Genomic DNA, 115343 nt, shown 5'->3' with positions numbered 1-115343 from the left:
GCGCGGCCCGAAGACCCCGCATCCGCGTCCGCCGTGCCCGCCGTCGACCCTCCCGTCACGGAAGCGGTGGCGTGGGCCGATGCCTCGGCACCGGCGACCGCGCTGACCTGGGTGGACCCGACGATCGTCGCCGTGGAGTCGTCGACACCCGAGTTCGATGCGTCGGTCGGCACGGAGGAGGAGACCGGATTGCTCCGCGACGCGAAGCTGCGCCCCGCGATCGTCGGCCCCGGCCTGCTCGTCCCCCTCGGCGTCCTCGTCGGCCTCGTCGCCTCGTACGCCGGCACCACGCTGCTCTGGCCGCTGCACGAGGTGGCCCCGACTGTCCAGGCGGTCGAGTTCACCCCCGTCGCCGCCCCCACCGCCGCGCTCGCCTGGCCGGCGGTCGGCGACGGGGCGGTCGGCATCGCCGGGATGACCACCGCGGCGTCGACCACCGCTCCGGTGAGCATCGCGAGCATCACGAAGGTCGTCAGCAGTCTCATGGTGCTGGACCGGCTTCCGCTGGCCCCCGGCGAACAGGGCCCGGAGTTCTCCTTCACCTACGCCGACAGCGTCCGGTACTGGGACTACCGGATCTCGAATCAGTCGGCGCTCGATGTGCCGGTGGGCGGAGTGCTGACCGAGTACCAGCTTCTGCAGGGCACCCTGCTCGGTTCGGCCAACAACTACATCGACCGGCTGGCGTCGGAGATCTGGGGGTCCGACCGGGAGTTCGCTGCGGCGGCCGAGGTCTGGCTCGGCGAGCGCGGGCTCTCCGGCATCACCGTGGTGACGCCGTCCGGATTCGACGAGCGCAACGTCGCCACCCCGGAAGCCCTCGTGGCCCTGGGCGAGATGGCGATGCGGAATCCGGTGTTCGCCGAGATCGTGGGCACCCGGTCCGTCGACCTGCCCGGGGCCGGGACGGTCGAGAACACGAACGGCATGCTCGCCGATCCGGGAGTCGTCGGCATCAAGACGGGCACCCTCGTCGGCTGGAACCTGTTGACCGCCAAGGACGTCGTCATCGGCGACGCGACGGTCCGGCTCTACGCCGCGGCATTGAACCAGGAGGACGACGAGGCGCGCCTCGCCCTCACCCGCGCCCTGTTCGCTCAGACGGAAGCGGCGTTGCAGGCCCAGGGCCCGGCCGTGCCGGCAGGCACGGTGGTCGGGCGCGTCCTCACCGTCTGGGGCGAGCGCATCGATGTGGTCGCCGGTGAAGACGCCGATGTCGTGCTGTGGAACGGAGCGAGCGCGACGGCGACGCCGGTGTTCGATCTCGGAGAGGAACGCGAGGCGGACGGGACGGTCGGTACCCTGACCACGACCGGTCCCGTCGACAGCACGGAGACCGCCCTCGTCCTCGACGAGGATCTGGACGGTCCGAGCCCGTGGTGGCGACTCACCCACCCCCTCGAGCTCTTCGGCATCGCCGGAGCCGACTGAGCGCTGACGACCGACGCCCCACTCCGATCCGGAGTGGGGCGTCGTGCGTGAGGCGGGTCAGGACGGAGACGTGGAGCCGTCAGCGCCGTCGTCGAGGAGTGCCCGAGCCGCTGCGGTCTCGGCCGCCGGGAGCTGGGCGCCGACCGACGCTCCGGCCACCGCGTCCGTCGCCTGCTCCTGCGCGCTCGCCTCCTCGTCCGCGTCGCCGGTCACGACGACCGGCGAGGATCCGGTGAGAGCCGCTTCGGCGTCGAGGTCGGTCGCCGCCTGCTCGAACTGCGACTGGTACAGGCGCCAGTACGCGCCCTGCGCGGCGATGAGCTCGTCGTGCGTGCCCTTCTCGACGATGTCGCCGTGCTCCATCACGAGGATGAGGTCCGCGTCGCGGATGGTCGACAGCCGGTGCGCGATGACGAACGAGGTGCGCCCCTGCCGGAGCGCGGCCATGGCGTTCTGCAGCAGCAGCTCGGTGCGGGTATCGACCGCCGAGGTGGCCTCGTCAAGGATGAGGATCGACGGCTGCGCCACGAACGCCCGGGCGATCGTGATGAGCTGCCGCTCACCGGCCGAGACATTCGACGCGTCCTCGTCGAGCACGGTGTCGTACCCATCCGGAAGCGCGTGCACGAAGCGGTCGACGTAGGTCGCCCGCGCGGCGGCCAGCACCTCCTCGTCCGTCGCGGTCGAGCGTCCGTAGCGGATGTTCTCGCGGATGCTCCCGGCGAACAGCCAGGGGTCCTGGAGCACCATGCCTGTGCGGGACCGGAGGTCGTCACGCGTGATGGTCGAGATGTCCTGACCGTCCAGCGTGATCCGTCCGCCGCTGAGTTCGTAGAACCGCATGATGAGGTTCACGAGCGTCGTCTTGCCGGCACCCGTGGGTCCGACGATCGCGACGGTCTGCCCCGGCTCCACCCGGAACGACAGATCGGTGATGAGCGGACGCTCCGGCGAGTAGGAGAAGGAGACGTTCTCGAACTCGATCACGCCCTCCCCCTCGCGAAGCGCGGGGGCATCAGGATCGTCGGCCTCCTGCTCGTCGGCATCGAGCAGGCCGAACACCCGCTCCGCCGACGCGGTGCCGGACTGCACGACAGCAGCCATGCCGCCCAGCTCCGACAGCGGCTGGGTGAACTGCTGCGAGTACTGGATGAAGGCCTGCACATCGCCGAGTCGCAGCTGGCCGCTGGCGACCATGAGGCCGCCGAGCACCGCGATGCCGACATAGGTCAGGCTGCCGACGAAGGTCATCGCGGGCATGATGATGCCGGAGAGGAACTGCGCCTTGAAGCTCGCCTGGAACAGCTCCTCGTTCTCTGCCTTGAACTTGTCCAGAGCGTCCTGCTCACGGCCGAACACCTTGACCAGCGCGTGCCCGGAGAAGGCCTCCTCGACCCGGGCGTTGAGCCGGCCGACCTTGCGCCACTGCGTGCCGAAGGCCTTCTGCGAGCGCGGTCCGATGACACCGAAGATCACGCCCATGAGCGGGAGTGCCACGAGCGCCACCAGCGCGAGCTGCCACGAGATCGAGAACATCATCACGAGCACGCCGATCACCGTCAGCACGGCGGTCAGGGCACCGGACAGCGACTGCTGCATGGTCTGGGTGATGTTGTCGATGTCGTTCGTCACGCGGGAGATCAGCTCGCCGCGCTGCACCTTGTCGAAGTACGCCAGCGGGAGCCGGTTGATCTTCGCCTCGACGGACTCCCGCAGGCGCCACATGGTCCGGACCATGATGACGTTGATGACGTACCCCTGCAGCCAGCTGAGGAATGCGGCCACGACGTAGATCGCGAGGACGGCCGCGATCACCCAGCCCAGCGCGTCGAAGTCGATGCCGTCGCCGACTCGGAAGTCGCCGAGCGCTCCGACCTGATTGGCGAAGTCGGTCTGTCCGGCGTCGCGCAGGGCGTCGACCACCACGTCCTGCGGCGTCCCCGCCGGGAATCCCGGGAAGTCTCCGCTGGGCTGGCCGAGCTGGATGGAGATGAAGCCGCGGTAGACGATGTTCGTCGCCTCGGCGAGCACCTTCGGGGCGGCGACGGTCAGCACGACCCCGATCGCTCCGAGGATCGACACGAAGACGAACCAGACCGCGGAGGGCTTGAGCAGCCCGATCATCCGGGCGAAGCTCGTGCCGAAGTTGTCGGCCTTGCCCGGTGCGACGCTGTCCCAGTCGCCGGAGTTCTGCCGTGCCTGCTCGGCGAGCTCGGCCTCGTACTGCTCCTCGGCGGTGAGCTCCCGCTCGGCCGTGGGCGCGGCGGCCGCACCCCGTCCGCGACGGCGCCGGCCCTGGGTCCCTGAGCTTGTCGAAGGGTCCTGCTCGCTCATGCGTCCACCCCCAGCTGCGACTCGACGATCTCCCGGTAGGTCTCGCTGGTCTCCAACAGCTCCTCATGGGTGCCGACTCCGACCATCGTGCCGCCCTCCAGCACCACGATGCGGTCGGCATCGGTGATGGTGGAGATGCGCTGCGCGACCACGATCTTCGTCACGTGCGGGAGCTCCCGCCAGAGCGCCTGCCGCAGCCGGGCGTCGGTGGTGAGGTCGAGCGCGGAGAACGAGTCGTCGAACACGAGCACCTGCGGGCGGTGGACGAGGGCCCGCGCGATCGCGAGGCGCTGTCGCTGTCCCCCGGACACGTTCGTGCCGCCCTGGGCGATGCGGGAGTCGAGGCCGTCCGGCATCTCCTCCACGAAGTCGCGCCCCTGAGCGATCTCCAGCGCGTGCCAGAGCTCCTCGTCGGTGGCGTCCTCGCGGCCGTAGCGCAGGTTGGACGCGACGGTGCCCGTGAAGAGGAAGGGACGCTGCGGCACGAGGCCGATGCTGTCCCACAGCGCCTCGACGTCGGCGTCGCGGACGTCCGTGCCCCCCACGTGCACCGCACCGCCCGAGACGTCGAACAGGCGAGGGATGAGCGAGACGAGCGTGGTCTTCCCCGAGCCGGTGGAGCCGACCACCGCGACGGTCTCGCCCGGCTCGGCGGCGAAGCTGATGCCGCTGAGGACCGGGGCGTCGGCGCCGGGGTAGGTGAACTCCACGTCGTCGAACGCGACCGCTCCCGGTGTCGGGAAGGCGGTGACGCCGTCCGCCGGTCGCGTCATGGTCGACTCGGTGTTCAGCACTTCACCGATGCGCTCGGCCGAGACGGCGGCGCGCGGGATCATCATCGCCATGAAGCTCGCCATGATGACGCCGCCCATGATCTGACCGATGTACTGCATGAAGGCGAACAGCGTGCCCACCTGCACGGTTCCGTTGTTGACCTCGATGCCGCCGAACCAGATGACGGCGACCACGGTCACGTTGAGGATGAGCATGAACAGCGGGAAGAGCAGCACGAACAGCGAGCCGACCTTCCGGCCGACGACCATGATGTCGGTGTTCGCGCCGCGGAAGCGCTCCTCCTCGATGCGCTCGCGGACGAAGGCCCGGACCACGCGCACGCCGGTGAGCTGCTCGCGCATGATGCGGTTCACGTTGTCGAGCTTGCCCTGGTAGCTGCGGAACAGCGGCACCATCCGGCCGATGACGAGTGCCGCGAGCAGGAGCAGCACCGGGACCGAGACGGCGATCAGCCAGCTCAGCCCGGCGTTGGTCTGCACGGCGAAGATGATGCCGCCGATCGCGAGCAGCGGCGCCGTGACGAGCATGGTCGCGCCCATCATCGCGAGCATCTGCACCTGCTGCACGTCGTTCGTGTTGCGGGTGATGAGGGAACCGGCGCCGAACTGCGAGACCTCGCGCTCGGAGAAGCCGCTGACCTTGCCGAACACGTCGGCGCGGATGTCACGGCCCGCCCCCATCGCGGCGCGGGCGGCGAAGTAGGTCGCGATGACCGAGGCGACGATCTGGCCGAGCGACACCGCCAGCATGAACAGACCGGTGCGCCAGATGTACGCGGTGTCGCCCTGCGCGACGCCCTTGTCGATGATGTCGGCGTTGAGGCGGGGCAGGTAGAGGGTGGCGGCCGCGCTGGCGAACTGGAAGACCAGCACGGCGACGAGGAGCCACTTGTAGCGAGACAGATATCGGAGGAGGAGTTTTCCCAGCACAGGCGTACTTTCTCGGAAGGAGGAGGCGGCGGGTCTCCCGGCAGACGGATGCCGACCGACGACCGGCCATAGGACAGGGTGCCACGAAGCGGCGACATTCGGATCCCCCTCCGGGAGGACCTTCGCTCAGAGCGAACCGGCGTATGTATCACTTGAATGACACAACTTGTGATAGACATATGACACAAAGAACGGAGTCCGTCATGCCGAACGCCACCCCGCCCGACATCGTCGGTGCCGTCCTCTCGTCGCCGGTCGTCTCGTTCGCCGTCGGCCTCGTCATCGCCGCGCTTCTGACCTTCACGCCCTGGTGGCGCGCGCGTGCGGCGACGGCGACCCGGCTGACGCGCGATGAAGCGGTCGCCGTGGGCGCACGCTATTCGCCCGAGCGACGGCTCCTCGCCGGCGGCGCCCTGGTGGTCCTCGGGACGGGGGTGACGGTGGAGGTGCTCGCCCGGCACGTGCTGCCGCTGGACGGCGAGGTGTCCTGGTGGCGCTACGCCGCTCCCGTGTTCGCCACCGCCGCCGTCATCGCCGCGCTGGGGCTCGCGATCGGCGTTCGAGGTGCGCGCCACGCGACCCAGCCGGTGGCCACCGGGACCCGGCGGACCTGGCTCTCCTTCAGCTCCCGCGGCGGCATCGTGGCGGCGGGCATCGCGCTGCTCGGGCTCATCCTCACGACGATCGCGGCCGGCTGCGCCTCCTCGAACATCGACGGCGGGCCCTTCGTGTTCCTGGAGATCCCCGCACCGAACACCGACGTCGACCCGGTGCGGCTGTGGTTCTACGGGTGGGCGTACGGCGTCGCGGTGCTGCTCTGCTGCGCGCTCCTCGCCGGGGCGGTGATGTGGGCGCTGTGGGCGAACGCCACACGTCCGTTCCTCCGTCCGCAGACCGTTCCCGCCGAACACCGCGAACGTCGCCGGATCGCCGCGGGGGTCGCCCAGATCGCGACCGGAGGCATCCTGCTCACGCTGGCCGCCGCCTGGCGGTTCATCGGGAGCGCGGGGCGGATCGGGCCCCTGACGATCGAGGGCGAGGGCACGTTCGAGATCGTCTGGCGGTATGCCGACATCGCCCGCGCGGCCGGTGCGGCGGCTCCTGTGCTGGAGGTCGTCGCCGTAGCACTCCTGGTGCTCGCGGCGCCGGCCCTGCTACCGGACCGCGCCCGCAGGTCGAGGGCTTCCGCGACGGCGGCGACGCGGCAGCCGGAGGACGCGCGATGACGCCGCGCTCTCCGCTGTCCGCCGCCGACGACACGCTTCCGGCTCGGGACATCTATCGGCAGTTCCGCGGGCTCATCGTCTCCGGCCAGCTCGGCGCCGGCGAACGTCTGCCGTCGGTCCGGCAGACGGCCGGCGACCTCGGCGTCGCTCCGGGGACGGCTGCGCGCGCCTACAAGATGCTCGAAGCCGACGGCCTGGTCGTCTCACGCACCGCGGCGGGCACACGCGTCGCAGACTCCGCCGCCGTGCTGCCGGCGGCGGTGATCCGGCGGATTCGGGAGCTGGTCGACGCCGCGCAGGAGGCCGGCCTCGAACCCGACGATGTCACCGACGTGATCCGGGCGACCTGGGACTCCCGCCGCCGCGCCGCCGTCGTCCCCGAAGAGAGCTGAGGCGCGCGTCAGAACAGCGCCGGCTGCGGGACGTAGTCGCGGGCGGGCTCCCCGGCGTCGGGTCCGAGCTCGGCGAGGGATGCGGGCTGCCATTTCGGGTCGCGGTCCTTGTCGACGACCTGCGCCCGGATCCCCTCCACGAGATCGGGGTGCTCGTTCACGAACCAGAGCACCCGGCGGTACTCGCCCTCGAGTGCCGCTCGGAGCCCGCTCATCCCCCGCGCCTCCCGCACGGCATCGAGCGTGACGACGAGCCCGGTCGGGGCCAGCCCGTCGAGCAGGTCGGCGACGGCCGCAGCCTCGTCGGTGCCGAGCGCGCGGAGCCGCTCCAGGATCTCGGGGACGGTCGGGGCGGCGAAGGCGTCGTCGATCCACTCCCGCGCGGCGGGGAGCGCAGACGGCTCCGGCGTCTCGTCGAACAGCAGGACGATCTCGCTGGGGCTCGTCGGATCGGCGCGGTAGGCGAGAGCCTCACGCAGGGCATCGAGGCGGTCGGAGGGGACGAAGTGGTCGGCGAATCCCGCGTACACGGCATCGGCACCGTTCATCGTCGTCCCGGTGAGACCGAGGTACTCGCCGAGGCGCCCCGGCGCCCGCCCCAGCAGCCAGGTGCCGCCGACATCGGGCGTGAAGCCGATCCGGGTCTCCGGCATGGCGAGCTTCGAGCGCTCGGTGACCACGCGGATCGCGGCATGCCCCGCGAGACCGATGCCGCCGCCCATCGTGATGCCATCGGCGAGCGCGACCACGGGCTTGGGGTACTCCGCGATCATGGCGTTCATCGCGTACTCCCGACGGAAGAACTCCGCGGACTGCTCCGGATGACCCGAGGTGATCTGGCTGTGCAGGCGGCGCACGTCGCCACCTGCGCACATCCCACGCTCGCCCTCGCCGTCGAGGAGGACGATCTGCACGTCGGAGTCGTCACGCCAGGCGATGAGCGCCTCCGTGATGGTCGCGATCATGTCCTCGTCGAGCGCATTGATCGCCTCGGGGCGGTTGAGCGTGAGCCGCCCGAGCGCTCCTTCGGTGCGGATGAGGACACGGGGCGCGGCGGGGGTATCGGTCACGGGTGCCAGGCTACCCCGTCGCATGCGGCCGGATTCCGCACGAAATGCGGGTTCCGGGGCGGTTTTCCGGCAGGATAGGAGGAACTGTTCATCGCAACGAGAGGTCCCGGATGCCCGAAGGACAGGTGCTCGAATTCACGAATGTGACGAAGCGCTTCAACGAGGTGACGGCCGTCTCGGACTTCTCCGCACGGGTCGAGCCCGGCGCGGTCACTGCTTTCCTCGGCCCCAACGGCGCCGGCAAGACGACGACCCTGCGCATCCTGCTCGGCCAGGTGCGCGCCACGTCCGGCACCGCCACGATCGGCGGCGTCGCGTACGCCGAGCTGCGTCAGCCGCTGCGCACCATCGGCGCGGTGCTGGAGGAGACGGCCTACCGGCCGCGCCGCACGGCCAGCCGTCAGCTCACGATCGCAGCGAAGGCCAACGGGATCCGCCTGGCGCGCGTCGACGAGGTCATCTCCCTCGTCGGCCTGGAGGGCGAAGCGGATACCCGCATCGGCGGATTCTCGCTCGGCATGCGCCAGCGCCTCAGCGTCGCCCACGCACTCCTCGGCGACCCGGGAGCGCTCGTCTTCGACGAGCCGGCGAACGGTCTCGACCCGGAGGGCATCCGCTGGATGCGCCTGCTGATGCGTCGCCTCGCCGACGAAGGCCGCACGGTCCTGGTCTCCTCCCATGTGCTTAGCGAGATCGAGCAGGTCGCCGACCACGTGCTCGTGCTCTCCAAGGGACGCCTCGTGCTGTCCAGCGGCATCGAGACGCTGGCCGACCCGGCCGGCGGTTCGGTGGTGGTCGACTCCGTCGATCGTCCCGGCCTCACGACCGCCCTGGTCGCCGCGGGCTTCGACATCGAGGTGCTCCGCTCCGGTCTGACCGTGCGGGGCACGGACGCGAGCCGGGTGGGCGCCGTTGCGGCGGACGCCGGCATCGCTCTCAGCACCCTCGTGCAGCGCGGCCCGACGCTGGAGGACGTCTTCATCGACCTCATGCGCGGCGGCCGCTTCGACACGGCGCCTGCACTGGAGCAGCCCGAAGACTCGGCGACCGACGCCCAGACGACCACGACGGGCGATGCGGCCGCCGGTGCCGCCGCCTCGGCCCTCGCGGCCGGCGGAGCCGCGGCTCTCGCCGATGACCTCAGCACGGAGACCCCCGGCGACGCCGCGGCCACGGAGTCCGACGACGATGACGAGACGGTGGGAGCCGAGGGCCCCGTCGACGACGAGACGACCCCGCTCGTGACCGTGGTGGAGACCGCTGCGAACGATGACGCCACCCAGGTCGTCCCCGTCGTCGAGGAGACCGTCGCGCTGACGTTGGCCGATGTCGAGGAGGAGACGGGCGCGACGCCCGACACCGCGTCCGATGCGGAGTCCGACTCCTCGCGCTCGTTCGACGACATCCTCTCCGGCGCTCCCGCGCCGGTGCCCGCGACCGAGTCCCCGCGACGCTCTTTCGCCGCCCTGTTCGCGGCATCCTCCGCCGAGATGGCAGACGAAGACACGAAGGCCGGGGAGGCGCGCACGTCGCCCGAGCAGTCGGCGGGACAGGACGCTCCCGCCCCAGGGGAGTCGGACGAGACGACGCGCGACGCGTCCCTCCCCGCAGAGGGCGCCGAGGCCGAGGGGGTTGAAGCTCCGTCTGAGATCGACGCCGCCGACGGCTCGATCGGCGCCGAGGCCGCGGAGTCCGCAGCCGACGAGGCGGGCCCCGCGGGCGTGGAGTTCTTCGCCGAGCTCGACGCCGCGGCCGCCCCGAACGACGAGGGCGCGACCGCCGACACGACGGAGCCGGCAGACGCGTCCGACCCCGCGAGCGACGACGAGGACCCGCGATCCGCGGCCGTGAGCTCCATGCTCGCCGCCGCCGCCCGCGCTTACTACGAGGACGAGCCCCGGGACTACCCGCTCGCGTCCGGGGAGGGCGACGCCCCCGCCGAGGCCGCATCGCCTGAAGAGCAGGAGTCCTCGGAGGGCGAGCCCTCGGAGGAGTCCGGTGCGCATGCTCCGGACCAGGAACAGGCGCCCGACACCGATGCGGACGAAGACCACGGGGCGCACTCCGACGAGAACCACGGCTGAACCGCGCACACGAACGCCCTCCCGATCGGGAGGGCGTTCTGCGTCTGGGGTCAGGCCGGACGCGGCCGGATGACGGGCCGGCGGCTGCCCTTCGAGACCGGAGTCGGGGCCGTGGCGACGATCTCCTCGACTGTCGCGGGCTCCTCCGAGACCGGAAGGCGGAGCGCCTGCGTCAGCGCGAGGCCGTGCCGGGTGGTCAGGATCAGGCGGTTGTACTGCGGGTCGCCCTCGAGATCGACGACCACGCTGGGGCGACGGCGACGGATCAGCACGAAGTCGAGGCTGCCTGCCGCTTTCCAGCTCCCGGCTGCCAGGACGCCCGGGATGTGGGTACCCGGATTGGGGACCCCGCGGAGCCAGGTCCAGGCGTCATCCGTCAGCTGGACCTTGGTGATCGTGTCGCGCACGATGCGCACGTTCTCACGGTGGAAGGTGGCGGCACGTTCGATGGGCGAAAGCACGACCTCGAGTTGCGTCTGGTCCAGCAACAACGTCACCATGCCCCCAGTCTGCCAGCGCCGCCCTCCCGGTTGGCTGGAAGTTGCTCACAGGAACGCAACGATCCCTTGTCGGAATCCCCCACGCTCTGCCCTCACCGCTCGTTCGCGAGGACAGGCCGCCGCGCAAGAACAGGCGCTGCCGCGGGCCTAAGCCTGACCCCGCGCGAAGACCTGATGTCGACGGCCTCGCGACCACCGCTCCCTACGCAGGCATCCGCTCGACATCAGGCAGCAGGGTCCAGCCGTGCCTGTTCCCGCGCGGGCGCCTGTCCTCGCGGGAAAAGGCAGCGGCGGCAGCAGTCAGGGGCGCGCGGTGGCGGCCGCCTGCGCGGCATGCGGCAGGGCTTCCTCGATGCGCTGCAGTTCGTCCTCGCCGTGGGCGGCGGTGAGGAACCAGGCCTCGAAGACGCTCGGCGGCAGCGCGACGCCGTGCTCGCGCATCGCGTGGAAGAACGCCGCGTACCGGAACGACTCCTGTGCTTGCGCCTCGGCGTAGTCGCGCGGAGCGGAGGCGCGGAACGAGGCGCTGAAGAGGTTGCCGGCGGACGCGAGGGCGTGGGTCACCCCGGCGTCGGCGAGCGCGCGGTCGAGGGCCGTCGAGACCCGAGCGGCTGCGGCGTCGACGGTCGCGTAGACCTCCGGCGTCGCGAGGCGGAGCGTGGCCAGGCCCGCCGCCACCGAGAGCGGGTTCCCGGAGAGCGTCCCCGCCTGGTAGACGGGACCGAGGGGGGCCAGGAGGTCCATGACCTCGGCACGACCTCCGAGGGCCGCCAGCGGCATACCGCCGCCGACGACCTTGCCGAAGGTCAGGATGTCGGGAAGGTAGTCCTCCCCCGCCGCCGCCTGGAGGCCCCAGAAGCCCGCGGGGTGCACCCGGAAGCCGGTGAGGACCTCGTCGAGGATCATCAGAGCACCGTGGGCGTGCGCGGTCTCCGCGATGAGGCGGTTGAAGCCCGGCAGCGGAGGGACGACGCCCATGTTCGCGGCCGAGGCCTCGACGATGACGGCCGCGATGCGGGGACCGTGCTCGGCGAAGACGGCGGCGAGCGCCTCGGGGTCGTTGTAGCGGATCACGAGCGTCTGCGCGGCGATCGGCGCGGGTACGCCGGCCGAACCGGGAAGCGCCAGCGTGGCGACCCCGGATCCGGCTTCCGCGAGCAGGCCGTCGGAGTGGCCGTGATAGTGACCGGCGAACTTCACGAGCAGATCGCGGCCGGTCGCACCGCGGGCGAGGCGGATGGCCGTCATGGTGGCCTCGGTGCCGGTCGAGACGAGACGGACGCGCTCCACGGGACGGATCTCGCCGAAGCGGACGCGGTCGGCGATGAGCGCCGCGAGCTCGACCTCCCCCTCGGTCGGCGCACCGAAGGAGAGCCCGCGGGTCGCGGCTTCCTGCACCGCGGCGACGACCTCGGGCTGCGCGTGTCCGAGCAGCGCGGGGCCCCAGGACGCGACGAGGTCGACGTACTCGCGTCCCGCGGCGTCGGTCACGGTGGCGCCACGCGCCGAGGCGAGGAACCGGGGCGTCCCGCCGACCGACCCGTAGGCGCGCACCGGAGAGTTCACCCCACCGGGGATCACCGCTCGGGCGGCAGAGAAAAGGTCGTCATTGCGGTCGGTCATCGAGGCTCCTCCGTGATGCACGGAACTCTCCCGGCATCCCTTCCAGGCTAGCCCGCCGCGTCTCCCCCGGAGGCCGCCGGCAGTCAGCAGGACGGGTCAGCCGCGCAGCCAGCGGGCCGCCTCGGTGGCCCAGTACGTGAGCACGGCATCGGCGCCCGCGCGGCGGATCGACAGCAGCGACTCGAGGACCGCGGCGCGCCGATCGATCCAGCCGTTCGCGGCGGCGGCCTCGATCATCGCGTACTCGCCCGACACCTGGTACGCCCAGACCGGGACGGTCACGGCGTCGCGCACCTCGCGGAGCACGTCGAGGAAGGCCATCGCCGGCTTCACCATGACGATGTCGGCGCCCTCGTCCTCGTCGACCAGCGCCTCGCGCACGCCCTCGCGACGGTTGCCGGGGTCGAGCTGATACGTGCGGCGGTCGCCCTGGAGCTGCGAGTCCACGGCCTCGCGGAACGGGCCGTAGAACGCGCTCGCGTACTTCGCGGCGTACGCCAGGATGAGGGTGTCGGTGAAGCCCTCGGCGTCGAGCGCCTGACGGATCACGGCGACCTGGCCGTCCATCATCCCGGACAGCCCGAGCAGCTGCGAGCCCGCGCGCGCCTGGGCGAGAGCCATCGAGGCGTACCGCTCCAGGGTCGCGTCGTTGTCCACCGAGCCGTCGGAGGCGAGGACGCCGCAGTGCCCGTGGTCGGTGAACTCGTCGAGGCAGAGGTCGGTCTGCACGACGAGCGCATCACCGACCTCGGCCGCCAGCGCCTCCGTGGCGACGTTCAGGATGCCCTGCGGGTCGTCCGCGCCGGAGCCGCGGGCGTCGCGGACCGCGGGAACGCCGAACAGCATGACGCCGCCCACTCCGGCCTCGGCGGCCTCGACGGCGGCCGCTCGCAGCGAATCGATCGAGTGCTGAGCGACACCGGGCATCGATCCGATGGGGACCTGCCCGCTGAGGCCCTCGCGGACGAAGAGCGGGAGCACGAGCTGGCGCGGCTCGAGAGAGGTCTCGCGCACGAGGTCGCGAACAGCGCGCGACTGGCGCAGTCGGCGCAGACGGATGTCGGGGAAGCTCACGGCGCGAACTCGTCTGCCGCGTGCGGAAGGGTGAACTGCGACACGGCATCGATCAGCGCGTCGATGGTCTGCCGATCGGCCACCACCGAGACGGGGAGACCGGCACGCTCGGCGTCCTTGGCCGTGCGCGGGCCGATGGCCGCGAGCAGCGTCTCGTCCGGGATCTCGGGGAACTGCTCGCGCACCTGCTCGGCCACCGATCCGCTGGTGATGAGGATCGCGTTGATCCGGCCGTTCTCGACGTCGCGGCGGATGCGCTCCGTCACCGGGACACCGACCGTGCGATAGGCGACCACCCCGTGCACGTCGTGCCCCGCGTCGGACAGGAGAAGGCTGAGGACGGGCTTGGCGATCTCGCTGCGCAGGGCCAGGATACGGCGCGGCTCATGCTCCAGGGCGATGAGCTGCTGCGCCATGCCCTGCGCGGAGTTGTCCTGTTCCGGGACGAGGGCGACCTCGTAGCCCACGGCCTGCAGCGCCGCGGCCGTCGTCTCGCCCACGGCCGCGATCTTCGTGGTCTTCGGCACGACGGCACGGTGCGCGAACAGCACGTCCACCGTGGTCGCGCTCGTGACGGTCAGCCAGTCGAACTCCCCGGCCGCGAGCTGCTCCAGCGCGCGGTCGAGCGTCGCCTGATCGGTCGTCGGAGCGAAGTTGATGAGGGGGGCGACGACGGGGACGGCGCCCAGAGCCCGGAGGCTCGCGGCGACGCTGTCACCCCAGGGGCCGCCACGGGGCACGAGGATGCGCCAGCCGTCCAGCGGTCGGTCCTGCTTGCTTTCAGAAGTGGTCATGACAATTCGGATTGCTCTTGAGGGACGAGGTCGGCCGCCCCTTGATCGAGCAGCCGACGGGCAACAGCGAGCCCGAGTTCACGCGCTGCGTGCATCGGGTCTGCACCATCGGCAGCATCCGCACCATTGCCACTGCCGTTCCGATGAATATACTCCCCGTTCAGGGCTTCCGTGACGTCCAGCCCGATCCGACGACCGCCGTCCGGGGCGTAGACCACCGTCCTGACGCGGATCTCGGAGCCCTGGACGATCGCGTGCGCGGCCATGGGGGCTTGACAACCGGCATCCAGTCCCTCCAGGATGGCGCGCTCGACCGTGATCGCCAGCCGCGTCTCCCGATGATCCAGCGCCGACAGCGCCGTGCGCAGGTCCTCCGGCGCATCCGCCCGCGTCTCGACGGCCAGAGACCCCTGGCCCGGAGCCGTCGGCCATTCCGCCAGCCCCAGCTCCTCGCGATGCAGCGGCGAGTCCGTGCCGAGCCGCGAGAGTCCGGCAGCAGCGAGGATCACGGCGTCCAGCTCGCCGGACGCGACCCGCGCGAGGCGGGAGTCGACGTTGCCGCGGATGTCCACGACGTGGGCGCGGGGCGCACGACGGTGGACCTGCGCGATGCGTCGCGGCGAGCCGGTGCCGACGGCGCTCCCTGCGGGCAGCTCGTGCAGGGGGATGCCGTGGCGGGTGAGCACGACGTCGCGGGCGTCTTCCCGTCGGGGCGTCGCCGCGATGACGAGCGACTCCGGAACCGCTGTCGGGAGGTCCTTCAGCGAGTGCACGAGGAAGTCGCACTCACCGGCGAGGAGGGCTTCGCGGAGCCGGGTGGCGAAGATGCCGAGGCCGCCGATCTCGGACAGCGAGGCGCGGTTGGTGTCGCCTTCGCTGGTGATCGGGACGAGTTCGACGCGGCGACCGGTGACCTTCTCCAGCGCGGCGGCGACGTGACCGGACTGCGCCTGCGCGAGCGCGCTGCGACGGGTGCCGAGACGGATGGGGGTGCTCATGGCGCTTACTGCAGCACGTCCGCGATCTCGTCGAGGCGCAGGCGGCGCCCGGTGTAGAAGGGCACCTCCTCCTTCACGAACATGCGGGCGTCGGTGTAGCGGAGGTCGCGCATCATGTCGACGAGGTCGGTCAGCTCGTCGGCCTCGAGCGGCAGCAGCCACTCGTAGTCACCCAGGGCGAAGGAAGCCACGGTGTTGGCGATGACGCCGGTGAACGCCGCACCCTTGCGCCCGTGATCGGCGAGCATCGCACGCCGGTCACTCTCCGGCGCGAGGTACCACTCGGGCGTGCGGACGAACGGGTAGAGGCAGAGCCAGTCCTTGGGCTCGATGCCGCGGAGGAAGCCGGGGACATGCGCGCGGTTGAACTCCGCATCGCGGTGGACACCCATGACGTTCCACACCGGGAGGAGCGAGCGCAGCATCTCGGTGCGGCGCAGGCGGCGGAGGGCCTTCTGCAGCTCCTCGGCGGTGGCGCCGTGCAGCCACACCATGAGGTCCGCGTCGGCCTTGAGCCCGGAGACGTCGTAGAAGCCGCGGACGGTGACGCCGGAATCCTCGATGTAGGAGACGATCGACTCGAGCTCGGTCGCATCGTTCTCGGTGACGGGGGCGTTGGGGTTGCGTCGCCAGACGGCCCAGAGGGTGTAACCGGACGGGTTCTCTTCGCGCAGGTCGGACATGATCCCAGTCTGCCCCCTTTGCGGAGGAGCCGCTAATCAGGGGAATACTGCCCCCACGCGAGGGCGGTGCGCGGGTGGATCAGCGGGCGATGGCGCGGGCGATGGCCCACACAGCCCCACCGACGGCGGCGGCGATCCCCACGGTCGCGGCGATCGCCGCGGCGGGGTTGCGGTCCGCGAACGCGCGCGCCTTCACAGCAGCCCGTGCGGACGCCTTCTCGACGCGTCGCGGGATGTTCCCCTTGACCTCGATGGCGGCCAGGGCCGCCTTCAACTCGGCCCGCGCCGAGGCGACGGGGTCGACGATGCCCGCGGGGACCGCGGTGCGCGGCAGCGACTCAGGGGTGCTCATCGCCGGCCTCCTTCACGATTCGGATGTCCTCGGCCACGGCCTGCGCCGGGTTCTGGCGGCGGAGCACCTTGCGGAACTTCAGGATGCCGAGCAGCGCGAACAGCAGCACGGCGACGATGAGGATGCCGAAGACCGCCAGTGCAGAGAGCCACACCGGCCACCACGACGACAGTCCCGCGATCGCGAAGACGAGGATCACGGGCACGGCCCAGAACAGGAAGAACAGCGCGACGAGGAACCAGACCGAGCCGACCCCAGCGTCCTTCGCCGTGCGCGACACCCACGCCTTGGCCGCGTCGATCTCGGCCTTGACCAGATTCGTGACGAGCTCCGGCAGGTCGCCGAGCAGCGTCAACAGACTGTCGTCGGCGCGATCCCGATATCCGCGGGGCATGTCAGTCGTCGGACTTCCGCGGGGCGGGCTTCTTCGCGGCCGGCTTCGCCCCGGCGGGCTTCTGGGCCTCGGCGGCGCGCTCCTTGACCTCGTCGACCGCGTCCTCCGCGGCGTCAGAGATCTCCTCGGCAGCGTCCTTGCCGGAGGCGATGACGGCGTCCAGCTTCTGCCCGGGCGTGCCGTCGCCCGTGACCGACTTGACGATCTTCACGGCGCCGGTCCAGACGGCGCCCGGGACCGCGGCGGCCTTGTCGCCGACGAAGCCCTTGACCTTGTCCACGCGCTCCTGCACCGGGTCGGTGTTCCAGACCTTCAGCCACTGCGTCTTGATCTGCTCGTAGCGCTCGCGTCCTGCGCGGGTGCCGAGCACATAGCCGACGCCGAGTCCGACGACGAGTCCGATCTTCCCCTTCATGGGGTCTCCTCACGTTGTTCCGGCTGTGGTCCGTCCCGGGGGACGCCGATCGCCCGCGTCTCCACCGCGATCAGGTACCCAGCGTAACGCCGTATGCCGATTTCGGCATCAATCGATCAGAGGGTTGACACGGAGCGCCCGACCGCACTCGCGCGCCGCGCGCGCTCAGTCCCAGAGGAGGGCGTGGCGCAGGCGCTCCGCTTCCTCCGCGGCATCCGGGACGACCTGCGCGAGCCCGGTGCCCGCGAGCCACGCGCCCACGGCGGCCAGCCCTGGCACGGCCTGCACGGCCTGACGCGCCGCCGCGCGCCGTGCCCCCGACCCGATGATCGACGCGGGCTGCGCCTGCACGAAGCGCCCCCGATGACCCGCCACGACCTGATCGGCGGTCAGGGGGACCCCCAGGAGCGCCGACGCCTCCCGGCGGGCGAGCTCGATCGCGGCGTCGTCAACCAACGCCGCGGTGGCCGCCGGTTCGCCCTGGGCGCCGAACGAGACGCGGACGACCTCGCGGTCGCCGGCCGCCTCCCGCACCCACGACCACTTCGCCGTGGAGTGCGTGAGCGCCTTCGCCGTGTGGCTGTGCGGCACGGTGAGCACGCCGGTGCCTCGGGGTGCGGTGCGCAGCGAGGGCGCGTCCAGCAGCAGGCTGATGATCTCGATCTCGGGGGCGGGCGCGGCGTCGGCCGCTGCGAGAGCGGGCACGACGCCCGCGAGCAGTTCCCGCGCCGTGTGCTCGGAGGTCGCGACGATCACCGCGTCGGCCACGAGTTCCGCCTCCTGGGTCGTCTCCTCCCCCTCGACCTGCTCCTCCGCGGCCGGCTCCTCGACCAGCACGCGCCAGGTGGTGCCGTCGGTGGTGAGGCGACGAGCACGGACGTGGGTGCGCACGGTCGCGCCGAGTTCGTCGAGGTCGGCCGCCAGGGCGTCGACGAGCACGTTCATGCCGCCGACGAGGCCCTCCACGGCCGCGCCCGGGGTCTTCGCGCCGCGCGACGCGCCCTCACCGCGGAGGGCCAGCACGGCCCCGGACAGGGAACCGACGCGGGTGAGGGCGGCGTTGAGTCCGGGGGCGGCGACATCGATGTCCACGTCGTCCGGGGACGCGGAGTAGACGCCGGTCGTGACGGGGGCGACGAGGCGGTCGCGCACCTTCTCCCCCATGCGCGAGGCGACGAGGCGACCGAGGCTGAGCTGGTGCCCGATCGTGAGCGGCGGGCGCACCCGATCGAGATAGGCCCGCCAGGCGCCGGACCAGCCGATGATGCGGCGGACGTCGTCCTGGAACGGGTTGCCGGGGATGCCGAGGATGCCGCCGGCCGGAAGCGGAGCCGCGCCGCCGCCGGGGAGCCCGGCGAGCCACGCCCCTCCCGCCTGCGGCGTCACGACGCGGTCGGAGAGGCCGAGGTCGTCCACGAGGGCTCGGACGTGTCCGCCCTTCGTCGCGTAGCTCTCGGCCCCGGCGTCGACGACGACCCCGTCCAGGGCCACCCTGCGGATCACGCCGCCCAGGGCCTCTGACCCCTCGAGCAGCGTCACCCGCATGCCGACCTTCGCGCATTCGCGGGCGGCCACCAGTCCGCCGACGCCGCCACCCACCACGACGACGTGCTTCCGTGCGGCACGGGCGGCCAGGTCGGCGGGTGCGGGGTGCTCGGGACTCATGCCTCCATCCTTTCACCGCCCCTGTGCTTCGAATCGCCCGATTGGCCGGATAATCGCCGCGGATGCAGCCAGGTGCGCGATTCGAACGGAGGTCAGGCCCGACGCTTCGGTCTGTCGGACCTGCGGCTGGCGCGCGCGCTTCGAATCGCGTGAATGGCTGCATCTGGGCCGCAGATCCAGCAAAGCAGGCGATTCGAACGGAGGTCAGCCGGCGTGCACGAGCTCGACGATGCGCGTGAGCTGGTCGGGGTCGGTCTCCGGCGGCACGCCGTGGCCGAGGTTGAGGATGTGTCCGCGGGCCGCGCGACCGCGCTCGAGCACGTCGCGCACATGCGCCTCGAGCACCGGCCACGGCGCGCCGAGGAACGCGGGGTCGATGTTCCCCTGTACCGAGACGTCGGGGCCGAGGATCGCGGCGGCCTCATCGAGGGGCAGCCGCCAGTCGACCCCCACACCGTCCGCGATGCCGTCGAGCCGCATGTCGCCGAGGAAGGGACCGGTGCCGACGCCGAAGTGGATGGTCGGGACCCCGATGCCGTCCAGCGCCGTGCGGGAGTGCGGCGCCACGAAGGTGCGGTAGTCGGCGGGGCTGAGGGAGCCCGCCCAGCTGTCGAAGAGCTGCACGACCGCGGCGCCGGCATCGCGCTGCGTCTCCAGGAACCGCCGTGAGATCTGCGCCAGCCAGCCCGCGAGACGGTGCCAGGCCTCGGGCTCCGCGTGCATCATGCCGCGCGCACGCAGGTGCTCCTTGGACGGACCGCCCTCGACGAGGTACGCGGCGAGGGTGAAGGGCGCCCCCGCGAAGCCGATGACCGGGGTGTCGCCGAGCTCCGCGACGACGATGCCGACGGCCTCCGCGATGGCGCTGCCGTCCAGGCTCTCCGGATCGATGGCCGTGATGCGGTCGACGTCCGCGACCGTCCGCACCGGGTTCGCGAAGACGGGGCCGCGACCGGGCTCGATCTCGACCTCCACGCCGGCGAGACGCAGCGGGATGACGATGTCGCTGAAGAAGACCGCTGCGTCGACGCCGTGCCGCCGCACCGGCTGCAGGGTGATCTCGGCGGCGAGGTCGGGGGTGAGGCAGGCGTCGAGCATCCTCGTGCCGACCCGCAGCTCCCGGTACTCGGGCAGGGAGCGGCCGGCTTGGCGCATGAACCAGACCGGAGCGGTGGCGGGGCGGTCGCCGGTGAGGGCGCACAGCAGCGGGGCGTCGGAGAGTGCCATGCCCCCATCCTCCCATCCGGCGTATAGGGAGCAGCCGAGTCCCGGCTTCGGATGCTCGGGTACAATCGAAGGGTGCTGCTGTGTGTGACGGCGAGTCACAAGACCGCCTCCTTCGAACTGCTCGAACGCCTGAGCCGCACCCCCGACGACGTCGCTCCCACCATCGTGGGCATGGCGCCGTGCGTGCAGGGTGCCGTGGTCCTGGCGACGTGCAACCGCTTCGAGGCGTACGTGGAGATGGACGAGCCGGTGACCGCGGCCGGCGCCATCGGCGTGGAAGCCGTGATCGAGGCGGTCGAGTCCGCGACCGGCATCCCCGCCGCCGATCTCGACGGCGCCTATGCCGTGCACTCCGGCCGCCGCGTCGCCGAGCACCTCTTCTCCGTCGCCTCCGGCCTCGAGTCCGTCGTCTCCGGTGAGGGTGAGATCGCCGGCCAGGTCCGTCGGGCGCTGAAGTCGGCCCGGAAGGACGGCACCACGTCTCCCGAGCTCGAGCGGCTGTTCCAGCGCGCGAGCCAGGCGCAGCGCAAGGTCAAGAACGTCACCGCCCTCGGCCGCGCCGGGCGCTCGCTCGTGCGCCTCGCGCTGGAGCTCGCGGACAGCCGCATCGCCGACTGGGCCGCCGAGCGCGTGCTGCTGGTCGGTACGGGCGCCTACGCGGCCGTCACTCTCGCGACCCTGCGCGAGCGCGGTGCCGTCGATATCTCCGTCTACTCCCCGTCCGGCCGCGCGGAGATCTTCGCGGCGAAGCACGACATCCGCCCGGTGCCAGCCGAGGAGTATGCCCGCACGGCGGCGCACTCCACGCTGCTGATCACCTGCACCACCGCGACCGAGCCCGTGCTGGGCCCGGAGCACCTGCAGCTCCCGGTCGGCCTCGCCGCCGCGGGCTGCCCCGTCGTCGCCACCAGCGGCACGACCGGTGTCCCGAGCCGGCTCGTGGTCGACCTCGGCATGCCGCGGAACGTCGACCCGGCCGTGGCTGCACTGGAGGGCGTCGCGCTGCTCGACCTGGAGACCATCCGCCTGCACGCCCCGCTGGAGGAGCTGCAGGCGACGGACGCCGCCCGGAGCGTCGTCCGCGAAGCCGCGGAGACCTTCCACGTGGTCGGCGCCCGCCAGAGCGTGACCCCGTCGGTCGTCGCCTTCCGCTCGCACATCTTCGAACTGCTGGAGCGCGAGATCGACCGTGCGCGTGCGCGTGGCGACGAGGACGGCAAGGTCGAGCAGGCCCTGCGTCACCTCTCGGGCGTGCTGCTGCACACGCCGACCGTTCGGGCTCATGAGCTCGCCGCCGCCGGTCGCGCGGACGAGTTCGCCGCCGCGCTTGCGACGCTGTACGGGATCACCCCTGCCGCGGACACCGTCGAGGACGCCGCCACAGCCTGATCCCGCGGGGTGGGAGACTGGAGGCATGGCCCTTCATATCACCGGAGACACCGCCGCCGACGCCCTGCTGACCGAGAACCCGACGGCTCTGCTGATCGGCATGCTGCTGGACCAGCAGATCCCCATGGAGACCGCGTTCACCGGACCGCTCAAGATCGAGCAGCGGACCGGAACCGCGGATGCTGCGGCCATCGCGGGCATGGCACCGGAGGAGTTCCTGGAGGCCTTCCGGCAGACCCCCGCGGTGCACCGGTTCCCCGGTTCCATGGCGACGCGGGTGCAGACGCTGTGCCAGGCACTCGTCGACGACTGGGACGGGGACGCCGCCGCCCTCTGGACGCGACCCTCGACAAACTCAGGCACCCAGCCGAGCGGAGCCGAAGTGCTCGAACGGCTCAAGGCCCTTCCCGGCTTCGGTGAGCAGAAGGCGAAGATCTTCCTCGCCCTCCTCGGCAAGCAGTACGGGTTCACCGGCGAGGGCTGGCGGGAGGCTTCGGCGCCCTACGGCGAGGACGGTTCGTACCGCAGCGTCGCCGACATCGTGTCGCCGGAGTCGCTGACGAAGGTGCGCGAGTACAAGAAGGCGATGAAGGCCGCGGCGAAGGCGGCGAAGTAGTGCAGCCGACCGGGGACGACGTCGCGGGCCTGATCGCCCGCTCCTCCCCGGCCGTGCGTCGCCGTGATGCCGAGACGCTGACCGCTCTCCTGCGGGACATCACCGGGCGCGAGCCGCAGACCTGGGGTTCGATCATCGGGTTCGGCTCCTGTCACTACCGCTACCCCACCGGGACGGAGGGCGACAGCGGCATTCTGAGCTTCGCCCCTCGAAAGTCCGCGACCACGATCTACCTCCTCGACGGCGTGGACGCCCACGCGGAGGCTCTCGGCGCGCTCGGCCCGCACACGACGGGGGTGGGCTGCCTCTACCTCAAGGACCTCGACCGGGTCGACCTCGATGTGCTGCGCGGGATCCTCGAGCGTTCGCGCACCTGGGTCGAGTCCGGCGGCGATGCGCGCATGCACCTGACGGTCACGTCGTAGCTCTCCTTCCTGTCGCCGAGACCCCGGGTTCCCGCCGAAACCCCGGCGTGCGGACGTGCGGAGCCCGGGGTTTCGGCGGGAAGGCGGGGTCTCAGGCGGTGGCCACCCCTTCCTCGACCGTCACGCGCCGCGCATCCGCCGCGTGACGCCGCCACCGCCGGTCGTGCGTCACCGTGACGACGGCGGCGGGGTGGTCGACGAGAGCGTGCTCGAGCTGCTCCACGAGCTCGGGATCGAGATGGTTCGTCGGCTCATCGAGCAGCAGCAGATCGAACGGCGACGACAGGGCGACCGCGAGATCCAGCCGCCGACGCTGCCCGACGGAGAGGGTCCGCACGTCGCGGTCCACCTCCGGCCCGCGGAAGAGCCCATGAGCCAGGAGAGCGTCGTGCGCTTCCCCCGGTGGCGTCCCGGTCCGGGCCGCGAAGACTTCGACGGCGGTACCCCGCAGGCGCGTGTCGACCTCCTGCCGGAGGAAGGCGACCCGCAGCCCGTCGGCGCGGACGAGCGTGCCGGATGCGAGGAGGAGATCGCCGACGAGGAGACGGAGGAGTGTCGTCTTCCCGGCTCCGTTCGGCCCGGTCACGAGCCACCGCGAACCGGCCTCGATCGTCCAGTGCGACACGTCGAGCCGTCGTCCCGGCTCGCGGAGGGAGAGGGCATCGAGGGTCAGGAGCGGGTCGTCGAGCGGTGCGCGATCCTCTGCCGCGACCACGAACCGCAGGGGCTCGGGCGGCGGCGGGCACGGGTTCTCACGCAGCCGCGACAACCTCTCCTTCGCCATGCGGATGCGTCCGACGGCGCCGTGATCACGGCTCCGCGCCCGAAACGCGCCATGACCGAAACCGTCGAGCTCGAGCTTCCGCGGGATCGCCTCCAACCGGAACGCGTTGGCCGCGAGCAGGGACTCGGTGCGGGCGAGCTCGGCCTTCCACTCCTCGTGGCGCGCGGTCGCCGCCCGTCGCTCGGCCTCGCGCGCTCGCAGGAACCCGGCGTAGCCATCGCCGTAGCGGCGGATCCGACCGTCCTCCACCTGCACGACAGCCGTCGCGAAACGGTCCAGGAAGTCCCTGTCGTGCGTCACGATCACCAGCGCTCCCCGATGCGCGGCCAGTCGCGCCTCGAGCCAGGTCAGCGCCCGGTCGTCGAGGTCGTTCGTGGGCTCGTCGAGGAGCAGCAGCTCGGCTCCGGAAGAGAGGGCGACCGCGAGAGCGAGCCGCGCCCGCTCTCCGCCCGACAACGCGGCCACCGATCGCCCGCGGTCCAGCCCGCCCACCCCGAGCTGTTCGAGGGCGGCGTCGATGCGACGGTCGACCTCGTATCCGCCGCGGGACTCGAAACGGTCCTGCAACCGGGCCACGGCGGCCATCTGCTCCGCACGCTCGGAAGGGGTCGCGGCGGCGAGGAGGTCGTACGCACGGGCGAGGTCGTGCTCCAGCGCGCGGAGGTCGCCGAGGAGCTCGTCGATGGCATCGGCCACCGTCGCTCCGTCCGCGAACACGGGGTTCTGCCGGGCATGCGCGACCCCGCCGGGGAGGTCGAGCCGCACCTCCCCGGACGTCGGCGCGAAAACACCGGCGAGCAGATCGAGCAGCGTCGACTTGCCGGCGCCGTTGTCGCCGATGACGGCGAGGCGATCGGCGGGGCCGACGGCGAGATCGATCCGGTCCAGGACGAGTCGGTCGGCGAACCGGACGGAGGCGGCCTGCAGCGCGCACTCGCGATGAGCGCGCGCCGAGGAGTCGGAAGGGGTCGAGAGTACAGGGAACATGAGGGGTCCTCTCCAGCGGCGCACGCGCACCGCCGGGATCTGCGTCGATGACGCGGGGAACAGGAACCTCGACCGCGCCCGGAGTCGGGCGCGTTCGCTCAGGACCCACCGCGGAGAAGAGCTCTCGACGCGGCGTCCCGATCTAGCGAATCAGAGTACCCACGAGGAGCGACCATAGCAGGGTCGCTCAGCGTCCGCCAGACCCCGCTTTCCCGGCGAGACCCCGACGTGTGCCCGCATGCACCCCGGGGTCTCGGCGAGGACCCGGGGTCTCGGCGGATCAGCGAGGGCGGGCGAGGCGGGAGGAGAAGCGGGGGAGGGCGAAGAGGAGGATGATCGCGAGGACGATGCCGCGGACGATCCAGAGGCCGGGCTCCCAGATCACCTCGTAGTTCCCGGGAAGACCGAGGAACGCGGCGATGATCGATCCCCACGACGCGCGGCCGCTGCTGTCGGTGTCGATCGAGAGTCCGCCCACGATGCTCAGCACGCCGAGGCTCAGCAGCACGATCGGCATGATGAGGGCGCCGGGCTTCGCATCCCCGCGCGCGATCAAGCGGATCACGGTCACGAGCGAGACGAGGGGGAAGACGAAGAAGAACCAGACGAGGGCGCCGAGCAGCAGCCCCACGACGATGAAGACCGGCACCCAGAGGAGCATCCAGGGGCCTTCGTCCGCGATGAAGTAGTCCGGGTCACGGAGGATCGCGACGACGAAGCCCGCCAGGGTCCCGAGCGGCAGCACCGCGAGCACCCACCAGAACACGGCCTTCGGCACTCGCTTGCGCTCCCCCAGCCGCGTCATCACGATCTGGATGATGACCGCGGCGGCGAGCGCGGGGATGCCGAACATCGCGATGATGGGCCCCGCGCCGTCGTTCTCCCGCAGGTCGAGCACCGTGAGGATCATCCACGACACCGCGAGCGCCCCGAGCACGATGGCCGCGACCGGACGCACGGGCGAGGCTTCCCCCCGTGCGGCGGCTCCCCCCGGTGCCGTCACGTCAGGCGCCGCGGAGGCGCTCCGCCAGGTAGGCGTGCAGCTCGTCGATCGGGACGCGCTCCTGCGCCATCGTGTCGCGGTCGCGCACGGTCACGGCACGGTCGTCGAGCGAGTCGAAGTCGACCGTGACGCAGAACGGCGTGCCGATCTCGTCCTGGCGGCGGTAGCGGCGGCCGATCGCACCGGCGTCGTCGAAGTCGACGGCCCACGAGCCGCGGAGCGTGTCGGCGACCTCGCGGGCGAGCGGCGACAGGTTCTCGTTGCGCGACAGCGGGAGCACCGCGGCCTTGACCGGAGCCAGGCGCGGATCGAGCTTGAGGACGGTGCGGGTGTCGGTGCCGCCCTTGGCGTTGGGCACCTGCTCCTCGACGTACGCGTCGACGAGGAAGGCCATCATCGCTCGGGTGAGACCGAACGACGGCTCGATCACGTACGGCGTGTAGCGCTCACCCGTGGCCTGGTCGAAGTACGTCAGGCTCTGGCCGGAGGCCTCGCTGTGGCTGGAGAGGTCGTAGTCGGTGCGGTTGGCGACGCCCATGAGCTCGCCCCACTCCTTGCCCGCGAAGCCGAAGCGGTACTCGACGTCGATGGTGCCGGCCGAGTAGTGCGCGCGGTCGTCTTCCGGCACGTCGAACTGGCGCATGTTCGCGGGGTCGATCCCGAGGTCGATGAACCAGTTCCAGCACGCCTCTACCCAGTGGTCGAACCACTGCGGCGCCTCGGCGGGCGGCGTGAAGAACTCGATCTCCATCTGCTCGAACTCGCGGGTGCGGAAGATGAAGTTGCCGGGGGTGATCTCGTTGCGGAACGCCTTGCCGACCTGGCCGATGCCGAACGGCGGCTTCTTGCGGCTCGCGGTGAGCACGTTCGAGAAGTTCACGAAGATGCCCTGCGCGGTCTCGGGACGCAGGTAGTAGAGGCCGGACTCGTCGTCGACGACGCCGAGGTAGGTCTTCACCAGACCGGAGAAGGCCTTCGGCTCGGTGTACTGCCCCTTGGTGCCGCAGTTCGGGCAGGGGATGTCGGCGAGACCGTTCTCGGCCTTGCGACCCTTGCGCGCCTCGAAGTCCTCGATGAGGTTGTCGGCACGGAAGCGCTTGTGGCACTGCAGGCACTCGACGAGCGGGTCGGTGAAGGTCGCGACGTGACCCGAGGCCTCCCACACGCGCTTCGGCAGGATGATGCTGGAGTCGAGGCCGACCATGTCGCCGCGGCCGCGCACGAACGTCTGCCACCACTGCCGCCGGATGTTCTCCTTCAGCTCGGTGCCGAGGGGTCCGTAGTCCCAGGCCGACCGGGAACCGCCGTAGATCTCACCCGCCTGGAACACGAAACCGCGGTGGCGGGCGAGGGCGATGACCTTGTCGAGGCGGGACTGTTCGGCCACGGTGGCTCCAATGGTCGGATGCGGAGAATGCCCGTGAGCACGGGCACCCCCATTCTATCCGGGGCCGGAGCGCAACCCCTGGCCGCGGGCCCCGCGGGAGGAGTACCGTCCCACGCATGAGCACCACCGCGCAGCCGCCCGCCTCCCGCGACGAGGACACCCGCTTCTTCGGACAGCCGTGGTCGCTCGTGCACATCTTCGGCGTGGAGATGTGGGAGCGCTTCAGCTTCTACGGCATGCAAGGCATCCTGCTCATCTACCTGTACTTCTCGGTGGCCGATGGCGGCCTCGGCCTCCCGGAGGCGGTGGCGGGCGGGATCGTCGGCGCGTACGGCGGCTCGGTGTATCTGTCCACCATCCTCGGAGCCTGGCTCGCCGATCGGCTGTTCGGCTCCGAGCGGGTGCTGTTCGTCAGCGCCATCGTCATCGTCTCCGGCCACCTCGCCCTCGCGCTCCTGCCGGGGTTCGTCGGCGTCGGGGTCGGACTCGTGCTCGTGGCCCTGGGCTCGGGAGGCCTGAAGGCGAACGCCACGTCGGTCGTGGGGACGCTGTACCGTCCGGACGACGAACGACGCGACGCCGGGTTCTCGCTGTTCTACCTCGGCATCAACCTCGGCGCCTTCCTCGGTCCGATCCTCACCGGACTGCTCCAGTCGACCCTCGGCTTCCACTGGGGGTTCGGCCTCGCCGCCCTCGGCATGACGCTGGGGCTCGTGCAGTACTCGTTCGGCCGCCGCGGCCTGCCCGCCTCCGCGCGCGAGGTGCCGAACCCGCTCCCCCGCACGCGCTACCCGCTGGTCGCCGGCATCGCGGTCGGTGCGGTCGTCGTGATCGCGGTCCTCGTGCTGACCGGAGTCATCCAGGCCGACAACCTCGCCACCATCGTGATCGCGGTCACCGTGGTCGCCGCGGTCGCCTACTTCGCGGTCATCCTCGGCAGCCGTCGCATCGACGCCACCGAGCGCTCGCGGGTCTGGGGGTTCCTGCCGCTGTTCCTCACGAGCGTCGCGTTCTGGTCGCTGTACCAGCAGCAGTTCACGGTGCTGACGATCTACTCCGACAAGCGGCTCGACCGCGACCTGTTCGGGTGGGAGATGCCGGTGTCGTGGGTGCAGTCCATCAACCCGGTGTTCATCATCATCCTGTCCGGGGTCTTCGCGGCGATCTGGACGAAGCTCGGGAAGCGCCAGCCGTCGACCCCCGTCAAGTTCGGACTGGCCGCCATCATCATGGGCTCCGCGTTCCTGCTGTTCCTGCCGTTCTCCGGCGGCGGTGCGAACTCGACGCCGCTGCTCGCGATCGTCGGCATCCTCTTCGTGTTCACCGTCGCCGAGCTGCTGCTCTCGCCGGTCGGTCTGTCGGTGACGACGAAGCTCGCTCCCGCCGTCTTCCACACGCAGATGGTCGCGCTGTTCTTCCTGTCGATCGCCCTCGGCACCGCCATCTCGGGCGAGCTCGTGAAGTTCTACGATCCGGAGAACGAGGTGCCGTACTTCTCGATCCTCGGCGGCATCGCGATCCTCGTCGGCATCGGACTCCTGCTGAGCGTGAAGCCGGTGCTGCGGCTCATGCGGGGCGTGCGGTGACGGCCCCGGCGATCACTCGGTGAAGAGGTAGCCCCGGCCGGTCTCGAAGCCCGCGATGTGGAGGCCGCTGCCGAGCAGGCCCTCCATCTGCGCGCGCAGCCGCAGCCGCCACTCGTGCGCGGCCGCGGGGTCGGACTCCCGCATGCCCTCGATGTCGTCCGGGATCTCCAGCGTCTCCACGACGGCGTCCTCCGCCGGGGGCTTGGCGATGTCCGCGAGCGCCCACTCGACGTCGAGGCGGTCGCTCTCGTCGCCCGCGTCGCCACCGCCGAAGATGCCGTACCGGTTCACCGAGTAGCCCGTGGCGCGCGCGCCGAGGACGGTGAGGAAGAAGTGCGCGTTCCGGGCGACCAGCGGGTCGAAGGTCCAGGTGATGCGGCCGACGTCGCGGGAGAACGCCCACTGCCGCTGGTGCTCCTTGAGCTCCCGCCCCCATCCGCGCCCCCGGTACTCGGGCAGCAGAGCCGTGATGTGCGAGTGCATGGCACGGCGGGCCGGTTCGCCGAAGAAGGCGATCGAGGCGCCGACCATGCGCTCCTCGTCGCCCTCGCCGTCGAAGAAGCCGACGACGTAGTTGCCCGACTGCTGCAGGGCACGGAGGGTCCCGGCGTCCACCACGCGCTGCGGGCCCCGGATGGAGTCGAGCAGGCTCTGGGCGTCGAGGATGAGTTCAACGGTGTCGAGATCGCGGATGGTTCGCACGATCCCAGTCTGCCCCTCCTCCGCCCGTTCCCGGAAACCGACTCCGGCTCATCGGTACGGGAAGGCCTCGCCCCCGCCCGCGGCGAGCGCCTCCGCGACGATGCGGAGGTGGTCCTCGGCCATCTCCGCCGGCAGCGGCGGCAGGATCCCGTCCCAGAACGCGAGCACCGCACCGCGTCCCTGCATCATCCCGGCCGGTCGGGCCAGCGCCCACATGTGCATGTGCGCGGAGCCGTCGTTCCAGCGCCCGAAGTGGCAGCGGGCGACGCCGGGGATGCTCTTGACCGCCTCCGACACGCGCTGCATCAGCGGTCCGAGGCCGGCGAGCACGTCCTGCGGCGCGTTCTCCAGGAGCCAGTGCTCGCGCGGCGCGACGCCGCCGATGAAGGGCAGACCGCCGACGTCCCACCCGGAACGCACCTGCCAGAGGTCGTCGTGCCAGATGGTGTGCACGCTCGGACCGCAGTGGCCGCACGCGGCCGGGTCGTGCTCGCCCGCTCGGGGCTCCTCCGGCACGAGCATCGGCTCGAGCGGTCGCATCGTGATGCTCTCGAACGCCCAGGGCAGGCCCTCCGCGAGCGCCGAGGCGTCGAGCACCTCGCCGATCGGGAGCCGGCGGTGGTACGGGGAGTCGGCAGGGCGCTGCACGGGCGCGGTGTCATCCGTCATCCGGCCATGCAACCACATCGGCCCCGCGATACCGGGAACGCCGATAGCCTGAGCCGGTGGGTGCGAACGACGACAGAGCCAGGAAACGCCTCTCCCGCACCCCTCCGCGGTGGGCGATCATCGCGGTGCTGGCGTTCGCGGGCCTGTGCTCGTCGTTCATGTTCACCCTCGTCGTGCCGCTGCAGGCCGAGCTGCCGCAGCTGCTGAACTCCTCTCGCGAGGACACCACCTGGGTGGTCACGATCACCCTGCTCGTGGCCGCCGTCGCGACCCCGATCTCCGGCCGTCTCGGCGACATGTACGGCAAGCGCCGCGTCGTCATCGTGCTCCTCGCGATCCTCATCGTGGGGTCGGTCATCGCCGCGCTCTCCGGATCCATCGTCGGCGTCATCATCGGCCGGGCCCTCCAGGGGGCCGTGACCGGCGTCGTCCCCCTCGGCATCGCGATCATGCGCGACGTGCTGCCCCCCGAACGCCTCGGCACCGCGGTGGCCCTGATGAGCGCGACCATGGGCGTCGGCGGGGCGATCGGCATGCCCGTCGCCGCGCTGCTCGCCGAGAACGCCGACTGGCACATGCTGTTCTGGCTCGCCGCGGCCCTCGGAGTCCTCGGGCTGCTCCTGGTGCTCGCCGTGGTGCCGGAGGACGTGCTCCGCTCCCCCGGTCGCCTCGACGTGCTCGGGGCCATCGGACTCGCGATCGGCCTCACGGGCCTGCTGCTGTTCGTCTCCCGCGGCGCCGAGTGGGGCTGGACGGCACCGCTCACCCTCGTCTGCGTAATCGGCGGCGTCGCCGTGCTGCTGCTGTGGGGCTGGTACCAGCTGCGCACGGACGATCCGCTGCTCGACCTGCGCGTCGCCGCCCGGCCCGCGGTCCTCTTCACCAACATCGCCGCGATCGGCATGGGCTTCGCCCTGTTCGCCTCGAACGTCACGTTCCCGCAGATGCTGGAGATGCCGGCGGTGGGCGGCGCCGGATTCGGGCTCGACATGGTGGCCGCCTCCCTCGTGATCATGCCGGCGGGTCTGGTCATGATGGTGATCTCGCCGCTGTCCGGGTGGCTGGAGCGCACCGTAGGGCCGCGTCCGCTCTTCACCGTCGGGGCCGTCGCGATCGTCCTCGCCTATGTCTTCGTGCTGCTGTGGTCGACCGAGGTGTGGCACATCTTCGTCGCCAACATCTTCATCGGCGTCGGCATCGGCTTCACCTTCGCCGCGATGCCCATGATCATCATGCGCTCCGTGCCCGCGAACGAGACCGGGGCGTCGAACGGCCTCAACGCACTGTTCCGCTCCGTCGGCACCTCGACGGCCTCGGCCGTGATGGGCGGCGTGCTCGCGGCGATGAGCGTCGACGTCGGCGGGGTGGCCGTGCCGACGAGGGCCGCGTTCGAGGTGTGCTTCTGGCTCGCGATCGCCGCCGGCATCGTGGCCGTGGTCCTGTCCCTGTTCATCCCGCGGCGGCGCGCCACGGAGCAGCACCCGTCACTCCCGGGCTGACTCGCGCGAGGTCGGGGATTCGCGACGAGGTCGCAAGGATTCCCGCGGAACGTGCGACGTGCGGCGGATCTGCGACGTGCGGCGCCGGGTCTCAGCGGGAGATCGTGCGCGGGTCCGGATCATCGGCACGCGGCGGCCGCAGCCGGGCGGGGAGCGGCCACGGCAGAGTGAACCGTGCGGTCGCGGGTCGGGTCATGTCCCCGAAGTCGTCGACCTTCACGACGATGCGCCCCGGCACGCCCTCTTCGTCCGGCGTCACCTCGAGGATGCGCACCCGCAGCGGGCGGTCGTCCTCTCCCTCGAGCATCCACGGATCAGCGAGCCAGGCGATGCCGTGCTCGTCCAGCGCGGCCTCCGCGGCGAGCCACTCGCCCGGGCCGTAGAGCCTGCGCCCGAGGACATCGACGGCGACCCAGTCCTCGCCCTCCGGATGGATCCAGCCGAGCAGCTCTCCGTCGTCGCGGCGGTGCGGGGTCCAGGCTTGAGGCATGCCCCGATGCTAGCCCGCGCCTCGCGCGATCAGGCGAGCGCGCCACATCAGGCTGGCATACCCCTGGGCGCCTGATGCCACGCGGATGCCTCCGTTCACGCGCGGGATCAGGCGGGATCAGTGCGTGTACTCCATGAGCTCGACGCCGAGCACGCGGAAGGCGTCGTGCGCACGGAGACGGTGGCTGATCGACAGGTCGTCGAAGCACACGATCATCGAGTAGGCGACACCAGCCCGCGGCCCCGCGAGCACCCCCGCCTCGGCGCGCACACCCCGGTCTCGCCCGGTCTTGTTCACGAACAGCAGGCCGTGCGCATCGTGCTCGTGTGCGAAGGGGTCGAGTCCGGTCGAGGCGGCCACGAGGCTGAGATCCTGGTTGAGGCTGAGCCACTCCGAGACCTGGGCGCTGACGGCGGCATCCACGACCTGGGAGTTCACGAGGGCGGAGAACAGTCCGGCCAGCTCGCGTGCCGATCCCACGGCGACCTGCGGGGCGTCGTCCGGGCCACGGCGGTCGCGGAACCGGTCGAGCAGGGCGGTGCGACGCAGCCCCAGCCCCTCGATGCGCTCCCGCACCCGGTCGTGCCCCACCTTCTCCAGCAGGATGTTCACGGCGATCGGATCGCCGGCCGTCGCGGCCAGCACGGCGAGATCTTCCAGCGGCAGGGCCGGGGCCCGCAGGTGCCGCCACAGTCCGGAGCTCTCCACGGCCTCGACGCTCGTGCGCTCCACGATCTCGAGCGGATCGAGGGCGCCGGACTCGAACGCGGCCGCGACCTCGATGAGCAGCGGGACCACACCGAGCCCGGCGACGGGCATGGTGACGTGGTCGTCTCCCGCCAGCACGTGCACATGGGAGTCGAGGTCGACAACGTGCACCGACACCTGCGCCCCGGAGTTCGCGAGCCCTTCGAGAGCCTTCAGCGTCGACGTGAACGACCGCCGGCCGATGGCCACGCGGCGGGGCAGCCGACGGGCTCCCGGCCGCTGCGAACGGCGACCGCTGGACGACTCGGGCGCGCTCCCGGACGCTCCGGGAGCCGAGGGGTTCCGGAACGCGTCACCAGGGTCGGTCGCACCCACGCGTGGTCCTTCAGGAGGGGAGGGATACTGCACATCCGGGAAGGGCGCCCCGGCGGCAGGGCTATCGTAACCCCACCGCCGGAGCGTGCCTCACAGAGTGCGGAGGTTCGTCACCAGATGGTCACCCGGGACGACTCCGGCAGCCACAGGGCGTCGTTCTCGGTGACCCCGAATGCCTCGTAGAACGCGTCGATGTTCCGGACGATCTGGTTGCACCGGAACTCGTTCGGCGAATGCGGATCGATCGTCAGCAGACGCAGGGTCTCGGCCTCCCGGCTCTTCTGCTGCCAGACCTGCGCCCACGACAGGAGCAGCCGCTGCACCCCGGTGTAGCCGTCGATGACCGGCCCTTCGACAGGCTCCGGCACCGACGGATCGGCGCGCAGCGACAGCTCGTACGCCTTCAGCGCGATGCCGAGGCCGCCCAGATCGCCGATGTTCTCACCGATCGTGAGGGCGCCGTTCACATGGTGCTCGGCGTCCAGGCCCTCCGGCACGAGGACGTCGTACTGTGCGATGAGCGCCTTCGTGCGCTCCTCGAAGGCCGCGCGGTCGGCGTCTGTCCACCAGTCCTGCAGGCGCCCCTCGCCGTCGTACCGGCTTCCCTGATCGTCGAAGCCGTGGCCGATCTCATGCCCGATGACCGCGCCGATCCCACCGTAGTTCGCCGCCGCATCGCGCCCGGCGTCGAAGAACGGGTACTGGAGGATGGCCGCAGGGAAGACGATCTCGTTCATCGAGGGGTTGTAGTAGGCGTTCACCATCTGCGGCGGCATGTGCCACTCGGTGCGGTCGATCGGCTTCCCGACCTTGTCGATGTTGCGGTCGTGCTCGAAGATCGCCGCTCGGCGCACGTTGCCGAGGAGATCGGTCCGGTCGATCACGAGGGCCGAGTAGTCGCGCCACACCTCGGGGTGGCCGATCTTCGGCGTGAACGCATCGAGCTTCGCCAGCGCGCGCTGGCGGGTCTCCGCGGTCATCCACTCGAGCGTCTCGATGCTCTGCCGGTAGGCCTCGACGAGGTTGGCGACGAGCTCGTCCATGGCCGCCTTCGCCGTCGGCGGGTAGTGCCGCTCGACGTAGACCTTGCCGATCGCCTCGCCCAGCGCCCCCTCGGTGACGGAGACGCCGCGCTTCCAGCGCTCGCGGAGCGTCGGAACGCCGGTGAGCTGGGTGCCGTAGAACGAGAAGTTCTCCCGCACGAGCTCGTCGGTGAGGTAGGGCGCCGCCGCGTGCACGACCTTCGCGCGCAGCCAGGCCTTCCAGTCGTCCAGCCGCTCCGGCGTGAGCAGAGCGCCCAACCCCTCGAAGAAGCTCGGCTGCGCGACGACGACCTCGTCGAACGCCTGCGCATTCGTCGGCGTCACGGCGTCACGCCACGGGGTGAGGTCGACGCCGGCCAGCTCCTGCAGCTCATCCCACGTCTTGAGGTTGTAGGTCGCCACCGCGTCACGGCTGCGCACGTTGTCCCAGTGGTGTCCGGCGAGCTCGGTCTCCAGCGCGATGGAGCGCTCGGCCTGCGCCGCGGCATCGGCGACGTCGGCGAGAGTGAGCAGGCGCTCGAGATGCTCCCGGTACGCCGCGCGGGTGTCCGCGAAGGTGTCGAGACGGAAGTAGCTCTCGTCCGGCAGCGAGAGCCCGGCCTGCACGAGCACCGGCAGGTAGCGCTCCGGGTTCCCGGGGTCGCCGTCGACGTAGAGGCCGATGACCGCCGCGCGACCCTCCCGGTCGTAGGCGCCCACGGTACGGAGGAAGGCCGGGATGCCGTCGATCGCGTCGATCTCGGCGAACGTCTCGGCCAGCGGGGTCACGCCGGCCGCGGCGATGCGGTCGGTGTCCATGAAGCTCGCGAAGAGGTCGCCGATCTTGCGGGCGAGGGTGCCCTCCTCCGCCTCCTGCGACTCCTCGACGATCGCGCGGACGTCCTTCTCGGCCTGCTCGGCCAGCAGATGGAACGAGCCCCAGCGCGCCTTGTCTCCGGGGATCTCGGTGCGAGCGATCCAGGCGCCGTTCACGTGACGATACAGATCGTCCTGCGGGCGGATGTCGGGGCTGAGGTCGTCGAGCGCGAGGCCCGCGGGAAGCACGTCGGTCATGCGCTCCAGCCTATGGCCGGGGTCCCCCCACGGTGTCCAGAAGAGGTCAGTCCCGGCGTCGACGCCCGAAGCGTCGGCGCGGGGCTGCCGCTTCGGCAGGGGCGGGCCGCGTCGCGCGGCGCTGCACCCACGCGGCGACCTCGGCATCGACGTCGCGCAGCGGGGTCACGACGGGAGGTCCGCCCTGGAGCTGGCGTCGGGCCTCGCGCACACGCCGGTTGAAGTCCTCGAGCACCTCGCGCACGTCGGACTCGCGACCGAGGAGGTCGAGCTGCCCGTCGAGCTCTCGGTCCTCCGTGCGCAGGAGGATGGCGGGAGGGCCGAGCCCGGTCAGGCCCTCGGTCTCGATCTTCCGGCGGATCCACCAGTCCGGGTCGTGGTGGTCGCCGAGACCTTCGAGCGGCTTCCCGGCTCCCGGCAGATCGTCGAAGTCGCCGCGACGGATGGCGACCTGGATGGCGGATTCGACGAAGGCGGCGCGGTCCACCGCGGCCGCGGCACCGGGCGGCGCGGCGGTGTCCGCCTCGTCGGGGGCAGCATCGCCCTGCTGCTGCCGCGCTCGATAGCGCGCGGCCGCCTCCCGGGGATCCGTCATGGTGCGCCTCCGTCCGCTGGGATCTCCTCCTTCACCCTACGTCCGGTCGAGGCCGGCGGTCTCGGGTGTCGACGACAGGTCATAGGCTCGGAGGATGGCCGCCCGCACCTCCCTGAACCGCGAGATCCTGCGCCTGGCGGTCCCCGCCCTCGGTGCGCTCATCGCGGAGCCGGCCTTCCTCATCGTCGACGCCGCCCTCGTCGGCCATCTCGGCACCGTCCCCCTCGCCGGGCTCGGCATCGCCGGAGCCGTGCTGCAGACGATCGTCGGCCTCATGGTGTTCCTCGCGTACTCCACGACCCCCGCGGTCGCGCGACGATTCGGGGCCGGGCGTCCGGGAGAGGCAGTCTCGGTCGGGATCAACGGCATGTGGCTCGCGCTTGGCCTTGGTGCCGTGCTCGCCGTCGTCGGCGCCGTCTCGTCGCCCTGGCTCGTCTCCCTGTTCGGCGCGAGCGCGGAGGTCGCGGCACAGGCGAACGAGTACCTCGTGATCTCGATGTGGGGGCTCCCGGCGATGCTCATCGTGTTCGCCGCCACCGGGCTGCTGCGCGGGATGCAGGACACCATGACCCCACTGTGGATCGCGGGGCTCGGCTTCGCGGCGAACGCCCTGCTGAACTGGCTCTTCATCTACGGCCTCGGCTGGGGCATCGCCGGCTCCGCGGCAGGTACGGTGACGGCGCAATGGGGCATGGTCGCGGCGTACGCGCTCGTGGTCCGGCGCCTGGCGACCCGGCACAGCGCCTCGTTGCGCGCCCAGCGGGAGGGCCTGCGCCACACCGCGACGTCGGGCGGCTGGCTGTTCCTCCGCACCGTGAGCCTGCGCGTCGCCCTGCTCGCCACCGTGGCCGTGGCGACCGGGATCGGCACCGAGGAGCTCGCCGGGTGGCAGATCGTGTTCACCATCTTCTCGGCGGCGGCCTTCGCCCTCGACGCGCTCGCGATCGCCGCGCAGGCGCTGATCGGCAAGGAGCTGGGCGCCGGTGACGAGGAGCAGGTGCGCCGAGTGCTGGCGCGGACGGTCGCGTGGGGAGCGTGGTTCGGCGTCGTAGTCGGCGCCGTCATCGCCGCCCTGTCCGGGGTGCTCGGCATCGTCTTCACCGGCGACCGGGCCGTGGCGGAGGTGGTGCAGCCGGCCCTGCTCGTGCTCGCGGTGGCGCAGCCGATCGCGGGCGTGGTGTTCGTGCTCGACGGCGTGCTCATGGGGGCCGACGACGCCCGGTACCTGGCGATCGCGGGCGGTCTGAACCTCGTGCCGTTCCTTCCCGCCCTGGGCATCATCGCCGCGACGGGGGTCGACGGCACCGCCGGCCTCGTGTGGCTCGCCATCGCGTTCTTCGGGGTGTACCTGCTCGCACGGCTGGCGACGCTGGGGTGGCGAGTGCGCTCCGGGCGATGGCTCGCCGCGTCGGCATAAGTCCTCCACAGTCGACGGAGAGAACGACTTATCCCCCATCGCCGGGCAGAGCGGAATACAGCACCCCGCCCCTCTCGCCCTCCGGTCCAGCATGGAGCGACACTGAAGGGATGCTGGGGATGAACGACGCACAGGTATGGACCACGATCGGGGTTCTCGCCTCGGGCATGTACGCCACGATCACGCTCATGGCGACGATGTTCGTGAGGATCATCAAGACGGAGATCGGCACGGTCCGCACGGAGATCGGCGGGATCCACACGGAGATCGGCGGGATCAAAGGCGAGATCGGCGGGATCAAAGGCGAGATCGGCGGGATCAAGAGCGAGATCGTCGGCGTGAAAGCCGAGATCGGGGATCTCCGGAAGGAGGTGCATGGCCTGAGCCGGCGCATGGACGGTCTCGACCGCGACGTCAGCGCGATCTCGCGACACCTGTTCGGGATCGATCCGGCCTGACGGAGCAGGCGCGACCGCTCCTCGTGGTCACTCCGCGTGGCGGCGGCACCACTCGTACATGATGACGGCGGCGGCGGCACTCGCGTTGATCGAGCGGGTCGAGCCGTACTGCGTGATCTCGATGTGACCCGAAGCGGCGGTCAGCGCCTCCGACGACAGCCCGGGCCCTTCCTGCCCGAACAGGAGCACGCACGAGCGCGGCAGATCGGCGCGGTCCACCGGCACGGCCCCGTCGACGTTGTCGATCGCGATGACGGGCAGCCCCTCCGCGGCCGCCCAGGCGGCGAAGGCCGCGATGTCCTCGTGGTGCACGACGTGCTGGTAGCGGTCGGTCACCATGGCGCCGCGCTTGTTCCAGCGACGGCGGCCGATGATGTGCACCGTGTCGGCGAGGAACGCGTTGGCGCTGCGCACGATGGAACCGATGTTCATGTCGTGCTGCCAGTTCTCGATCGCGACGTGGAACGGATGACGCCGCGTATCGAGGTCGGCGACGATCGCCTCCATGCGCCAGTAGCGATAGCGGTCGATGACGTTCCGCGTGTCGCCGTGCGCGAGGAGCTCGGGATCGTACTGCTCTCCCTCAGGCCAGGCCGACGGCCCTCCAGGCCACGGGCCGACGCCGTATCCGGGCTGCGCCGAGGACCCCCCGGGGGCGGTCGGTTCCATGCTCTCGGGGCGCTGCGCATCCATCCCGCCAGGCTATCGCCGTCTCCGCCTGGTCGCCGTCGGGCGGAGGAGCCGGCGCCCCGTCGCCGTAGGGGCCCAGCTATCTCGACAGAGATTTAGGTACGCCGAAAAATACGCTACGGTTTCGGTGTGCCTAAAGATTCCGCCGCCTCTCTGATCCCCGCTCGCATCGCTTCGCCGCGCCTGCTGTGGCTGCTGGGACCGGCGCTGGTGGCGGGTGTCGCCTACCTCGACCCGGGCAACGTCGCCAGCAACATGACGGCGGGGGCGCAGTACGGCTATCTGCTCGTGTGGGTGGTCGTCGCCGGCAACGTGATGGCCTGGCTGATCCAGTACCTGTCCGCGAAGCTCGGCGTCGTCACCGGCCAGAGCCTCCCGGAGGTGCTGGGCCGGCGGCTGCGCCGACCCTGGGCCCGCCGCGCGTACTGGCTGCAGGCGGAGCTGGTCGCGATGGCGACCGACCTCGCCGAGGTCATCGGCGGCGCCGTCGCCCTGAACCTGCTCTTCGGCGTCCCGCTGCTGTGGGGCGGACTCATCACCGGGGCCGTGTCGATGGTCCTGCTCGCGGTGCAGAACCGTCGCGGCGCCCGTCCCTTCGAGTTCGTGATCATCGGACTCATGCTCGTGATCACGATCGGCTTCATGGCCGGCCTGTTCCTCGCGCCACCCGACCCGGCCGGCGTGGTGAGCGGCCTCGTGCCGCGCTTCGAGGACACGGGGTCCGTGCTTCTCGCCGCCTCGATCCTCGGCGCGACGATCATGCCGCACGCGATCTACGCGCACTCCTCCCTGGCCCGCGACCGGTTCGGTGCGACGAGTGCCGAGACGACCGAGGAGGCGGCCCGGATCGAGACCTCGCGGATCCGCCGCCTGCTCACGGCGACACGGTGGGATGTGACGATCGCCATGGTCATCGCAGGCTCCGTGAACCTCGGCATCCTGCTCCTCGCGGCGGCGAACCTCGCGGGCGTCGCGGGGACCGACTCCCTGGAGGGGGCGCACGCCGCCCTCGCCGCAGGCCTCGGCCCGGTCGTGGCGACCTTCTTCGCCGTGGGACTGCTCGCCTCGGGTCTCGCCTCGACCTCCGTCGGCGCGTACGCGGGCGCCGAGATCATGCACGGCCTGCTGCACGTGCGCATCCCCCTGCTGGCCCGGCGCCTGGTGACGCTCATCCCCGCGCTGGTGATCCTCGGCATCGGCGTGGACCCGACGCTCGCCCTCGTCCTCAGCCAGGTCGTGCTGTCGTTCGGCATCCCGTTCGCGCTGATCCCGCTCGTGGCCCTCACCGCGCAGCGCCGCACGCTCGGCGTCTGGGTCAACCGGGCGTGGACGACGGTCGCCGGCATCGTGGCATCCGTGCTCCTCATCGCCCTGAACGGCGCCCTGCTCTGGCTGGTGCTGACCGGGGCATGACGCCGGATAGGCTCGACATCATGTCTGCCGCCTCCGCCCGTCGCACCGTCCGCCTCCTTACCTGGAGCGGCTTCGCGACCGGGGTCATCGGCGGTCTGCTCATCGCGTTCCCGAAGGTCATCGGCCCCGCCAGCCCGTGGGTGCAGCTCGCACTCGGCGTCGCCACCCTGGTCTTCGCCTTCCGTGCCCGCAAGGTGGGCATCGCCGAGGTGGAGGGCTTCGACGGGCGCCTGTCGCTCGCCGCCGCCCTCCTGGGGTTCCTCGTGCTCTTCTTCGCGGGGCAGGCGGCCGTGATCCTGCTCGGCTCCGCGAGCGCCTGACTCAGGCCGCGAGGAAGCCCGTCACGAGGTACAGCACGAGCGAGATCCCGGCGGCGATCCCCGCGTAGGGGAGGATGGCCAGCATGAGGTTGATCGGCTTGATGCCGATGGACCGCGAGGCGAGGATGATGCCGTCCCCGTAGAGGCAGGTCGTGCTGCCCAGCGCCGCCCCGGAGAACACCGCCGCGCCCGCCAGGATCGGGTCCGCGCCGAGGGCCAGCGCGAGCGGCAGCACCACCGGGGTGATGACCGCCGCCAGGTCCCAGAACGAGCCGGTCGCGTAGGCGTAGACGCCGCAGACGGCGAACACGATGGCGGGCAGCAGCGCCGGGGTGAGCACCGGCTCCGTGACCTGGATGACGAACTCGGCGAGCTGCAGGGTGATGTTCATCTCCTGCACCATGAACGCCAGCACGGTGAGCACCATGACGAAGAGCATGCTCTCGATGCCCTCCAGCGCCGCGTCCAGCACGCCCCGTACGGAGAGACGGCGCTGCGCGAGGACGAGCACGATCGTGACGGCGAGCGCGGCCGCGGTGCCGGCGACGACGTTGGCGTCGGTCGCGATGGTGACGCCCACGAGCACTGCCATCGCGAGGAGGAACGACCACGGCTGCGGCCGGCGCCATGCCTCCGTCGAGGTCTCCAGCGCCACGGCGACCCGCTGCGCCGTCGAACCGTCGGGGTCGTCCGCGCGCAGCTCGGAGAGCAGAGCCGCTCCCTCCGCGCGGCGTTCCGCATCCGTCGTGCCGAGGGGGAAGACGTCGCCGTCCCGCTCCGCCCGCAGGGCGTCCTTCTTCAGCGGACCGAATCGCGGCAGCCAGCCGATGCTCATCAGCAGGGCGACCGCGATCGCCGTCCACCCGAAGAAGATGAACGGGATCGACTGCAGGTAGGCGCCGAATCCGCTGCCCCCGACGGTCACGCCCTGGGCCTCGAAGAGCCCGGAGAAGAACAGCGCCCAGGTCGAGACCGGGACGAGCACGGCGATCGGCGCGGCGGTCATCTTCATGATCGCGCCGAGCTGCGTACGCGGGACGCGGTACCGGTCGGTCACCTGCTTCATCGAGGTGCCGGTGGTGAGCACATTGAGGTAGTCGTCCACGAACAGGACCACCGAGAGCAGGAACGTCAGCAGCGTCGACTTCCGGCGCGAGGTCACGAACCGCTCCACCCAGCGGGCGAAGTCGGTCACGATGCCCGACTTCTCGAACAGCATCATGAGGATGCCGAACAGCGCCACGATGAGCAGCAGCCACTGGGCGGTCTCGTTGGACAGCGCCGTGCCCGTGTACGCGACCCAGACGTCGAAGCCGCCCCAGCCGCCCAGGATCAGGGCGCCGGCGACGGTGCCGCAGAGCAGGGCGAAGAGGGTGCGCCGGGTGGCGACGGCGACCACGAGGATCACCGCGATGGGCAGGAGCGCGAGGGCGCCGAATTCGGGCATGGGGTTCACCTCGGTGTGAAGAAGGAAGGGGGTATGAGGAGTCGAGCGGGGGTCAGGGCTCGACGCCGCCGACGACCGTCCGCTGTACGGGCAGGTCGGGGAGGTCGTCCGGGGCGACGTGCAGCGGGTTCTCCGCCCACACGGCGTAGTCGGCGCGAAAACCGGGGGCGATCCGACCGAGGTCGGTGTCGCCCTGGGCACGCGCGGCGCTCACGGTGTAGCCGTGCAGCGCCTGGTAGGGGGTGAGCACCTGGTGGGGCTCGAAGACGGGGGCGTCGCGGTCGCCGGGACGACGGCGCAGCTGGGCCCAGGCGAGGCCGATGCGGGCGTCGTTCTGGGCGATGGGCCAGTCCGATCCCAGGGCGACCGGGGCTCCGGCCTCCCAGTAGTCGCGCACGCGCCAGGCACGGGCGGCACGGGCCGGGCCGAGACGCCGCGACCAGTCGTCCGAGCCGTCGGCCTTGCGCCACTGCAGGTGGAGCGGCTGCATCGAGGCGGTGATGCCCGCGGCCGCGAGTCGCGCGACGTCGCGATCCGTCGTGGTCTCCAGGTGCTCGATCCGGTGGGGTGCCCCGCCGGCGCTGCGGACCCCGGCGGCGAGGTACGCGTCGACGACCTCCCCCACCGCGCGGTCGCCGATGGCGTGCGTGGCGACCTGGAAGCCGGCCTCGGCATAGCGGCGCACGGTGCGGGCGTAGGCGGCGGCGTCCTTCCAGAACGGCGCGGTCCCCTCCCCCGCCGTGTCGGGCTCGTACAGCCAGGCGGTTCCCGTCTCCACCACGCCGTCGGCGTAGAGCTTGACGACCCCGCCCCGCCAGCGCTCTCCCCGGCGGTCGCGCATCCGCAGGTTCTCGGCCGTGCGGGCGGTGTCGAACCCGGGCTCGTGGTCGATGGCGGACACGATGCGGATCGGCAGACCCGGCCCCTGCTCCATGGCGTCCAGCAGGTCCAGGGTCGCGAAGCCGCCGTCCATGATCGTGCCGCCGGTGAGACCGGAGGACCGGAGCCCCTGCAGCAGTTCGTGGCCGGCGGCGAGCGTCTGCGCGCGGTCCAGGGCGGGGGCCGCGAGGCGCACGGGCTCGTACGCGGCGAGTTCGCGCAGCTCGCCGGTCGGGATCCCCTCGGCGTCGACCACGACGAGGGAGGAGTCGTCCGTCTCGCGCGGCCCGGTGATGCCGCCGCGCCGCAGCCCCTCGCGGCTGGCCAGCGCGGTATGCCCGTCGAACACGATGAGGAGCGCGGGGAGGCCGCGCACCGCGTCCTCGATGGCGTCGGCGGTCATGGGGATCTCGTGGAACACGTCGTAGTCGAGGTTCCACCCGCGCACCCACGGCTCGGCGTCCTCGGCGAGGGCCCGGTCGGCCTCCGCTCGGAGGGCGGCGCGCAACGCGGCGGCGGTGGTGATGCCCCCGAGGTCGATCCCCGCAGTGAGCTCGAGGCCCTGCAGCGGGTGCAGGTGCGCGTCGATGAGCCCGGGGGTGACGGCGGCGCCGCCGAGGTCGTGCACGACGGTTCCCGTCCCACGCATCTCGCGGACGAGGTCGTCGCCGCCGACAGCGAGGAAGCGACCGTCGCGGATGGCGAAGGCCGTGGCCTCCGGGCGGCGGGGGTCCATGGTCACGACGCGCGCGCCGGTGACGATAGTGTCGGCGTCGAAACCCGTCATGACGTTCTTCCTCGAGCGAATTGAAAGAGTTTCAATAAAGTAGCAGACACGGAACCCGAATCGAGCCCCGATGACGAAGACTCCCCGCAGCGTGGGCCGCCCCTCCGGCCCGGTGCTCACCGAGGAGCGGATCCTCGATGCCGCATTCCGACTCAGCGCCGAACGCACCCCGCAGCGCTTCACCATGACCGCGCTCGCGGAATCCCTCGGGGTGCGCACCTCGGCGCTCTATCACCACTTCGAGAACCGCGACGCCGTGATCCGGGCCATGCGCGGCCGCGTGAGCCGCTCCCTCGCCACCCCGGTGCCCCGCGAGCGGCCGCTGGAGGACGCCCTGCTGGCCTGGGCGCACAGCTATCGCGATGCGGCCGTCGCCGCCCCGCAGGCCATGGTCATGCTCGCGAGCTCCCCCATCGATGCCGACGAGGGCTCGTTCGCGGACTACGAGCAGATCGCGGTGCTGCTCTCCGACGACGGCTGGCCCCGCGAGACGATCGTCGACGCCATCGTCGCGCTGGAGTCGTTCATCATCGGCTCCGCGCTGGATGCGCTCGCTCCGGCGGACAACATGGCGCCGAGGGAGCTCGCCCCCGCCTACCCCACCTTCGCCGCGGCCGAGAGCGCGCGGGCCGAGCTGAGCGACGACCCCGCCCGACGGACGTTCGAGATCGGCGCGCGCGCCCTCATCCGCGGCCTCACGGCCTGGGCGCGCGAGGGCGGGGAGCGGTCCGCGCCGTAGAGTGGTGGGGTGGCATCCCCGGCAGCTGACGACTATCTGAAGACCGTCTACGCGCACACCGAGTGGCAGGATGCGCCGATCACCCCCTCGGTCCTGGCGGCCAAGCTCGGCATCGCGCCGTCGTCGGTCACGGAGATGGTGAAGAAGCTCGCCGCGGCGGGACTCGTGTCGCACGTGCCGTACGGAGCGGTCCGGCTGACGGATGCAGGGACCACCCGGGCCCTCGCGATGGTCCGCCGCCACCGCCTCATCGAGACCTGGCTCGTGCAGGAGTTCGGGTACGGGTGGGACGAGGTGCACGACGAGGCCGAGGTGCTGGAGCACACCATAAGCGACCGGCTGCTCGAGGGCATCGACGAGCGCCTGGGCCGCCCGCGCTTCGACCCGCACGGAGACGCCATCCCGGACGCGGAGGGCCGCATCGAACGGGAGCCCTTCGTCCTGCTCGCCGATGCCCCGGAAGGACACACCGGCCGCGTGCTGCGCGTCGACGACCGCGACCCGGAGCTCCTGCGGACCCTCGACTCCCACGGGGTCGTCGTGGGGACGTCCGTGACGGTGACCCCGTCCGGCATCGCCCTCGACGGCACCGAGCCGCCGTTGCCCCCCGCCGCCCGCGACGTGGTGTGGCTGTCGGCCTGACCCCGGCTTCGAATCGCGCACTTTGCGGCAAATCGCCCGGGGAGGGAGCCAATCAGGCGATTCGAAAGGAAAGGTGGGGCCTCTAGGCTGAGCACATGGCACACCGTGACGACATCGAATGCTGGCTCACCGACATGGACGGCGTGCTCGTCCATGAGAACGACGCCATCCCCGGGGCCTCCGAACTCCTCGCCGGATGGGAGCGCAATGAGATCCCCTACCTCGTGCTCACGAACAACTCGATCTTCACCGCCCGCGACCTCTCGGCCCGCCTCCGTGCGAGCGGCCTGATCGTGCCGGAAGAGCGCATCTGGACGTCAGCGCTCGCGACCGCCGACTTCCTCGCGCAGCAGCTCCCCGGCGGCTCCGCGTTCGTCATCGGCGAGGCCGGCATCCTCACCGCGCTGCACGAGGCCGGCTTCATCATGACCGAGACGAACCCCGATTTCGTCGTCGTCGGCGAGACCCGCAACTACTCGTTCGAGGCCATCACGAAGGCCATCCGCCACATCATCAACGGCTCGCGCTTCATCGTGACCAACCCGGACGCCACCGGCCCGAGCGCCGACGGGGTGCTGCCGGCCACGGGAGCGATCGCCGCCCTCATCACCAAGGCCACCGGCAAGGAGCCTTACGTCGTCGGCAAGCCCAATCCGATGATGTTCCGTTCGGCCCTGAACAAGATCGGCGCGCACTCGAAGAAGACCGGCATGATCGGCGACCGGATGGACACGGACATCGTCGCCGGCATCGAGGCGGGTCTGCACACGGTGCTCGTGCTCACCGGCATCAGCGACCAGCGGATCATCGAGCAGTACCCCTTCCGCCCGGACGAGATCGTCGACTCGGTCGCCGATCTGCTGCCGACCATCACCGACTCGATCCCCACCCTCGACGAGGACTGACGTGGGCGCCCTCGACGACGGCGAGCGGGTCACGGCGGCGGATGCCGCGGCCTGGCGCGCCTGGCTCGAGGCGAACCACGAACGCACGGCCGGGGTGTGGCTGCTGAGCGTGCGCGGGCGATCTGCCACCGGCGTCGGCTACGAGGACGCCGTCCGTCAGGCGTTGTGCTTCGGGTGGATCGACGGCCCGGTGCGCACGTTCGACGACGAGACCGGTGGCCAGTGGTTCTCCCCTCGACGCCCGGGGAGCGGCTGGGCGGCGACGAACAAGGCCCGCATCGCGGAGCTGGAGGCCGCGGGGCTCCTCGCTCCGGCCGGCATCCGCGCGCTGGAGACGGCGAAGGCGAACGGTTCGTGGACCGTGCTCGACGGCCCCGAGGCCGGCATCGAGCCGCCGGAGCTCACCGCCGCCCTCGACGCGGTGCCCGCGGCGAGGGGGAACTGGGATGCGTTCCCGAAGTCGGTGAAGAAGTTCGGCCTCACGCACATCGCGATGGCCAGGCGGCCGGAGACCAGGGCCGCGCGGATCGCGAAGATCGTGGCGGATGCCGCGGAGGGGAAGCGCCCATGAACCAGAGCGACCTGCTGTTCCTCGTCCTGATCCTCATCACGCTCACGTCGCTGACGGTCTTCGTCGTGCAGTTCGTGCGCTCCCGCCGCCGCGGCGGCGAGGATGACGGCCGGGCCGGCTGGTGGGAAGGCCCGTGGGACGACGACGACCGCCGGCGCTGAGCCGACGGCCGCCGCGTCGAGACCTCAGGAGGCGAGCGACGCTCCGGGGATCGCGGCGAGCAGCTCCCGGGTGTACGGATGCTGCGGCGTGTCGAAGATGCTCTCCGGGGTGCCGCTCTCGACCACGACACCGCGCTGCATCACGTGCACCTCATCGGAGATCATGCGTACGACCGCGAGGTCGTGGCTGATGAAGAGGTAGCTGAGCCCGAGGCGCTTCTGCAGGTCGGCGAGGAGCTCGAGGATCTGCGCCTGCACCAGCACGTCGAGCGCGGAGACCGCCTCGTCCAGCACGACGAGCTCGGGCTCCAGGGCCAGGGCGCGGGCGATCGCGACGCGCTGCCGCTGTCCGCCGGAGAGCTCGTGCGGCAGCCGCTCGGCCATGGCCGCGGGCAGGGCGACCTGCTCCAGGAGTTCCAGGACGCGGGCGTGCCGGGTGGCGGCGGTGCCGATCCGGTGCACGCGCAGCGGCTCGGCGATCGACTGCTCCACGGTGTACCGGGGGTCGAGCGAGGCGTAGGGGTTCTGGAAGACGGGCTGCACGCGGCGGCGCAGCGCGAACAGCTCCTTGCGGCGGAGGGTCGTGAGGTCGGTGCCGTCGAAGAGGATGGCCCCGGAGGTCGCGTCCTCCAATCCCAGCACCATGTTCGCCGTGGTGGACTTGCCCGAGCCCGACTCGCCCACGATGGACACGGTCGTGCCGCGGCGGATCGAGAAGCTCACGCCGTCGACCGCCGTGAAGGTCTGCGGCTCCCCGGCCTTCGCGTTCCGGAGCGGGAACTCCTTGCGCAGGTCCCGGATCTCGACGAAGGGCACGGCGTCGGCCGCGACCTCGCGCGCCGGGAGGGCGTCGCGGCGGGACGCGAGGCTCGGCGCGGCGGCGAGCAGCTGCCGGGTGTACTCGTGCTGCGGGTTGCCGAGGACGTCAGCCGACGTGCCCTCCTCCACGACCTGGCCACGGAACATCACGACGATCCTGTCGGCGCGCTCGGCGGCGAGGGCGAGGTCGTGGGTGATGAGGAACACCGCAGTGCCCAGCTCGTCGGTCAGCTGGTCGAGCTGGTCGAGGATCCGCCGCTGCACGGTGACGTCGAGCGCCGAGGTGGGCTCGTCGGCGATGAGCAGCCGCGGCTTGCAGGCGAGCCCCATCGCGATGAGCACCCGCTGCCGCATGCCCCCGGAGAACTCGTGCGGGTACTGGGTCGCCCGGCGGGCGGCGTCGGGGATGCCGACCATCTCCAGCAGCTCGACGACACGGGCCTTCGTCGCGTCGCCGCTCGTGTACCCGTGGACCTCGAGCGCCTCCCCGATCTGCTCGCCCACGCGTATGAGGGGGTTGAGGTTCGACATCGGATCCTGCGGCACGAGGCCGATGCCGGCCCCGCGGAGCGACACCATCGCGTTCTCCGGGAGGTCGGTGAGCTCGCGGCCGTCGAAGCGGATGCTCCCCGCCGTGATGACGCCGTTTTCCGGCAGCAGGCGGTTGACCGCGGCCGCCGTGGTGGACTTCCCGGAGCCGGACTCGCCGACCACGGCGACCGTCTCCCCGGCGGCGATGTCGATCGTGATGTCGCTGATGGCGGTGACCAGTTCGGAGCCGGTCCGGAAGGCGACCGCGAGGCCGTCGATGCTCAGCACGGGCGGGGTGGTGCTCATGGGGTACTCGTTCCTTCAGGGTCGAGGAGTGCGGGCAGCGCTGCGCGCCACAGGGTCTCGGTGGGGGCGATCTCGTCGGCGAACAGCCGGTTCGCGAGCAGGACGACGGCGGTCCCGGTGGCGGGGACCACGCCGAGCGCGCACCCCGTGTAGCCGGGATGCCAGAGCATCCGGGTCGGGCGTCCGTCCGCCGTCACGGTGTCGCTGCGCCAGCCGAGGGCCTGACCGGGATCGGGGCCGTCGCGGAACAGCTCGGCCACGAGCGCCGGGTCCCAGAGGTCGGGGTGCGCCTCGGGGTCGGCGAGCGCGACGCCGAGGGTCAGCAGCTCGTCGACCGTGCCGAACAGCCCGGCGTGCCCGGAGACGCCGTGCAGGGCGTGGAAGCAGTTGCCGTCGTTGACGACGCCGGTGATCTCGCCCTCGCGCCAGGGGAAGTGCCGGCGAGAGGTGAGGATCGGGTAGGGCGTGCCGGTGGCGACCATCCGTCGCTCGGCGGCATCGCCGTCGCCCGTGGACGACGCGACCGGACCGGGGACGGGCCCGTAGCCCGTGCGCGTGAGCCCGAGGGGCCCGGTCACGAGCTCGCACACGGCGGCGTCCAGGGAGAGGCCGGTCACGGCGGCGATGACCCGTCCGAGGATCAGGAAGCCCAGGTCGGAGTAGTGCCGTCCTTCGTCCACGCCGTAGCGGAGCGGGAGCGCGTCGGCGGCGGCCGCGCCGTCGTTCGTACCGTCGAGGTAGAGCGGCTGCCACTCCCAGAGCCCCGCCCGGTGCAGGAGCAGGTGCCGCACGGTCGCCCCGGGGGCGCAGGCTGTTCCGGGGACGAAGCGGTCCACCGGATCGTCGAACCGGAGGTCCCCCCGGGAGGCCAGCCCGAGGAGCGCGGTGGTGGTGGCGGCGACCTTGGTGACCGAGGCGAGGTCGAACGCCGTGTCCGTCGTGACCGGCGTCCCCGCGAGGTCGGCGGAGCCGCCGGCGGCCGTGTCGCGGCTCGTGCGGGTGGCGACCCCGGCGACGGCTCCGCGCGGCGCGGTCGGCCCGGCGAGGACTGCGGCGATCGCCTCGGCGGCACTCATACGAGAGCTCCTGTGCGGGAGCGGTCGAGCAGCACCTCGGCATCGGGGGCGATCCCGGTGATCCCCAGTCCTGCAGCCGGGGCGAGGGTGAGCCACTCCGCGTCGGCGGTGAGCCCGCCGGTCACCGGCGACCGGCGCAGCCACGACGCCGCGTCGAGGTCGTGCACGACGTCCGGAGCGACCGCGGCGGCGAGGTGCGCCGCGGCGGCCACCCCGACGTGCGACTCCATCATGCAGCCGACGATGACGCCGAGTCCGGCGGAGCGGGCGGCCTGCACGCAGGCGAGCGCCTCGTGGAGCCCGCCGGTCTTGGCGAGCTTGACGTTCACGAGCCCGGCGGCTCCGCGCACGGCGATGTCCCGGACATCCTGCGCGGTGCGGACCGACTCGTCCGCCATGATCGGGGTGTCGACGGCGGCCGTCACTGCGGCCAGCGCATCGAGGTCGCGCGCGGCGACGGGCTGCTCGACGAGTTCGAGGCCCAGGCCGGCATCCTCCGCCGCCCGGATGACGCGGATCGCGGTCTCGGCGTCCCATGCCTGGTTCGCGTCCACGCGCAGCGTGATGTCGGCGCCCACGGCGGCGCGGACGGCCAGGAGACCGGCGACCGCATCGTGTTCGCGGGACGCCTTGATCTTGAGGCACCGGAATCCCGTCGCCGCATACTCGGCGGCCGTGACGGCCAGCGCCGTCGGCTCCGCCACGGACAGCGTCATGTCGGTCCGGATGCGCGTGGGCGCGTCTGCGTGCGGGGCGAGCGTCTGCGCGAGCGGCTCGTCACGGTGTCGCGCGGTGAGGTCGGCGACCGCGCAGGCCACCGCGCTGCGGGCGGCCGCGTTTCCCCAGGCCGCCGCGGCGAGGGCGTCCGGCAGCCCGGGATCGTCGACGGAGCGCCCGAACACGGCGTCGGCGAAGGGACCCGCGACCGCGGCCGTCACGCTCTCCGGGCTCTCCCCGGTGACGCGCCAGCTCGTCGCGGCCTCCCCGTACCCGCGGCGGCCGTCGGCGTCGGTCACCTCCACGAGCACGACGTCGAGGTGGTCCGTGCGTCGGACGGCCGTGACGAAGGGACGCACCAGGGGCGACGGCACCCGCAGCACGCGCATCCGCTCGACGACGGTCACGATCCCGCCGCCTCCGTGAGGGTGAGGGAATCGATGGCCGCGACCGGCTCGGGCATCTGCAGCGGACCGGCGCCGGGCGTGATCGTGCCGAGGATGCGCGGCTCGCGCGCCCCCGTCCCTCCGGGGACGATGGCGGGGACGCCGTGCAGGGTCGACCAGCCGATGAGCGCGAAGAGGATGGCCTCCTTGCTGTCTGCGGGGGCGCCGAGCTCGTCGGCCAGGACGACCTCGGTCTGCGGCAGCGCGGTCCGCAGCCCGTCGAGGATCAGCGGGTTGCGGCAGCCGCCGCCGGACACCGCGAGGAAGCCGATCCCAGCGGCCTCGACGTCGCGGGCGACCGTGCGGACCGTGAGCTCGGTGAGCGTGCGCACGACGTCGGCGACCGCGATCTCGCGTCCCTGCGCCGAGAGGTGCTCGTGCACGTAGGCGAGGTGGAAGTGCTCCTTGCCCGTGCTCTTCGGCGGGGTGAGCGCGTAGTAGGGGTCTGCGAGCATCGCGTCCAGCAGCGCCTCGTCGACTCGACCGGTCCGGGCGATCGCCGCGTCGTCGTCATAGCCGAGCGGGTTGAGGCCGTGCGCGACGATGACCGCGTCGACGAGCGCGTTCGCGGGGCCGATGTCGTAGGCGACGAGGCCGTCCGGGCGGACGACGGTCATGTTCGAGATGCCGCCGAGGTTCAACGCCGCCGAGACGCCGGCGCGGCCACGGAGCAGCAGCTCGTCGAGGAACGACACGAGCGGCGCGCCGTGGCCGCCCGCGGTGATGTCGCGGATGCGGATGTCGGAGACGACGGGCACACCGACCTTCTCGGCGATCCAGGCGGGCTGCCCGATCTGGAGGGTGCCGAGCGCGTGGGCGCCGTCGACCCAGTGGTACACGGTCTGGCCGTGCGAGCACACCGCGTCGACACCGCCGACCTCTGCCGCCACGTCGGCCGCGACGTCGGCGAACGCCTGCCCGATGAGGGTGTCCAGCTCGGCCACCTCGGCCAGGGTGGTCTGCGCCGGAGGGAGCGCGGCGATGAGGCGAGCCCGCAGCTCCGGATCGTAGGGGACGCTCGTGGAGGCGAGCACCGTGCCCCGGAGGTCGACGCCGTGCGCCGTGAAGCCCCCGTTGGTGGCGAAGTCGACGACGGCGGCGTCGATCCCGTCGTGCGAGGTGCCGGAGATCAGTCCCAGGACGCGCATCAGTTCTCCTCCAGTGCGGTGCGCAGACGGCCGTCGGCCGCCGCGAGTCGGTCGGTGGCCGCGGCGAGGTCGTCCCCGCGGCGGATCATGATCGTGGCGAGCTTCACGTCCCACCCGGCGCCCTCCAACGCGGCGGCCGCTGTGTCGCGATCGACATCGGCGATCGTCCGCACCATGCGGATCGCGCGCTCGCGGAGCTTGTGGTTCGTGGCCTTCACGTCGACCATCAGGTTGCCGTAGGCCTTGCCGTTCCGGACCATCGCGATGGTCGAGAACATGTTCAGGACGAGCTTCTGCGCCGTGCCGGACTTGAGGCGCGTGGAGCCGGCGAGCACCTCGGGGCCGACCTCGACCTCGATGCCGTGATCGGCGGCTGCGCTCAGCGCGGTGCCGGTGTTGCACGACAGGCCGACGCTGAGCGCCCCGCGCTCCCGCGCCCGCCGGACGGCGGCGACCACGTACGGCGTGCGGCCACTGGACGCGATGCCGATCACGGTGTCGAGCGGGCCGATGCTCGCGGCGTCGATGGCCGCGGCACCGGCCTCCGCGTCGTCCTCCGCACCTTCGACGGGGTTCACGATCGCTCCGGGACCGCCGGCCATGATCGCGAACACCAGCTCCGGCGGGGTGCTGAACGTGGGCGGGCACTCGGAGGCGTCGAGCACGCCGATGCGTCCGGGGGTGCCTGCGCCGACGTACACCAGGCGTCCGCCCTGCGCCATGCGCGCGGCCGTCTGCTCGATCGCCGGGACGATCTGCGGGAGGGCGCGCTGCACGGCCGCGGGCACGGTGGCGTCGGCCTCGTTCATGGTCTGCGCGAGCTCGGCCACGCTCATCTGATCGAGGCGGGCGTACCGGGGGTCGCTTGCCTCGGTGGCGAGGGCACCGAGGTCCTCCGCGATCATCGCTTGCCCCGGTTCCGCGGGTCGAGGCTGTCGCGCAGCCCGTCGCCCAGCAGGTTCAGGCCGACGACGAGGAGCACGACGACCACGCCGGGCGCGATCATGGTCCACGGGGCGATCGTGACGAGGGTCCGCGCCTCGAAGATCATCGAGCCGAGCGAGGGCGCCGGCGGCGGCGTGCCGAGTCCGAGGAAGCTCAGCGAGGCCTCCGTGAGCACCGCCCAGGAGAGGGAGAGCGTGACCTGCACGATGATGATCGAGGTGATGTTCGGCAGCACGTGGCGGAACATGGTGGCCATGCGGCTCTGCCCCGTGCTCTTGGCGGCCTTGACGTACTCCACCTCGCGCAGCGACAGCACGGGTCCGCGCGTGACGCGGATGAAGATCGGCACGTAGACGATCGCGATGGCCACGGCGATGGTGAACCAGTTGCGGTCGAACACCGACGCGAGCGACAGGGCGAGCAGCAGGGGCGGGAAGGCGAACAGCACGTTGGTGATCGCGGTGATCGCGCCGTCGGAGAACCCGCGGTAGAACCCGGCGATGAGTCCGCAGACCGTGCCGACCACGGTCGCGAACGCCACGGCGACCACGGAGATGAGCGCCGAGTTGGCGACGCCCGCTGCGACGCGCGAGAACACGTCGCGGCCGAACTGGTCGGTGCCGAACCAGTGCACCGCGGACGGCGGCTGCAGCCGGGACGGCGGATCCTGCGCGAGCGGGTCGAACGGCAGCAGGCCGAACGCCGAGATGAGGCTCAGCACCGCGAGCAGCACGACGATGATGAGGCCGGAGAGACCGCTGCGGCTGCGCAGCAGGAGACGCACGCGCTCCATGGTGCGCCCGCCGCCGGGGGCGAGGGCCGGGGTCTGAGAGATGTCGGTCATGCGGCACGCACCCGAGGATCGATGACCCGGTAGAGCAGGTCGGTGAGCAGATTGACGATGACGAAGGCGAGCGCGATCACCAGCACGGTGCTCTGCACGAGCGCGTACTCCTTCTGCTGGATGCCGAGCAGCACCTGGCGCCCGATCCCGGGGAGCGAGAAGATCTGCTCCACCACGACGGCGCCGCCGAGCAGGTATCCGAACTGCAGACCGGTCATCGTGACGATGGGCACCAGGGCGTTGCCGAGCACGTGGCGCACCTGCAGCCGACGCGGGGACACGCCCTTCGCCCTGGCGGTGCGGATGAAGTCGTTGGAGCGGATCTCGAGCACCGCGGTGCGGGTCGTGCGCATGATCGGCGCGGCGATGCCGAAGCCGAGCACGATCGAGGGCAGCAGCATCTGCTGGAGGTTCAGCAGCGGGTTCTCGAAGAGCGTGGCGTACGCCTGCCCATTGGGGTTGAACCCGAACGACTGGGCGAGGATCGCGAGCAGCGCGGTACCGAGCAGGAAGGCGGGGATCGAGAGCCCGGCGAGCCCGACGACCTGACCGACGCCGTCACGGAACGAGTCGGGCTTCGAGGCGGAGAGCATGCCGAGCGGGATGCCGATGGCCAGCGCGATCACGATCGAGATGATCGCGAGCTCGAAGGTGACGGGGAGCGCGGCGGCGGTGAGGTCGAGGACGCTCGTCTGCGCCCGGGAGGAGAAGCCGAGGTTGCCGGTGAAGATGTTGCCGAGCCACGAGAAGAACTGCACGACGAGCGGCTGGTCGAGGCCGTAGTACGCCTCGAGGGCGGCGCGCTGCGCCGGAGTGAGGGCCGCCGCCTCGGTACCGAGACCGGAGCTGATCTGGTCGCCGGGGATGGCGCGCAGCATCAGGAAGACGAAGACGGCGACGCCGAAGAGGGTGCCGAGGGCTGCGAGGATGCGTCGCAGCACGCTGTTGCGGAGGAGCTGTCTGAACATGCGCGTGGAAGAGGTGCCTGTCGTCGGGGAGCCGAGGGGGCGCGGGTGTCCGCGCCCCCTCGTTCCACTACTGGATGGAGGTGGTCCGCAGGTACTGCAGCGAGCCGTTCGCCATCGGGGTGAAGCCGTCGACGGTCGAGGCCGTCGCGGTGTAGGTGTAGCTGGTGAACAGCCAGATCCAGGCGGCGTTGTCCTCGAGGTTCTCGGAGACCTGCGCGTAGATGTCCTTGCGCTTCTCGGGGTCGGCCGTCTCGCGTCCCTCGGCGAACAGCGCGTCGAGCTCGGGCGAGGAGTAGCCGGCGACCTGGTTCAGGTTGCCGGTGCTGGTGAAGTAACGGCCGTACATGCCGTCCGGGTCCGGGCGTCCGCCGTTGAGGGCGACCGCGGCGTCGAAGTCGGCCGCGATCCAGCGGTCCACGAACGCGCCGGACTCCAGCACCTCCAGGTCGAGCGTGATGTTCGCGTCGGCGAGCTGCGCCTTGAGGTTCTGCGCCTCGTTGACGGAGGTGGCGTACTCGCCCTGGGACACGATCGTCTTGACCGTGACGCCGTCCTCCTTGCCGGCCTTCTTCAGGTACTCGGCCGCCTTGTCGAGGTCGCGCTCGGGGCACGGGCGCGCGTCGGGGTCGGACTTGAACGCGGGGGAGGTGATCGGACCCGTGACCTCGCCCTCGCCGAGCGCGGCGGTGTCGAGGACCTCCTGGCGGTCGATCGCGCACTGCATCGCGAGGCGCACGTTCACGTCGGCGAGGTCGCCGCGCTGCGCGTTCAGCTGCAGGGCGTGGTAGCTGAGCTGCGGGGTCGTGGCGACCTCGACGTTCGCCCCTTCGGCGGTCTGCGCGACGAGCGGGTCGTCGAACACGGCCAGCTGCACGTTGCCGGACTGCATCGCCGACACGATGGACGACTCGTCGGGGATCACACGGAACTCGACGGTGTCGAGCAGCGCGGTGTCGCCCCAGTAGTCGTCGTTCTTGGCGAGGGTGAGGGACTGGCTGGCCTTGCGGCTGTCCAGCACGAACGGGCCGGTGCCGTTCGGGGTGGTGTTGAGCGCTTCCTCGGTGTCGTCCGACGAGAGCATCGCCATGTTGATGACGGCGAGGTTCGCGGGGAGGGCGGCGTCCGGGGCGCTGAGGGTGAGGGTGACGGTGCTCTCGTCGGTGGCCTCGACGGCGGCGACCGAGGCGAGCGAGCTTGCGGCCACGGCGGCGGTCGCCTCATCGGCGATCGCGTCCAGCGAGTACTTCACGTCGGCGGAGTCGAAGGCGCTGCCGTCCGCGAACGTGACGCCCTCGCGGAGGTGGAAGGTGACCGTGAGACCGTCTTCGGAGACGTCCCAGGACTCGGCGAGACCGGGGACGACGTTGAGCTCCTCGTCGAACTCGGTCAGGGTGCCGTACAGGTTCTGCAGGACGTTGACCGCCTGGAACTGGGTGGCCTTCCACGGGAAGAGGGTGTCGGGATCGCTCGTGACGCCGATGACCAGGTCGCCGCCGGCGGCTCCGGATCCGGTGTCGGACGGGTTCGACGCCGGTGCGGAACACCCGGTGATGACGAGCGCCGCGGCGAGGCCCGTGGCGGTGAGGGCGCCGAGAGACGCCCACCGTGCTGTGCTCATTGCTGTTTCCTCCTGGCTGGGACCGCGTCGCCCTGGCTCGGATCAGGCGGTGCTGCCTGATGCCCCGCGAACATCGTCGGTCTGGGTAAGTACCAAAAGTACACGAAAGTACCTACGCGTGTAACAGAAGTTCCTCTAGTGTTATGAACACCGATCGGAGACCCCATGCCCCACGATGCCGCCCGCGACGATGCCGGCACCCACCTCGTGCTCGTGCGGATGCGCGCCCTGCGCCCCGAACTCCGTCCGAGCGAGCAGCGCATCGCCGACCTGTTCCTCGCCGACCCCGCCGGGACCGCCGGGCTGTCCGTCGCCGAGCTCGCACATCGCTGCGACACCTCGACCACGTCCGTCGTGCGGTTCTGCAAACGACTCGGGTACGAGCATGTGCGCGAGCTGCGCAACCATGTGCTGCGGGAGGTCGAGCGCGAGACGTTCGACACCGCCGCGCTCCCCGCGGTGTCCGGCGACATCGACCGCAACGACACCCTCGCCGACATCGTCGCGAAGGTGTCGCTCGCCGAGACGCTCTCCCTCGCCGACACCGCCAAGGTGCTCGACACCGACGCGCTCCGCGCCACGGTCGAGGCGATCACCTCCTCCACCCGGGTGGACATCTTCGGCGTGGGGGCGAGCTCCATCGTCGGGCTCGACCTCCAGCGCAAGCTCACCCGGATCGGGCGGACGGCGTTGGAGTGGTCCGACCCGCACGCCGCCTGGACCTCGGCCGCCACCCTCGGACCGGGGAACGTCGCGATCGCCGTGTCGCACACGGGCGCCACGACCGACACCATCGAGTTCCTCCTGCTCGCCCGGCAGGCGGGCGCGACGACCATCGCCATCACTAACCACGCCGGCTCCCCGCTCGCCGGTCAGGCCGACATCGTGCTGACCACCGCCGCGCGCGAGACGGGCTTCCGCTCCGGGGCCCTGGGCAGCCGGATCGCCCAGCTCATGGTCGTCGACTGCATCTTCATCGGGGTCGCGCAGTCCAACTACGACCGCTCGATGGAGGCCCTCCGCGACACCTTCGCCGCCGTGCATCACGTGCGCGCGGGCGGTGCCTGAGATGAGCGCGAGCCGACTCCGCGTCGGGCTGTTCACGGCGTTCGGCGGCCTCGGCGTGACCGCGGCGTTCGTCCCGGCCGTCCTTCCGTCCGCAGAGCACGCGACGGACGCCGACCTGAGTGTCGCCGTGCCCGTCCTCTTCGCGGGACTCCTCGTGGGCGTGCTGCTGTCGGGTCCGCTCCTGGTGCGCCGACCGCCTCGGACGACGATCGTGCTGGGCAGCCTCCTGCAGGCGGCCGCCATCGTCGGCGTCGCCCTCGCGACGGATCCGGGCGTCTTCATCGCGGCCGCCGCGCTCGCAGGTCTCGGGTTCGGTCTCGTCGAGGCAGCGGGCTCCGTGGCAGCCAAGGCCGCCAGCACGGGGAGCGCGACCGGGGTGCTGAGCGCCCTGATGGGCACGGTCGCCGTGTGCGCCGCCGTCACACCGCTCGTGGTGGCGCTCGGGGCCGGCGCCCGTCCGGCCCTGGCGCTGCTCGCGACCGTACCCCTGGCGACCGTCGCGGTGCTCGCCGGCGCCACCACTCTCGCCCGTGCGACCGAGGCCCCGGCGCGACGGGACGCACGCTCCCTGCTCGTCCTCCTCCCCTTCGCGCTGGCCCTGCCGCTCTACGTCGGCGTGGAGACCGTCCAGTCGGGCTGGTCGGCCGTGATCCCGGAGCGGGCGCTCGAGATCGAGCCCGCCACCGCCGCCCTCGGCACCTCCGCCTTCTGGGCGCTGATGGCCGTCGGTCGCTTCGGCGCCGCCGCGCTCCGGCGCGCGGCGGTTCCGCCGCTCGGCCTCCTGGCGACCGCGACGGGGGCTGCCGCCGTCCTCCTGGTGCTCGCCGGCGTGCTCCTCGGCGATCAGCCGGTCGCGGCGCTGATCATCCTCGCCGTCGTCGTGGTCCTGCTGGCCCCGAGCTACGGCCTCATCCTCGGACTCGCGCTCGACCGACTCGATCCGGCCCGCAGCGCCGCCGTCACCGGGGCGCTCGTGGCCTGCGGCGCGGTCGGCGGCACGTTCGTCCCGACGCTCGTCCTGCTGATCGGGCGCGATCCGGCGTCGAGCGTCACGTTCCTCGTGTCCGCCGTCTTGTGCGCGGTCATCCCCGTGCTGATGCTCGTGGCGTCGCGCTCCGCGCGCCCCGTCCCGGCGCTGCGGTGACCGACTCTTCCTCCCCCATCGAGCCTGCACGCGACCTCTTCACAGATGCCGGAATTCCGACCGGCGCCCGCACGGCGACCACGTATCGTCGAAGCCACACCCGCACCGAGGAAGAGAGCACCGTGTCCGCGGACACCCTCACGATCATCGTCAGCGCGATCGGCGTCGTGCTCACCCTCGGCGCGAGCCTGTCCGCGGCAGGGGCGTGGATGATCCGTCGCATCGACGAGCGTCTCGGCGCCGTCGACCACCGGCTCTCCACGCGCATCGACTCCGTCGAAGAGAAGCTCGGCGCCCGCATCGACACCGTGGAAGAGAATCTCGGCGCCCGCATCGATGCGGTGGCGGCGGACGTCACGGATCTGAAGATCGCCGTCGCCCGGCTCGAAGGGCCCCCGCGACACCTGCTCGTGTCAGGGAGCTGACACTCCTGTCAGCGCAGGACGAGGGCGGCGGCGCCGATCAACGGCCCCTCGTCGCCCAGGCCCGAGCGGACCACGCGGGTGCGACGCGAGTACTCATGCACGGCGCTGGCGGTGAGAGCCTGCTGGACGAGATCGATGTAGTCCGCCGACACCCGCGAGAAGCCCCCGCCGATGGCGACGACATCGAGGTCGACGAGGGTGGCGGCATCCGCCAGCGCCTCCCCGACGGCGCGGGCCGAGCGCTCGATCGCCGCACGGGCGACGGCGACACCGGCTGCGGCGTCCCGGGCCAGGTCCTCCCCGGTCGCGCCGGACCAGCCCTGCTCCCGCGCCCAGGCGGCACTGGCAGGTCCGGAGGCGATCTCCTCGAGAGTGAGCCCGCCCTCGCGGCGCACCTGGCCGAGGTGTCCGGCGTTGCCGCTGGCCCCGGGCACATACGCACCGCCCACGACGAAACCGCCGCCGACGCCGGTGGATACGACGATCGACAGGGAGGCTCCCGCCTGCTGCGTCGCCCCCAGCCACGACTCCGCGAGCGCGAGCGCGCCGCCGTCGTGACCCAGGACCGCCAGGACGTCCCGGCCGAGTGCGGTCGAGGCCGCACGGGCGACCGCGTCGACGAGGCCGAACCCCCGCGCGAGGGGCATGTTCACCGGCAGGATCTCACCGCGGGTCCGATCCACGGGACCCGCGCTGCCGATCCCGGCGCCGACGAGCTCCGCGTCGGCGGGCAGGGCCGCGAGCGCATGCCGCACGATCGCGTCGACCGCCGCCGTCAACGACGCGGACGTCGCCTCGCGGCCGGTGGGCTGCCGGCTGCGGCTGCCGGGGATGAGCGCGCCGTCGTCGGCGACGAGGGCGGCCTCCATCTTCGTGCCGCCCACGTCGACGGCCAGCGCATAGCGGGTCACTGCGGGTCGAGTCCGAGGTCGTCGAGGTCGAAGGCCGCGCGCCACTCCAGGCCCTCGGCCTCGATGGCGGCCTGCGCGCCGGTCTTGCGGTCGACGATCACCGCGACCGCGACGACCTCCGCCCCTTCCTTGCGCAGCGCCTCGACCGCCTTGAGCGCGGACTGCCCGGTGGTCGAGGTGTCCTCCAGCACGACCACGCGCTTGCCCTTCACGTCGGCGCCCTCGATCTGGCGACCGCGGCCGTGGTCCTTCGGCTCCTTCCGCACGACGAACGCGTCGAGCGGAAGGTCGGTGCCGACCGAGGCATGCAGGACGGCGTTCGCGATCGGGTCGGCGCCGAGCGTCAGACCGCCGACGGCGACGACGTCGAGATCGGCGATCAGGTCGCGCATGATGCGGCCGATCGCCGGGGCGGCGCGGTGGTCGAGGGTGAGCTTGCGCATGTCGACGTAGTACGTCGCCTTCTTGCCGCTGGAGAGGGTGAAATCGCCGTGGAACACCGCCTCGTCCGTGATAAGGGCGAGGAGGGTCTGGCGGTCTGCGTCGAGTGCGGTCACGGCATCCAGTGTAGGAGGCACACCCTAGGCTGGACGCATGCGCTTGGCCACCTGGAACGTCAACTCCATCCGCACCCGCGTCACCCGCACCGTCGAGTTCGCCGTCCGTGAAGACATCGACGTGCTCGCGATGCAGGAGGTGAAGTGCAAGCCGGAGCAGTTCCCGTATGCACCGTTCGAGGAGGCCGGCTATCACGTCGAGGTGCACGGCCTGAATCAGTGGAACGGCGTCGCGATCGCGAGCCGGCTGCCTATCACCGACGTGCGCACCGCGTTCGACGGCATGCCAGGGTTCGCGAAGGGCCACGAGGGCCCCGATGCGCCGCAGGAGGCGCGCGCCCTGGGCGTCATGGTCGACGGCGTGCGCGTCTGGAGCCTGTACGTGCCCAACGGCCGCTCGCTCGACGACCCGCACTACGCCTACAAGCTGCACTGGCTCGAGCAGCTCAAGCGGTCCACCGCGGCCGAGCTGTCCGCGAACCCCGACCTTCCGCTCGCCCTCGTCGGCGACTTCAACATCATCCCGTTCGACCATGACAACGGCGATCCCGACATCGTGGTCGGCCGCTCCACCCACGTCTCCCCCGCCGAGCGCGACGCGTTCTTCGCGCTGACCGACGCGGGCGTGACCGACGTCGTGCGCCCGCTGCTCCCTGAGGGATACACCTACTGGGACTACCAGCGGTTGAAGTTCCCGCGCAACGAGGGCATCCGCATCGACTTCATCCTCGGCTCGAAGACGTTCGCCGATGCCGTCACCGGCGCCTCGATCCACCGCAACGAGCGCAAGGGCGAGCAGCCCAGCGACCACGTGCCCGTGGTGGTCGATGTGGACTTCGGCGGCGACGACGCCGACGACGACCTGCCGATGATCTTCTCCTGACCCTTCGACAGGCTCAGGGACCCACCCCGTGCGGCTGATCGCGACCGACCTCGACGGCACACTGCTCGACAGCTCGTCCGCGGTGTCTCCGCGCACCCGTGCCGCGCTCGATGCCGCGCGGGATGCGGGCGTCGCGGTCGTGCCCGTCACCGCCCGTCAGCCCATCGGCCTTCGCGTGATCGCCGCCGACGCCGGATTCGACGGGTGGGCGCTGTGCGGCAACGGCGCGTACGCGACGCATCTCACCGAGGGCCGCATGCTGTTCGCCGAGGAGCTGCCGCCCGCGACGCTGCGCACTCTCGCCGACGCGTTGCGCTCCAGCGTCCCCGGTCTGCTCTTCGCGAGCGTACGGGAGGGCGGCGAGACGTTCGTGGCGCAGCACGGCTATGCGGCGATCGCGCAGCTGTCCGATCACAAGCGCGACCCCGCGACCATGGGCGGCGTGCCGCTGGACGAGGTGCTCGCCGCGCCGACGCTCAAGCTCGTGATCCGGCATCCCGAGCTCGCCCCCGCCGCACTCTTCGAGACCCTGCGGTCCCTCGGGCTCACCGGGTTCGAGGCCACGCTGTCCGGCGCCCCGTTCGTCGAGGTCATGGCGCAGGGCGTCACGAAGGCAACGGGTCTCGCGCGCCTCTGCACGCACCTCGGCATCGATCGCTCCGACGTCGTGGCGTTCGGAGACGCCCTCAACGACGTCGAGATGCTCCGCTGGGCCGGTCACGGCGTGGCCATGGCGCACGCGGAACCCGTCGTGCAGGAGGCCGCCGACGAGACCACCGCGACCAACGACGAAGACGGCGTGGCCCGCGTGATCGAGCGCCTGCTCAGCCCCTGAACCGGGCCACCGCGGTCAGTCGGCCCCGTTCGGACGCGCCTCGGCACGCGGCGGTCGCAGCCCGAGGAGAGCCAGGGCGCCTGCCCCCGCCGTGAGCACCGCGATGACGCCGATCCCGACCGCCGGCACCGTCGCCGTCGCCACGGCCCCCGCGACGAGCGGGCCACCCGCGTCGCCCAGCTCCCGGCCCAGCTCCGCGCTGCCCATCGTGCGCCCCATGCGCTCCGCGGGCGTCGATGCCGCGAGGTGCGAGAACGCCACCGGCGTGGCCAGCCCCACCCCGGCGCCGACCAGCACGCCCGTGACGCCCAGGACGACAGGCGTCACCCAGAGGGCTGAGAGCGCGATGCCGACGCCGATGAGAAACAGCCCGCCGACCGCGCCGAGACGGACGGAGAGCCGGCCGCGGTCGTGCGCCGACCCGACCAGCGGCTGGACGATGCTCGACACGACCGCCAGCACCGTGACGATCGCCATGCTGCCCACCGTGCCGAGTCCGGCCTCCCGGCCGAGCAGCGGAAGGAAGCCGACGGCCACGGCGAGCGCGCCGGTCGTGGCCGCCAGCACCAGCGTCGGGAGGAGGAACCCCGGGGCGAGGAGTTCCCGTCCGAGGTCGACGAGGGTCACCCGTTTCCGGGGCAGCACGGGCACGGCCGGGACGGCGATCAGCACCCATCCGGCCGCCATGAGCCCCAGCACGGCCAGGGCCCAGAACAGCGCCGGGATCCCGCCCGCCACCACGAGCACCGCACCGAGCAGGGGGCCGAGCGCGTATCCGAGACTCTTCCAGGAGCCGTAGCGGCCGAAGTAGCGGCCACGCGACGCCTCGTCGGTCAACCGCGCCACCGCAGCGGACGACGCCGGGGAGAACGCCGAAGCGGCCGCGCCCTGGCCGAAGCGCGCGATCACCAGGCCGATCATGCCGGGGGCCAGAGCTCCGACCACCGAGAACGCGGCGAAGGCCAGCAGGCCGCCGACGACAACCGGGCGCACTCCGACCCGGTCGCTGAGCGCCCCAAAGAGCGGCTTCAGCAGCACCTCGGCGAGGTCGTACAGCGCGAGCGTGAAGCCGAAGGCCAGGAGCGTCCAGCCGATGTCCTCGGTCTCGGCGCCCAGGGCGGCTGCGATACCGTGCGCGCCGAACGCGGTGGTGAACCCGGCGAGATAGAGCGGTGCCAGGCGCGGGCGCGGCGAGGAGGTCACACTCGATCCTGGCAGACGCACCCTCCGCCTCCGTCGCACGGGGGATGCCGCGCGACGGCCCCCGCCCTACGGTGGAGGGATGGCCTTCACCCGGACGCCGACCCTGCGCGACCAGCGCGGCGATCTCTTCCTCGCGCTCGTCCTCTTCGTCGGCGCGATCCTCAGCGCGGCGCTCTCCTCCATCGCCCAGGTCTACGGCGACGAGCAGGCTCCGCTGTGGACGGCCCTCGTCTACGCCGTCGTGGTGGCGGCGCCGCTCGGTTTCCGCCGGCGCTGGCCCGGCACCGTGGCCGTCGTGGTGTCGTTGGCCTACTTCACCGCGGTGACGATCCGGGTACCGGAGATCTACGTCGGCAACATCGCGATGTTCATCGCGCTCTACACGGTCGGCGCCTGGATGAACGACCGCCGGAAGGCCCTCGTCGTCCGTGTCGCGATCATCGTCGGCATGTTCGTGTGGCTCCTCATCACCATGTACCGCGACGCGATCAGCGAGGCGGACAAGGCGGACGTCGTCGCCGGTGCCATGTCACCGTATGTGGCCTTCATGCTCATCCAGATCCTCCTCAACGTCCTGTACTTCGGCGGCGCCTACTACTTCGGCGAGCGCTCCTGGGCGGCGGCCGAGCAGCGCACCGTGCTGGAGGAGCGCACCCGCGAACTGGAGCGCGAGCGCGAGGTCACCGCGGCGCAGGCGGTGGCCCTCGACCGGGTGCGGATCGCCCGGGAGTTGCACGACGTCGTCGCCCATCACGTGTCGGTCATGGGGGTGCAGGCGGGCGCCGCGCGCCTCGTGCTCGAGAGCGATCCGGCCCAGTCGGCACGCATCCTCTCCGGGATCGAGTCCTCCGCGCGGGACGCGATCCAGGAGCTGCGCCAGCTGCTGGAGACGCTGCGCACCCCCGGCGGCGACACGACCGAGCCGGCATCGACCGTCTCCCTCGACGACATCGCCGCCCTGGCGGAGGCATCGACCGAGGCGGGTCTCCCCACCGCGTACACCGTGATCGGCGATCCGGTGCCGGTGCCCTCGCTCGTCGCCGTGAACCTCTACCGGATCGCGCAGGAATCGCTGACCAACGCCCGTCGGCACGCCGGGCCAGGGGCGACTGCGGACGTGCGCGTGCGCTACGACGAGGACGGCGTGGAGGTCGAGGTGGTGAACACCGGCCGTGCCATCGCCCAGCTGCGTCCCGGCCTCGGCCAGCTCGGGATGCGGGAGCGCGCCGCGGCATCCGGCGGCACGTTCGAGATCGCTCCGCGCCCGCCCGGCGGGGTGCGGGTGCGAGCGCGGGTGCCGCTCGGCGCGCCCGTGCCGGAGGACGCCCGGTGACCGCGCCGATCCGGGTGCTCCTCGTCGACGACCACGCCCTCCTCCGCGCCGGTTTCCGCACGATCCTCGACACCCAGCCCGACATCACCGTCGTCGGCGAGGCCTCGACCGGGGCGGACGCCGTCGCACAGGCCGCCGACCTGCGCCCTGACGTGATCACGATGGACGTGCAGATGCCCGACATGGACGGGATCGAGGCGACGCGCCGCCTCGTTGCCGACCCCTCGGTGAGCGCCGCGATCGCGATCGTGACCACGTTCGATCGCGACGACTACCTCTATCAGGCGCTCGAAGCCGGCGCCAGCGGATTCCTCCTCAAGAACGCGGGCGCCGAGGACCTCATCTCCGCGGTGCGCGCGCTCGCGGCCGGGGACGGCATGCTGGCACCCGAGGTGACGCGCCGCGTCCTCACCCGCTTCGCCGGCGCGACTCCGGAGACCGCTACCGCCCCCGCCCGCGCTGTGGCGAAGGCGCCCACGGCCCCCGTGCTCGCGGAGCCCCTGACCGAACGGGAGGCCGAGGTGCTGACCCTGCTCGCCGACGCCCGCAGCAACGCCGAGATCGCCCGCGCCCTGTTCATCGGGGAGGCCACCGTGAAGACCCACGTCTCCCGCATCCTCCAGAAGCTCGGCGCCAGGGACCGCGTGCAGGCCGTCGTGCTCGCGCATCGGATGGGGCTGGCCTGACCGGAGGCGGACCGCTCCCCCGCGATACTCTCGGAGCCATGCCCGCCGCCGTCCCCGTGTCCCGTCCGATCGTCGCCGGGATCGTCACGGCGCTCGTGGGGTTCACGAGCTCGTTCGCGGTGGTGCTCACGGGCCTCGATGCCGTCGGCGCATCGGCGGCGCAGGCGGCCAGCGGACTCCTCGCCGTGAGCCTCGCGATGGGGCTCGCCTGCATCGTGCTGGCCTGGCGCTACCGGATGCCGATCACGGCCGCGTGGTCCACCCCCGGCGCCGCCCTGCTCGTGGCGACCGGCAGCGTCGAGGGCGGCTGGCCCGCCGCCGTCGGGGCCTTCCTCGTGACCGCGGCCCTCATCCTCCTCACGGCGCTCTGGCCCGCGCTCGGCGCGCTGATCGCGCGGATCCCGCCGTCGATCGCCCAGGCCATGCTGGCGGGAGTGCTGCTGCCGCTCTGCCTCGCGCCGATCACGGGGGTCGTCGCGAACCCGTGGGGCGTGCTCCCGGTGGTGCTGACCTGGCTGGTCTTCGCCCGGCTGGCTCCCCGGTGGGCCGTGCCGCTGGCCTTCGTCGCCGCGGCCGCGGTCGTCGCCATCTCGCTGGTCTCCGCGGGGACCCCGGTCGACCCGGCCGCCCTCCTGCCGCGCTTCGAGCTGACGATGCCCGCCTTCACCGTCGGGGCCCTGGTCGGCATCGCGCTGCCGCTGTTCATCGTGACCATGGCGTCGCAGAACGTGCCGGGTATCGCGATCATGCGCAGCTTCGGCTACGAGGTCCCGTGGCGTCCGGCGATGCTCGTGACCGGTCTCGGCACGGCCCTCGGCGCTCCGGCGGGCGGGCACGCCATCAACCTCGCCGCGATCAGCGCGGCCCTCGCCGCATCCCCCGACGCCGACCCCGACCCCGGCCGGCGCTGGCTCGCCGGGGTCTCGACGGGGGCGTCCTACCTCGTGCTGGGCGCGTTCTCCGCCTCCTTCGCCACCCTCGTCGTGCTCGCCCCGACGGCGGTGATCCCGGCGGTCGCGGGACTGGCGCTGTTCGGCGCCTTCGGCGCGGCCGTCCAGCAGGCGATCGACGATCCCGGCGAGCGCCTCCCCGCGGTCGTCACGTTCCTCGTCGCCGCCTCCGGCATCGCCGTGCTCGGGGTGAGCGCGGCATTCTGGGCACTGGTCGCCGGCCTGCTCGTGCGCACGGTGCTGCACGCCGGCCGTCCGCCCCGCGGCTGATCCGTGGCAGTCCCCCCTGTGGGGGATGCCCGACCCCGCCCGTGCTCAATAGCGTGAAGGTCATGCGGATCACCTTCGGACGGAGCACCACGACATGACCACCGGACTGCTGGAACTCTCCGGCATCACCAAGAGCTACGGCAGCCGCCGGGTGCTGGACGACGTGTCGTTCACGGTCGCGCCGGGCCGGCTCACCGGCTTCGTCGGCGGCAACGGCGCCGGCAAGACCACGACCATGCGCATCATCCTCGGTCTGCTGTCATCGGACGGCGGACGAGTCGACCTCGACGGGACGCCTCTCACCACCGCCGACCGCCGCCGCTTCGGCTACATGCCCGAGGAGCGCGGCCTGTACCCGAAGATGAAGGTCCTGGAGCAGATCGTCTACCTCGCCCGACTGCACGGGTTCAGCAAGCCGGAGGCGACGGAGCGGGCGACCGCGCTGCTCACGGAGCTCGGACTCGGCGAGCGCCTCGACGACACGATCGAGTCGCTGTCGCTGGGCAACCAGCAGCGGGCGCAGATCGCCGCCTCGCTCGTGCACGACCCCGAGGTGCTGATCCTCGACGAGCCCTTCTCCGGCCTGGACCCCCTCGCGGTGGACGTCGTCGCCGGAGTCCTGCAGGCCAGCGCGGCCCGCGGCGCGTCCATCCTCTTCTCCTCCCACCAGCTCGACGTGGTCGAGCGTCTCTGCGACGACCTCGTCATCCTCGCCGGGGGCACCATCCGTGCCGCCGGATCCCGCGACGGGCTCCGCGCCGAGCACGCCCGCGACCGGTACGAGCTCATCTCGGCGGGCGACGCCGGGTGGCTGCGCACCGAGCCCGGGGTCACGGTCGTCGACTTCGAAGGGGGATACGCGCTCTTCGACGCGGACGGCCCCGAGACCGCCCAGCGCGTGCTGCAGTCGGCGGTCGCGCGCGGCGACGTCGCGAGCTTCGCACCCAAGCACCCCTCCCTCGCCCAGATCTTCAAGGAGGTCATCCAGTGAACGCCTCGACGCCCGCACGGAACGGGATCTGGCTGGTCGCCGAGCGGGAGATCGGCTCGAAGCTCCGCAGCAAGGCCTTCCTGATCTCGACCGGCATCCTGCTCGTCCTCGCCCTCGCCGGCGTGCTGTTCGGCGGCTTCGCGAGTCAGAACACCGACGCCATGCCCGTCGCGGTGACCTCGGAGACCACGGGTGCCGTCTCCGCGCTGCCCGACGTCGAGGTGACCGAGGTCGCCTCACGCGCCGAGGCCGAGGAGCTGGTCCGCGACGGCGACGTCGACGCGGCGGTACTACCGGGGGACAGCGCCGCGGGCTACACGATCGTCGCCCTGGAGGATGCGCCCTCATCGCTCGTGTCCGCGCTGTCGCTGTCCCCCGAGGTCGTGATCCTCGAACCGGTCACCACCAACCCGCTGCTGCGCTACTTCATCGCGATCGCGTTCGGGCTCGTCTTCATGATGGCCGCGGCGACCTTCGGCGGCACCATCGCGCAGAGCGTGGTCGAGGAGAAGCAGACCAGGGTCGTGGAGGTGCTGCTGTCGGCGATCCCCGCGCGCACGCTGCTCGCCGGAAAGGTGATCGGCAACACGGTGCTCGCGATGGGGCAGATCCTCGCCCTCGCGGCCGTCGCCACGATCGGCCTCATCGTGACGGGTCAGCGGGAGGTGCTGACCACCCTCGGCGCCCCCATCATCTGGTTCGCGGTGTTCTTCCTGTTCGGATTCATCCTGCTCGCGGCGATGTTCGCGGCGGCGGCCTCCATGGTCTCCCGGCAGGAGGACATCGGCTCGACGACGACCCCCATCACGATGCTCATCATGGCGCCGTACGTGCTGGTGATCGTATTCAACGACAACCCGCTGGTGCTGACGATCATGTCGTACGTGCCGTTCTCGGCTCCGGTCGGCATGCCGATGCGTCTCTTCGTCGGGGAGGCGCAGTGGTGGGAGCCTCTCCTGAGCCTCGCGATCCTCCTGGCGAGCTGCGTCGCGGCGATCGTCGTCGGCGCGAAGATCTACGAGAACTCCCTGCTCCGGATGGGCTCGCGCGTGAAGCTCGTGGAGGCGCTGCGCGGCTGATCCCGAGACCCCGCTTTCGCGTCGAGACCCCCTGCTGCACGCGCGTGCAGCAGGGGGTCTCGACGTGTACCCGGGGTCTCGGCGTCAGAGGAGGCCCTCGGAGAGCGTGGTGGGGTTGCCGAAGCGGTGGTTGGTGATCGACACGGCCTGCTCGTGCAGGAACGGGAGCATCTCCACCCGGCCCGCTCCGGTCACGGCGTGCGACCACACCGCGACGTCGGGGCTGCCGTCGAGGGCCGTGTGCAGCGCGGCGGCATCGCCACCGACGAGCCGCACCCGCTGCCACGACGGGGCGCCCTTCGCGTAGCGCTTGGTCCACGCGGCGTCGGACTCGGTCTTCACGGACACGCCCTGGGCCTTGAGCGCCTTCTCCACGCGGGACGGCAGCGACGCGGCCGACACGGTGAACGGACTGCCGCTGCGCAGGGCAGCGGCGAGCACGCGGACCCCCTCGGCCAACGGCGCGTCCTCGGCGATACGCACATCGACGGCCACCGGACGGTACCGGAACACGTTGCGCTCGACCCCGAGTCCGGACTTGTCACTCACGGCGCCGAACTCGTCGATCCACGCGCGCTCATCGGCGGCCGCGGCACGGTGCAGCCACTCGATGCCCACGGGGTCGAGCTCGGGCGCGGCCGCCTCCAGCAGCCCGGTCACGGCGGGGGTCACCGCCGCCCCCGGAGCCGCGGCGGGCAGCTCGCCCGCACGCCACTCACCGAGACCGAAGAGGTAGTTGGGGCCGCCGGCCTTGGCTCCGGCGCCCACGGCCGAGCGCTTCCAGCCGCCGAACGGCTGACGCTGCACGATGGCGCCGGTGATGCCCCGGTTCACGTACAGGTTGCCGGCCTCGACGCGGTCCAGCCAGGTCGCGACCTCGGCGGAGTCCAGCGAGTGCAGCCCCGCGGTGAGGCCGTAGTCGACGGCGTTCTGCAGCCGGATGGCCTCGTCGAGGTCCTTCGCGTGCATGATGCCGAGCACGGGTCCGAAGAACTCGGTCAGGTGGAAGTACGAGCCCTCGCGCACGCCGGTCTTCACCCCCGGGGTCCACTGCTTCCCCTCGTCGTCGAGCTTCCGGGGCTCCACGAGCCAGCGCTCGCCCTTGTCGAGCGTGGTGAGCGCGGTGAGGAGCTTGCCGTTCGCGGGCTCGATGATCGGCCCCATCTGCGTGGCGGGGTCATCGGGCAGCCCGACGCGCATCGAGGTGACCGCGTCCACGAGCTGCCGCTCGAAGCGCTTCGAGTCGGCCACCGACCCGACGAGGATCGCCAGCGACGCGGCCGAGCACTTCTGCCCGGCGTGGCCGAACGCGCTGCGGGCGACGTCGGCGGCCGCGAGGTCGAGGTCGGCCGACGGCGTCACGATGATGGCGTTCTTGCCGCTCGTCTCGGCCAGCAGCGGCAGGTCGGCCCGGAAGGAGCGGAAGAGCTGCGCGGTCTCGTAGGCCCCGGTGAGGATGACCCGGTCGACCTGGGGGCTCGCGACCAGTCGGGTGCCGAGGTCGCGGGAGGCGAGGTCGACGAGGGCGAGCAGATCGCGCGGGACGCCCGCGGCCCACAGCGCCTCGACCATCACGGCACCGCACCGCTGGGTGAGCTTCGCGGGCTTGATGATCACTCCGGATCCGGAGGCGAGGCCGGCGAGCACACCGCCGGCGGGGATCGCCACGGGGAAGTTCCACGGCGGCGTGACCACGGTCACCTTCGACGGCACGAACTCCGCGCCGGGGATGGTCTCGAGGTCCTTCGCGCGCTCGGCGTAGTAGTGCGCGAAGTCGATCGCCTCGCTGACCTCGGGGTCGGCCTCGGCGATGGTCTTGCCGGCCTCGTGCGCCATGATCTCCAGCAGCTCGCCGCGGCGGGCGGCCAGCTCGTCGCCCGCACGGTGCAGGACGGCGGCGCGCTCGGCGGCGGGGAGCGCCGCCCATTTCCCGGCGGCGGAGGTGGCGGCGGCGAACACGGCGTCCAGCTCGGCGTCGGTCTCGATGCGCGCGGCGGTGATCGCGTCCCGGCCGAGCGTCGAGGAGACCGAGCGGTGCAGGATCTCCCGACCCCACGCGCGGTTCGCGGCGAGCGCGGGATCGGTGTCGGGCTCGTTCGCGAAGCCGTCCGTGGTGTTCTCGGGGCGCGGAGCCGTGCGGTCCTGCGTGCGGTTCGGGCCCGGCACCGACGGGTCGGCGACGAGCGCGGCGAGCGAGCGCTCGAAGCGCTCCCGCTCGCGGGTGAGCAGGGTCGGGTTCGAGGCCAGCTCGAACACGGCCGACATGAAGTTCTCGGGGCTCGCGTTCTCCTCGAGGCGCCGCACGAGATACGCGATCGCGACGTCGAACTCCGCCGGGTTCACGACCGGCGTGTAGAGGAGGAGGCGGCCGACGTCCTTGCGGACGGCCTCGGCCTGCCCGGTCGCCATGCCGAGCAGCATCTCGTACTCCACGGCCTCGGTCACGCCACGGGCCTTCGCGAGCAGCCAGGTGTAGGCGATGTCGAAGAGGTTGTGACCGGCGACGCCGATGCGGACGGCGTCGAGCCGCTCGGGGGTCATCGCCCAGTCGAGCACGCGCTTGTAGTTCGTGTCGGAGTCCTGCTTGGTGCCGTAGGTCGCGAGCGGCCAGCCGTGCACCTTCGCGTCGACCTCCTCCATCGCGAGGTTCGCGCCCTTGACCACGCGCACCTTGATCGGGGCTCCGCCCTTGGCGCGGCGTGCGGCGGCCCACTCCTGGAGCCGCTGCATGGCGCCGAGCGCGTCCGGGAGGTACGCCTGCAGCACGATGCCCGCCTCGAGGTCCTCCAGGCCCGGCTGGTCGAGGATGCTCGTGAAGGCCGCGATCGTGAGGTCGAGATCGCGGTACTCCTCCATGTCGAGGTTGATGAACTTCTGGGTCCCGGTGCGGGCGCCCTTGGCCTCGGCCTTCGCCGCGAGCCGGTACAGCGGGGTGAGCTTCTCGACGACGTCGGCGACGGCCTCGTCGAACGACCACATGGAGAGCTGGCTGACGACGCTCGAGACCTTGATCGAGACGTAGTCGACGTCCGGACGGGCGAGGAAGTCGTACGTGCCCTGCAGTCGGCGGCCCGCCTCGCGCTCGCCGAGCACGGCCTCGCCGAGGAGGTTCAGGTTCAGACGATTGCCGGTCTTGCGGAGCTTGGCGATCGCGGGGCCGAGCTTGGACGGCGTGGCGTCGAGCACGAGGTGGCCCACCATGGCCCGCAGCACGCGCCGCGAGATCGGGACGACGACGTTCGGGAGCTTCGGCGCCCAGAACCCGCCGGCCTTGATGGCGGCACGGAGGTAGCCGGGCAGCAGCGTGGGCGTGATGTCGGACAGCTCGGCGAGCTTGCGGCCGGCGACCCGCAGATCCTCCGGACGCATGACGCCGTCGACGAAGCCGACCGTGAAGGCGAGGCCGTTCGGATCCTTGAGCACTTCGGACAGGCGCTGCGCGGCCGGCTCGACCGGGTGGGTCTCGCTTTCGGCGAGCCAGCGCTGCACGAGCGCGGCGACCTCTTCGGTGCGGGGGGTGGTGTCGTCGATGACGGTCATGAAGCGGGGTACCTTCCTCGGCCTCGCACACCCGGGTGTCGTGTGCGGCTGGATCATTGTCCAGCCGGTCGGTAGGCTCCGTCTATCAACCGATTCGAGTGGATTCTGTTCACTCTTCCCGAACGATCGGAACCGCCGTGCTCGACGTCCATCGCCTGCGTCTGCTCGTGGAGCTGTCGCGTCGTGGGACCCTCTCCGCCGTGGCGGATGCGCTGTCCTACAGCAAGGCCACCGTGTCCCAGCAGCTCGCCGCGCTGGAGCGTGATGTCGGGGTGCCGCTGCTGCGTCGGGTCGGTCGCGGCGTGCAGTTCACGCCGCAGGGGAACGTCCTGGTGGCCGAGGCCATCGGGATCCTCGATCAGCTCGAGCACGCCCAGGTCGCCGTCGCCGAGTCGCTCACCGAGGTGACCGGCACCGTGCGCCTCGCGGTGTTCCAGTCCACCGCGCACTCCCTGCTGCCCCGCGCGCTTGCAGCCCTCGGCGCGCGCCACCCCGCCCTGCGCGTCGAGGTGACCGAGCGCGACCCCGAGTCCGGGCTGGTGGGCGTCTCCAGCCGCGACTACGACCTCATCCTCGCGGAGCAGTATCCGGGCCACACGCGCCCCATCCACGCCGACCTCGACCGCGTGGTGCTCGCCCACGACGCCATCGCCCTCGCCCGGCGTCCGGGAGCGTCGGAATCCGCCGATCCCGTCGCGGCCCTGTGGGCGACCCGCGCCGAGCCGTGGGTGCTCGAACCCGCGGGGACCGCCTCCCGCGCGTGGGCCGAGCAGCTCTGCCGCACCGCCGGGTTCGAGCCCGACGTGCGCTTCGAGCTCGCCGACCTCACCGCGCACGTCCGGCTCATCCACGCGGGACTCGCGGTCGGGCTGCTCCCCGAGCTCGTGTGGGCCGGCGATACCCCGACGGTCGACCTCGCCCCGCTCCCGCACGAACCGCGCCGGGAGATCTTCTCCTCCGCGCGTCGGGTCTCCGCGGACGCCCCGTCGATCCGCGCCGTCCGCGCCGCGCTCGCCGACGCCGCCTCCCGCAACCTCCTGGACTGACGCGAACCGACCTCCGGGAATATGCATGCACATGCATCGGTTCATCCCCCGTGTACCCGGACGACGGCGTCCGATCCCCTCCGTCCGAAAGGCACTTCCGTGAGCACTCCCGTCATCGACCGCACCGCCCCGACCGAGCACCCCGTCCTCGACGTCCTCGCCGGCCGCTGGAGCCCCCGCGCCTACGACGCGCAGCACCCGATCGACGAGGCCAAGCTCGCCACCGCTCTCGAGGCCGCCCGCTGGAGCCCCTCCGCCAACAACATCCAGCCCTGGCGCTTCATCGTCGCCCGCCGCGGCACCGCGCTGCACGCCCAGATCGTCGACGCGCTCATGGGCTTCAACCAGGCCTGGGCCGGCAACGCGGCCGTGCTCGTCGTCGCGATCGCCGAGACCGCGACCGCCGACGGCACGCCGATCAGCCACGCGTTCTACGACCTCGGCCAGGCCGTGGCGCACTTCTCCGTGCAGGCCCACCACGACGGCCTCGTCGTGCACCAGATGAGCGGCTTCGACCCCGAGGTCGTCCGCGAGTTCGCCGACCTGGAGCCCCGCTTCACCCCCGCCACCGTCATCGCCGTCGGCGAGTTCGGCAACATCGAGGCTCTGCCGGAGGTGCTGCAGGAGCGCGAGGTCGCCCCGCGCGTGCGCCGTCCGATCGCGGAGACGGTCGTCCTCAGCGCCTGAGCAGCGACACACGAAAGGCCCGGTAGGCGTCACGCCTACCGGGCCTTTCGTGTGTGCCGATCCCGATCAGTCGTCGAGCAGCTCGGCCTCGATCACGTCGTCGTCCTCGACCTCCGGCTCGGGGGTCGTCGCGGTGAGCACGAGGCCCGTGCCGTCGGCCGCCACGTCCACCCGGACGGTGTCGCCGTCGTGCACGCCACCCGAGAGGAGGGCGGTCGCCAGCTTGTTCTGCACCTCGGTCTGGATGAGGCGACGCAGCGGGCGGGCGCCGAACACCGGGTCGTACCCGCGCTCGGCCAGCCACGACCGCGCCCCGGGAGTGACCGCGAGCGTGAGCCGACGGTCGCGCAGCCGGTCGTGCAGCTGATCGACCGACAGCTCCACGATCTGCGCGAGGTCGTCTTCGGTGAGGGCCTGGAACATCACGATGTCGTCGAGACGGTTCAGGAACTCCGGCCGGAACGCCTGGCGCACGAGCGCCATCACCTGCTCCCGCTTCTCCTCCACGGAGAGCACGGGGTCGATGAGGATCGGCGAGCCCAGGTTGGAGGTCAGGATGAGGATCACGTTCGAGAAGTCGACCGTGCGCCCCTGTCCGTCGGTCAGCCGCCCGTCGTCGAGCACCTGCAGCAGCACGTCGAACACCTCGGGGTGCGCCTTCTCGACCTCGTCGAGCAGGATCACGCTGTACGGACGGCGCCGCACGGCCTCGGTGAGCTGACCGCCCTGCTCGTAGCCGACGTACCCGGGAGGGGCCCCGACGAGCCGGGAGACCGAGTGCTTCTCGCCGTACTCCGACATGTCGATGCGCACCATGGCGTGCTCGTCGTCGAAGAGGAACTGCGCGAGCGCCTTGGCCAGCTCCGTCTTGCCGACACCGGTCGGTCCGAGGAACAGGAACGATCCGGTCGGCCGACCGGGATCGCTGATCCCCGCGCGCGAGCGGCGCACCGCGTCGGACACCGCCTTGACGGCGTCCTTCTGGCCGATGAGTCGCTTGCCGAGCTCGTTCTCCAGGTGGAGCAGCTTCTCGCTCTCCCCCTGCAGCAGCCGCCCGACCGGAATGCCGGTCCAGGCCGCGATCACGGCCGCGATGTCCTCCTCGGTGACCTGCTCGTTCACCATGCGCGGTTCGCTCGAGGCGGTGGCCTCGGCCTGCTCGGCTTCGGCGATGTCGCGCTCCAGGCGCTTGATCGTCTCGTACTCGAGCTTCGACGCCTTCGTGTAGTCGGCGTTGCGCATGGCGAGGTCGCGCTGGGTGATCGCGTCGTCGAGCTGCTTCTTCAGCTCCCCGACCCGGTTCAGGCCCTGCCGCTCCCGCGCCCATCGGGCCTCGAGTCCGGCGAGCTCCTTCTCGAGCTCGACGAGGTGCTCGCGGAGGGTTCCGAGGCGCTCCTTGGACGCGGCGTCCTTCTCCCGCTTGAGCGCGAGCTCCTCCAGCTTCAGCCGGTCGACCTGACGCTTGAGCTGGTCGATCTCGACGGGAGACGAGTCGATCTCCATCTTCAGACGCGACATCGACTCGTCGATCAGGTCGATGGCCTTGTCCGGCAGCTGCCGCGCGGGCAGGTAGCGGTTGGAGAGCGAGGCCGCGGCCACGAGCGCGCTGTCGGAGATGGTCACCCCGTGGTGCGCCTCGTAACGCCCCTTGAGTCCGCGGAGGATCGCGATCGTGTCCTCGACCGTCGGCTCGCCCACGTACACCTGCTGGAAGCGCCGCTCGAGGGCGGCGTCCTTCTCGATGAACTCGCGGTACTCGTTGAGGGTGGTGGCGCCGATGAGCCGCAGCTCGCCGCGGGCCAGCATCGGCTTGAGCATGTTCGAAGCCGCGACCGACCCCTCGCCCCCGCCCGCGCCCATGAGCACGTGCAGCTCGTCGATGAACGTGATGATCCGGCCGTCCGACTCGGTGATCTCCTTGAGCACCTGCTTCAGGCGCTCCTCGAACTGGCCGCGGTACATGGCGCCCGCGACGAGCGCGGAGATGTCGAGCGAGACGAGCTCCTTGTCCTTGAGGGACTCGGCGACGTCGCCTGCGACGATGCGCTGCGCGAGGCCTTCGACCACCGCGGTCTTGCCGACGCCGGGCTCACCGATCAGCACCGGGTTGTTCTTGGTGCGGCGGGTGAGCACCTGGCTGACGCGCCGGATCTCACTGTCCCGTCCGATGACGGGGTCGAGCTTGCCCTCGCGGGCACGGTCGGTCAGGTTGATGCCGAACTGCTCGAGGGCGGACTGCTGTTCCTGGTTCGGGGATCCGGTCTGCGGGGTGGTCATGCGCTCCTCCTGGAGATGCTCCTTCTGAAAGTTGAGTTTGGTTGACTCAAGTTTAGCATTCGGCGGTGCGCGGCTCCACCACCTCTCACCTCTCGCGGGCGACCTCGTCCCAGACGGCCGCCGCCACCTCGCGCTTGGTCCCGGCCGCGGTCCGTGCCAGGGCTCCTCCGCGACCGAGGATGTGCACGGCGTTCTCGCCACGCTCGAAACCCTGCTCCCAGCCGACCTCGTTCACCACCAGGAGGTCGACCCCCTTGCGCTCCTGCTTGCCGCGGGCGCGCGCGAGCAGCTCGGCCTCGTCCTCCGGGGTCTCCGCCGCGAACGCCACGATGAGCTGCCCTTCCCGCCGGGTGCCGACGAGCGCGGCGACGATGTCCTCGTTCTCGACGAGTTCGATCGTGCCGACGCCGCCGCGGTCCTTGGTGAGCTTCCGGGCGGAGACCTCGACCGGGCGGTAGTCGGCCACCGCCGCCGCCATCAGCACGACTTCGGCCGTCGCCGCCTCCTCCTTCATCGCCGCGGACAGCTCGGCAGCCGTGCCGACCCGGACGATCCGGATCTTCGGGTGGCGGGCCTCCGCGAGCACGTCCCCGGCGACGTTCGCCGCGAGGAGCGTCACCTCCGCGCCGCGCGCCGCCGCCTCCGCCGCGAGCGCGACTCCCTGGCGCCCGCTGCTCCGGTTGCCGAGGAAGCGCACCGGATCGATGGGCTCCCGCGTGCCGCCCGCCGAGACGACGACCCGCACGCCCGCGAGGTCGCCCGGCGTCATCAGCGCCTGGGCTGCGGCAAGGATCTCCTCCGGCTCGACCATGCGACCGGGGCCGCTGTCGCCGCCGGCCAGTTCGCCGTCGGCGGGGCCGACCACGTGCACGCCGCGGTCCCGGAGCGTCGCCATGTTCGCCTGCGTGGCGGGGTTCCGCCACATCTCCGCGTGCATCGCGGGGGCGACGAGCACCGGCGCCTCGGTCGCGAGCAGCGTCGTGCCGAGGAGGTCGTCGGCGAGACCCGCGGCCATCTTCGCGAGGGAGTTCGCCGTGGCCGGGGCGATCACGACGAGGTCCGCCCCCTGCCCCAGGGCGACGTGCCGGACGCGGGCGACGTCCTCATGCACGCTCGTCGTCACCGGGTGCCGGCTCAGCGCCTCCCACGTCGGCAGACCCACGAAGCGCAGCGCATCCTCCGTGGGCACGACGGTCACATCATGACCGGCCTTGGTGAGCAGGCGCACGAGGTGCACCGTCTTGTACGCGGCGATGCCGCCCGTGACTCCGACGACGATGTTCACGCCTCGATTCTGCCCCAGGGTGCGGACGCCCGGGTCGTCGTGCACGGATTCGTCCACGACCCCGGCCACCTCGGCCGACCTCGACCTAGACTCGGAGGCGTGTGCACGGTGGTGATCGATGTCGAGGCTGCGGGATCCGCGCGGCTGCTGGCCGTCCGCGACGAGGACCCGGCCCGGGAGTGGGACGCCCTGGGCGAGTGGTGGCCCGAGGAGTATCCGGGGGTGATCGGCATCCGCGACCGCCGTGCCGGTGGGGCCTGGCTCGCCGTGAACCCCACCGAACGACGCCTCGCCGTGCTCCTCAACCGCGCCGATTCGCAGGGCCTCTCCGCGACTGCGGCCGTCTCCCGCGGTACCCTTCCGCTCGCCGCGGTCACCGGTCGCTCCCCGCAGGGAGCCCCGCCGATGCACGGCTTCAATCTGCTCGAGGTCGGTCCGGACGGCGCCAGGGTGCTCTCCTGGGACGGCGCCGAGCTGCGGGAGACCCCGATCGAGCCCGGGACCCACATGATCGCCCACGACGACCTCGACGACGAGGAGACCCCGCGCATCGCCGCCTGGCTCCCGGAGTTCCGCGCACTGGGGCCCGCCGCAGCGAGCGCCGACTGGGCGGCCGAGTGGACCGCGCTCCTCGGGTCCTCGGCGACCCTGCCCCCGGAAGACGACCGCGCCATCATCCGCGACAACCGCCCGCACGGGTACCCGACGCAGTCCCTCCTCTACGCGGTCGCCACGGTCACGCCCGCCGGGGTCGACGTCCGCGACGTCACCCTCCCCTCCCCCGCCCACTGGCTCTGACCCGCTCCGCCTCCCCCTCCACCCGCCCCTCTCGCGCCGCGGGATGAAAACAGCACCCCCGCCCTCCGCCTGCGGCCCCTTTCTGATCCCGCCCGCCCCGCCGCTTCCCGCCCAGGATCGAAAACGCACCACACCGCCCATCCCGCGGGACCTTTCTGATCCCGCACCGATGCGGGCGACCGACCCCTCGGTTGGACGAGATCCGCTGCGGAGCTTGGGGGGCGATGCCCGCCGGGCGGGGCTGGACCAGAATGCCGGGGCCTGTCGCGGGACCGTTCGGCCTGATGCGGGACGGCAAACGCTCCGGGTGGGGCACGGTGCCGCGCGTTCTTGATCCCGCACGACAGCGGGGGACGGTCGCGAGGCCGACGGGCAGAAGCGGGACGGAAAACGCCCCGGACGCGGGGCGCTCGCGCACGTTTTCGATCCCGCACGACTGCGGGGGCGGGGGCGGGTAGGGGGGACCGAGGCGGGACGGAAAGTGGGCCGGATGCGTGGAAACGGGGCACGAAATTGATCCCGCAGGCTGGAATGAGGGGGCGGGACGGGGCGGAAGGGGGGGGTCAGGCGGCGGGGAGGGCGTCGGCGCAGGAGAAGCGGGCGCGGTAGGCGGTGGGGGTCACACCCAGCACGCGGGCGAAGTTCTGCCGGAGGACGGCCGCGGAACCGAACCCGCAGTCCGTCGCGATGTGTTCGAGCGGGAGGTCGGTGCGCTCGAGGAGACGCTGAGCCTGGATGATCCGCTGCCGACCGAGCCACGCGGCGGGGGTCGCGCCGTACTCGGCCTTGAAGCGGCGCGCGAAGGTCCGCGGCGACATGAGCGCCCGCGTGGCGAGCTGGTCGACCGTCAGCTCCTCACGGAGGTTCTCCACCGCCCAGTCGGCCACCGCGGCCAGCGAGTCCGTGGGCGCGACCGGGATGGGGCGATCGATGAACTGCGCCTGACCCCCGTCCCGCTGCGGCGGCACCACCATCCGACGCGCGATCCGGTTGGTGATCTCCGCCCCGAGCTCCTGTCGCAGCAGGTGCAGGCAGGCGTCGATGCCCGCGGCGGTGCCCGCGCTGGTGATGATGCGGCCGTCCTGGACGAAGAGCACGTCCGGATCGATGTCGACGGCGGGGTACATGTCGGCCATCGTGTGCGCGTACATCCAGTGCGTCGTCGCCCGCCGCCCGTCCAGCACTCCGGCCGCGGCGAGGATGAACGACCCGCTGCACACGCTCATGACCCAGGCGCCGCGCGCCACCGCCGCACGAGCGACCTCGACGAGGAGCGGGTCGATGTCACCCCAGACCTCGCGCGGCACCGGGCAGAACACCACGAGATCGGCCTCGGCGGCGAACGAGAGATCGTGCTCCACGTTGATGGAGAAGCCGATCTTGGAGCGCACGACGCCGGGGTGCGGGGCGACGATGCGGAAGTCGAAGTTCGGCACCCCGTCGGCCGATCGGTCCAAGCCGAACGCCTCGCAGGCGACTCCGAACTCGAACGGCGCGAAGCCGTCCTGCACCACGCACGCGACGGTCTTCATCTCAGCTCCCGGAATGGCAGTTTTCCTACGAACAGTGCCCGATCTGCCTCTCGTGGCAGCATCACACCGCGCGTAGCTTTTCTGCCATGCTACTCCTCATCCTCCTCCTCGCCCTCGTCATCTGGGCGGTCGTCGCCACCTTCGTCGAACTGCGGCGCGACGGCTACCGCCCGACCCCCACCGACTGGAGCCGCGTCACCGGACAGGACGCCCTCTCGCAGGCCGACCCCGGCCACGTCTACCGCTGACCTCCCGACTGTCCGGGACGAGGGCTACGCTCGGGTCATGAGCGACCCCCAGCAGCCCGGACCCCCCTCGCGCGACGGTGCCGTCGACCCGGCCGCGGCCCCGACCCCTCCGTCGCTCCCGGCGGAGCCGCAGTACCCCGGCGCGCAGGCTCCCGCACCGGGAGCGCCGTACGCCCCCGCCCCCGGCGGTGGTCATGTCTTCCCCACCGCCGCCCCGCAAGCCTTCCCCACGGCGGCCCCGCAGTCGTACCCGGCCGCCCCCGGATCCGCCGGCTTCCCGCCCTCCGCGGCGCCGAGCCCCCGCGCAGCAGGCGACGGCCTCGGCCGCGCGGCGTTCATCGTCGCACTGGTGACGCTGGCGATCGACGTGTTCCTGATTCTCGCGCGGCCGTTCGTCTACATGTCGGACCGGACCTACAGCATGATCGGCCTGATCGAGGGAGGGTCGGGCATCCTCACGTTCCTCGGCTACGGAGCGGCGCTCGTGCTCGGCCTCATCGCGGCCCGGCGTCCGGGGTCGCGACTGCTCGCCGGGATCGCGGTCGGCATCTCCGGCGCGGGTCTGCTGACGATCGTGCTGAGTTGGCTCTCGTCGAACTTCTACGGGTTCCTGTGATCGCTCAGGACCGGGTGAGCACCCGCTCGTAGACCTCGATCATGGCGGCCGTCCGCGACGACTGCCGGAAGGCCTCCGCCACGGCGGGCACCGGCTGCGGCGCGGTCCCGTCCGCGATGTCCGCGGCCGCCTGCCGCAGCGTCGCGGCGAGGGCCTCGATCCGGTGCGCCTCGACGGTTCGCCCGCGGGCGACCGGGTCCGTCGTCGGCACCGCCCAGAGCCCGCCCTGGAGTTCCGCAGCGATGTCGGGGTCGCACACGACGGAGGGCGTGCCGAGGGTGGCCGCTTCGAACGGCGTCATCCCCTGGGTCTCGAATCCGATGGACGTCTGCACGAGCGCGTCGGCGGCGGCGATCCGCTCCAGGGTCTGCGCATAGGAGAGCCGGCCTGCGAAGCGCACGTCCGTGCGCCCCGCGACGATGCGTGCGGCCGCGGCGCGCTGTCCACCGCCGCCGATCACCTCGAGCTCTGCGTCGATGCCCGCGTCCACCCAGGCCTGGAGGAACGGGAGCAGGCGCTTCTCCGGACTCATCCGCCCGAGCCAGACGAAGCGCGGGCGCCCCGGTGCCCGTTCGATGGGGGCCGCCGCGAGGGTCTGCGCCCGGACGTCGTCGTCGATGCCGTTCCACACGACATCGACCGTCCGCGCCACGCCGTTCTGCTCCAGGCGCCGCGCGAAATGCCCGGAAGGCGCCGTCACGGCGGCGGCACCCGCCGCGAGCCCGCGGAGGTACGACCACCCGTCGCTGCCGCCGACCAGCACGCCGACGCCTCGGAGGGCGGCGCGGCGCCACAGGTTGAGCACGGCGAGCGCGGGCCGGTGCAGCGGGGTGACCGCGGCCAGTCCCACGTCGACGCGGTTGTGCATCGTGTGCACGACCGGGAGCCCGTGCCGGGCGGCGAAGCGGTGGCCGATGAAGGCGCCCCAGAAGTCGGCCTGCACGTGCACGAGATCGACGGGCGGGCGGTGCGCCATGGCGCGGTCGAGGGTCCGATCGGTCGCCCGGCCCGGCCAGGTCATCGCGTACTCCCGATCGAGGGTGATCGGCAGCGACGGGAGGTCGACGTTACCCTCGGACGGGGCGGCGTCGTCACGCCGTGCATGCATACGGGGCGCGACGACCGTCACGGTGTGTCCGGCACGCTCCAGGAAGGTCCGCTGCAGTCGCATCGACACCTGCGCCCCGCCGAGGGAGTCGAGGTGCTGATCGGCGAAGAAGACGACGTGCATCCGCGTCACTCGGGCAGCGGCTCGTCGCGGTACAGCGCCTCGAAGGTGTCGAGCGTGCGGTTGATGTCGTGGATGGCCACGCCGTCGAGCGACGCCTTCTGCATCCGCTCGTACTCGCCGGGGGAGGCGGTCAGGACGGCGGTGAGCTTCGCGGCGAGGTCGTCGACGTCTCCCGGCGTGAACAGGTGACCGTTCTCGCCGTCGTGCACGAGGTGCGGCAGGGCGACGGCGTCTGCGGCGACGATCGGCAGCGCCGATGCCATGGCCTCCATCGTCGCGATGGACTGCAGCTCGGCGATCGACGCGATGACGAAGAGGCTCGCACGGGACAGCAGCGCCCGCAGCTCCTCGTCGGTGGTCCGGCCGTGGAAGGTGACTCGGTCCGACAACCCGAGCTGTGCCGTCAGGTGCTCGAGCTGCTTGCGCTGGTCTCCGCCTCCGACGATGTCGAACGTCGTGTTCAGTGCCGGGTCGAGCTTCGTCATGGCCTTGAGGATGACCTCGACCTGCTTCTCCGCCGTCAGCCGGCCCACGAACACGAGCCGGTTCTCCTCGCGCGGGGCGATGACCGGGGTGTACTGGGAGCGGTCGATGCCGCAGCTCACCGGGATGACGCCGCGCACCTCGACCGTCTTCTCCAGGAAGTCGGCGGCCCGACGCGTGGGCGTGGTGATCGCCCGCGTCAGGTCGAAGGTGCGCTTCGCGTCGGCCCAGGCGAGCTTGAGCACCATGTCGTCGACGAACTTCGGCATGGTCGTGTGGTCGAGGATGTTCTCGGCCATGACGTGGTTCGTCGCGATGACCGGGATGCCGCGCTGCTTCGCGATGCGCGCGAGTCCGCGCCCGATCACGATATGGGACTGGATGTGGACGACGTCGGGTTGCACGGCGTCGAGGGCCTTCCGGGCGTAGTGCTTGGAGCGCCACGGCCACACGAAGCGCAGCCAGTCGTGCGGGGCCCAGCGCACGGAGGGCAGGCGGTGGAGCGTCATCGGCTCCCCCTCGATGACCTCGGTGCGGGGCGCGGTGCGACGGTAGGCCTGGTTGGGGGCGACGACGTGCACCTCGTGCCCGCGCTGCACGAGTCCGGCGGCGAGACGCTCGGCGAACCGGGCGGCGCCGTTGATGTCGGGGGCGAACGTGTCGCAGCCGAGAAGGATCTTCAGCGGACGGGGCTGTACGGCGGTGGCGTCGCGCGACGCATCGATCGGATCGTCGGAGGAGGTCACAGAGATGCCTAACGGGGTGGCGGCCAAGGAGAAGCCCTGGTCGGGCGGTGGCAACTCTACCCGAGGGCCCTGTCCCCGACGCCGAGCCATACCGGCATCCTTCAGCCTCGGCCGATACCGTGAAGCCATGCGACTGCACGCCGACGCCGACCCCCAGCTGTGGATCCCCGTGACGGACTCGCTCGGGTGGAGGGGACGCCGGCATCGCAAGGCCGCGATCCGGATGCTGCTCGGCCAGGTGAACGCCGCGGTCGGCGCGACGGAGCGCCCCGGCTCGCGGTTCGGAGCCTGGGCGATGAGCCAGGCCGCGCCGATGCTCATGAAGAAGGCCGACGGCCGGGTCCTCGCGTGGACGTGGAAGGCGGAGCCCGACCTCGTCGTGGCGATGGCGACCGTGCAGGCGCTGACCCCCGACATCCGGATCGCCCGCGCGTCGATGCCGATGGAGTACGACGACACGACCTCTTTCCCGACCCGGCTCGGCGTCGGCGAGAAGCTCGTGGTCCCGACTCCGCCTTCCCCTTCGGCGCCACCTTTCGCGACCTACACGTGGGACACCGGTACGCACCTGGTGACCCTGACGGCCGTCTGCAGCGACCGCGAACGCTTCGGCACGCTCATCGGCGCGCTCGACGAGCTGGCCCGCAGCCTCCGCATCGCCGACGACCTCACCGGCGGCGAGTCGCCCGACGTCCTCCGCCTCCCGCCCGCGTGAGCGACGACGGGAGCGCCGACTGAGATCATCATGAGGTTCTACAAAAGGCGGCTCTCCCTTTCTTGGGGGATGGTCGTGGTCCCGCGTCCCATCGAGCCTTCTACGAACGAACCGCGCCTGTATAGCGCCGAAAGCGCTATGCAATCCTCCGGTTGAGAATGTGATGCCCCCAGCCAAGCCGGATGTTCGAGTTAAGTGCCGCCCGCGGCGGACGTTGCGATAAAACCAACGACTCCTCCAGCGACGCCTCCGAGCACGGTGGCGGCCGAAATCATGAGAACTTCAAACTCGGACCGACGCCCTGCTTCGACGAACTGCACGACTTCTCTCGCGTTCGAAATCGAAGCCTCATTGTCGACCTCCGCGAGTTCATGCAAGTAAGGCTCGAAGGCCGGAACAGTGTCTGATTGCGCCAGGACTGTCTTTATGGCGGCCGCCGCGCCACGAGCCTGCTCGGCCTCCGTCGTGCGCGCTCCGAGCGCGAGCAGCCCCAGTTTGCGTGCTTCGCCTGACGTCCGAAACAGACGGGTCAGCCATCCCCCGACGCCTCCCTGCGAGTGGAACTTCACTAGGTTCTGCGTCTTCTGCGCGAGGTCCCCGATCGATTTCGCGTGTTGGTTCTTCATCCTTACAAGCCAGTAATACAGACATAGTTGGCTGCTAAGGGCCCCCTCGAGAGCGGCAGCCGCCTCCTCAATGCTGTCGAACAAGTCTGGGTCGTAGCGGAACTCGACGGACTCGTACCCATACATCGCCAGACGGACAACCGCGATCTCCTCTTCTTGTGGCTCTCCAGCGGCGCAAAGCACGGCGTTCATGTGAAACGGGCTTGGCCCAACGCGAGCCATGCGAACGCCTGTCGCCCCCCGCTCCAGTTCCTTACTCATGAATCGATGAACGAGAATCACCGCACCGGAAACATCTACGTCGCTTGGGTCGACTTCGTCGAGCACCCAGATAAATGTGCAAGGCCCTTCGAAACCGTAGACTGTGCTCACACGGAATTGCTCCGCCCCGACCCGACGGCGTATAACGACACCGTCCGCGAGGATGTCTTTCTGCAACCGCACCGGAATGTGGACATCGAACGCAATGGCGCCAAACACGGGCTCAACCCAAAAGCTGTCCCTGTAGTTGTCATGAACGGGCTCGCCGTCATCTTCACCGTCATCGGGCGGTTCGGGTAGGTGTTCCGGAGCGACATCGATTCGAATGTTGCTCACCGTAGCCATCTGCTCGAGGCCGCGCCTGACGTCGTTTACCCATTCCTGGGGCGATCGTGTGAGAGGCACTTCGAATGGCATACAGGCGAATCCGAGTGGCCGCCCGCGCGACGCCGGATGCTGCGCCTCCAGCTGGCGTTCGCTCACAACGATGTCACTGGTCATGAAAATAGTTCTCCAAAACTGGTCTCCGACCAGCGAAGGCTCGGAAGGGGCCAAACTGGCGCAACGTTTGGCACTGGCGCTACAGGAGGGATCTCTGCAATCGGTGGAATTGGCGGAATCGCGCGTATCGGAACCAGCGGTCCTGATCTGGGCGATCCATAAAATGCTGTCGCGTCACCGCGACGATCCCGCAGAAACCCATCGCGCGCGAAACCGACGGTCCGGCCGCGCCGATTGATCACCTGCGTTCCCCGAATCCAACCAATTGTCCGCCCCCGGTCGTCGAATACGACGTCGCCACGCAACCAGCCAACATGGCGGCCGTTGCGGCCAAATATTGGTTCCACATCGGAAAGAATAGCGCTTGCTCGCAAAAAACCGGCTAAGTAGCCGCCTCGAGATGTCCCCCACAGCCTGGCGGCCGCCGGCACCAGCCAGGCGTCGGTGATGATCTCCGCTAGGCAGTCGCGCAGGACGACGTCGAGGCGCACCCAGCAGTCCCGGGAACCCGTCGAAGTGCAGGATCATGAACAGGGCATCGGGCTTAGCGGCGAGCAGTGCCCCTTTCTCTCCGAGATCGGTGACGCGCACTCCGAGTACCTTCCCGGCGGGCCATGCGCGCCCCACCTCGACGAGCTGGCGCAGATCCGGCGCGCTCGATCCACGAACCCATGCGAGCTGTCCGCTCTTCAGCCGCCAGGCCGTCGCTCCGCGTGACCATTCACAGCTTCCTCGGCGCCGGCAGGGCGACGGCAATGCTGTGCACATCCTCGAATCCTCACCATCCCGCGGGCCGGCGTCCGATCGCCGGGCCGACACACCGGGCCCGCGCACATTCCACACACGCGAGATCAGGCACTTTCGTGGGCGTTCCTCCTGATCCCGCGCGTTCGCCTGATCCGGGGGCTCAGCGTGCGATGCGGAGGGTGCGGACCTCGAAGGGGCGGAGGTGAAGGGCGCCACCGAGACGGGGCGCCTCGATCTCGTCCTCGATGAGGCTCACCTCGCGCACCTCACGGTGGTCGAAGCTTACGGAGAGCTCGCCGACCGCCCGGCGCCCGAGCGCCTCGTACACCCGGACGATGACGTCGCCGGAACCGTCGTCGGCGAGCTTCACGGCCGACACGACGATCCCCTCGCCCGACACCTCCACCAGCGGCTCGACCTCGCGCGCCCCGCGGATCACCGTGGGCAGGCTGTTGAGGCGGATACCCTCGGCCGTGGCGATCGCGGCGTCGGCGCCGATCACGAAGCCGACCTCGATCTCATGGAGCCCGTGGTCCGTATCCGGGTCGGGGAACCGCGGCGCCCGCAGCAGGGAGAGCCGCACGGTCGTGGTGACCCCGTCCTCGCCGACCTCGCGCGTCGTGTCGTATCCGTAGATCGAGTCGTTCACGAGCGCGGCACCGAAGTCCTGCTCCCGCACGAGCACGAAGCGGTGCATCGAGGTCTCGAACTTCGCCGCCTCCCAGCTGGTGTTCGTGTGGGTGACGCGCGCCTGGTAGCCGAACTGCGTCTCGGCTTCGGTGTGCGACGCCTGGATGTCGAGCGGGAACGCCAGCTTGAGCAGCTTCTCCGTCTCGTGCCAGTCGACCTCGTTGCGCAGCAGCACCGTGCGCGAGTCGGGCGCGAGGAGGATCGTCTGCGTGATGGTCGACTCCGAGAACGGGCGCACGACGACGATCTGCGCGACACCGTTCACGAGTGATGCCTCGATGGAAGAGACCGCCGTGAGGTCGTCCACGCTGTTGCGGTAGTACCGGTCGATGTCCCAGGCGTCCCACATGTTCGGGAAGTCCTGGTGCAGCTGGAACAGGTTCGCGGCCGTGCCGGGCGCGACCGTCTCCCGCCCCGTGGCCTTGTCGACGGCGGAGACGATCAGGCCCTCGCGCGAGACGAGCACGGACACGAGCTCGTTCTCGATCCGCCATCCGCCGTCGTCCTCGGCGAGCGAGACCGGCACCGCGACGGGCGCAGGAACCCACGAGGCGCCGAGCGCTCGTCCACGACCCACCGAGGTCGGCTCGAACCGCAGCTCACGGTCACCCTCGCCGGCGAGCGACCGGCGTGCGGCGTCGGCGATGTCGCGCGCATCCGACAGCACGTCGGACAGCACGGCGACGGCCTCGCGGTGCACCCACGCGATCGAGGTGCCGGGCAGGATGTCGTGGAACTCGTGCAGCAGCACGGCCTGCCAGAGCCGGTCGAGCTCGGCCTGCGGGTACGCGGCGCCGGTGCGCACGGCGTCGGTCGCGGCCCACAGCTCGGCCTCCACCAGCGCGTGCTCGGCCCAGCGGTGCAGCGCCTTGGTGGCGTGCTGGCTCGTGAGCGTGCCGCGGTGCAGCTCGAGGTAGAGCTCGCCGACCCACACGGCCGGGTTCGGCAGCTCGGCCCTGGCGGCGTCGAAGAACGCGTCGGGATGCTCCCACACCACCTGCGCGCTGCCCTCGAGGTCGCGCAGCCGCTCGGCCTTGCCGGTCATCTCGCGCGTCGTGCCGCCGCCCCCGTCACCCCAGCCGACCGGGGCGATCGACCGCGAGCTGAGGCGGTTCTCCTTGAACTGCCGAGAGGCCTTCGCCACCTCCATGCCGCTGAGCTGCGAGTTGTAGGTGTCCATCGACGGGAAGTGCGTGAACACCTGCGAGCCGTCGATGCCCTCCCACAGGAAGGAGTGGTGCGGGAAGACGTTCTGCTGGTTCCACGAGATCTTCTGCGTGAAGAACCACTCGAACCCGGCACGGCGCATCAGCTGCGGCAGGGCCGGCGAGTAGCCGAAGCTGTCCGGCAGCCACACGCCCTTCGAGCGGATGCCGAACTCGCGCTCGAAGAAGCGCTGCCCGTGCGAGAACTGCCGCACCAGCGACTCTCCCGTCGGCATGACGGTGTCGGACTCGACCCACATGCCACCGAGCGGCAGGAAGCGTCCGGCGGCGACGGCGGCCTTGACCCGTTCCCACACCTCGGGGCGGTGCTCCTTGATCCAGGCGTACTGCTGCGCGCTCGACATGCCGTACTGGAAGTCGGGCTGCTCCTCGATGAGCGTGGTCATGGACGAGGTCGTGCGCGCGACCTTGCGGATCGTCTCGCGCACCGGCCACAGCCAGGCCGAGTCGATGTGCGCGTGACCGACCGCCGAGATCCGGTGCGCACTCGCTTCGGCCGGAGCGGCGAGCACGTCCGCGAGCCGGGCCCGCGCGTCGCCGGCGGTCTCCACGATGTGCTGCAGGTCGAGCACGTCGAGCGCGTCGTCCAGGGCCTGCAGGATGCGCATGCGGCGCGGCGACGTGGCGGGGAGCTCCGCCTGCAGCTCGAACAGCACCTCGAGGTCGAGGGACAGATCGAACACCTCGGGCTCGAACACCGCGAGGTCGAGGCGCCGCAGCCGGTACAGCGGCTCCTTCGAGGAGGTGAGGATGTCGCCCTCCTGCGTCGGCAGGAAGGGGTGGTAGTCGAGGAGGACAGGGTTGGACGCACCCTCCAGGTAGAGCTCGACGGGCTCATCTCCCGCCGCGGTCTCCACGATCGGCAGCCACTGGTTGCGCGGGTTGATGCTCTTGATCGGCGTGCCGTCGGGGCGGTACGCGAGGGCCTCGCACTGGAAGCCCGTCATGTTCACGTCGAAGCCCAGGTCGATGAGCGCCTCGACCCGGCGTCCCGCCCACTCCGCGGGCACCCGACCGGTGAGCTTGAACCACGTCGTCCCCCAGGCCGGACCCCAGAGCTCGCCGACCGCTGCCGGGGCGAACGAGAGCGCCAGACCCTCCGCCGGGGCGAGGGGCTCTCCGGGGAGCTGGTGCGCCTCGACCGTGAGGGGAACCGCGGCCGAGTGGATCGCCGGGCGGATGCGCTCTTCGAGGACCCGCTTGACGCGGCCGACGGTGAGCGAGGTGTCGTCATGCATGGTGGAATTCTCCGGGCTCGACGGTGAGGGATGGGGTTCGATGCGCGTGCTACTAAAACGATCTAGCACGGGAGTCTACGGCACGTTCTCCGCTGCTTTCGAGAGGCTAAACCGATCAAGTAGGGTGATGCCTATGGCCCCGGGGAAACGCGTGACGATCGCGGACATCGCGCGCATGGCCGGCGTCTCCCCCGGCGCCGTCTCGTTCGCCCTCAACGGCCGCCCCGGCGTGAGCGAGGAGACGCGGCAGCGCATACTCTCGATCATCGAGGAGCACCACTGGCAGCCGAGTTCCGCCGCCCGCGCCCTCGTCGGCGCCCGGGCCAACGCGGTCGGGTTCGCCCTCGCCCGCCCGGCGCGCTCCCTCGGCTCCGAGGCCTTCTTCACCGACCTCATCGCCGGCATCGAGTCCCGGCTCTCCGAGAGCAAGGTCGGGCTGCAGCTCCGCCTCGTCGCCGACATCGACGAGGAGATGGAGGTGCATCGGCAGTGGCGCTCGTCGAACCAGGTCGACGGCATCATCCTCATCGACCCGCGCGACGACGACCCCCGCGGCGAGCGCATCACAGCCCTGGACGCGCGCGCCGTGATGATCGGCTCGAAGCCGTCCCCGGACGGCGCGGTGCCCAGCGTGTGGATCGGCGACGACGCCGTCGCGGAGACGCTCTTCTCCTACCTCGCGGCTCTCGGCCACACCCGCATCGCCTACGTCGCGGGTCCGGCGGAGCTGGAGCACACCCGCCTGCGCGCCGAGGTGCTGGAGCGGATGGCTGCGGACGGCATCGCCGGCGAGGTCATCACGACCGACTTCTCCCCCGCCCGCGCCTCCGCCGTGACGCGCGCGCTGCTCTCCGGCCGCCAGCGCCCCACCGCGATCGTCTACGACAACGACGTGATGGCCGTCGCCGGCCTCCGTGTGGCGCAGGAGATGGGCAGGGCCGTTCCCCGCGACGTCTCCCTCGCGTCGTTCGACGACTCGGTGATCGCAGGCCTCATCAACCCGTCGATCACCGCGATGACCCGCGACACGTTCGAGCTCGGGGAGCAGGCGGCCACGCTCCTGCTGCAGCAGATCGAGGCCGGCACCGCGCTGCCGAGCGTCGAGGGCCCTACCCCGGTGCTCACCGCCCGGGAGAGCACGGCGCCTCCGCCCCGCTGAGCCCCCGCCTTCCCGTCCACACCCCGGGCTTTCGACGCACTCACCCCGGGGTCTCGACGAGAACCCGGGGTCTCGGCGACTCAGACGGGGAGAATCAGACGACGGTGTTGACGGAGGCGTAGCGCGTCACGTCGGACGTGGACGGGGCGGGGTGGATGAGACGGCGGATGCCGCGTGCCTCCAGCGCCGCGGGGTCCTGTGCGGTGCGGGAGGTCACCAGCGCAGGATCGTCGCCCGCGGCGCACGCGTCGACCCAGGCCTGGAAGACCGCACCGCCGGGACTCAGGGCGGCGCGACTCACCGGCACCTCCTGCTCGTCGACGTCCACGACGATCGCCGCGGGGCGGTCCGGAGCCGCGGTGCGGGTGCGCAGCTCGGGGATGAGCTCCGCGAACCGGCGGCCGAGAGGCTTCGCCGCACCGTCCTGATCGATCAGCCCGAGCGAGTACTCCAGCTCCGGGAAGTCGGCGAGCTCCCGGCTCACGTCGTGCGAACACCACCAGGTCACCCCCCAGAGGTTCTCGGTGCGGAGGGCGGAGCGCACGGTGGCCTCGAGGAAGCCGGGCATCTCGGCCTCGTCGAGACAGTTCGACGGAGCACCGACCTCCTGCAGCCAGATCGGACGGGCGGGATCGGTCGCGAACGCGCGGGAGAGCTCGATGAGGTACTCCGCATGACGGTCGGCCGCGATCGAGCGGCCGCCGTAGCGCTGGGCGGTGCCGTTGAAGATCCAGGAGTGGATGGTCGTCATCGCGCCGAGCCGGGAGGCGTGCGCCGGCGTGAACCCGTGATCGTCCATGTACCAGACCGCGTCGTACTCGCTGTGCACATGCGGCAACCCCGGAGCACCCCGGTCCGCTGCGGCGAGCAGCGCCTCGATCCAGCCGCCCGCCTCATCCGTCGTGACCGGCCACGGCGAGGGGTGGGTGTGCGCGGAGAACTGGTTCGTCTCGTTGCCGAGCGTGAGCCCGAGGAAGTTCGGGGCGTCCCGCAGCGCGCCGGCCAGCCGCTCCACGAGCTGCGCCTGGCCGTCCAGGGCGCTCGGATCGGTGAACATGTTCCGGTCGTGCCAGGTGTACAGCCAGGAGGGCACGAAGTCGAAGCTCGACAGATGCCCCTGGATCACATCGATGCTCGCGTCCATCCCGAACTCGGCGGCGATGTCGACCATGGTGCGCACGTCGTCGACCGCCTGGGAGCGGATGAGGGTGCGGTTCGGCTGCAGGACGGTCCAGAGCGGGAACACGCGCACGTGGTCGAGGCCGAGCGCGGCGAGGCCCGCGAAGTCGCGACGCACGTCGTCCGGCGTGAAGTCGAGCCAGGAGTGCATCCAGTCCTTCGACGGCGTGTAGTTCGCCCCGAAGCGGAGAGGGGCGTCGAGAGCGCCGCGCTGCGTCATGTGTGCACCTTTCGGACCGTGCCCTCCCGCGAGGACATGTCGCACCACTATAACGCTTGAGCATCGTCGTCGATAGCGCACGCCTTGACACCGGCGGGATCGGATGGTTTCATCTGCTAAAGCGCTGTAGTCCCTTCGTCGGACCACGCCGAATCGCCCGCCTCGAGGAAGAAGCACGATGAAAGTTCCCGCACGCATTGTCGCTCTGGCAACCTTCACGATCGGCGCCCTGGCGCTCGTGAGCTGCACCGGAGGGGGCGCCGCCTCCGACGATGCCGGCCCCATCGACACCTCCGGCGAGCTCAGCGGAACCATCCAGTTCCAGACCTGGTCGCTGAAGAACGAGAAGTTCACCCCCTACTTCGAAGACCTCATCGCCGCGTTCGAGGAGGAGCACCCGGATGTGACCGTCGATTGGCTCGACCAGCCGGGAGACGGGTACCAGGAGAAGATCCTGAGCCAGGCCAACGCCGACACCCTCCCGGACGTGCTCAACCTACCGCCCGACATCGCCTACCCCCTCGTCGCGGCGGGGAAGCTCGTCGACCTCGACACCGCGGATCCGGACCTGAAGACGGCCTACAACGCGGGCGCCTGGGACGCCTACAGTCAGTACCCCGGCGTCGAGGGCACCTACGGCCTGCCCTGGTACCTCTCCAGCGACGCGTCCTGGTGGAACCTCGCCCAGCTCGCCCCGTACGGCGTGACCGAGGAAAACCTCCCGACGACGGTCGACGAGCTGCTCACCCTCGCGAAGGATGTCGCCACGGAGTCCGGCGGCAAGGTCCAGCTCCTCTCCTCGATCCCGGCGCTGGACACCTTCACCGCCGCCGGCATGGAGGTCATCAACGACGAGGGCGAGTTCGACTTCAACACCGACGAGGCCGCCGCGATCATCGAGCAGTACGCCGACGCGTACGCCGCGGGCGCGATGCCCGCCGAGGCCCTCACCGGCGACTACGGCGGGAACGCGGAGGCCTACATCCAGGAGAAGGTCGCCTTCACGACCGGCGGCACCGGCTTCACGACCGATCTGCAGAAGGACGCCCCGGCACTGCTGGAGAACACCGTCGCCACCCCGCGCCTCGGTGTCGCCCCGCTCTACGTCCAGGGCCTCAACGTCTCCGCCGACTCCGACAACAAGGAAGCGGCCCTCGCGTTCGCCGAGTTCGCGACGAACGAGGAGAACCAGGTCGCGTTCTCCTCCCTCGCGGTCGGCACCGCCCCCGGCACGGCCGACGGCGGCGACCAGGTCGTCGAGAACATCGCCTCCTCGGTCACGGACGAGAAGCAGCTCGCCGCGATCGACACCGTGTTCGGCGCGATGAAGGACGCCAAGGCGCTGCCGTTCCAGTGGACCTCGGACATGGCCACCTACATGACCCAGCAGATCGCTCTCGCCGTGAACGGCGAGGCCGACGCCAAGACGCAGCTCGACAAGATCGTCGAGTACGCCAACGCGAACCGCGTGGACCAGTGAGCATGCGCGCGGACACCGGCACCCGGCAGCGGAGGTCGACGATGAGATCCCACAAGTGGTTCACCCCGTGGCTGCTCCTCGCCCCCGCCGTGATCTGGGTGCTGGTGTTCGCGCTCTGGCCGTTCCTGAACACCGTCGTCCTCAGCTTCACGGACGCCCGCCCCCTGCGGACCCCGGAGTTCGTCGGCGGCGCGAACTACGAGCGCATGTTCGGCGACGAGATGTTCTGGAACGCGCTGACCACCTGCCTCATCTACGTGGTCGTGTGTGTGCCGCTGCTCACGGTCCTCCCCCTGCTCCTCGCCCTCCTCGTGCAGAAGAAGCTCCCCGGCATCTCGTTCTTCCGCACCACCTTCTACTTCCCCGTGATCGCCTCGGTCGTCGTGGTCGCCCTCATCTGGACGTGGCTGTTCGACAGCCGCGGCATCATCAACCAGACCCTGGAGTTCCTCGGCCTCATCGATCAGCCGATGGCCTTCCTCGTCGACCGCTGGCTGCTGCTCGGCTGCGCGATCCTGCTGACCGTGTGGAAGGGGCTCGGCTATTACATGGTGGTGTACCTCGCCGCCCTGGGGAACGTGGGCAAGGAGCTGCACGAGGCCGCCATGCTCGACGGTGCGAGCTCGTTCCGCCGCTTCCTCTCCGTCACGATCCCGTCGGTGCGCGGGGCGATGCTCCTCATCGCCGTCCTCATCGCGGTGTCCGCCATGCGGGTGTTCGCCGAGCTCGACGTGCTCTCCAAGAGCACGGGCGGCCCCGGTGGCTACGACATGTCGCTCGTGATGCTCATCCGCCAGGTGGGCTCGGGCCTGAACGGCAACATCGGCTACGCGTCCGCGATCAGCGTGGCGCTGTTCCTCCTCACGCTCGTGCCGCTCGCGGCGATCGCGTTCATGAACCGCGAGAAGAAGGCGAAGGTCTCCGCATGACGACTCTGACGACGCCCCCGGTGGAGAGCGCTCCGCCGGCCCAGGACTCCGCGCGACCGTCCCGCGAACGCATCTTCCGGCGCCGCGGCTCCGGCGACTTCAGCACGCCCACGCTCGGCGGACTCATCGGCCGGTACGCGCTGCTGCTGTTCGTCCTCTTCCTCGTGATCGGCCCCTTCGTCTGGCAGCTCTCCACGTCGTTCAAGGGTCCGCAGGAGAACATCTACTCCTTCCCGCCCGAGCTCATCCCCCGCGATCCGACGCTGCAGAACTACACGAGGGTCGCCGACATCGTCCCCGTCTACCTCTACGCCTGGCACTCGCTGCTCGTCTCGCTCGGCACCGTGCTCAGCAACGTGATCCTGGCCACGTTCGCCGGCTACGCCCTGGGCTGCATGCGCTTCCGCGGGAAGTGGATCGTCATGGGCATCCTGCTGTCCACGCTGCTGTTCCCCGGCGAGGTGACCGTGACGAGCAACTTCCTCACCATCCGCGCTCTCGGGCTCGCCGACACCCTGTGGGGCGTGTTCCTGCCCGGAGCGATCAGCGCCATGAACGTGCTGCTCGTCGCCACCGCGTGCCGCATGATCCCGAAGGACGTGCTCGACGCGGCCACCGTCGACGGCGCGACCACGTGGCAGCGCATCCGGCACATCGTGTGGCCGAACATCCGCGGCATGGTCTCGGTCGTGGCGATCTTCGCCTTCATCGGCGCGTGGGACGACTACCTCTGGCCGCTCATCGTGCTCTCCGACCCGGCCAAGTACACGCTGACCGTCGGCATGGCCTACCTCAACAGCAGCTTCTCGGTCGATCCGCGACTCATCGCCGCCGGCACCATGATCGCGCTCGTGCCCATCGTCATCATGTTCTCGTTCACGCAGCGCTTCTTCTTCAAGGGCGTGCAGGAGGGTGCGCTGAAGGGGTGAACGCGCCGCTGCTCCGCCCGGCCTCCGGTCCCGCGGATCCTCCGTCGTCGCGCCCGCACGCCGGGGTGCTCCCCGGAGTCGTCTTCGCGTACACATTCGACCCCTCCCGCGGGGCGCAGCGGATCGATGTCCCCGGCCTCGACGGCATCGCCCTCACCCCAGACACCGTGCTGCACTGGGCGTTCTACGCGGACGGGCCCGCGGCGACCCTCGCCCCCTGGGCCGCGCTCGCGGTCGCCGTCGACGTGCGGAGCGCCGACGGCAGCCGGCTGAGCGACATCGCCGCCGTCCGCGACCGCTACGACTTCCCGCTCACAGCCGAGGGGCAGTTCGCCGCCCGGTGGAGCATGCCCGAGCAGTGGAACGCCGACAGCGTCGCCCTCGCGCCCCTCGCCGTCGGGCACACCGGCACGGGCACGGGCACGGTCGAGCTCGTCTTCGGCACGGCCGATCTCGCGACCACGCCGGATGCGCCCACCGAGGTCAGCGGCTTCGTCCAGGTCCGCGTCGAGGAGCGCCCTGGCCCCGGCGACCTCCCACCCGTCGAGCGGGTCGACACCCGGCGCGGCTCCCACTCCGGTCCCCGCTTCTCCCGCGGGAACACGATCCCCGCGGTCGCCCTGCCGCACGGTTTCACCTTCGTCACGCCCGCCACCGACGCGGCGGACCCGCGCTGGCCCTATCGTCCGTTCGTGCACGACGATCCGCAGGGGCGGCGCCTCGAAGCCCTGCAGTTCTCGCACCAGCCCAGCCCGTGGATCGGCGATCGCTCGGTGCTCCAGCTCATGCCGTTCCGGGGGACGCCGAGGTCGGACAGGAAGGCCCGGCGCCGCTGGATCGTCGAGGGAAGCGAGCGCGCCCGCCCGCACGAGTACGCCGCCGATCTCGGCGACGAGCTGCAGGTCGAGATGACCGCGACCTCGCATGCCGGCGCGTTCCGCGTGCGGTGCGCGGACCCGCGTGCCGCCGTGGGGTTCGTGATCGACCAGCTCACGGACGACGGCCGACTCACCTTCACCGACGCCGGTTTCGAGGGATGGATCCCCGAGGGGCCCGAGGACTGGGGGAACGCGCCGCGCTGCTACTTCGCCGGGACCGTGCACAGCGCGTCGGACGTCGCGCGCGGTGCCCTGGACGACGACGGGCGTGCCCGGGTCGCGGGCTTCGTCCGCGCCGTGGGCGCTGTCGAGGTGCGGATCGGGGTCTCGTTCCTCTCCGTCGCGCAGGCTCGGCGCAGCCTCATCCTCGAGGCCCCTCCCGCCGTCCCCTTCGACGAGCTCCGCGCTCGCGCGGCTGCCGCGTGGAACCGCCTGCTCGGGCGCGTGACGATCCCCCCGCTCCCCGAGGCCGAGCGCCCGTTCCGCGGCCTGGCCGACGAGGAGCAGCGCGCCCGGATCGCCGCCGCACTCCACCGCATGCATCTGTATCCGAACACGGCGGCGGAGAACGCGGGCACCGCGGACGCGCCCGAAGGGCGGTTCGCCGACGTGTTCGCCCCCCGGACCGCCTTCGGAGAGACCACCACGGGAGCGCCGGTCGTGGAGGGCGAGCTCGTCGCCAACAACGGCTACTGGGACACGTACCGCACCGAGTGGCCCGCGCTCGCGCTCCTCGACCCCGCGCTGGCCGGACGCCTGCTGGACGGGCAGCTGACCCAGTTTCGCCGCGGCGGCTGGATGGCGCGGTGGAGCGCCCCCGGGTACGTCGACAGCATGGTCGGCACCTCGAGCGACCAGATCTTCGCCGACGCCGCGCGTTGGGACGTGCCCTTCGACCGGGAGACGGCGTTCGAGAGCGGGTGGCGTCACGCGTGCGAGCCGGGACCCGATCCGCGACGGGGCCGCAAGGGCATCGGCCGCGGGCGCTTCCTCGGCTTCATCCCGTCCGACGTGCCGGAGGGGATGGGCTGGAGCATCGAGAACGCCGTGAGCGACGCCGCCCTCGGCCGGTTCGCCGCCCGGCTCGCGGCATCGGCGACGGCGGCGGACCACGTCGCGCGCTACCGGGCCTTCGCGCGATACTTCGCGAATCGCTCCCGCGCGGCGCGCGTGCTCTTCGACCCGGTGTCCGGGTTCTTCCGCGGTCGCGCGACGGACGGCTCGTTCGCTCCGGATTTCGATCCTCGGGTCTGGGGCGGGGACAACGTCGAGACGAACGCCTGGGGCATGTCGGTCGGCACGGTGCACGACGGGCCGGGCCTCGCGGCGCTCCACGGCGGCCGGGCGGGCCTCGGCCGGCACCTCGACGCCCTCTTCGCCGAGCCGGAGACCGCCGACGAGCGCTTCGGCGGCACCTACGGCACGGTCATTCACGAGCAGCGCGAAGCCCGCGCCCAGCGGTCGGGCATGTGCGCCCTGTCGAATCAGCCGGCCCACCACATCCCCTTCATGTACGCCTTCAGCGACCGGCCGTGGCACAGCGCGGGCCTCGTGCACGGCCTCGCGCGCCGCCTCTTCGCGGGCGCCCACATCGGCCAGGGCTTCCCCGGCGACGAAGACAACGGGGAGATGAGCGCCTGGTGGCTCTGGGCCGCGCTCGGCCTGTATCCCCTGGAGCTCGCGGCGGGGTCTCTGCGGATCGGGTCGCCGCTCTCCGACGACATCCGGGTCGCGCGCGGAGACGGCTCGTCGCTGCGCATCCGCTCGCGACGGAGCTCCCCCGGAGCCCACGTGGTGGAGGAGGCACGACTGGACGGACGCCGGCTGCCCACCGCCGACCTCCCGATCGACGCCCTCCAGGGAGATGCGGTGCTCGAGCTCGTGTTCGGCACGGACCCGGCGCGCGCGCTGGAGTCCGGAGAGGACGCGCTCGACGGGGAGCCGTGGCGCCCCGACCTCACCGGCGACGAGGGAGAGGTCCGCACCTCCCCGGGTGTCCTCGACCCGCGGCGCCTGTTCGACGACGGCGACCCGCAGGGCGACGAGGGCGTCCGCCTTCCCGCACAGTCCTGGGTGGCCTGGCGGTTCCCCGCGCCTCGTGGCCTCACCGACGTCACCGTCACGAGCAGCGAGCATGTCGAGGCCCACGCCCTGCGTTGGGAGGTGGAGGGGGCCGACGGGTGCTGGCAGCCCGTGGCCACGACCCACGGCGAAGTCCTGGTGCCCGACCGCACGACGCCGTTCGCTCTGGAGGCGCGGGTCGTGACGTCGGCCGTCCGGGTGCGCGCAGAGGCCGCGGTCACGCTCCGTCAGATCGAGCTCTTCGATCTGGGCTGACCGGCACCCGTGCCCCCGACCGGCGGCGGATGCTGGCGGTGCGCACCGATTCCGACGATGCTGGACGCATGCGCGCCCTCCGACTCCTCTGGCGATACCCGGTCATCACGCTGACGGTCATCGTCTTCGTCGTGGTCGGAGTCCTGCACGCCGCCGGCGAAGCGACCATCGGCCGGTGGGTCGCCACGGTCTTCGTGGCCGCGGTGGTGGTGTGGACCCTCGTCGGCATGGTGCGCGACGTGCTCCGCGGCCACGTCGGGCTCGACATCCTCGCCGTCGTCGCCATGGTGGCGACGCTCGCGGTGGGCGAGTACATCGCGGCGCTCATCATCGTCCTGATGCTCTCCGGCGGCGAGGCTCTGGAGGACTTCGCGGGCCGCCGGGCGAAGCGCGACCTCTCGGCGCTGCTCGACCGCTCACCGCGCAGCGCTCATGTCCTCGTCCACCCCGAGGACGCCGGCTCGGACGAGGCGAGGGAGGTGCCCGTCGACGACGTGGCCGTGGGCGACGTCCTCCTCGTGCGCCCGGCGGAGATCATCCCCGTGGACGGCGAACTGCTCACCGACAGCGCATCGTTCGACGAGTCCTCCCTCACCGGCGAGAGCCTGCCCGTGACGCGCGGCGCGGGCGACGAGGTGCTGTCCGGTGCGATCAACGGCAGCCGGGCCATCCGTCTCCGCGCCCTGCGCACCGGTGCCGACAGCCAGTACCAGCAGATCGTGGCGCTGGTCGCCCAGGCCGAGTCCTCCCACGCCCCCATCGTGCGTCTCGCCGACCGGTTCGCGATCCCGTTCACCGCCGTCGCGCTCGTGCTCGCGGGGACGGCGTGGGCGCTCTCCGGCGACGCCACGCGGTTCGCCGAGGTGCTCGTGCTGGCGACGCCCTGTCCGCTGCTGATCGCCGCACCCGTCGCCTTCCTCGGCGGACTCTCCCGGGCCGCGAAGTCGGGCGTCATCATGAAGAGCGGTGCGGTGATCGAGCAGATCGCGCGGGTGCGCTCGGCCGCGTTCGACAAGACCGGGACGCTCACCCAGGGGCGGCCGGAGCTCGTCGAGGTGCGACCGGCACCGGGCTTCGATGCGGATGAGATCCTGCGATACGCCGCCTCGGCCGAGCAGTACTCCTCGCACGTGCTCGCCGACGGCATCCGTCGCGCCGCCTCCGCCCGAGGCCTGGAGCTGCACGGGGCGACGGAGGCGAGCGAGACCGCGACGAACGGCGTCTCCGCCACGATCGGCGGCCGCGCGGTCGTGGTGGGCAAGCCCGCCTACGTCGCCTCCCTCGCCCCGGACACCGTCAGGGCGGAGTTGGCGCCGGGACAGGCCGCCGCCTACGTCGCCGTGGACGGACGGTTCGCGGGGGTCCTGGTCCTCGCCGATGCCGCCCGTCCGGAGGCACCAGCAGTGATCTCCTGGCTGCGGACGCACGAGGTCGACCGGCTCGCGATGCTGACCGGAGATGTGGAGACCACCGCGGCGTCGATCGGACGGCAGGTCGGGATCGACGAGATCCACGCCGAGCTCCTACCGCCCGAGAAGGTGCGCCTGGCCGCCGAGATGCAGCCACGGCCCGTGCTGATGGTCGGCGACGGTGTGAACGACGCCCCGGTACTGGCAGCGGCCGACATCGGCATCGCGATGGGTGCGAAGGGGGCGACGGCCGCCGGTGACGCCGCCGACGTCGTCATCCTCGTGGATTCGCTCGCCAAGGTGGTCGATGCCGTCGCGATCGGGCGGCATACCCTCCGCGTCGCCCTCACCGCGATCTGGATCGGCATCGGTCTGAGCGTGGGGCTGATGGTCGTCGCGATGACCGGCGTCATCCCCGCGGTCGTCGGCGCGCTGGTACAGGAGCTCGTCGACCTCGCGACGATCCTCTACGCCCTGCGCGCGCTGAGCGGCCCGCCGAGCGACCTCCGCCCCTCCGCCTGAGCCCTATTCCTGCACCGCACGCGGTTCCGCCTCTCCCGTCCACAGGTCCCGTGTTCGGGGTCCTGCCGCTGCGGAATACCGTGACAGCCTGAGCCCCCGGACTCAGACTGGAGGCATGACCGTGGACGAGGTGGACCGCCTCAGATCGCCACGTCGCCGACGAGGTTGACCTTGATGCCCATGCCGTCGAACATCGCGGCCTTCGCGATCAGCGCCTTGTCCGCGGTCTCGGCGTCGGGCGCGTAGACGAGCTGCGCGTGGTTCGCCTTGTGGCGCGCCATGAACTGGTCGCGCGAGATGCCGTGCAGCACCACATGGGCGATCGGCCACTCCGGGTTCGTGGCGTCCTTCCGGCGCTGCGTCTCCTCCGCCGGGAGCTCGACGACCGACGCCCGGAAGATGTCCGCCTGCAGGACGCCCTCGGCGATGAACACCCGGGAGAGCACGACCTCGCCGGGCTTCGAGACGCCGTTGATCGTGGCGCCGCCGGCGGGGAAGAACACGTGCCCCTGGCGCCAGCCCTCCGCGTTCTGCCAGCCGCCGAGGTGGGAGGCCGGCACCGAGCCGGAGATCTCGTACACCCACACGAACTGCCCGTCGTGGTCCTCGCCCCAACGGACGTCGTGGAGGGTGTTGTCGGGGACGAGCCCCATCGCGCGCCAGACGCGGTCGGTCACGAGCGCATCGACGGCGACGCCCTCGTCGGCCTCGTTGAAGTGCGGGAACGCGCGTCCCTCGTGCAGCACGCGGGAGCCGTCGCGCGAGGTCACCGGCGGGCGCTCGGTGGAGTTCAGGATGCCCTCCGCCAGGTCCGACGCCGGGACGAGATCCTTCAAGCCCTGCTGGTACTGGATGCCGACCGCGTCGAGGCCGAAGTCGTCGGCGATGCGGAGGGCGGCGATGTACATCTTCAGCTGCCACTGCACCTGCTCGCGGGTGAGCTCGGTCGCGGCGTCCTCGCCGTACCGGAAGGTCATGCCGCGCTCGACCAGCCAGTCGTAGGCGGCGTCGGCCTCCTCCTCGGTCACGTTCAGCATCTCCGCGTAGAGAGCCGACTGCGACAGGCGTTCCTTGTAGATGCCGGTCTGGTTGAGGAGCTCGTCGTCGAAGATGGCGTTGTACATGCCCATGCAGCCTTCGTCGAAGACGCCGATGATGGCCTTCTCGGCGCGCAGCTCCGCGGCGAGGGCCTCACCGAGCTGCTTCTCCGGGCTGTCCGGCAGTGCGGGGAGGGGACGCACATGGGAGGCATCGTGGGTGATGGCGCCGGTCTCCGTCCACTCCCGGATGCCGTCGCGGAACCAGTCGTCGGTGAAGTCGACCGACCAGATCGTCGCGTACGGCTTGTCCATCTTCGTCAGGCCCGCGTTGAGGCCGAGGAGGCCGACGAGGCCGGGCCAGTCGCCCGCGAAGTTCGCCACCGTGAGGATCGGGCCCTCGTGCGTGCGGAGGCCCGCGAGCACGTGGTGCGAGTACTGCCAGACGGCCTCGGCGACGATGAGCGGCGCGTCGACGGGGATGTTCTTGAAGACCTCGAGGCCCATGCGCTGGCTGGAGATGAACCCGTGACCGGTCTCCGGGTCGACCTCATTGGCGCGGACGACCGTCCACCCGAGGTCGTTCAGCACGCCGGTGACCCCGGCCTCGAGCTCGACCTGGGTGGGCCAGCCCGCCGTGTTGGCCGACTCGCGCAGGTCGCCGGAGGCGATCAGGTACGCGGTCTTCGGCGCAGCGGTCGGACGGGATGCCGGGGTGGGCAGGGTGTAGGCGGTCATGAGTTCTCCGGGGTCGAGGGGGTGGGGGATCCGTCGCGCTGAGCGGCGGCGAGTTCATGGACGACGTCCTTCGAGCCGTCGTACAGGCGCACGTAACGGTCGAAGAGGGCGTCGGCGAAGGGGCGCAGACCCTCGTCCGGGCGGACGGTGTCGGCGATGGGGTTCCAGTCGGCGATCGCGGGCGCGGCACCGTCGGCGGCCGTGGCGGTCGCCGCGAGGAAGGCGGCCCCGTAGCTCGCGCCGATCGTCGTCTGCGGCACCTCCTGCACGAGCCCGGTGATGTCCGAGACGATCTGCAGCCACAGCCGTCCCTGGGTGCCGCCGCCGACCGCCACGATGCGGCGGATGTCGGCGCCGGCGGCTCGCATGGTCTCGACGTTGTGGCGCACGCCCAGCGCGGTGGCCTCGAGGGCCGCGCGATAGAGGTCTCCTCGGGTGTGCCGGACAGTGAGCCCGGCGATGACGCCGCGGGCGTCCGGATCCTGGATCGGGGTGCGCTCACCGGCGAAGTACGGCAGCATCAGCAGGCCGTTCGCGCCGGGACCCGACTCCTCCGCCTCGGCGAGCAGCGCCGGGTAGTCGGCGCCGGAGAGGTCCTTCAGCCACGCGGTGAGCGCTCCGGATGTGGACAACCCACCGGCGAGGTTGCGCGTGCCCGCGAAGGCGCCGGCCGTCGTCCACATCGAGGGCGTGCGGAGTGTCTGCTCCCCAGTCGCGACGAGGAACATCGTCGTGCCGTACATCAGCATGAGGTCGCCGACCTCATGGGCGCCGACGCTCACCGCCTCGGTCCAGGCGTCGATGGTGCCAGTGATGACCGGGGTCCCCTCGGGCAGGCCGGTCAGGTCCGCTGCAGCGGCGGTCACCGTGCCCGCGATCTCCCCGGCCCAGCGCAGCGGCGGCTGCTCGATCGTCCCGGCGAACCGCTGCCACCAGGGGTCGTGCCACTGCTCGCCCTCGATGTCGTACAGCGGCGAGACCTGGCTGGCGGACTGGTGGTCGAGGACGTAGGCGCCGGTGAGCTTTCGGGCCAGCCAGGAGGCGGGCATGTACAGCCGCCGCGCGCGCTGCCAGGCCTGCGGCTCCTCCTCGGCGACCCAGGCGATCTTGGGCCCGCCGGCCTGCGAGGTGAGGGTCGAGCCGCCCACGCGGGTGATCTCCTCGACGCCGAGCTCCGCCGTCATGCGCTCGATCTGCGCGGTGGAACGGGTGTCCACGCCGTAGAGGATTGCGGGGCGCACGGGCTCGTCGTCATCGTCGGCGAGCAGGATGCACGGGCCCATGCCGCTCACTCCGACCCCCACGACCTCCGCGTCGGGGACCGCGGCGAGAAGGTCGGTGGCCAGCTCGACGAACTCGTCCCACCAGATCCGGCCGTCCATCTCGACCCATCCGGACTGCGGACGGGAGACGTCGTGCGCGCGGGTCGCAGTCGCGAGGATCGTGCCGGCGGGGTCCACGATGACGCCCTTGCTGCTGGACGTGCCGATGTCCACCCCGAGGGTGCAGCGCATGGTCTCTCCTTCGATCCCGACGGGCCGTGCAGGCCTGGACCCAGGCTACGCGAAATCGATTTCAAGACGCAAGGAGCTGACTGCTCCTGCACCACGAGGACCGATATCGAGTGTCTCCACAATCTTCGCCTACGGCCGGAAAAACGCCGGTTCAGCACCGGAATACCGTGACATCCTGACCCCTCCGATCGAGACTGGAGGCATGCCCTTGAACGACCCGCAGGTATGGACGCTGATCGGCATCTTCGTGACGACGATGCTCGGCGGCATGACCCTCATGACGACGCAGTTCGGCCGCGTGCTCCGTGCGGAGATCGGCGGACTGCGTGGGGAGATGACCGGCGAGATCGGCACCCTCCGCACCGAGATGACCACGGAGATCGGCACTCTCCGCACCGAGATGACCACCGAGATCGGCACCCTCCGCACCGAGATGACCACCGAGACCACACGACTGCGCAGTGAGATCGGCGCCCTCCGCACCGACATGACCACCGAGATCGGCACCCTCCGCACCGACATGACCACCGAGATCTCCGGCCTCCGCACCGATATGACCACCGAGATCTCCGGCCTCCGCACCGAGATGACGACCGAGATCGGCACCCTCCGCATCGACACGACCACCGAGACCGCGGGCCTCCGCACCGATATGACGAACGAGGTCAGCGGACTCCACGGAGCGTTGGCGGCGCTGCACGCAGCGATGATGCGCGAGGTCGGAGGCCTGCGCGCGGCCATGGGCGCGCTGCACGGAGCGATGATCGGGCTGCGGGGCGAGATGATCGGCCTTCGTGGCGAGATGACCGCGCGTCTGGACGGCCTCGATCACCGCCTCGACCGACTGGAGGTGAAGGTCGACGATCTCGACAAGGAGATGACGAACCTCGCGGCGCGATTCTGGCGCTCGCAGTAGCGACGCTGCGTTCAGGCGCGCGCGGCCGCGCGCTGCACCTCGCCGGAGAGGACGATCGTCCGGGCCGGTTGCTCGTCGCCCTTGATCCGATCCAGCAGCATCCGCGCCGCCGTCACACCCATGAGGCGCGCGGGGAGTCTGACGACGGTGACGGCGGACGGCGACAGCGTCGTGAAGGGCAGCGACCCGATCACCGCGACGCCGAGCTCCGGCGGGGTGAGTCCGCGCTCCGTGAGGACCTGGATCGCGCCGACGCCGATGAGGTTGTTCCCGGCGACGACCGCGTCCGGCGGCTCCGGCAGCGCGAGGAGCTCCTCCATGGCCGCGCGCCCGCCGTCGACGCGGAACGTGGCGAAGCGCTGGAGCGAGGAGAGCTGGTGATCGGAATCCACCGCCGAGAGCGCTTCCCGCCAGCCTTCCGCCCGCTCGGCCGCGGTGTCGATGTGCGCGGGGCCGCCGATATACGCGATGCGCCGATACCCGGCGTCGAGCAGGCTCTGCGTCGCTGCGGCTCCCGCCTCCCGGTTGGCCATCACCACGCCGTCGATGTCAGTGACCGTGCGACGGTCCACGGCGACCACCGGCCGCCCCGTCGCCCGCACCGGAGCGAGATCCGAGTGCTCATCCGCCGTCGCGATGATCACCCCCGACATGTTCTCGGCGATCGCGATCCGGAGGTACGTCGCCTCCTTCTCGACCTGGGCGTCGGAGTTGCACAGCACGACGGAGTACCCCGCCTCGGACGCGGCGTCCTCCACACCGCGCGCCATCTCGGTGAAGTACGGGTTCTCGATGTCCGGGATCACCAGGGCGATGACCTCGGAGCTCTGGGTCCGCAGGGTGCGCGCGGTCCGGTTCGGGGTGAAACGCAGTTCCTCGGCCGCAGCCCGCACGGCCGCCGCCTTCTCCGCCGACACGCTCGTGCCGTTGAAGACGCGCGAGACCGTGGCCGGCGAGACGCCGGCCCGCTGCGCGACGTCGTAGATGGTGGCCATGGGCACCCACTGTAACCGGTTTCAGCCCTCTCAGACCTCCGCGAGGAACCCGTCGAGCGTCGCGCCGAGCGCATCCAGTCGGCCCCGTGCCTCGGCCGAGAGCGGCCGGAACGGACGGCGGCAGTCGCCCAGCGTTCCCGCACCTCCCGCGTTGCGACCGGAGAGGTACTTCGCCGCAGGGAAGACGTCGATCGCCACGAGTTCGGCGATGACATGGTTGATCCGGCTCTGCACCCGCTGGGCTCCGACCAGGTCTCCGGCGTCGAGGAGACGACGCGCCGCCTGGAAGAGCTCGACCTGCAGCCCGACGGTCGTGCCGATGGTCCCGCGGGCGCCGGCGGCGAGCGCTGGCACGAACACCTCGTCGAAGCCGTTGATGTAGGCCTTGTCGGGGAAGGCCGCCTTCATGCGTTCGAGGGCGTACATGTTGTGCGCAGTCTGCTTGAGACCGATCACCCGGTCGTCACCCAGCAGCTCTCCGGCCGTCTCGAGCGTGAACTCGGTACCCGTGAACTGCGGGATGTTGTAGACGATGAGCGGGAGATCCACGGCGTCCAGCACCGCGCGGTAGTGGTCGAGGACGGCCTCGATGCCGAAGGAGTAGTAGATCGGCGGGATCATCGAGAGGGCGGAGGCGCCGGCGCGCTGCGCCCGCCGTCCGAGCTCGATCGCCTCCCTCGTCGACAGCGCGCCGACGTGGGCGACGACGGGGATGCGCCCCGCGGCGGCGCGCACGGCGGTCTCCACCACCGCGGTCCGTTCATCCGCCGACAGCAGGAGACCCTCCCCCGACGACCCGCAGCAGTAGATCCCCTCGACCCCGCGGGAGACATAGTCCTCCACGAGCGTCGAGAGCAGCCGCGTGTCGACCGCCCCCTCCGCGTCGTAGGGGGTGGCGATCGCGGCCATCAGCACCCCGAGGTCCGCCGCCGTGGTCACCATGCGGTCCACCCCCCGTCCACGACGAGGTTCGCTCCGGTCATGTAACGCGAGGCGTCCGAGAGCAGGAAGACCGCGGCCCCGTTGAAGTCGGTCGCCTCCGCCATGCGTCCGATCGGGATGCGCGCGGTGTAGTTCTGCTGGAACGTCGCGTCCTGCGTGTCCCGACCGACGCCGGACGGGGTGAGGGTGTTCACCCGGATCCCCTGCCGCCCCCAGTACGTCGCGCAGTAGCGCGTGAGGTTGTATAGACCCGACTTCGCCGCCGAGTACGCCACCGGCTTCACGAACGGCACCCCGGTCTGCTCCTCCTTGTAGGCGTAGATGTCCTGCACCGGCGACACCATCCCGTAGATCGAGCCGACGTTGATGATCGAGCCCGGCGTGCCGGCGGCGCGCATCCGGGCGCCGGCTGCCTGCGTGACGAGGAAGGTGCCGACGAGGTTCACGTCGACCACCTCCCGGAACACGTCGAGCGGGAAGTCCTCGAAGGGGCCCGAAACCTCGGGCGGCGCGCTCGGCTGGGTGTCCAGACCGGCATTGTTGATCACGCCGTCCGGCGCCGCACCCCACGCATCGACGATCGCATCGAGGCCCGCCTCGACGCTGTCCTTCGAGACGATGTTCACGGAGACGCCGAGGAGGCGCGGGCTGTCGGCGATCTCGGGGAACGTCTCCTGCAGGCGCGCGGCGTCGACCGTGCGCGATGCCACGGCCACCCGGGCGCCGCGTCCGTGGAGCTCGCGGACGAAGGCCGATCCGATCTGGCCGAGGCCGCCGGTGACCAGGATGATGCGGTCGGTGAGGTCGAAGATGTCCGTCATGTCGTTCCTCTCCCTCAGCTCACCGCGTGCCGCGCGAGGTTCTCGCGGTCGTACTCCAGGCCGTTCCCCGGCGCTCCGGTCGGGACGAAGAACCCGTTCTGCGGCCGCTGCGGCACGATGACGCCGAGGTCGCTGAGCGTGCCCCCGTCCGTCATCTCGCCGAACAGGGCGTTGGGTACCGCGCAGAGCACGTTGGCCGTGAGCTCCATCACGAAGTGCGGCGTCATCGGGGCGTTGTACGCCCGGCCCAGGGCGGCGATGTCCATGTAGGGCGTGATGCCGCCCACGCGTCCGACGTCGGCCTGGATGAAGTCGCACGCGTCGGCGAGGAGGTACTGGTTGAACTGCTGGAGCGTGTAGACGTTCTCCCCCAGCCCGATCGGGATCGGCGACCGGGCCCGGAGGCGGGCGTGGGAGGCGACGTCGTCCACGCGCAGCGGCTCCTCGACCCAGTACAGGTTGAGGTCGCGGAACCGGGTGACCGCCCGGACCGCCTCCCCGTAGGTCCATCCCTGGTTGGCGTCGACCATGAGCGGATACTCGCCGACCGCCTCGCGGATCTTGGTGAGCCGGTAGACGTCCTCCTCGAGGTCCGGCTTGCCGACCTTGACCTTCCCGGCGGCGTACCCGTCGGCCTTCCACTCCTTGACCTGCTCGACGACCTCCTCGGCGGACAGGTTGAGGTTGATGCCGCTGCCGTACAGTGCGACCCGGTCGCGCACCTGGCCGAGGAGCTTTGCGAGCGGCTGCTCGAAGTGCAACCCCAGCAGATCCCACAGCGCCACATCGATCGCGGCGAGGGCGAGCGTGGTGGTCCCGCCGGGGCCGTTGTCGCGCAGGTGCTGCCAGGAGTGCTGCCAGACGGCCCGCGGATTGACCTCGCGGCCGATGAGCGTGGGGATGAGCTCGCGCAGCGCCGCCATCATCATCTGGCCGCCGACACCGGAGGTGTGGCTGAACCCGGTGCCGACCAGTCCGGTATCGGTGGTGATGTCGGCGAGGATGATCTCGATGTGGGTCACCCGATGGATCTGGTCCCCCCACGGCCCCTTGGGGAGGGGGATGCGGGAGAGCTGGAGGTCGATGGATTCGATTTTCATGCGTGGTCCTTCCGGGACGACGAGGAGGGGACGGGAGCTTCAGCCCTTGACGGCGCCGGCGGCGAGACCGGCGACGAGGCGCTTCTGCACGAGGAGGAAGCCGACGACGACGGGGAGCACCGAGAGCACGCCGCCCGCGGTGAGGAGGTCCCACCGGATCTGGTACTCGCCGATGAACAGGTGCAGCCCGACCGGCAGGGTGCGCGTCGCCGTCTGCGAGGTGAAGGTAAGGGCGTAGAGGAACTCGTTCCAGGTGAGGATGAACGCGTAGGTTCCCGCCGCCACCATCCCCGGCCGCAGCAGGGGCAGCAGGAGGATGCGGACGATCTGCGCAGACGAGGCCCCGTCGATCTGGCCCGCCTCCTCGATCTCCCGGGGGATGGAGTCCGCGAAGCCCTTGAGCAGCCAGGTGGCGAACGGCGTGGCGAACGCGGCGTGCACGAGTGCGAGACCGAGCGTCGTGTCCATCAGCCCCATCCCGCGGAGTTGCCCCTGCAGCGAGATCACGAGCAGCACGGCGGGGAACATCTGCGCGAGCAGCAGCCCGATCATGACGGCTCCGCGGCCGCGGAAGTCGAACCGCGACATCGCGATCGCGGCGCCCGTGGAGACGACGAGGGTCACCGGGACGGCGATCGCGGCGACGGTGAGGCTGTTCCGCAGATAGGTCAGGAACGGCGTGGTCGACAGCAGCTCGGCGTAGGAGGCGGTCGTGAACTCCGAGGGGATGAGGTTCGCTCCGGCGCCGGCGAGCTGATCCCGGGGCGTGAGCGACGTCAGCAGCATGACGATGTACGGCCCGAGCACCATCGCGAGCACGCCGAGGAGGGCGATCGCGAAGCCGGTCCGTCCCGCGAGGCGGCCGAAGCGGACGGGAGCGCTCGTCGTACTCATCGCGTGGTGTCCTTCCGGGTGAGGCGCACATAGAGCGCGATGAAGACGGCGAGGAACAGGGCCTGGATGACGGCGTACGCCGCGCCGGCGCCGAAGTCGCTGGCCTTGTAGGTCGTCAGGTACGACTCGAGCGCCAGGGTCGTCGAGGATGTGCCCGGCCCGCCGCCGGTGAGGATGAAGATGAGGTCGACGTAGTTCGACGTCCAGATCAGGCGCAGCAGCGTGGTGATGAGGATGGTCGGGAGGATCGCGGGCAGCACGACGTGCCGGAACACCCCGACCGGCCCGCATCCGTCGATCTGCGCGGACTCCTTGAGCTCGCCGGACACGCTCTGCAGCGCCGCGAGGATCATGATGGCGAAGAGCGGGATCCCCTGCCAGACGTCGATCATCACGAGCGTCGGCAGCGCGGTGCTGTTCTGCGAGAGGAACTCGATCGGTGCGTCGATGATCCCCGCGTTCAGCAGCCACTGGTTGAGGACGCCGTTGTTGGGATCGAGGATCCACTTCCACATCAGCGCGACCAGGACGCTGGGCGTCGCCCACGGGATCATGATGAGTCCGCGATACACGCCCCGCAGGGGGAAGCGGTTGTTCAGCATGAGCGCGAGCGACAGCCCGCCGATCAGCTGGAGCGCGACGGCACCGAAGGTCCAGAACGCCGTGCGGCCCAGCGTGGGGACGAACTCCGCGGTGCCGATGACGCTGGCGAAGTTCTGGAACCCGACGAACTCGAGCACGCCGGTGAAGACGCTCACGTCGTTGAACGAGAACCAGATCGAGCGGACGAGCGGATACCCGGCGAAGACCGCGACGAGCACGATCGCCGGCGCGAGCAGGACGAGCGGGGCCACCGACCCGCGGCGAGCGCGTCGCCGGGGCCGGGTCACCGGCCGGCGCGGGGCCGGCCGGCCGGTGACGACCGCTTCCGTGAGGGTGGAGCTTGCCATGTCGGTCCTCAGCGCAGCACGTCGGACATCTTCGTCAGCACGTCCTGGCTGCTGATCTCACCCTGGAACGCCTGCTGGATGAGCGGGTTCCACTCCTTGGCGGCGAGCTCGGCCACCCCCTCCAACGCCGGCCACGTCTTGGCGGTGGGGATCGCGTCGACCGCGACCGCGAGCTGCGGGTCGGACGAGTACGCCTCGGTGTCGATGACCGACTCGAGCACGGGCAGCTGGCCCTGCGGCGAGGCGGAGATCTTCTCCATCTGCGCCTCCTCGCTCAGCCAGGAGATCCACTCCCAGGCGGCGTCCTTCTTGTCGGATCCCTCGAGGATGACGTTGCCGCTCATGCTGCCGAGCGTCGCGCCCGGCTTCCCGTCCTCCGTGGGGATCGGGACGACGCCGAGCTTGTCGCCGAACACGCCCTGCAGCTCCTTCAGGGATCCCGGGTGGTGGATCATCATGCCGGTGAGGCCCTCGACGAAGTTCGTCTTGACGTCGGCGAAGGCGGCCGTGATCGATCCGGGGGGCGCCGCCTGCAGGTCGGTGACGATGCGGAGGTAGTCCTCGTTCACCGCGACGCCCTTCGCGTCGTCCAGGACGACCTCGCCGGAGTCGTCGACGACCGACGCGCCGCCGGCGTACATCCACGCGAGCCACTGGTCCTGTCCGCCCGCACCGCCGCGGACGTCGATGCCGTAGCGGCCGTCGCCGGTGAGGGCCGCCGCCGCGTCGAGGAGGTCCTGCTGCGTGCGCGGCGCCTCGAGCCCGAGCTCCTCGAAGTAGTCCACGCGGTAGTAGAGATAGAGCGTCGTGTACTGGTGGGGCAGCATGTAGACGGCGTCCTCGCCGGGCAGCTGTCCGGTCGCCCAGAGCGAGTCGACGACGTCGTCCGAGGCGTCCCAGTCGTCGACGTACGGAGTGAGGTCCGCGATGGCGCCCTGCGGCGCGAACTGCCCGAGCCACCAGTCCTTGCTGCGGGCGGCGTCCGGACCGGTGCCGTTCATCGCGGAGGACACGAGCTGGTTCTGGTACTGGTCGAGTGGGATCGTCTCCAGCACGACCTCCACCTCGTCCTGCGCGTCGTTGAACTCGTCCGCGAGCTCCGTCCAGGTGGGGTCGGTCGCGTCGTCCTGCCAGAGCCAGTAGGTGATCTCGACGGGGCCGTCGCCCTCCCCGGACGGGGCGCTGCCGGCACAGCCGGTGGCGAGGGCGACGACGCCGAGGGCGGCCAGGGCGGGGAGGATTCGGGTGGATCTCATGATGCGTACTCCTTCGTCGATCAGATGAGGGTCGTGCGAAATCGATTTCAAGACGTGTGCGACAGAACGCGCCGGCGGGAGGAGGGTCAGGCCGGCAGCGGGGCCGTCGCGCCGAAGTCGATGTCCGGGTAGCGGTTGCGGACGCCGTAGAAATGGGCGTCCAGCTCATGGACCGCTCGGCGGGTGTCCCCCGCCTCGATCGCATCGATGATGCGGCCGTGCATGGCGGCGATGGCCGGGTCCTCCTCGACGGGCTCTTCCCGACGCGCGGCCGCGAAGACCACCCAGAAGGACTGGAGGAACTGGTCCACGAACGCATTGCCCATCGGCGCGAGCAGCCCGCGGTGGAACTGCTGGTCGAGTTCGGCGAAGCTCTCGTTGCGCAGGGCGCGCTCCACCATCTCCTCCGAGAGCAGGCGCAGACGGGCCAGGTCGCTCGGCTGCAGGCGCGGGATCACCATCGGCAGCAGCGAGGTCTCCAGCGCGTGTCGCACTTCCAGGAGCTCGCGGGTGGCGGCCTCCGGGTCGTCGACGAAGCCGATCCAACGGGTGGCGAGATCGGCGGCACGGAACCCGCGCCACACGCGGCGGGCGCCCTGCCGAGAGGCCACGATGCCGAACGCTTCGAGCACGCTGAGGGCTTCCCGGATGCGCTGGCGGCCGACCGCGAGCACGGCGCCGAGCTCGGCCTCGGTGGGCAGCGGGTCGCCGATCTCCAGGCCGGAGCGCTGCAGATGCTGAGCCAGACGTCGGGCGAGCGCGTCCGACAAGTCGGACCCGGTGACCTCGATCTTGTCTGACATGTTCCGTTCGCTCCTTCGCAATATCGGCGGGATTCCTGGCTTTGAGCCTAGACAGTCGTCGGTCTTGTCGTCAAGTGTTCCCTCACCCATGTTCACTTGTCGGACAAGCAAGTGTCCGCACACGCGAAATGCCGCGACCCGAAGGTCGCGGCATCCCGTCCCGGTCGTGCCCAGGCCCGTCAGCGGTGCGCGGTCACCACCTGTGCGACCGCGGCGCGCTCATCGGCGGAGGGCTCGGTGATCGCCATGCGGCAGTGGGTGTCCACGACGTCGAGCACGCGGTACGCCTCCTTCATCCGCGCCATGTCGCCGCCGATGAGCGCGACGACGTCGTCCACGGCGGCCTGTGCCGCGGCGATGGCATCGGCATCTCCGGAGCGTCCGGCGTCGGCGAGTGCACGGAACGGCTTCGGCGTCACGGAGGAGACGCCCGAGACGACGCCCTGCGCGCCCGCTTCGACGGCCGCGATGAGGTCACGGTCGGCGCCGGTGTACAGCTCGAAGTCGGCGGGCACGGCCGCACGATACGCCGCGATGTCGTCGAGCGAGAGCTCGCTCACCTTTGCCCCGATCACGTTCGGGAGGGCGGCGATGCGCACGAGCAGCTCCGGCGAGACGGGGTTCCCGCTGCGCGCGGGGTAGATGTAGACGTAGAGGCGCCCCTCCCCCACGGCCGCCGAGACGGCGCGGTAGTAGTCGAGGATCGCGTCGTCCGTGGCACGCAGGTAGTAGGGGGTGAGGGCCGCGAACTCCGTGGCCCCCAGCTCCTTCGCGATGCCCACCAGGCGCACGGCCTCGAACGTGCTCGGCTGCCCGACGTGCACGATGACGCGCATCCGGTCGGCCAGCTCCTCCAGCGCCGCTCCCACGAGTCCCCGGAACTCGTCCGCGTCCACGGCGGGGAACTCGCCCGTGGTGCCGAGGACGAAGGCGCCCTCGTTCCCCGAGTCGGCCACGAACCGGAAGATCGCGCGCGACCCCTCGAGGTCGAGGGTCCCGTCGCGGTGGAACGCGGTCGGGACGGCGGTCAGGATGTCGTAGCGGGTCACTTCTCGGTCTCCTCGGGGGTCGTGCTCTTGCGGTTCTTGCGGCCGGCGCGTCCCCGGCGCACACCGGCGTCGACGTTGCGGACGGTGGAGGTGAGCAGGTCGGGCTGCGCCGCGAGCTCGTCGTGCGCCTTCTCGATCTGCACGATGCTGTCGGTGTGGAGGATCGAGTCCTCCAACGAGGCCCGCTCGGCGCGGGGCGTGCGGGCGGCGCGGATCGCGGGCATGACGATCGACAGCACCGCGAGCGCGAGCAGGACGAGGGCGATCGGGCTGACGACCTCGAAGAACGGCCGCGTCGGCAGGATCGCCAGCGTGCGGGCGAGGTTCTCCTCGGCGAGCGGACCGAGCAGGAGACCGAGCACCACGGGCCCCGCCGGAACCTGCATGCGCTTGAGCAGCACGCCGACCACACCGAAGACGAGCATCGTGATGACCGTCGACAGGCTGTTCGAGGTGGCGTACGTGCCGATGATGCAGAAGATGAGGATGCCGCTCCACAGGTACGGCTGCGGCACGTCGAGCAGCTTGACCATGCCCTTCATCCGCACGAGGCTCAGCGCGAGCGACAGGAGGGTCGCGACGAGCATGATCCCGATGATCGAGACGACGAGGTCGGGGCGGTTGGTGAACAGCGTGGGCCCGGGGGTGATGCCCCAGATGATCATCGAGCCGATCATGACCGCCATCACGGAGTCGCCGGGGATGCCGAGCGCCATCGTCGTGGTCAGCGAGCCGCCGAGCGTGGCGCTGGAGGCGGTGTCGGACGCGGCGACGCCCTCGATCGACCCCTTGCCGAACATTTCCGGGTGCTTCGACGCCTTGCGCGCCCGCTCCCAGCCGATGAGCCCGGCGATGTCCCCGCCGGCCGCCGGGATGAGGCCGACACCGAGGCCCACCGCCCCGCCGACCGCGGTGGCCCGTCCGCTCTGCTTCAGCTCGGCGCGGTTCGGCCACCACCGGCCGAGGCTCGAGATCGGTCGGACGTGCGACTTCCGGTGCGTGAGGAGCTGATCGAACAGCTCGGCGATGCCGAAGAGCCCGATGATGACGGCGATGAAGTTCACGCCCTCGACGAGTTCCAGCACACCGAACGTGAAGCGCTGGTCGGCGGTGGCCGCATAGGTGCCGACGCTGCCGAGCATGAGTCCGAAGAGACCGGCCAGGATGCCCTTGAGCATCGACTTGGACGAGATGCCGATCATGATCGCGATGCCGAAGACGACGAGCGCGAACAGCTCGGGCGACTTGAAGTAGTCCCGGGCGAAGCTGGCGATCGGCACCGCGGCGACCGCGAAGAGCACGAGCGAGGCGAGGATGCCGACGGCCGACACGATCGCGGAGATCGTCAGCGCGAGCCCGGCCCTGCCCTGTTTCGCCATCGGATAGCCGTCGAGGGTGGTGGCGATGGAGGCGGGAGTCCCCGGGGTGTTGATGAGGATGGACGGCACCCGGTCGCCGAAGTTCGCCGCGACGTAGATCGTCAGCAGCACCGCGAGGCCCTGCACCGGTTCGAGGGTCATGGTGAAGCCCGCGGCGAGCGCGACCGCCATGGTCGCCGTGATACCGGGGAAGGCGCCGACCATGAAGCCGAGGACGAGGCCGACCGCCATGTACAGCAGGATCGAGATGTCGAGGAGCGAGTTCAGCCCCTCCAGGAGCGCGTTCACAGGGGGATCCTCAGGAGCATGCCGAAGACGACGTAGACGAACGCCGTGACGGCGGCGGAGTAGATGACGAGGCTCAGCCAGCGACGGTGTCCGTAGAGGAGCATCAGTGCGGCCATGAGCAGGGCGCAGGCGATCGGGAAGACCTCGATCCGGTAGCCGAAGAGGATGACCGAGCCGAGGGACCAGAGCGCGATGAAGGCGCCGGCGATCGCGATCGTCGCGATCACCCGGAGGACGCCGCCGGGCTGGATGCGCTCGAGATCCTCCCGCGTCGGTGCCGGTCGGGTGATCGCCACGGCGAGCAGGGCGATCGCGATCACGACGCCGGTCACGCCGATGACGAGCGGCCAGAAGCGGGCGTCGATCTGTCCGGGGGCGGCCTCACGGCGCAGCGGGATCTGCGTGGCGAGGAAGAGGTAGCCGGCGGTGATCGCGAGGGCGACGGCGGCGAACGCGATCTCGAGGGGTCGCGAGGCAGTCGCCCCCTCGTAGCCGCCCGGTGCGGCCGGCTCGGCCGCGGTGTCGGGGCTGGTCATGGTGCTCCTTCGTCGGAGGACGCGGCGGGGTCGGCGCGTGCCGACCCCACCGGAGGTGTTCAGCCCAGGAGGTCCTGGAACAGGGCGAACTGGTCGTCGACGAACCCGGTCCACTCCGCGGAGTCGCGGTAGACCACGAGGTTGCCGGCGTCCGCCTGGAACTTCTGGTAGCTCTCGGACTCCACGGCCTCCTTGACGGCGGCCTCGAGGGCGTCGTGCACGTCGTCGGGCAGGCCGGCCGGTGCGTAGATGCCGCCCCAACCGCCGAAGACGACCTCTTCGCCGATGGCCTCCTCGACCGTCTCGACGTCCTCCGCGTCCGGGTGACGCTCGTCGTTCATGACCGCGAGGATGCGGACGGCCTCGCCCTGCGCGAGGGCCTCACCGAGTCCGGAGACGGCGGCGACGGTCTCACCGGATGCGGCAGCCGCGACCGCCGTGGCGCCACCGTCGTAGGGGACGGGGGTGAAGTCGGCGTCCGTTGCCTTGCCGAGGCCGAGGGTGGCGGCCTCCCAGATCGAGCCGGCGCCGGAGTTCGCGACCGTGACCGCGCCGGACTTCGCCTGGGTCACGAGGTCGTCGAGGGTCTCGATGCCGCTGTTGGCACCCACCGTGATGACGCCGGGGGCGAGCATGATCTGGCCGAGCAGGTCGAAGTCGTCGGGCAGCACGTCGGCGCTCTGCGTCGTGTTGAGCATCGCGATCTCGACGGGCGCGAAGCCGATGACGTAGCCGTCCGGGTCCTGCGAGCCGACGTACTCCATCGCGAGGGCTCCCGCGGCACCGGGCATGTTCTCTGGGATCACGCTGACGCCGAGGATCTTCTCCAGCTCGGTGGCGAGCGCGCGGGACGACAGGTCGGATCCGCCGCCGGGGTTGGCCTGGATGATCAGCCGGATGTCGTCCTCGGGATAGGTCGAGGCGGCCCCCTCGCTCTCGTCGACCTTCGTGCAGGCCGACAGCACCAGAGCGGTGGCGGCGAGGGCGGCGAAGGCAGCGGCCGCCCGAGTGATGCGCATGCGGGGCATCTTTGCTCCTCTACGTGGGTCGACCGTGTTGTCGACACCGCGAGGCTACCAGTGTTGACTGTTAACAGTCAACACTGGTAGCC

Annotated in this window: 102 protein-coding genes (1 of these 102 running past the window's edge); 41 read left to right on the top strand and 61 right to left on the bottom strand. The window is 71.1% G+C overall.

Features of this window, described 5'->3' with window-relative positions:
• Window positions 1-1431 carry the 3' portion of a D-alanyl-D-alanine carboxypeptidase family protein gene (locus DW296_RS15695; protein WP_136052968.1) on the top strand. The gene continues 51 nt to the left of window position 1, outside the view, so 1431 of the gene's 1482 nt are visible here — the last part of the coding sequence; the start codon falls outside the window, past its left edge; its stop codon occupies window positions 1429-1431.
• A 57-nt stretch (window positions 1432-1488) separates the two neighbouring features.
• Here the strand turns inward: DW296_RS15695 and DW296_RS15690 are convergent, their stop codons facing one another.
• Window positions 1489-3765 (bottom strand): ABC transporter ATP-binding protein, encoded by a 2277-nt coding sequence (locus DW296_RS15690; RefSeq protein ID WP_136052967.1) that lies wholly within the window; start codon window positions 3763-3765, stop codon window positions 1489-1491.
• Window positions 3762-5489, bottom strand: coding sequence for an ABC transporter ATP-binding protein (locus DW296_RS15685; protein ID WP_136052966.1), 1728 nt, complete (start codon window positions 5487-5489; stop codon window positions 3762-3764). Before DW296_RS15685 ends, DW296_RS15690 begins: the two co-directional genes overlap by 4 nt.
• A gap of 203 nt (window positions 5490-5692) precedes the next feature.
• On the opposite strand from DW296_RS15685, the gene DW296_RS15680 reads away from it, so the two are divergent.
• Together DW296_RS15680 and DW296_RS15675 are read left to right on the top strand one after the other, a co-directional pair.
• Window positions 5693-6715 carry a hypothetical protein gene (locus DW296_RS15680; RefSeq protein ID WP_136052965.1) on the top strand — a complete coding sequence of 341 codons (1023 nt, stop codon included), beginning with the start codon at window positions 5693-5695 and terminating at the stop codon, window positions 6713-6715.
• The gene (locus tag DW296_RS15675; protein WP_136052964.1) at window positions 6712-7107 is read left to right on the top strand and encodes a GntR family transcriptional regulator; all 396 of its coding nucleotides are present in this window, start codon (window positions 6712-6714) and stop codon (window positions 7105-7107) included. The genes DW296_RS15680 and DW296_RS15675 overlap by 4 nt, the downstream gene beginning before the upstream one ends.
• Window positions 7108-7115: 8 nt before the next feature.
• On the opposite strand, the gene DW296_RS15670 is transcribed toward DW296_RS15675, so the two are convergent.
• Window positions 7116-8177 (bottom strand): enoyl-CoA hydratase/isomerase family protein, encoded by a 1062-nt coding sequence (locus DW296_RS15670; RefSeq protein WP_240743107.1) that lies wholly within the window; start codon window positions 8175-8177, stop codon window positions 7116-7118.
• 110 nt (window positions 8178-8287) lie between these two features.
• On the opposite strand from DW296_RS15670, the gene DW296_RS16600 reads away from it, so the two are divergent.
• Window positions 8288-10261 (top strand): ATP-binding cassette domain-containing protein, encoded by a 1974-nt coding sequence (locus DW296_RS16600; protein ID WP_205808029.1) that lies wholly within the window; start codon window positions 8288-8290, stop codon window positions 10259-10261.
• A 50-nt stretch (window positions 10262-10311) separates the two neighbouring features.
• Here the strand turns inward: DW296_RS16600 and DW296_RS15660 are convergent, their stop codons facing one another.
• The 11 genes from DW296_RS15660 to hemE form a co-directional block, all read right to left on the bottom strand.
• On the bottom strand, window positions 10312-10761 hold the full coding sequence (locus DW296_RS15660) for a hypothetical protein (protein ID WP_136052962.1): 450 nt from the start codon (window positions 10759-10761) through the stop codon (window positions 10312-10314).
• A 300-nt stretch (window positions 10762-11061) separates the two neighbouring features.
• On the bottom strand, window positions 11062-12384 hold the full coding sequence (gene hemL, locus DW296_RS15655) for a glutamate-1-semialdehyde 2,1-aminomutase (protein WP_136052961.1): 1323 nt from the start codon (window positions 12382-12384) through the stop codon (window positions 11062-11064).
• 96 nt (window positions 12385-12480) lie between these two features.
• On the bottom strand, window positions 12481-13458 hold the full coding sequence (gene hemB, locus DW296_RS15650) for a porphobilinogen synthase (protein WP_136052960.1): 978 nt from the start codon (window positions 13456-13458) through the stop codon (window positions 12481-12483).
• Window positions 13455-14252 carry a uroporphyrinogen-III synthase gene (locus tag DW296_RS15645; RefSeq protein ID WP_071329214.1) on the bottom strand — a complete coding sequence of 266 codons (798 nt, stop codon included), beginning with the start codon at window positions 14250-14252 and terminating at the stop codon, window positions 13455-13457. Before DW296_RS15645 ends, hemB begins: the two co-directional genes overlap by 4 nt.
• Entirely contained in the window at window positions 14249-15250 is a 1002-nt protein-coding gene (gene hemC / locus DW296_RS15640) for a hydroxymethylbilane synthase (protein WP_136052959.1), read from the bottom strand. Before hemC ends, DW296_RS15645 begins: the two co-directional genes overlap by 4 nt.
• 5 nt (window positions 15251-15255) lie before the next feature.
• Window positions 15256-15933: a hydrogen peroxide-dependent heme synthase gene (gene hemQ / locus DW296_RS15635; RefSeq protein WP_240743106.1), complete on the bottom strand. Its 678-nt coding sequence runs from the start codon at window positions 15931-15933 to the stop codon at window positions 15256-15258.
• A 79-nt stretch (window positions 15934-16012) separates the two neighbouring features.
• Window positions 16013-16285, bottom strand: a complete 273-nt coding sequence (locus DW296_RS15630; protein ID WP_025104872.1) for a hypothetical protein — start codon at window positions 16283-16285, stop codon at window positions 16013-16015.
• Complete coding sequence (locus DW296_RS15625) at window positions 16272-16679, bottom strand: phage holin family protein (RefSeq protein WP_071329218.1); 408 nt, start codon at window positions 16677-16679, stop codon at window positions 16272-16274. The genes DW296_RS15630 and DW296_RS15625 overlap by 14 nt, the downstream gene beginning before the upstream one ends.
• A gap of 1 nt (window position 16680) precedes the next feature.
• Window positions 16681-17094: a hypothetical protein gene (locus DW296_RS15620; protein WP_136052957.1), complete on the bottom strand. Its 414-nt coding sequence runs from the start codon at window positions 17092-17094 to the stop codon at window positions 16681-16683.
• 165 nt (window positions 17095-17259) lie between these two features.
• Window positions 17260-18759, bottom strand: coding sequence for a protoporphyrinogen/coproporphyrinogen oxidase (locus DW296_RS15615; protein ID WP_136052956.1), 1500 nt, complete (start codon window positions 18757-18759; stop codon window positions 17260-17262).
• 204 nt (window positions 18760-18963) lie between these two features.
• Entirely contained in the window at window positions 18964-19986 is a 1023-nt protein-coding gene (gene hemE, locus DW296_RS15610; protein WP_136052955.1) for a uroporphyrinogen decarboxylase, read from the bottom strand.
• A 72-nt stretch (window positions 19987-20058) separates the two neighbouring features.
• Between hemE and DW296_RS15605 the strand changes: the two genes are divergently transcribed.
• Genes DW296_RS15605 through DW296_RS15595 form a run of 3 tightly spaced genes read left to right on the top strand, consistent with a single transcriptional unit; the run spans window position 20059 to window position 22416 of the window.
• Entirely contained in the window at window positions 20059-21375 is a 1317-nt protein-coding gene (locus DW296_RS15605; protein WP_136052954.1) for a glutamyl-tRNA reductase, read from the top strand.
• A 25-nt stretch (window positions 21376-21400) separates the two neighbouring features.
• Window positions 21401-21991 (top strand): HhH-GPD-type base excision DNA repair protein, encoded by a 591-nt coding sequence (locus DW296_RS15600; protein ID WP_136052953.1) that lies wholly within the window; start codon window positions 21401-21403, stop codon window positions 21989-21991.
• Window positions 21991-22416 (top strand): DUF1801 domain-containing protein, encoded by a 426-nt coding sequence (locus DW296_RS15595; RefSeq protein ID WP_136052952.1) that lies wholly within the window; start codon window positions 21991-21993, stop codon window positions 22414-22416. The genes DW296_RS15600 and DW296_RS15595 overlap by 1 nt, the downstream gene beginning before the upstream one ends.
• A gap of 91 nt (window positions 22417-22507) precedes the next feature.
• Here DW296_RS15595 and DW296_RS15590 read toward each other — a convergent pair whose 3' ends face one another.
• The 3 genes from DW296_RS15590 to DW296_RS15580 form a co-directional block, all read right to left on the bottom strand.
• Complete coding sequence (locus DW296_RS15590) at window positions 22508-24187, bottom strand: ABC-F family ATP-binding cassette domain-containing protein (RefSeq protein ID WP_136052951.1); 1680 nt, start codon at window positions 24185-24187, stop codon at window positions 22508-22510.
• 280 nt (window positions 24188-24467) lie between these two features.
• On the bottom strand, window positions 24468-25145 hold the full coding sequence (locus DW296_RS15585; RefSeq protein ID WP_136052950.1) for a hypothetical protein: 678 nt from the start codon (window positions 25143-25145) through the stop codon (window positions 24468-24470).
• A 46-nt stretch (window positions 25146-25191) separates the two neighbouring features.
• Window positions 25192-26577, bottom strand: a complete 1386-nt coding sequence (locus DW296_RS15580; protein ID WP_136052949.1) for a glycine--tRNA ligase — start codon at window positions 26575-26577, stop codon at window positions 25192-25194.
• A 116-nt stretch (window positions 26578-26693) separates the two neighbouring features.
• On the opposite strand from DW296_RS15580, the gene DW296_RS15575 reads away from it, so the two are divergent.
• Window positions 26694-28163: a peptide MFS transporter gene (locus tag DW296_RS15575; protein WP_136052948.1), complete on the top strand. Its 1470-nt coding sequence runs from the start codon at window positions 26694-26696 to the stop codon at window positions 28161-28163.
• Between the two features lie 12 nt (window positions 28164-28175).
• Here the strand turns inward: DW296_RS15575 and DW296_RS15570 are convergent, their stop codons facing one another.
• Window positions 28176-28865, bottom strand: coding sequence for a GNAT family N-acetyltransferase (locus DW296_RS15570; RefSeq protein ID WP_136052947.1), 690 nt, complete (start codon window positions 28863-28865; stop codon window positions 28176-28178).
• A gap of 48 nt (window positions 28866-28913) precedes the next feature.
• The gene (locus DW296_RS15565; protein WP_136052946.1) at window positions 28914-29534 is read right to left on the bottom strand and encodes a hypothetical protein; all 621 of its coding nucleotides are present in this window, start codon (window positions 29532-29534) and stop codon (window positions 28914-28916) included.
• 56 nt (window positions 29535-29590) lie between these two features.
• Between DW296_RS15565 and DW296_RS15560 the strand changes: the two genes are divergently transcribed.
• The gene (locus DW296_RS15560; protein ID WP_136052945.1) at window positions 29591-31033 is read left to right on the top strand and encodes an MFS transporter; all 1443 of its coding nucleotides are present in this window, start codon (window positions 29591-29593) and stop codon (window positions 31031-31033) included.
• Window positions 31034-31124: 91 nt separating this feature from the next.
• On the opposite strand, the gene DW296_RS15555 is transcribed toward DW296_RS15560, so the two are convergent.
• The 4 genes from DW296_RS15555 to DW296_RS15540 form a co-directional block, all read right to left on the bottom strand.
• Window positions 31125-31523 carry a hypothetical protein gene (locus DW296_RS15555; RefSeq protein WP_136052944.1) on the bottom strand — a complete coding sequence of 133 codons (399 nt, stop codon included), beginning with the start codon at window positions 31521-31523 and terminating at the stop codon, window positions 31125-31127.
• A gap of 117 nt (window positions 31524-31640) precedes the next feature.
• Window positions 31641-32606 (bottom strand): serine hydrolase, encoded by a 966-nt coding sequence (locus DW296_RS15550; protein WP_136052943.1) that lies wholly within the window; start codon window positions 32604-32606, stop codon window positions 31641-31643.
• Window positions 32607-32716: 110 nt separating this feature from the next.
• Window positions 32717-34702, bottom strand: coding sequence for a M13 family metallopeptidase (locus DW296_RS15545; protein ID WP_136052942.1), 1986 nt, complete (start codon window positions 34700-34702; stop codon window positions 32717-32719).
• Between the two features lie 46 nt (window positions 34703-34748).
• Window positions 34749-35297, bottom strand: coding sequence for a DnaJ family domain-containing protein (locus DW296_RS15540; protein ID WP_136052941.1), 549 nt, complete (start codon window positions 35295-35297; stop codon window positions 34749-34751).
• A 94-nt stretch (window positions 35298-35391) separates the two neighbouring features.
• Here DW296_RS15540 and DW296_RS15535 point away from each other — a divergent pair, with 94 nt between their 5' ends.
• Window positions 35392-36714: an MATE family efflux transporter gene (locus DW296_RS15535; protein WP_136052940.1), complete on the top strand. Its 1323-nt coding sequence runs from the start codon at window positions 35392-35394 to the stop codon at window positions 36712-36714.
• Between the two features lie 119 nt (window positions 36715-36833).
• Window positions 36834-37172, top strand: a complete 339-nt coding sequence (locus tag DW296_RS15530; RefSeq protein WP_168429051.1) for a hypothetical protein — start codon at window positions 36834-36836, stop codon at window positions 37170-37172.
• Between the two features lie 27 nt (window positions 37173-37199).
• Here the strand turns inward: DW296_RS15530 and DW296_RS15525 are convergent, their stop codons facing one another.
• Window positions 37200-37865 (bottom strand): TrmH family RNA methyltransferase, encoded by a 666-nt coding sequence (locus DW296_RS15525; RefSeq protein ID WP_446724149.1) that lies wholly within the window; start codon window positions 37863-37865, stop codon window positions 37200-37202.
• Window positions 37866-37991: 126 nt separating this feature from the next.
• Here DW296_RS15525 and DW296_RS15520 point away from each other — a divergent pair, with 126 nt between their 5' ends.
• A complete protein-coding gene (locus DW296_RS15520) occupies window positions 37992-39275 on the top strand; it encodes an Nramp family divalent metal transporter (RefSeq protein ID WP_168429050.1) in 1284 nt (427 codons plus the stop codon).
• A gap of 20 nt (window positions 39276-39295) precedes the next feature.
• The gene (locus DW296_RS15515) at window positions 39296-39595 is read left to right on the top strand and encodes a hypothetical protein (RefSeq protein ID WP_136052938.1); all 300 of its coding nucleotides are present in this window, start codon (window positions 39296-39298) and stop codon (window positions 39593-39595) included.
• A gap of 1 nt (window position 39596) precedes the next feature.
• Here DW296_RS15515 and DW296_RS15510 read toward each other — a convergent pair whose 3' ends face one another.
• Together DW296_RS15510 and DW296_RS15505 are read right to left on the bottom strand one after the other, a co-directional pair.
• A complete protein-coding gene (locus DW296_RS15510) occupies window positions 39597-41042 on the bottom strand; it encodes a Na+/H+ antiporter NhaC family protein (RefSeq protein ID WP_136052937.1) in 1446 nt (481 codons plus the stop codon).
• Window positions 41043-41094: 52 nt separating this feature from the next.
• Window positions 41095-42708: an amidohydrolase gene (locus DW296_RS15505; protein WP_136052936.1), complete on the bottom strand. Its 1614-nt coding sequence runs from the start codon at window positions 42706-42708 to the stop codon at window positions 41095-41097.
• A 70-nt stretch (window positions 42709-42778) separates the two neighbouring features.
• Between DW296_RS15505 and DW296_RS15500 the strand changes: the two genes are divergently transcribed.
• From DW296_RS15500 to DW296_RS16555, 5 genes are all read left to right on the top strand, one after another.
• On the top strand, window positions 42779-43447 hold the full coding sequence (locus DW296_RS15500; RefSeq protein WP_136052935.1) for a TetR/AcrR family transcriptional regulator: 669 nt from the start codon (window positions 42779-42781) through the stop codon (window positions 43445-43447).
• Between the two features lie 9 nt (window positions 43448-43456).
• Window positions 43457-44089 (top strand): metal-dependent transcriptional regulator, encoded by a 633-nt coding sequence (locus DW296_RS15495; RefSeq protein WP_136052934.1) that lies wholly within the window; start codon window positions 43457-43459, stop codon window positions 44087-44089.
• Window positions 44090-44184: 95 nt separating this feature from the next.
• A complete protein-coding gene (locus DW296_RS15490) occupies window positions 44185-44994 on the top strand; it encodes an HAD-IIA family hydrolase (RefSeq protein ID WP_025104898.1) in 810 nt (269 codons plus the stop codon).
• Between the two features lies 1 nt (window position 44995).
• On the top strand, window positions 44996-45565 hold the full coding sequence (locus DW296_RS15485; protein ID WP_136052933.1) for a YdeI/OmpD-associated family protein: 570 nt from the start codon (window positions 44996-44998) through the stop codon (window positions 45563-45565).
• Entirely contained in the window at window positions 45562-45726 is a 165-nt protein-coding gene (locus DW296_RS16555; RefSeq protein WP_168429049.1) for a hypothetical protein, read from the top strand. The genes DW296_RS15485 and DW296_RS16555 overlap by 4 nt, the downstream gene beginning before the upstream one ends.
• A 24-nt stretch (window positions 45727-45750) precedes the next feature.
• On the opposite strand, the gene DW296_RS15480 is transcribed toward DW296_RS16555, so the two are convergent.
• From DW296_RS15480 to DW296_RS15445, 8 genes are all read right to left on the bottom strand, one after another.
• On the bottom strand, window positions 45751-47382 hold the full coding sequence (locus DW296_RS15480) for an ABC transporter ATP-binding protein (RefSeq protein WP_136052932.1): 1632 nt from the start codon (window positions 47380-47382) through the stop codon (window positions 45751-45753).
• Complete coding sequence (locus DW296_RS15475; RefSeq protein WP_136052931.1) at window positions 47379-48458, bottom strand: serine hydrolase domain-containing protein; 1080 nt, start codon at window positions 48456-48458, stop codon at window positions 47379-47381. Before DW296_RS15475 ends, DW296_RS15480 begins: the two co-directional genes overlap by 4 nt.
• Window positions 48455-49582, bottom strand: a complete 1128-nt coding sequence (locus tag DW296_RS15470; protein ID WP_136052930.1) for an enolase C-terminal domain-like protein — start codon at window positions 49580-49582, stop codon at window positions 48455-48457. The genes DW296_RS15475 and DW296_RS15470 overlap by 4 nt, the downstream gene beginning before the upstream one ends.
• A complete protein-coding gene (locus DW296_RS15465) occupies window positions 49579-50769 on the bottom strand; it encodes an anhydro-N-acetylmuramic acid kinase (protein WP_136052929.1) in 1191 nt (396 codons plus the stop codon). The genes DW296_RS15470 and DW296_RS15465 overlap by 4 nt, the downstream gene beginning before the upstream one ends.
• Entirely contained in the window at window positions 50769-51674 is a 906-nt protein-coding gene (murQ, locus tag DW296_RS15460; protein ID WP_136052928.1) for an N-acetylmuramic acid 6-phosphate etherase, read from the bottom strand. Before murQ ends, DW296_RS15465 begins: the two co-directional genes overlap by 1 nt.
• On the bottom strand, window positions 51671-52558 hold the full coding sequence (locus DW296_RS15455) for an ABC transporter permease (protein WP_136052927.1): 888 nt from the start codon (window positions 52556-52558) through the stop codon (window positions 51671-51673). The genes murQ and DW296_RS15455 overlap by 4 nt, the downstream gene beginning before the upstream one ends.
• Window positions 52555-53526, bottom strand: a complete 972-nt coding sequence (locus DW296_RS15450; protein WP_136052926.1) for an ABC transporter permease — start codon at window positions 53524-53526, stop codon at window positions 52555-52557. The genes DW296_RS15455 and DW296_RS15450 overlap by 4 nt, the downstream gene beginning before the upstream one ends.
• 67 nt (window positions 53527-53593) lie before the next feature.
• The gene (locus tag DW296_RS15445; protein WP_136052925.1) at window positions 53594-55144 is read right to left on the bottom strand and encodes an ABC transporter substrate-binding protein; all 1551 of its coding nucleotides are present in this window, start codon (window positions 55142-55144) and stop codon (window positions 53594-53596) included.
• A 165-nt stretch (window positions 55145-55309) separates the two neighbouring features.
• On the opposite strand from DW296_RS15445, the gene DW296_RS15440 reads away from it, so the two are divergent.
• From DW296_RS15440 to DW296_RS15430, 3 genes are all read left to right on the top strand, one after another.
• On the top strand, window positions 55310-56212 hold the full coding sequence (locus DW296_RS15440; protein ID WP_085605640.1) for a MurR/RpiR family transcriptional regulator: 903 nt from the start codon (window positions 55310-55312) through the stop codon (window positions 56210-56212).
• 1 nt (window position 56213) lies between these two features.
• Window positions 56214-57356 (top strand): MFS transporter, encoded by a 1143-nt coding sequence (locus DW296_RS15435; RefSeq protein WP_136052924.1) that lies wholly within the window; start codon window positions 56214-56216, stop codon window positions 57354-57356.
• Between the two features lie 122 nt (window positions 57357-57478).
• On the top strand, window positions 57479-57781 hold the full coding sequence (locus DW296_RS15430; protein ID WP_136052923.1) for a hypothetical protein: 303 nt from the start codon (window positions 57479-57481) through the stop codon (window positions 57779-57781).
• An 8-nt stretch (window positions 57782-57789) separates the two neighbouring features.
• Here DW296_RS15430 and DW296_RS15425 read toward each other — a convergent pair whose 3' ends face one another.
• Window positions 57790-58692 (bottom strand): ROK family protein, encoded by a 903-nt coding sequence (locus tag DW296_RS15425; protein WP_136052922.1) that lies wholly within the window; start codon window positions 58690-58692, stop codon window positions 57790-57792.
• Window positions 58689-59249 carry an orotate phosphoribosyltransferase gene (gene pyrE, locus DW296_RS15420; protein WP_136052921.1) on the bottom strand — a complete coding sequence of 187 codons (561 nt, stop codon included), beginning with the start codon at window positions 59247-59249 and terminating at the stop codon, window positions 58689-58691. Before pyrE ends, DW296_RS15425 begins: the two co-directional genes overlap by 4 nt.
• Before the next feature lie 37 nt (window positions 59250-59286).
• On the opposite strand from pyrE, the gene DW296_RS15415 reads away from it, so the two are divergent.
• Together DW296_RS15415 and DW296_RS15410 are read left to right on the top strand one after the other, a co-directional pair.
• Complete coding sequence (locus DW296_RS15415; RefSeq protein ID WP_136052920.1) at window positions 59287-60132, top strand: exodeoxyribonuclease III; 846 nt, start codon at window positions 59287-59289, stop codon at window positions 60130-60132.
• A gap of 28 nt (window positions 60133-60160) precedes the next feature.
• A complete protein-coding gene (locus DW296_RS15410; protein WP_136052919.1) occupies window positions 60161-60967 on the top strand; it encodes a Cof-type HAD-IIB family hydrolase in 807 nt (268 codons plus the stop codon).
• Window positions 60968-60982: 15 nt separating this feature from the next.
• Here DW296_RS15410 and DW296_RS15405 read toward each other — a convergent pair whose 3' ends face one another.
• On the bottom strand, window positions 60983-62170 hold the full coding sequence (locus DW296_RS15405; protein WP_240743105.1) for an MFS transporter: 1188 nt from the start codon (window positions 62168-62170) through the stop codon (window positions 60983-60985).
• A 79-nt stretch (window positions 62171-62249) separates the two neighbouring features.
• On the opposite strand from DW296_RS15405, the gene DW296_RS15400 reads away from it, so the two are divergent.
• From DW296_RS15400 to DW296_RS15380, 5 genes are all read left to right on the top strand, one after another.
• Window positions 62250-63503, top strand: coding sequence for a sensor histidine kinase (locus DW296_RS15400; RefSeq protein WP_136052917.1), 1254 nt, complete (start codon window positions 62250-62252; stop codon window positions 63501-63503).
• Window positions 63500-64189 carry a response regulator gene (locus tag DW296_RS15395; protein WP_136052916.1) on the top strand — a complete coding sequence of 230 codons (690 nt, stop codon included), beginning with the start codon at window positions 63500-63502 and terminating at the stop codon, window positions 64187-64189. Before DW296_RS15400 ends, DW296_RS15395 begins: the two co-directional genes overlap by 4 nt.
• A gap of 38 nt (window positions 64190-64227) precedes the next feature.
• Window positions 64228-65409: a benzoate/H(+) symporter BenE family transporter gene (locus DW296_RS15390; RefSeq protein WP_136052915.1), complete on the top strand. Its 1182-nt coding sequence runs from the start codon at window positions 64228-64230 to the stop codon at window positions 65407-65409.
• 106 nt (window positions 65410-65515) lie between these two features.
• Window positions 65516-66400, top strand: coding sequence for an ABC transporter ATP-binding protein (locus DW296_RS15385; protein WP_136052972.1), 885 nt, complete (start codon window positions 65516-65518; stop codon window positions 66398-66400).
• Window positions 66397-67479 (top strand): ABC transporter permease, encoded by a 1083-nt coding sequence (locus DW296_RS15380; RefSeq protein WP_136052914.1) that lies wholly within the window; start codon window positions 66397-66399, stop codon window positions 67477-67479. Before DW296_RS15385 ends, DW296_RS15380 begins: the two co-directional genes overlap by 4 nt.
• An 84-nt stretch (window positions 67480-67563) precedes the next feature.
• Here the strand turns inward: DW296_RS15380 and DW296_RS15375 are convergent, their stop codons facing one another.
• On the bottom strand, window positions 67564-71019 hold the full coding sequence (locus DW296_RS15375) for a bifunctional proline dehydrogenase/L-glutamate gamma-semialdehyde dehydrogenase (protein ID WP_136052913.1): 3456 nt from the start codon (window positions 71017-71019) through the stop codon (window positions 67564-67566).
• Window positions 71020-71156: 137 nt separating this feature from the next.
• Here DW296_RS15375 and DW296_RS15370 point away from each other — a divergent pair, with 137 nt between their 5' ends.
• Together DW296_RS15370 and DW296_RS15365 are read left to right on the top strand one after the other, a co-directional pair.
• Window positions 71157-72065, top strand: coding sequence for a LysR family transcriptional regulator (locus DW296_RS15370; RefSeq protein ID WP_136052912.1), 909 nt, complete (start codon window positions 71157-71159; stop codon window positions 72063-72065).
• A gap of 99 nt (window positions 72066-72164) precedes the next feature.
• Window positions 72165-72752 carry a nitroreductase family protein gene (locus tag DW296_RS15365; RefSeq protein ID WP_136052911.1) on the top strand — a complete coding sequence of 196 codons (588 nt, stop codon included), beginning with the start codon at window positions 72165-72167 and terminating at the stop codon, window positions 72750-72752.
• A 66-nt stretch (window positions 72753-72818) separates the two neighbouring features.
• On the opposite strand, the gene DW296_RS15360 is transcribed toward DW296_RS15365, so the two are convergent.
• Window positions 72819-75029, bottom strand: coding sequence for an ATP-dependent Clp protease ATP-binding subunit (locus DW296_RS15360; protein ID WP_081811630.1), 2211 nt, complete (start codon window positions 75027-75029; stop codon window positions 72819-72821).
• A gap of 85 nt (window positions 75030-75114) precedes the next feature.
• The gene (coaBC, locus tag DW296_RS15355) at window positions 75115-76314 is read right to left on the bottom strand and encodes a bifunctional phosphopantothenoylcysteine decarboxylase/phosphopantothenate--cysteine ligase CoaBC (RefSeq protein WP_136052910.1); all 1200 of its coding nucleotides are present in this window, start codon (window positions 76312-76314) and stop codon (window positions 75115-75117) included.
• Between the two features lie 99 nt (window positions 76315-76413).
• Here coaBC and DW296_RS15350 point away from each other — a divergent pair, with 99 nt between their 5' ends.
• The gene (locus DW296_RS15350) at window positions 76414-77112 is read left to right on the top strand and encodes an NRDE family protein (RefSeq protein ID WP_136052909.1); all 699 of its coding nucleotides are present in this window, start codon (window positions 76414-76416) and stop codon (window positions 77110-77112) included.
• 563 nt (window positions 77113-77675) lie between these two features.
• Here the strand turns inward: DW296_RS15350 and DW296_RS15345 are convergent.
• Entirely contained in the window at window positions 77676-78644 is a 969-nt protein-coding gene (locus DW296_RS15345; RefSeq protein ID WP_136052908.1) for a GlxA family transcriptional regulator, read from the bottom strand.
• An 86-nt stretch (window positions 78645-78730) separates the two neighbouring features.
• On the opposite strand from DW296_RS15345, the gene DW296_RS16550 reads away from it, so the two are divergent.
• Window positions 78731-78892 (top strand): hypothetical protein, encoded by a 162-nt coding sequence (locus DW296_RS16550; RefSeq protein WP_168429048.1) that lies wholly within the window; start codon window positions 78731-78733, stop codon window positions 78890-78892.
• A 37-nt stretch (window positions 78893-78929) separates the two neighbouring features.
• Entirely contained in the window at window positions 78930-79508 is a 579-nt protein-coding gene (locus DW296_RS15340; protein WP_136052907.1) for a hypothetical protein, read from the top strand.
• A 4-nt stretch (window positions 79509-79512) separates the two neighbouring features.
• On the opposite strand, the gene DW296_RS15335 is transcribed toward DW296_RS15340, so the two are convergent.
• On the bottom strand, window positions 79513-80739 hold the full coding sequence (locus tag DW296_RS15335) for a glycosyltransferase (RefSeq protein WP_136052971.1): 1227 nt from the start codon (window positions 80737-80739) through the stop codon (window positions 79513-79515).
• Between the two features lie 5 nt (window positions 80740-80744).
• The gene (locus DW296_RS15330) at window positions 80745-81974 is read right to left on the bottom strand and encodes a glycosyltransferase (protein WP_136052970.1); all 1230 of its coding nucleotides are present in this window, start codon (window positions 81972-81974) and stop codon (window positions 80745-80747) included.
• Window positions 81975-82095: 121 nt separating this feature from the next.
• On the opposite strand from DW296_RS15330, the gene DW296_RS15325 reads away from it, so the two are divergent.
• Window positions 82096-82683 (top strand): hypothetical protein, encoded by a 588-nt coding sequence (locus DW296_RS15325; protein ID WP_025102630.1) that lies wholly within the window; start codon window positions 82096-82098, stop codon window positions 82681-82683.
• Window positions 82684-82874: 191 nt separating this feature from the next.
• Here the strand turns inward: DW296_RS15325 and DW296_RS15320 are convergent, their stop codons facing one another.
• The 3 genes from DW296_RS15320 to DW296_RS15310 form a co-directional block, all read right to left on the bottom strand.
• A complete protein-coding gene (locus DW296_RS15320) occupies window positions 82875-84071 on the bottom strand; it encodes a hypothetical protein (RefSeq protein WP_136052906.1) in 1197 nt (398 codons plus the stop codon).
• Window positions 84068-84418 (bottom strand): 4-fold beta flower protein, encoded by a 351-nt coding sequence (locus tag DW296_RS16750; protein WP_446724150.1) that lies wholly within the window; start codon window positions 84416-84418, stop codon window positions 84068-84070. Before DW296_RS16750 ends, DW296_RS15320 begins: the two co-directional genes overlap by 4 nt.
• A 560-nt stretch (window positions 84419-84978) precedes the next feature.
• Window positions 84979-87972, bottom strand: a complete 2994-nt coding sequence (locus DW296_RS15310) for an alpha-mannosidase (protein ID WP_136052904.1) — start codon at window positions 87970-87972, stop codon at window positions 84979-84981.
• A gap of 133 nt (window positions 87973-88105) precedes the next feature.
• On the opposite strand from DW296_RS15310, the gene DW296_RS15305 reads away from it, so the two are divergent.
• Window positions 88106-89131: a LacI family DNA-binding transcriptional regulator gene (locus DW296_RS15305; protein ID WP_136052903.1), complete on the top strand. Its 1026-nt coding sequence runs from the start codon at window positions 88106-88108 to the stop codon at window positions 89129-89131.
• Between the two features lie 94 nt (window positions 89132-89225).
• Here the strand turns inward: DW296_RS15305 and DW296_RS15300 are convergent, their stop codons facing one another.
• Window positions 89226-90530 carry a glycoside hydrolase 5 family protein gene (locus DW296_RS15300; protein ID WP_136052902.1) on the bottom strand — a complete coding sequence of 435 codons (1305 nt, stop codon included), beginning with the start codon at window positions 90528-90530 and terminating at the stop codon, window positions 89226-89228.
• A 178-nt stretch (window positions 90531-90708) separates the two neighbouring features.
• Here DW296_RS15300 and DW296_RS15295 point away from each other — a divergent pair, with 178 nt between their 5' ends.
• The 5 genes from DW296_RS15295 to DW296_RS15275 all read left to right on the top strand — a co-directional run bounded on the left by DW296_RS15295 (window position 90709) and on the right by DW296_RS15275 (window position 99014).
• Entirely contained in the window at window positions 90709-92010 is a 1302-nt protein-coding gene (locus tag DW296_RS15295; RefSeq protein ID WP_136052901.1) for an ABC transporter substrate-binding protein, read from the top strand.
• 41 nt (window positions 92011-92051) lie between these two features.
• Window positions 92052-92939 (top strand): carbohydrate ABC transporter permease, encoded by an 888-nt coding sequence (locus DW296_RS15290; protein ID WP_060922295.1) that lies wholly within the window; start codon window positions 92052-92054, stop codon window positions 92937-92939.
• Window positions 92936-93868 (top strand): carbohydrate ABC transporter permease, encoded by a 933-nt coding sequence (locus DW296_RS15285; RefSeq protein ID WP_136052899.1) that lies wholly within the window; start codon window positions 92936-92938, stop codon window positions 93866-93868. The genes DW296_RS15290 and DW296_RS15285 overlap by 4 nt, the downstream gene beginning before the upstream one ends.
• Entirely contained in the window at window positions 93865-97083 is a 3219-nt protein-coding gene (locus DW296_RS15280) for a GH92 family glycosyl hydrolase (protein WP_136052898.1), read from the top strand. Before DW296_RS15285 ends, DW296_RS15280 begins: the two co-directional genes overlap by 4 nt.
• Before the next feature lie 68 nt (window positions 97084-97151).
• A complete protein-coding gene (locus DW296_RS15275; RefSeq protein ID WP_136052897.1) occupies window positions 97152-99014 on the top strand; it encodes a heavy metal translocating P-type ATPase in 1863 nt (620 codons plus the stop codon).
• 140 nt (window positions 99015-99154) lie between these two features.
• On the opposite strand, the gene DW296_RS15270 is transcribed toward DW296_RS15275, so the two are convergent.
• Both DW296_RS15270 and DW296_RS15265 read right to left on the bottom strand, forming a co-directional pair.
• Window positions 99155-100789 (bottom strand): fucose isomerase, encoded by a 1635-nt coding sequence (locus DW296_RS15270; protein WP_136052896.1) that lies wholly within the window; start codon window positions 100787-100789, stop codon window positions 99155-99157.
• Entirely contained in the window at window positions 100786-102303 is a 1518-nt protein-coding gene (locus DW296_RS15265) for an FGGY-family carbohydrate kinase (RefSeq protein ID WP_136052895.1), read from the bottom strand. The genes DW296_RS15270 and DW296_RS15265 overlap by 4 nt, the downstream gene beginning before the upstream one ends.
• 202 nt (window positions 102304-102505) lie before the next feature.
• Here DW296_RS15265 and DW296_RS15260 point away from each other — a divergent pair, with 202 nt between their 5' ends.
• Window positions 102506-103219, top strand: a complete 714-nt coding sequence (locus tag DW296_RS15260; RefSeq protein WP_136052894.1) for a hypothetical protein — start codon at window positions 102506-102508, stop codon at window positions 103217-103219.
• Window positions 103220-103230: 11 nt separating this feature from the next.
• Here the strand turns inward: DW296_RS15260 and DW296_RS15255 are convergent, their stop codons facing one another.
• The 12 genes from DW296_RS15255 to DW296_RS15200 form a co-directional block, all read right to left on the bottom strand.
• Window positions 103231-104214 (bottom strand): LacI family DNA-binding transcriptional regulator, encoded by a 984-nt coding sequence (locus tag DW296_RS15255; protein ID WP_136052893.1) that lies wholly within the window; start codon window positions 104212-104214, stop codon window positions 103231-103233.
• Window positions 104215-104244: 30 nt separating this feature from the next.
• Complete coding sequence (locus DW296_RS15250; RefSeq protein WP_136052892.1) at window positions 104245-105156, bottom strand: dihydrodipicolinate synthase family protein; 912 nt, start codon at window positions 105154-105156, stop codon at window positions 104245-104247.
• On the bottom strand, window positions 105150-105977 hold the full coding sequence (locus tag DW296_RS15245) for an SDR family oxidoreductase (RefSeq protein ID WP_136052891.1): 828 nt from the start codon (window positions 105975-105977) through the stop codon (window positions 105150-105152). Before DW296_RS15245 ends, DW296_RS15250 begins: the two co-directional genes overlap by 7 nt.
• 14 nt (window positions 105978-105991) lie before the next feature.
• The gene (locus DW296_RS15240; protein WP_136052890.1) at window positions 105992-107077 is read right to left on the bottom strand and encodes a mandelate racemase/muconate lactonizing enzyme family protein; all 1086 of its coding nucleotides are present in this window, start codon (window positions 107075-107077) and stop codon (window positions 105992-105994) included.
• A 39-nt stretch (window positions 107078-107116) separates the two neighbouring features.
• Complete coding sequence (locus DW296_RS15235; protein ID WP_136052889.1) at window positions 107117-107971, bottom strand: carbohydrate ABC transporter permease; 855 nt, start codon at window positions 107969-107971, stop codon at window positions 107117-107119.
• A complete protein-coding gene (locus tag DW296_RS15230; protein WP_085605087.1) occupies window positions 107968-108921 on the bottom strand; it encodes a carbohydrate ABC transporter permease in 954 nt (317 codons plus the stop codon). The genes DW296_RS15235 and DW296_RS15230 overlap by 4 nt, the downstream gene beginning before the upstream one ends.
• 8 nt (window positions 108922-108929) lie before the next feature.
• Window positions 108930-110177, bottom strand: coding sequence for an ABC transporter substrate-binding protein (locus DW296_RS15225; RefSeq protein WP_136052888.1), 1248 nt, complete (start codon window positions 110175-110177; stop codon window positions 108930-108932).
• Between the two features lie 86 nt (window positions 110178-110263).
• Window positions 110264-110980, bottom strand: a complete 717-nt coding sequence (locus DW296_RS15220; protein WP_168429047.1) for a FadR/GntR family transcriptional regulator — start codon at window positions 110978-110980, stop codon at window positions 110264-110266.
• A gap of 179 nt (window positions 110981-111159) precedes the next feature.
• The gene (locus DW296_RS15215) at window positions 111160-112029 is read right to left on the bottom strand and encodes a dihydrodipicolinate synthase family protein (protein WP_136052886.1); all 870 of its coding nucleotides are present in this window, start codon (window positions 112027-112029) and stop codon (window positions 111160-111162) included.
• Window positions 112026-113696 (bottom strand): tripartite tricarboxylate transporter permease, encoded by a 1671-nt coding sequence (locus tag DW296_RS15210; protein ID WP_136052885.1) that lies wholly within the window; start codon window positions 113694-113696, stop codon window positions 112026-112028. Before DW296_RS15210 ends, DW296_RS15215 begins: the two co-directional genes overlap by 4 nt.
• Complete coding sequence (locus DW296_RS15205) at window positions 113693-114232, bottom strand: tripartite tricarboxylate transporter TctB family protein (RefSeq protein ID WP_136052884.1); 540 nt, start codon at window positions 114230-114232, stop codon at window positions 113693-113695. The genes DW296_RS15210 and DW296_RS15205 overlap by 4 nt, the downstream gene beginning before the upstream one ends.
• Before the next feature lie 59 nt (window positions 114233-114291).
• A complete protein-coding gene (locus tag DW296_RS15200) occupies window positions 114292-115251 on the bottom strand; it encodes a tripartite tricarboxylate transporter substrate binding protein (protein ID WP_231729519.1) in 960 nt (319 codons plus the stop codon).
• Window positions 115252-115343: the final 92 nt, after the last annotated feature.

It is taken from the genome of Microbacterium sp. K36, assembly GCF_004794355.1.
GTDB lineage: Bacteria > Actinomycetota > Actinomycetes > Actinomycetales > Microbacteriaceae > Microbacterium > Microbacterium paraoxydans_D.
This window is presented reverse-complemented; position numbering and strand designations above follow the sequence as displayed.

Coding starts and splice junctions, on each gene's coding strand:
- DW296_RS15690 (WP_136052967.1), bottom strand. CDS start 3,765: ATGAGCGAGCAGGACCCTTCGACAAGCTCAGGGACCCAGGGCCGGCGC.
- DW296_RS15680 (WP_136052965.1), top strand. CDS start 5,693: ATGCCGAACGCCACCCCGCCCGACATCGTCGGTGCCGTCCTCTCGTCG.
- DW296_RS15675 (WP_136052964.1), top strand. CDS start 6,712: ATGACGCCGCGCTCTCCGCTGTCCGCCGCCGACGACACGCTTCCGGCT.
- DW296_RS16600 (WP_205808029.1), top strand. CDS start 8,288: ATGCCCGAAGGACAGGTGCTCGAATTCACGAATGTGACGAAGCGCTTC.
- DW296_RS15660 (WP_136052962.1), bottom strand. CDS start 10,761: ATGGTGACGTTGTTGCTGGACCAGACGCAACTCGAGGTCGTGCTTTCG.
- hemL (WP_136052961.1), bottom strand. CDS start 12,384: ATGACCGACCGCAATGACGACCTTTTCTCTGCCGCCCGAGCGGTGATC.
- DW296_RS15645 (WP_071329214.1), bottom strand. CDS start 14,252: ATGACCACTTCTGAAAGCAAGCAGGACCGACCGCTGGACGGCTGGCGC.
- hemC (WP_136052959.1), bottom strand. CDS start 15,250: ATGAGCACCCCCATCCGTCTCGGCACCCGTCGCAGCGCGCTCGCGCAG.
- hemQ (WP_240743106.1), bottom strand. CDS start 15,933: ATGTCCGACCTGCGCGAAGAGAACCCGTCCGGTTACACCCTCTGGGCC.
- DW296_RS15630 (WP_025104872.1), bottom strand. CDS start 16,285: ATGAGCACCCCTGAGTCGCTGCCGCGCACCGCGGTCCCCGCGGGCATC.
- DW296_RS15625 (WP_071329218.1), bottom strand. CDS start 16,679: ATGCCCCGCGGATATCGGGATCGCGCCGACGACAGTCTGTTGACGCTG.
- DW296_RS15620 (WP_136052957.1), bottom strand. CDS start 17,094: ATGAAGGGGAAGATCGGACTCGTCGTCGGACTCGGCGTCGGCTATGTG.
- DW296_RS15615 (WP_136052956.1), bottom strand. CDS start 18,759: ATGAGTCCCGAGCACCCCGCACCCGCCGACCTGGCCGCCCGTGCCGCA.
- hemE (WP_136052955.1), bottom strand. CDS start 19,986: ATGGCACTCTCCGACGCCCCGCTGCTGTGCGCCCTCACCGGCGACCGC.
- DW296_RS15600 (WP_136052953.1), top strand. CDS start 21,401: ATGGCCCTTCATATCACCGGAGACACCGCCGCCGACGCCCTGCTGACC.
- DW296_RS15590 (WP_136052951.1), bottom strand. CDS start 24,187: ATGTTCCCTGTACTCTCGACCCCTTCCGACTCCTCGGCGCGCGCTCAT.
- DW296_RS15575 (WP_136052948.1), top strand. CDS start 26,694: ATGAGCACCACCGCGCAGCCGCCCGCCTCCCGCGACGAGGACACCCGC.
- DW296_RS15565 (WP_136052946.1), bottom strand. CDS start 29,534: ATGACGGATGACACCGCGCCCGTGCAGCGCCCTGCCGACTCCCCGTAC.
- DW296_RS15555 (WP_136052944.1), bottom strand. CDS start 31,523: ATGCCTCAAGCCTGGACCCCGCACCGCCGCGACGACGGAGAGCTGCTC.
- DW296_RS15545 (WP_136052942.1), bottom strand. CDS start 34,702: ATGACCGACGTGCTTCCCGCGGGCCTCGCGCTCGACGACCTCAGCCCC.
- DW296_RS15540 (WP_136052941.1), bottom strand. CDS start 35,297: ATGACGGATCCCCGGGAGGCGGCCGCGCGCTATCGAGCGCGGCAGCAG.
- DW296_RS15535 (WP_136052940.1), top strand. CDS start 35,392: ATGGCCGCCCGCACCTCCCTGAACCGCGAGATCCTGCGCCTGGCGGTC.
- DW296_RS15530 (WP_168429051.1), top strand. CDS start 36,834: ATGAACGACGCACAGGTATGGACCACGATCGGGGTTCTCGCCTCGGGC.
- DW296_RS15525 (WP_446724149.1), bottom strand. CDS start 37,865: ATGGATGCGCAGCGCCCCGAGAGCATGGAACCGACCGCCCCCGGGGGG.
- DW296_RS15515 (WP_136052938.1), top strand. CDS start 39,296: ATGTCTGCCGCCTCCGCCCGTCGCACCGTCCGCCTCCTTACCTGGAGC.
- DW296_RS15510 (WP_136052937.1), bottom strand. CDS start 41,042: ATGCCCGAATTCGGCGCCCTCGCGCTCCTGCCCATCGCGGTGATCCTC.
- DW296_RS15505 (WP_136052936.1), bottom strand. CDS start 42,708: ATGACGGGTTTCGACGCCGACACTATCGTCACCGGCGCGCGCGTCGTG.
- DW296_RS15500 (WP_136052935.1), top strand. CDS start 42,779: ATGACGAAGACTCCCCGCAGCGTGGGCCGCCCCTCCGGCCCGGTGCTC.
- DW296_RS15490 (WP_025104898.1), top strand. CDS start 44,185: ATGGCACACCGTGACGACATCGAATGCTGGCTCACCGACATGGACGGC.
- DW296_RS16555 (WP_168429049.1), top strand. CDS start 45,562: ATGAACCAGAGCGACCTGCTGTTCCTCGTCCTGATCCTCATCACGCTC.
- DW296_RS15480 (WP_136052932.1), bottom strand. CDS start 47,382: ATGAGCACCACCCCGCCCGTGCTGAGCATCGACGGCCTCGCGGTCGCC.
- DW296_RS15475 (WP_136052931.1), bottom strand. CDS start 48,458: ATGAGTGCCGCCGAGGCGATCGCCGCAGTCCTCGCCGGGCCGACCGCG.
- DW296_RS15465 (WP_136052929.1), bottom strand. CDS start 50,769: ATGCGCGTCCTGGGACTGATCTCCGGCACCTCGCACGACGGGATCGAC.
- murQ (WP_136052928.1), bottom strand. CDS start 51,674: ATGATCGCGGAGGACCTCGGTGCCCTCGCCACCGAGGCAAGCGACCCC.
- DW296_RS15455 (WP_136052927.1), bottom strand. CDS start 52,558: ATGACCGACATCTCTCAGACCCCGGCCCTCGCCCCCGGCGGCGGGCGC.
- DW296_RS15450 (WP_136052926.1), bottom strand. CDS start 53,526: ATGTTCAGACAGCTCCTCCGCAACAGCGTGCTGCGACGCATCCTCGCA.
- DW296_RS15445 (WP_136052925.1), bottom strand. CDS start 55,144: ATGAGCACAGCACGGTGGGCGTCTCTCGGCGCCCTCACCGCCACGGGC.
- DW296_RS15440 (WP_085605640.1), top strand. CDS start 55,310: ATGCCCCACGATGCCGCCCGCGACGATGCCGGCACCCACCTCGTGCTC.
- DW296_RS15435 (WP_136052924.1), top strand. CDS start 56,214: ATGAGCGCGAGCCGACTCCGCGTCGGGCTGTTCACGGCGTTCGGCGGC.
- DW296_RS15415 (WP_136052920.1), top strand. CDS start 59,287: ATGCGCTTGGCCACCTGGAACGTCAACTCCATCCGCACCCGCGTCACC.
- DW296_RS15400 (WP_136052917.1), top strand. CDS start 62,250: ATGGCCTTCACCCGGACGCCGACCCTGCGCGACCAGCGCGGCGATCTC.
- DW296_RS15390 (WP_136052915.1), top strand. CDS start 64,228: ATGCCCGCCGCCGTCCCCGTGTCCCGTCCGATCGTCGCCGGGATCGTC.
- DW296_RS15375 (WP_136052913.1), bottom strand. CDS start 71,019: ATGACCGTCATCGACGACACCACCCCCCGCACCGAAGAGGTCGCCGCG.
- DW296_RS15360 (WP_081811630.1), bottom strand. CDS start 75,029: ATGACCACCCCGCAGACCGGATCCCCGAACCAGGAACAGCAGTCCGCC.
- DW296_RS15345 (WP_136052908.1), bottom strand. CDS start 78,644: ATGAAGACCGTCGCGTGCGTGGTGCAGGACGGCTTCGCGCCGTTCGAG.
- DW296_RS16550 (WP_168429048.1), top strand. CDS start 78,731: ATGCTACTCCTCATCCTCCTCCTCGCCCTCGTCATCTGGGCGGTCGTC.
- DW296_RS15340 (WP_136052907.1), top strand. CDS start 78,930: ATGAGCGACCCCCAGCAGCCCGGACCCCCCTCGCGCGACGGTGCCGTC.
- DW296_RS15335 (WP_136052971.1), bottom strand. CDS start 80,739: ATGCACGTCGTCTTCTTCGCCGATCAGCACCTCGACTCCCTCGGCGGG.
- DW296_RS15325 (WP_025102630.1), top strand. CDS start 82,096: ATGCGACTGCACGCCGACGCCGACCCCCAGCTGTGGATCCCCGTGACG.
- DW296_RS15320 (WP_136052906.1), bottom strand. CDS start 84,071: ATGACCAGTGACATCGTTGTGAGCGAACGCCAGCTGGAGGCGCAGCAT.
- DW296_RS15310 (WP_136052904.1), bottom strand. CDS start 87,972: ATGCATGACGACACCTCGCTCACCGTCGGCCGCGTCAAGCGGGTCCTC.
- DW296_RS15305 (WP_136052903.1), top strand. CDS start 88,106: ATGGCCCCGGGGAAACGCGTGACGATCGCGGACATCGCGCGCATGGCC.
- DW296_RS15300 (WP_136052902.1), bottom strand. CDS start 90,530: ATGACGCAGCGCGGCGCTCTCGACGCCCCTCTCCGCTTCGGGGCGAAC.
- DW296_RS15295 (WP_136052901.1), top strand. CDS start 90,709: ATGAAAGTTCCCGCACGCATTGTCGCTCTGGCAACCTTCACGATCGGC.
- DW296_RS15290 (WP_060922295.1), top strand. CDS start 92,052: ATGAGATCCCACAAGTGGTTCACCCCGTGGCTGCTCCTCGCCCCCGCC.
- DW296_RS15285 (WP_136052899.1), top strand. CDS start 92,936: ATGACGACTCTGACGACGCCCCCGGTGGAGAGCGCTCCGCCGGCCCAG.
- DW296_RS15275 (WP_136052897.1), top strand. CDS start 97,152: ATGCGCGCCCTCCGACTCCTCTGGCGATACCCGGTCATCACGCTGACG.
- DW296_RS15270 (WP_136052896.1), bottom strand. CDS start 100,789: ATGACCGCCTACACCCTGCCCACCCCGGCATCCCGTCCGACCGCTGCG.
- DW296_RS15265 (WP_136052895.1), bottom strand. CDS start 102,303: ATGCGCTGCACCCTCGGGGTGGACATCGGCACGTCCAGCAGCAAGGGC.
- DW296_RS15260 (WP_136052894.1), top strand. CDS start 102,506: ATGCCCTTGAACGACCCGCAGGTATGGACGCTGATCGGCATCTTCGTG.
- DW296_RS15255 (WP_136052893.1), bottom strand. CDS start 104,214: ATGGCCACCATCTACGACGTCGCGCAGCGGGCCGGCGTCTCGCCGGCC.
- DW296_RS15250 (WP_136052892.1), bottom strand. CDS start 105,156: ATGGTGACCACGGCGGCGGACCTCGGGGTGCTGATGGCCGCGATCGCC.
- DW296_RS15245 (WP_136052891.1), bottom strand. CDS start 105,977: ATGACGGACATCTTCGACCTCACCGACCGCATCATCCTGGTCACCGGC.
- DW296_RS15240 (WP_136052890.1), bottom strand. CDS start 107,077: ATGAAAATCGAATCCATCGACCTCCAGCTCTCCCGCATCCCCCTCCCC.
- DW296_RS15235 (WP_136052889.1), bottom strand. CDS start 107,971: ATGAGTACGACGAGCGCTCCCGTCCGCTTCGGCCGCCTCGCGGGACGG.
- DW296_RS15230 (WP_085605087.1), bottom strand. CDS start 108,921: ATGGCAAGCTCCACCCTCACGGAAGCGGTCGTCACCGGCCGGCCGGCC.
- DW296_RS15225 (WP_136052888.1), bottom strand. CDS start 110,177: ATGAGATCCACCCGAATCCTCCCCGCCCTGGCCGCCCTCGGCGTCGTC.
- DW296_RS15220 (WP_168429047.1), bottom strand. CDS start 110,980: ATGTCAGACAAGATCGAGGTCACCGGGTCCGACTTGTCGGACGCGCTC.
- DW296_RS15205 (WP_136052884.1), bottom strand. CDS start 114,232: ATGACCAGCCCCGACACCGCGGCCGAGCCGGCCGCACCGGGCGGCTAC.
- DW296_RS15200 (WP_231729519.1), bottom strand. CDS start 115,251: ATGCGCATCACTCGGGCGGCCGCTGCCTTCGCCGCCCTCGCCGCCACC.